Below are 115,343 nucleotides of genomic sequence, written 5' to 3'. Positions count from 1 at the left end.
GGTCCGCTGATTGGGAAAATCGGCCATGCGGTTGTAAACGCTCAGAATTGTATTAGTCACCTCATTTTTGTTGAGCATATGATCGGGCTCATGCACCAGGCGGTCGATCTCGGCCTTGGGTAGCCCATATACCTTACCCAGCTCGCGCAGGATGCTGCGGGAGCGAAAGGTGCTCATGGCGCCCATCAGGGCTGTATGACCGGTCTGATAGCGGTTAAAGATATAGTCGTACATCTCGTCGCGCTCATTCCAACTAAAATCTATATCAAAATCAGGCGGACTCTTGCGCTTGGGATTGAGAAAACGCTCAAAGGGAAGCTTAAGTGCAATGGGGTCAACATCGGTGATCCCCAAGCAATAAGCAACAGCAGAATTGGCCCCCGATCCACGGCCTACATAGTGAAAATTGCGCCCACGTGCGTAGCGGCAGATATCGTCGGTAATGAGAAAATAACTGGAGAAACGCAGGTTTTCGATAATCTCGAGCTCGCGCTGGATGCGTTCGGTTGCCACCCGGTCGTTACGACCATAGCGTCTGGAAAAGCCATCCATGCAGTACTTGTACAGGAGCTGCTTATCGTTGTAGCGATTACCGGTAAAGGTTGCTTTATTTTTAACACTGGTGAAATCGAAACTGAAAGAACACTGGCCCAGTATACGGTTGGTGTTCGCCAGCAATTGGGGCAAGTCGGCAAATAAGCGCATAAGCTTGACCCGAGGGATAAATACCTCGTCCTCGGCAGCGATCTGCCCTTTGTTAAGCTGCGAAATTAACAAGTTGTTATCAATCGCCCTTAATTGCCGATGTAAGGTGTAGTCGGTTTTGCGGAAACTGACGGGTGCTAGTATCACACAGCGATCAAGTACCTTGTGGTCCATCAGCTGGGCGCGGGTCCGCTCACTGGGTCGAACGCCGATGTATTCGAAGTCCCGCAATGGAAAGGCATTGAGCCTGCTAAAGGGATAGATGACAAAGACCTCCTCAAATTCGGGCGCACGCTCCGGTATAGCGCGGTTTTCCATATTGAGCTTAGTTCGATACTCATTGATCTCACGGAAGCCACACTCATTTTTGGCGATGGCTACAAAACAAAGCTGATCGTCGTTGCGGAACTCCATCCCTGCGAGTAGGTTCAGTCCGGCTGCGCGCCCCAGTTTGATAAAATCCAGTGATCCCGAACTGTTGTTGATATCGGTAAGCACGGCGGTATCATAACCGCCAGCAAGCATGCCCGACACGAGATCCTGCAGGCTGAGGGTACCAAAACGTAGGCTATAATAGCTATGTAGATTTAAGAGCATGCTCCCCTCCTTTCTCCGGCAGCGGCGCACAGATGGCCTTCATCAGAAATTCGGCCCCATAGCGTTTTCGGATCTTGTCCATGGCTTGCATGAGGTTAACCTCCTCGGTGCTATCGTCAAAGAGATCGGTCTGGTAAGAACCGTATATCAGGCCCGAGAACTTGATCCCAATAAGTCGTATGAGCATCCTGCGGCTATAGAGTTTTTTGAATAGCGAAAGCACCACATCGGTAAGCTTTCGATCCGAATTGGTATAGCCAATCTGCAACTGCTGCGTATGGGTATCGAAGTTGCTGTAACGGATCTTGAGGGTGACGCAGCTGGTTAGTTTCTGCTCTTTGCGCAGATCGAAAGCGAGCATATCGACCATGCTGATCAGCGTGCGACGGAGTACATCCATATCGATAGTATCCTGCTGAAAGGTATTTTCTTTGGAGATGGACTTTTGCTCCCGAAAAGGCAACACCAGGGAATCATCAAGCCCATTGGCTTTGCGCCAGATGTTGATCCCATTTTCCCCGAGGACCTTCTGCATGGTGAACACCTCCATTTGCTGTAGGGTTCCGATCTTGGAAATCCCCATATTTCGGAGCAAGGTAAAGGACTTCTCGCCTACCATGGGAATCTTGCGGATGGATAGCGGTGCGAGGAAACCTTTTTCGGTACCATTTTGTACCTGCTTTTCGCCACAGGGTTTGGCCGTACCGGTGGCGATCTTAGAGACGGTTTTGTTGACCGACAGGCCAAAGCTAATGGGTAACCCAGTCTCTCGGATAATACGCTGGCGGAGCTCCTGGGTCCATTTCCAACAACCAAAAAAGCGGTCCATACCGGAGACATCGAGATAATGTTCGTCTATACTGGCTTTTTCGACAATAGGCGTTTCTTCTTCGATAATCTGTGTAACGATACCGGAATAGTGGCTGTATCGATCGTGATCGCCCCGGACTACAACGGCTTCGGGACACATGCGTAGTGCCAGACGCATGGGCATAGCGGAATGCACGCCAAACTTACGGGCTTCATAGGAACAAGACGCAACTACCCCGCGGTCACTACTTCCTCCTATGAGCACAGGTACTCCGATGAGCTTGCTGTTCTGCAAGCGCTCGACAGATACAAAAAATGTATCGAGATCACAATGTACTATACTCCTCTCCATGTTTTTTCAATTGTATAAAAAAGCCGTCCTTCGGCCTCTCTTAATTTGGTAGTTGCTCAGTTCAAAATTACTAATATTATTAGCAAACAATCAAGAAGGCACAATGGTTTAATTTTTATCACATTCATTGTCAGCGATATAATTTATAGTCGGTCGTTGGCTTAAACAAGATGGCGGCCGTGCTGTTTATTACAAAACGCGACCTATGAACGAAAAGATACTCAGCTATTTAAAGCGTGAAGGATTTACGTACTTATGGCGGAAATTTGGCGAGCATGCCTATAAACCCATGAAAGGAAATCTTGAACAGCTGCTCGCGCAGACCAGCACAACACCACTTTGGGAAGACGATTTATTGTCGATAGATGATGCCCTGTTATTGGTCGGCACAGAAAGTGTACAGGACGATTGGATCGTGCTGGTAAAGAAGAAAAGGGGAAAATAAAAAGCCTTGATTCCTACATCGGATCCATCCTCGAATCAAGGGGCTCGAGGTAGTTATTCCTTTTTATAGCTATTAAAATTGTCCTGTATAAGTTTTGCGACCAATTGCGGATTTTGGTAGTAAATACCATGTGAATATTTCGGGAGCAGGACAAGCATGCTATGGTCATTGTCTTTTAACAATGCTGCATAGTGCTGGATTCGCAATTCATCGTATTCTTTCCACCATGCCTTAAAATTGATACCCAGATTTAGTTTACGGTCCAGCTCTTCATCGGGCAGTTCAATATTTTTGTTGTAGGATATGATCACTGTAGCAGCAATTTCTTTTTTCAATGGCGGCAATGTTCGATATTCATGAAAGTATCCTTTTGAAATGGACGTTAGCGCTCGAGCAGCATCAATATGTGCTCCCGCACTGGAATTTTTATTTTTGGACATCTGCTCCATAATAATCTTTGTAATCTGCTGATAGCTCGTTTTACTCTTCGAGACCACCTTAGCATGTTCATCCTCTTGCTCGGTTAACATAAAATCCGTCGGGTCCGAAAATACCAGTCCGCATACTTCATCGGGATATTGGGCCGCAAACAGACGGATGTAGGGGCCTCCCATGGAATGCCCCACCAACAAGTAAGGGGGCTGAATGGCCAAGGTTTGCAAAAGGCCATGTAAGCGCGCCACCACCTGGCTATCTGTCACAATACGGGAGTCGGGTTCGGAACTACCAATACCACTTCTTTCGTACTGAATACTCGCGATATGGTTGGGCAAAAGGGGTAAAATCGGATCAAATGTACCGCCGCCCAATCCGGCTTCGAACACCAAAATAGGTTCCCCCGCTTTGCGGTTGGCAAGATTGCTGGTTTTATAGGCCATTTTTTTTCCCTCAACCATAACCGATTGACTCGTATTAGACTGCGCCGATACAGCTTTCGTAAAAGCTGTGCCTAAAAACAGCAACAGCATTGCTTTGAATAGTTCTTTCATATACAATAAGTATATGGAGGTAAACATCTGTTACACTGGAGCTAATATTTTTTTACTCCTGCCAAATGAAACGTATACCTTGATGCCGGATATCGATCTGTTGGATTGTATTGAAGAGACGGCAAATTGGAAAATATGTTCCCTCATGTACAAAAAGAAAAAGGCCGCTTGAACAGTATCCAAGCGACCTTAAAACCTAATATGGTTAGTTACTTTAGCGATGAAATATTTTAGAGTACATAAAGCCAAGTTCCTCGTAAAATATTTTGCCCTGATCACAAATATTTTTTAGGCGAAACAGCATGGGTTTTGATATTGTTATCTCTTAAAGATTAATAAATGTGGAAAGTTTGACATTCGAAGCCTATCAATAGCACGAATGACAAACAAAAAAAAATATTACTATGTCAATATTTTCAAACGATTTGAGCAAAGAACCTGTATTTGACGGCATTGGTTACGAACCTTCTTTTTTTTCAAGAAAGACGATGGTTACAACCAAGACAAATTACGGTAAAAAAAAGTACAGCGATGTCAACAAGGACACCCGAAAAAAGATTCTTGTGCTTTGCACAGAAGAACGGTATATGACCATGAAAAATGGAAAGAAATTTTCAACAGGCAATCATCCGGTCGAAACACTCGTTCCCATTCTTCATTTCGAACAGGCTGGATTTGAGGTTGACTTCTACACACCAACTGGTGCTCCTGTAAAATTCGAAATGTGGGCTATGCCGTACGAAGATGAAAACATCGGTAAAATCCTCGACAAGTATAATACACAATTTTCAAACCCGCACAACCTACGGGATTTTATAGCTGATACGAACAAAGGATATGTTGACTACGTGGCCGTCTTTATTCCAGGCGGACATGGCGCAATGCTCGGGCTACCTGAAAATAATGATGTAAAAGAACTTATCAAATGGGCAGTAGCTGAAGATAAATATCTGTTGGCAATCTGCCATGGCCCCGCAGCACTCCTAAGCGCAGCAGATTGTGGAGACGCTCAGTTTCCCTTTAAGGGGTATAAGATCAATTCGTTTCCCGATGAAATGGATAAGGCTTTGCCAGAAAGTGGATACCAGCCGGGCGAGATGCCCTGGTTTTATGGCGAAAAACTCAAACAACTTGGGGTAGAAATTTTGAATAAAAAAATTGCCGGGGATTGTCACGTTGACAGAAAATTGATTACTGGGGATAGCCCATTGGCGGCCGATAAATTCGGAAAACTCTGCGCAGATGAACTTCTCGCCCATGAAAAATCAAAAGTGGAAAATGGATAGGCGATTTTTGTCAAATGAAAGGCTCCCTTATTAACCGATACGGGAGCCTTTTTGGCTAGATGTCCGCTTGAGCCAAATGTTAAACCGGCTTTAGGCTTTGCTCTAATTTAAAGTTAGGTATATTTCTGAATTTCTGCCTATTCTTTCGTTAATAAAAGGGCTATATCCTGTTTTGCAAGCACATGGCCTTTATCGACAATATTGCTCTTGACATATAGAAAACACTGATTATTATGATCGAGTTTGCCAACTATCACCTCAATAGATTTTATATTCAGTTCTCCCATCTCTGCAGGATCCACTTTATTCGGATCTAAAATTAATTGTCCGTCTTTCTTAAATTCTTCGAGTTGCCAGGAGTAACCTGCCCAAGGTCCAGCAACCAGTGTTGTCCGTTTAGCATCCATAATGATCTGCCCTTTGTATTCCAAGCCCAGGCTATCAACCCTGACCCGCTGGTCTTTTAAATTGATGACCACATATTTTAAGTAATCGCCGAAGTCTTTAGGTTCGAAATGGATGCTATTGTCCTTTCGAACGATCTTGAGCTCCATAGCCCCTATTTTATCTATTTTGATAGCCTGGGAGAACTCCATAAAAGTAGCATACTCCGCTTCGCTAATCCCTAGATTTTTGTGATATGGTATAGGCTCTCCGGGTTTTAATTCCTTCATTGTTTTGAAAAACCAATCTTCATTGGCTTTCAAGGCTTGTTTCATTTTCTCAACAATTGCAAGCTGCGATGCATTAGGTCGAGGAATTCCCAACACCGCTGCGGTATAGTTACCTTCAGGAAGTTGTCCGTCAACAAAGTGAATAGCCAACGCATTGCTGTCCACTCCTGATTGCTTTTGTGCAGAAACATGGAAGGAAAATAGGAATGCCGCTAGCACCCAATACAAGCGAAAATACTGGTATAGAAATGTCATGTTCAACGTGTTTGAACGATAAAAGTACGGTTTAATGCTGACAATCCTTCATCTTCATCGCCCACGGTTCACCTTTAGTTACCAAGCTGGACCAGCCCAGGCGGCTAATGAATAGATGTGTATGATAATTCAAAGCTAATTATAATCCCTTTTTACCGGCTAACCAGTAGCCGTGTAAATAAACGGTACCATTGGCGTTTTCTCTAATGATTTTTCTGAAGAGTTGAGCCGATTTTGCATTACCTGTCAACACGAACTTAGCTTCTTGCCAATCTGGAGTATCGATCACCGGCAGTTTGCCTACCCACTCCTGCCTGTTGGACAAAAAGTTTTTGGAAAATATCAGGCAGTTTTCCAAACCCAATAATTTTGGAACATCTTTGTTCTCTTCCTCTAATTCAAAAATAAACATAAACTGATGCTTGTTCTTCTTCAACACCGGAAGAAACGAACAAGCAAGTGCTAACGAAGTTTCATCGCCAAAAATGACAAATCTTTGCGTTGTTTTATCATAGTACCTACTTAACGCTCTTGGCTTATACATTACAATTTGATCGCCCACTTTCAAATCCGCCATAAGACGACTTCCACAACCTTTACCATTCAAATAAACAACGAATTCAAACAAGCTCTTTTCAGTATCTGCATGGGAAACGGTATATCTTCGAGCCTCTGTATCATTAATTCTGAAGTCTATGAACGAACCGACCGTAAATTGTACATTTTTTAAATCCCCTTTGAAACAAATCCTCTTCACAGATTTTGATAAAGAGACTGTTTCGACAACTTCGGTCAAAGGCAGCTTGGGCGTTAAGAATTCTAAGGTATCAAATAACCACTTTGGTGCATTTGGCATAGTATTTATATTTTGTTCAAAGCAAAGTACAGCAGAACCGATCGTATAAAATAGAACGGAAAAGAGTAGGTATTGGATTAATCGTGGTTTTTGCCCACGAAATGGCAGAGCGTGGTTTACCTCCGCTCGTTAAACATCGCCAGCAAATTGTCAAGTGCACCTTCAGCGTGTAATATTTCGGTGTTTTCCAACGTATCTTTGGTAACTTCGGCCGCCCTTGTCTGCATTTGTTTTTCATACTGTGAAATTGCCGTCTGAATATCCGGAAAATGATCGCTGGTCAAATTTTCGGCCAGCTCAAAAGCGTCCTGCATTGCCTGGTTTACACCCTCACCGGCATAGGGCGGTATACGATGTGCCGCATCGCCAAGCATGGTCAAGTTGGGTAATGTGGGCCAAGTCTGGTCCAATGGAAAATAATATTGCGGGCGTGGCATAAACCAAATTTCATTACTTGCAAAAAGTTCATGCCATTGTTCGCTCCAGGAGGAGAACGCGACTTTAAACCAATCAAATACCTGTTGCTTGTTGTTAAAGTCAATGCCGCTTTCCTGCACCCAATTTTCAGGGACTTTACAACCGGTATAAAACGATAAACTGCCCTCTCCTTTTGCACTTAAGATAATGGATTGTCCGTTTCCAAGCGCAAAGACTTTTCCGCCTTTTGTAATTTGCCAAAGTTTCGGTGCGTTTTTTTCAGCCTCGTAGACATTTCCTTCAACAATCGTGACGCCAGAATAAATTGGCTTAATATCGGTGAGATAAGGGCGGATTTTTGAGTTTGCACCATCCGCTGCGACGACAAGGTCAGCGTAAAAAGATTTTCCGTTTTTGAAATGCAGAAGCCAGCCATGATCCTGTTCTTCCATTGAAACAAACTGACTGTCCCAGACGATGGTACCCTCATGCAATGCGTTTATTAAAATATCACGCAAAGGGGCACGATCAATTTCAGGACGATCTTCCTGATCCTTATGTGGAAGCTCGTGCTCATCCATTTTGATGATGGCCTGGCCGTCCAAGACCCTTAAACGTCCAGCCTCGGATCGAAAGCTAGCTTTAAATTCATTCATCAAATTTGCCCTGCGAAGAGCTTCCAATCCACTTTCTTCGTGCAGGTCCAGTGTGGCTCCCTGCTGGCGAACTTCTTTATTACTATCACGCTCATATACAGTTACATTTACTCCTTTTAATTGTAAGAGTTTGGCTAGTGTGAGTCCGCCAGGACCACCGCCAATAACCGCAACATTCTTGTCTTGTAATTTCATATCCAGTACAATTTAATTTTTTTGACTGAACAAAATTAGGTGGATCTGAGCGTTGAAAATTGTATAAAACGCTCATTTTGGTTCTTCAACAGTTCTTTTGGTGAAACACCTGCAAGTTTCTTGACTTCTTTAATAAAATGGGATTGATCGGCAAAGTTTTGTTGTGGAAACAATTTGCCTTCTTTGATGTGCTGAAAGGAAGCACGGAAGCGGATAATATTGCAATATGCTTTTGCTGTAAGTCCGAACTGCTGATCAAAATAACGGTTGATCTGCTGCCGACTCCAAAACGATTGTGCTGCAAGTTCTTTGATTGTAATCGCCCCGTTTGATGTATAAATAAGGTCGAACAGTGTTCGTTTCCTGTTGTCAACTTCACGTGGCAAAAGTGACTGTATTTTTTTTGTAGCTTTCGCACAGAATAAATCAAAGTCATTCAGGTCGTCGGCACTAAAATTCCAAAAATTAGGAGGCAACAGAATTGCCCTGTCCACCAAGTTGGCGATGCTGGTCTGAAAAACAGATTGGATTGCAAGCGGGTTAAAACTGATGGCGTAAGTCTGTCGCAATGGCGCAATGGTCGCCCGCCCCGGCTGAGTTTGGATGCCCAAAAGCGTCATGTGGAAAGGCTCTGTTGCAGATTGCGTAAAAAATAGATCAACTCTTCCGTCAGGCAGTACAACAACCTCTTTATCACAATCCGATTGATTTTGTAAAAGCCAAAAGCTGTCAACAAAATCCGCTAACGGCCTGTCAGGTTTTACTGCCTGATATATTAATTCATTTTCCATTGCTTTAGTGAGTTTGTGCGCAATAGCCTTTCCCGCTAAATTCACTATGGTACATCCGGTGAAAAGCCCCACACGTTCAATCAAAATTACGGATTATTGTATAACCACACACGAAATAGATCAAATACCAAGCCTATTCGGATGACGATAGCGGCGATCCGTGTTTTTCATTTACAAATGCTTTAAGCTCTGCCATTTTTCCATCTTCGAATCGCCAAATGTCGCAATAATCGAAATGCTCATATTTTCCGGCCTTATTTCTCAACCGAATTTCTCCGGTCACCATAACAGAATCGCCTTCCTCAATCGATTTTTCCACATTAAAAACTGGTGGTTCCTGATAGAACTCTTTCATATAAGCACGGACTTCTTCTTTTCCATGGAGTATACGATCTCCTACAAAGACCCATTTCGTGTCTGCAGTACAATAAGCTAAGAAGCTTTCATAATCTCCCTTTGCTATAAATTCATTGGCTATCTGTAATATTCTTATATTTTTCATTTTTATCAGTTTGTTTTGAATCATTAATTTTTGTCGGTCTACAAGCATTAGATCTTGTGATGGATCAGTATGATACGCCGTTAGTTTATAAAACCACACAGAGGAACATGTTGTTTTAAACGATGAAATAAGATATATTCAATGCTACGACGAACTGTAGAGATTAGGATTTAAGTAGGACATTCGATAATTGTGAAGTAGATTTATTCTTTACTCATTGTCGTCGTTTATCAACCATTTTCTCAAAAGCTCCAGCACTGTTTTCTTAACAAAAGGCTTCACTGCAAAATCGTCCATTCCACACGAAATGCATCGTTCTTTTTCTTCCTTAATATTGCTTGCAGTCAATGCTATAATTGGTGTATGCATCCTACCGTCCTCATTTTTCCTAATCAATTCAGTTAACTCATATCCATTCATTTCAGGCATCTGTATATCCATGAACACCAAATTAGGCCTATTGTCCTTAAACAATTCAAATCCCACGAAACCATCGACAGCCTCTATGATTTCAGCATTGGGAAGAACATTCTGTACAATGGTTCTGGTGAGCAACATACTAAATTTATTATCTTCAATAATTAAAATCTTATATTTGCCTTCCAAAATGAGCGTTTCTTTTTCAGCATATTTGATAGATCCTTCATTCAGCTGTAGCGCAGCAACTAATGTTGAATACAGTTGATTTACTTTAACTGGTTTGTTAATACAATGAATAATATTGCTGCTTTCAGCAATAAGGGCTGGGTTGGTTTCAAGCACTGATAACATTAAAACTACTGGCTGTCCAAATCCTCTGTAGAGTAACTTTTCCCTGATTTTTTTTACAGTATCGATACCGTTCATAATAGGTAGATCATTGTCGATAATAATCGCATCATACCGTTCTCCTTTAGTCAACAATTGAAGAACTTCAAATCCGTTATCGGCCAACGAGACATTAACTTTCTTCATCTGCAACATCAATGCAATATTTGCTCGTTCGGCATCTCGCCGGGCGACTATCATAATATGTAAAGATTCTAAAAGTTTCCATTCATATACATCCCCTTTTAGAGATCTTAATGTTATTTCAAAATAAAATTTGCTACCTTTTCCGTATTCACTTTCCAATTGTAATTTACTGTCCATCATTTTTAGCAATTGGTTGGAAATGCTAAGTCCTAGCCCTGTTCCTCCGAATCTTTTACTTATTGACGCGTCTTCTTGAGAAAATGCTTCAAATATCTTTTGCTGTTTATCCGGTTTAATACCGATTCCGCTGTCCGTAACACAGAAGCGAAGCGTCGTGGAATTTTCGTCCGAAGATAGTACATCAACATGTAGCGCAACACTTCCCTTTTCCGTAAATTTTATTGCATTACTTAAAAGATTCATGAGCACCTGTTTGAGACGAAGTGAGTCAACCCAAACATAATGTGGTAATAATTCTGATAAATTTACCCGAAAATCTAATTTTTTGGCTTTCCACTGAAAATCAATCAAACTTGCCACCTGAGCAAACATCTCATACAGATCATTTTTTTCAACAGAAAGCTCCAATTTGCCAGCTTCAATTTTAGAGAAATCAAGTATATCGTTTATGATACTCAAAAGAAGATTAGCAGACTGATCAACAATGGAAAGATACTCTTTTTGTGTATCGTCTAGTTTTGTTCGACTCATCAAATCCGTAAACCCTATAATCCCATTAAGAGGTGTACGAATTTCATGACTCATATTGGCGAGAAACTCTGACTTCGCCACGCTACCTTGGTCAGCAAGCTTTTTAGCTTTCTCTAACTCTTCTCTTTGAAGTACAATCTTCGTGATGTCTGTGGCAATGCCAAGATAACCTATAATCAGACCAGAAATATCACGCATTGCAGTAACGGCAAGAGATACATAAAGTTGCGTAAAATCCTTTTTTATATAAATCCACTCTCTTTGCTCGTATCCGTAGCGCTCCGCTATTTCGACGAACACTCTAAATTCACTAATCGGATAGCCAAATTCAATTTCAAGTTCCTTCGCGCGATCTCTAACTTCTCTACTGCTATGAAATAATGTCGGCGTAATTTTACCGATCACTTCTTCACTTTTATACCCCAATAAATTTTCTGCGCCCCGGTTGAAAAGGGTTATCACACCTTCTGCGTCAGTTGCTATGATAGCAACGGCAGTAGTGGCATTCAAAACATCTTCAAGCATTTTCTTAGAACGTATCGATTCCGCTTCAGAGCGTTTACGCTTATCGATATCCTGAAAAGTGCCATATAGTCGAACACATTTACCCTTTTTAAAAGCTGCTTTGCCCAATGCTCTAACCCACAACCTTGTACCCTGATAGGTATCAATCTCTAATTCAAGATCCCATGATGCTCCCGTAGATATTGCGCAATTTATAGCCTGAACAATTTTCATTTTATGTTGAGGATCCTTGTAAAACTCTATTGCTGTTTCAATAGATGGACGATAGTCCTTTGGGACCCCATGAATAATCTTGGTCATTTCAGACCAATCGATATAATCATCAACTAAGTCATACTCCCAGCTCCCTACTCTGGCAACCTGACTGGTCATGTCTAGTGTAGATTTCACATATTCCAACTTACTAGTTAACTGGAGATGCTGGTTTTTCTCTTGAAGTAAATTAAGAACCTCTATACACAATAATGAAACAAGAGTCTGTTGACTATCCGTAAGCTTGTTGGGGCGTCTATCCATAACGCTTAAAAAACCAACTATTTTTCCGTCGTAACCAATTAACGGTGCCTCATAATAATACAGTATACCAAAATTTTGGAAAATAACTGAATTGCGCTGCGATTGAGGGTCAGTGCTAACGTCTGGAATTTCTAGCGTGCCGTTGACATCAAACACATAATCGAAAAATACCTTATCGATACTAAAATTGCCATCGACATCATGAAAATAAGTCTGTACAAAATTTTGACTGTTATCAAATAAAGTCAACACTGCAATTTCCGTATTACATATTAATTTAGCTTTAAGGAGCACTCCAAAAAGATCTTTTTTAATCATATCAGCGACCAGCTTATAATTATTATCCATGATAAGAGGATGGCTGTTATCGTTTTTGGGGTATCTTTGATTGTGCATAAAGTTGTAATATGCTATAGAAATTTAGTTTATAACAAAACAACAATTTTATTTGAATAGTTTTTTAATAAAAAAAGAATTAATTCAAATTAAAATATGTTAGATAAACAACCTTAAATCGAGAACTTAAGGTTGTTACTATCTGTTATTAACCTTATTTATGAAAAGTATTGTTATAACAATGGACGGTTCTCTTTCTTTTGATCTTTATACAAAAATTATTTATTCATTCTTTTGTTTCGTTGATCAGGCGAAATGTCAAGTTGATCCTTGCGCTCATCTTTTGCGTAGATTTTGCGATTCGATGTTCCCATGTCTCCTGCAAATTGCCTTTCATCAACAACAGAGCACCATGGTTCAGTAGCAACGAATACTTCTTATTATGATCGTCCACTTTCCTGAAATCAAAATAGCGTGCTTGTCCCAGACTCACCGACCCGATCACGGGTCTATTGCCCAATTCGCTCTCGCGATCACGGTGCCAAGCGACTGAATCGTTGTTGTCGCGATATAGATTGAGCAAGACGGAATTGAATGTACAATGAAACCGCTGTTCAATCCGCTCCTTCAACGCCTTTAATGGGATAAGCCATTCGTTCACGGCTATCGTTTTTCCGGCCATTTGATAAGTAGCATTTTCGTCGCCATACCAGGCTGTCAAGCGAGGAGTCAATATCGTTCGGTCGTACATTTTTTTGGATGTCTGCTGCCAGGGTACTTCTTTCAGCAGGAAATCAAACAACTGATCAGCTTCCTCCTGCATAAGAAAGTCCGGTTCAAAGTTCAGGAGATCTTCCGGAAAAATATATCCTTCATGTTGAAATAAGCTAAGCTGATCCATGGAATAATGAGCTAAAATTTATACGATTTTCCGAAGCATCAAAAACCTATGCCTGCAAAGAAAGAACAATCCTCGCTGCAGAGCGTTTGCTATTTTAGGGGAAAAGTTTTGCTGATTATTTCGTTTTATAGCTATTAGAATTGTCCTTTATGAGTTTCCAACCAAATGCGGTTTATGGACGTTATTCAACAATAAAAAAATGGCAAATAGCGAGCTATCGCCATTTTTTTAATCCTGACGTTATTTAACCAGTGTTGCTTCCAGTTCTACCTTCAAAGTTTCAAACAATGTCTTGACTTCCAAAACTGTACTTGTTTGCTTCACTTTATTTTTAGTAATCCAATCCTGAATTACATCAAAGTTTTCAAATAGCGCTGTAGAATCGGTCGTGTAGATATTGAGGCGAACGAGATGTCGAGCTTCATATCCACTTGATTGAATAACTTTTTCAAGATTTTCAATAGTATGAAAAATCTGCATTCTCATATCAGCAGTGCTCGATACGCCATCATCACTAATAGCACATTGTCCCGACACATATAAGGTTGAATTGGCATGTTTAATTTCAACAGCCTGCACATAATTTCTGGCTTCCTGCCAGTTCCAAGGATTGATTATTTTCTTTTCCATTTCCGTAAAATTATTATGGAGCAAAGCTCAAAATATTTTTACATTCATCTGTGTGACAAACCTCACAATTAAATAAAATCAAGAAAACAGACGGCTTAATGTCTCCCTGGATACGCCTAGGTAAGAAGCGAGCAACAATTTTGGAATCCGTTGAAGCAAAGCGGGATTTCTTTTGATCAGCTGCTCATATCTTTCCTTTGCTCCCGAGGTTAAAAATGATAAGATCCGTTGCTGTGACCCGATATGGCCGGCAATTGATTTACGAAGGAAAAAGCGTTCCATCTTTTGAAGCCTATTGCACAACCTTTCAAAATTTTCCAGCGATAGACAAAGTAATTCTGTGTTCTCAAGACATTCCAAAGTAAATGAAGCATTTCCGCGTGTATAAAAGGCCGAAACATCGGTTTCCCACCAGTCTTCCATTGCAAATGAAACAATATGTTGCTTAGCGTCATCGTCTGTATAATAAAATTTAAGAAGACCAGACAATACAAAGTAAATATAGTTTACGGTATCTCCCTCCCTAAAAATACATTCCGACTTTCTATATTGCCGTTGAATAAAACATGCTTTTACCAAGTCAAATTCATCTTCAGTAAGTACAACGACTTTCTCTATATGTTCTTTTAACAGATTATATTTATCTTCCATTAGATTGTAAGTACCATTTACTGCTGATTACAAGTGTTAAAACTTCCATTGTAAAATTGACTAAATGAAGTGTTTTCTCAAAAACGCTGATACAAATCCGCCGCGGAAAAAATAGTGCGGAGAGTTTAAGTATTCGTAAAAATTAGTTGAATTGAGCTCTATATTGTTGTGGACTTTGTTTGGTTTTTAATTTAAACAATCTGCTAAAAGATTGCGGTTGTTCAAAACCTAATTCAAATGCAATTTCAGAAACACGGAGAGCTGTGGTAGATAACTTATTCTTTGCCCGATAAATCATTTTATCATGAATGATTTGCTGGGTGTTTTGACCGGTAAGGTTTCGCAACAGATCGCTTAAATAACTCGCTGACATATGCAGCTGATCAGCCAAATAATTCACGGTGGGAACTCCTCCACTCAGGACCTTATCGCTATTGAAATAATCCTCCAACAATTGATCAATACGCTCGGCAATACTTGGATAGTTTTGTTTTCGGGTCAGAAACTGCCTGTTATAAAATCGTTGGGCATAATTAAGCAACAGTTCAATCTGGGCGATGATCACATTGTGGCTCATCTCGTCTATACGGTTCTCAAGTTCTTCTTCTATATTTCTGAAAAGTGATAGAATGGTTTCTTTTTCTTTGTTCGAAAGGTGCAACGCTTCATTGGTAGCGTAGGAGAAAAAGTGATACTGATGGATCTTTTGGGCTAACGGATAGTGCAATAAAAAATCAGGATCTATGAGCAGCGTGATCTGTGGGCGAAGTATGCTTTGTTCTCCAGTTTCCTTCTGCTTATCCGTTTCTATAGCAGAGAGAATCTGCTGAGGAGCAACAAAAAACAAACCGCCCTCTTTAAAATCAAATTTGGTATGGCCATAGATTAGTTCCCCTCCGGCATCTGGTCTAAAAGCTATTTTATAATAGTTCAACACATGTAATTTAGGAGGAGCATGACCTTCAAGTGGCTTGTCTACCCCATTCAACAAAACAATTAAGGGATGCTGCGGCGGCGGAAAACCTGATGCCTGCATGACATCGGCCAGCGTATTAAATCTTTTTACGGAATGATTCGATTTTTTGGAAACCATATTATAAAAATTCTAGGTTACAAGTTAAACAATATTCGCTTTTCCTCACAAAAAAGAAAAGCGAATAGATCGCAAGATTGTTAATGACGACATAGATCACTAGCCTTGGGCTGCTTGAGAAATCGCTTTCCAGGTTTCCCATTCCTGGAGACGCTCTGAATAAATTTGACGGATATATGGCAGATCATTTTTACCCAAAAGGAATCGCAACGGTGGGTTTTCAGCATCTACAACAGCAAATAGCGCATCGGCAGTGGCACTAGGATTTCCCCGCTTCATCGTTTGTAAATTTTTCATCACCTGACTTTTCAAATCGTCATAATCCGGTAGCTTTTTGCTGGCTATTTTTAGTGATTCGGTGCTGCCAAATTCGGTATTGTAAGCCCCAGGTTCAATCAGCGTTACTTTGATGCCAAATACCGCAACTTCTTTAGACAAACTATCGTAAATAGCTTCAAACGCAAATTTCGAAGAACAATAGTAGCCGATTAGGGGATTACTATAAATGCCAACAGCGCTGGATGTACCTAAAATATGGCCATGCCCTTGGGCTCGCAGTATGGGTAATGCTGCCTGAATCACATGGATAGGTCCGATAATATTTGTTTCATACATGGCTTTTACCTCATCAGTGCTACTCTCTTCAATGGTCCCCACTAAAGAATACCCTGCATTATTGAGCACAATATCCAATCTGCCAAAATACTGCTTGGCTTGGTGGATCGCATTTTGCACTTGGGAGCGATTGGTTACATCCACTTCAAGAACCAAAACCTGATCGCCATACGTTTCTTTTAACGCGGCAATACTATTTATATTACGTGCTGTAGCTGCCACCTTGTCGCCACGTTTCAAAGCGGCTTCTGTCCATATTTTTCCAAATCCTCTTGAAGATCCTGTAATGAACCAAACTTTTTCCTTTTGCCTATTTTCCATTTTTAACTAATATTAATATGAATGCAAAGTTGCTTCTAAAATGGATTTACTTACGTTGCCATAATGAGGATAATCCTAACCAAAATAAAGAACAACGGGCTACTGGAATTTAGTATCATGGTATTAGAAAATTTCTCAATATGTTTTCAAGGCTGTGAAACAGCATTGGGATGATCTAGAAAAAACATTAGTCGTACAGCAAGATGAAGTAGCTAAAGGCAATATCTGCAAAAGGCAACCCGACATATACAATAAATATCCCAGATTCAAGATTTGCTACCATATAGTAAAAAAGGCCGGAATAGTCCGGCCCTGATATATAGTTATGATCCCAATAAGGGATAGTCGGTTTCAAAAAATGCTGGCTTGACAAAGTGTAAATCAAGCCAGCAAAAGCAATCGTCTCATTTTTCGTATTAGGAACAACCAGAATGCAGTATTCGTTTGATCTTTTATAAAAAAGCCGAGCAAAAAGACACATTTCGAAGATGTACTTTATGACGTTAATTTTCTGCTAGAAGCCATTGGAGGTATTAATTTTAAGAAGTCAGTACAGGTACTAAAACCATTTGGAACGATAGTTACCTTACCTTCTGGTCATACCAAAGCGGATGAGCTTCAGGCTCAAAAAAAACAGTTACATGCCTGTTATTTCATGTCGGTCTATTCAAGTGGTCGCGATATGCAGAAAATAGCATCCTTATTGGAAAATGGTATTTTAAAACCACACATTTCGTATGTTTTCGGTTTCGACGAGATGGCAAAAGCTCATCTACAAATCGAAACCGGCCGTACCGTCGGAAAGATAGTGGTTACCTTATAAAACGGTCAGCGATGCAAAAAATGTAACGAGATCACCATATACTATAATCCCTGCTGGTCTTTAACTGGTGGCTAATGCTAAGACTCGTCTTTGGTATTTTTCACCAGACCGATACCGGCAAAAAAGAAAATCAAAGCCAATATGCCAACTACCCCTAAATTGGTGTATGCGGTGCTTTTATTGATGAGTTCATAGCCTGTATAAATTAAACCGACAATACCAAGAATAGTCAGTATTGTTCCGAAAAAGCGTTTTACGTTCATAAATGTTCGTTTAAAGTTATTGATTTTTAAAAATGAAACTTATTTATAATATTTATCCACTATACTTTTTAGGTTAATCCCTTTGCCCAATACAGGTTTAAAAATATCCCCTTCGCTCTGCATTCTTTCAATCGCGTTTAAAATATGAAAATCGCTTATTTTTAACCCTTTTTTCACTTCATCCCAATGAAGTGGCATAGACACTGTCGCTCTTGGCTTGGGGCGCACAGAATATGCGGCTGCAATGGTCGCGTGTGGCCTGTTCTGCAAAAAATCAAGATACATTTTCCCTTTGCGGTCTTTTATGGACCGCTCTAGACTGGTGAATTTAGGAAGCTCATGATGGACTAGCGTGACAATTACCCGGGCAAACTCTTTAGATTGTTCGTAGGTATATTTGCCACCGAGTGGGATATAGATATGAAGCCCTGTAGAGCCACTGGTTTTGCAGTAGCTAGTCGCCCCCATATCATCCAATATGCTCTTTGTGACCTGAGCAGCTTCAACAACCTGATCAAACGAATTTTTGTCCGGATCAAGGTCAATTATACAAAACGACGGATTTTCAGGCTTTTTAACCGTACTGCTCCAGGGGTTCATTTCAATGCAGCCGAGATTCGCCATATAGAGCAATGTGGCTTCGTCCTTGCCCACAAGATAATGACGGTCCTTTTCATCCGCTTCACTGTGGTAAAGATAGGTCTCTGCCCATTCCGGCGCCGTATCAGTCACGTTCTTAAAATAAAAACCTTCGCCTTCAATGCCATTTGGAAAACGGTTCATACTCTGTGGCCTATCCTTAAGATAAGGCAATATAAATGGAGCAGCCTGATAGTAATAATTAATGAGGTCTCTTTTGGTTATTCCCTCTTTCGGCCAAAACACCTTATCTAAATTGGTAAACTTTAGTTCATGTCCATTTATCTTTTTGACCTGGGTTTTATCCGTCGGATTTAATAGCGTTTTCCGCGGCCCTTTTACTCTGGGTGTAACAATTTTATCTTCCATATCGTCTACCATTTTTTCTGTAGGAGTTTCCTCCTCAAGAATTACTTTCTTGGCACTTTTATCTTCGCGCATTCCGTCAAACGAAGGATGCCGCATAATACCGTCGCTGGTTAATTCCGCAAAGCTCACCTCACAGACAAGCTCCGGTTTAAGCCATGTCACGGTAGCATGTGGCGGATTTGGCCTGAAACGCGAGGGCTTATTGACGTCGGGCTCTTCAGAAAAAGGTGCTTTATTAATAACAAGCGGTTTAAATAGCTTCATCATTTCTTTTTGAAGCTTAACATTAAAGCCAGTACCGACTTTTCCGGTGTAGATCAATTTTTTTCCTTCATAGACGCCTACAAGAAGGCTACTAAACTGCTTACTTGAATCATCATTCAGTGTATACCCGCCTATGACAACTTCCTGTCTTTTGTTTGCTTTAATTTTAAGCCAGTCCTTTGAACGATTATGGATATGATAGGTGCTATCTTTACGCTTCGCCATAATCCCTTCTAAACCAAGCTTTTTAGCTTCCTCCAGAAAATGTATTCCGGAAGTTTCAAAATGTTCACTGACCAGGATGCTGTTGCCTTTGGGAATGATTTCTTTTAAAATTGCCTTACGCTCGAGCAATGTCAGGTCTTTCAGGTCCTGTCCCTGATACCAAAGGATATCGAAAACGTAATAAACCAGATCGCCATCCGCTTCACTCCGCCAATTTTGGAGCGAGCCAAAATTGGCCGTGCCGTTTCCACCTAAAACGACAACTTCCCCATCCAAGATGGCATCTAATTTCAGCTCCTTCAATTGATCATAGATGGGATAGAATTTTTCATTAAAGCTCTTGTCATTACGGGATTTTAGTTCCACCTCACCTTTATTCATAAAAGCTACTGCGCGATATCCATCCCACTTGACTTCATAGATCCAGCCCTCATCATCAAAGGGTTTATCGACCAAGGTAGCGAGCATAGGCTCGATATGGGAATAGAATCTTTGTTTTGGCGCATTTTTTAAAAGTGCCTGAATATTCGTTTTCTTTTTGGAAGTCGCCGTAGGAACAGCTTCAAGCTGATCATTGATTAGCTCAGATGCTTTGTTTTTTGTTGAACGCTTATCTTTTACCGTACTGTCTTTTTTGATAATATGTTTACCATAAACCTGATCGGGTGATTTTTCCATCTGTGGAATTGTCTTGCCTGAGATCACTGATTTATCTTTTGTTGTAATATCTTTCTCACTGGCATATTTATCGTCTAGTTTCATGAGCAGCCACCCGTTATCTACACGTCCATGGGCTTTAACAAGAGCGAACTCTCCTTTTAGCTTTTGACCATTGAGCTTAAATTTAAGCTTGCCGGAATAGAGCTGATGCAACAGGTCTTTTTCTTGTTTAGCTACTTCCTTAATGCCACTTTCAGCTGGCTCATACGTCCCTTCATCCCAGACGATCACGGTACCGCCACCGTATTGACCTTTGGGGATCACCCCTTCAAAGTCTCGGTAATCATAGGGATGATCTTCTACCATCATAGCGAGGCGCTTAATACTAGGATCCATAGAAGGTCCTTTTGGCACCGCCCAACTTTTCAGAACACCATCCATCTCAAGACGAAAGTCGTAATGTAAATGAGAGGCATCATGTTTCTGCACAACAAAGCGTAGTTCAGTCCCATTTGGCTGTCCCCCAAACGGTTCCGGGGTTTTCTCTTCAGAACGCTTTTCACGATATTTCGATAGTCCCATAGCTATTTATTTACTTTACCCCCATTTTCTCTATAACACAATAGTAGCATGAAAAAGGTTTAAAATATTTCCCTCAAAATGTTGTTCAACTGTTTATTACTATTCATCATTTTGCTTCACAATAACATCTGCTGTATTTCTACCTAATTACAGTTAGGAAAAATTTGAGCGAAAAAGAACATAATAATCTTTGGATTTGACAGCCCGGGACCTGTTCAAAGGGATTGTACAGCATCGGTTAATATAGCGTTTACTGTCAAATTCTGTAAACAATGAAGCTAATCTTTATGAATTGAATTAACTTTACAAACGACAGCAATTTATCCATCATGAAGTTAGAACTATATCAAATAGATTCCTTTACAGGAGAAATTTTCCGGGGAAACCCAGCCTGCGTGGTACCGTTAAAAGAGTGGTTACCCGATGAGACACTGTTTAAAATTACACGTGAAAATGCGGTGGCGGAAACGGCCTTTTTCATAGATAACGGTGATACAATCCATTTAAGATGGTTTACACCTGAAATTGAAATGGACCTATGTGGCCATGCAACCTTAGCGACCGTCCATTGCCTGGTTAAGCACCTAGACTATCAAAAAAGCAAAATTGTTTTTGAAACGCAAGTAGGTGAATTAACTGTTGATATAAAAGACGAAGTTTATTATATGGATTTTCCATCCAGAATGCCACAGCCTTCCGCACTGCCCGACGTTATTAAAAACTCGCTTAACATACAACCCAAAGAGACTTATAAATCAAGAGATTATGTTTTACTATACGAATCTGAGGAAGAGGTCAGAAACATCCACATTAACAGATCCATTTTTGATCTGATTAATCTTGATCCCGGAGGTGTGGTCGTCACAGCAACAGGAAACGACAGTGATTTTGTATCCAGATACTTTACACCGCAATCAACGATCCTCGAAGATCCCGTTACTGGGTCTGCCTATTGTTCCCTTATTCCGTTTTGGGCATCAAGATTGGGCAAGGATACTCTTTTTTCCCGTCAGCTGTCTGAAAGAGAGGGGCAACTTTATTGCGAAAACAAAAACGACAGAGTGATCGTGGCCGGTAAGGCCCGTACCTATTCTCAGGGTTTCATTTGGATCGATTAACGATCATTGCTTTAGAAGTACATCGTTAAAATGCTGTAATAAGAATAAAAAAAAACTTTAATCCAAACAGGAAAAAGCGAAGTGATCATAGCTTGTTAACCGCTTACATCATTTTAATTCACTAAATTTATAATATGGACAATAAGGTTATAGATAAGGTCGCATTGATCAGCATTTCGAATAAAAAAGTGTTGACGGCACTTTCCAAATCAAAATCAAAGCTCTATTTGCCAGGAGGCAAAAGAGAACCTAATGAATCCGACATAGAATGTCTGAAGCGAGAAATTAAGGAAGAACTCAACGTTGAGGTCAAAGAAGATTCGATCCGCTATTTTGAGACCTTCCAAGCTCCGGCCGATGGCAAAGAGGCCGATGTAATCGTGAAGATGACCTGCTATTTTGCGGATTATTCGGGCACACTACAGGCAGCAAGTGAAATCGATTCATTTGAATGGATAACCCTCAGTGATGTTGGCAGAACCTCTGCCGTCGTCCGACTTATATTGGGAAAATTGAAAGAACTAGACCTGATCAACTAGTGCCAACCGGAGCTGCTGCGACTTTAATGGGCTTAGGATGAATACCAAGTTGTTTGAAAGTTTGTGCATGGCTCAGTAAAACAGTGAGATAAAGACAAAAAACCTTGAGGGGGGATCTCAAGGTTTTTACTACCTGTTATTAACCTAATTTATGAAAAGTATTCTTATAACAACGGTTGATTTGCTTTCGTTTTATTTTTTGTAAAAAAAGGCGTAGTTAGCTTCTCGAACATGGTTTTACCTTCACCCCCCATGTCCCTTTAACAACGAAAAATAACATAAGCGAAAATTATATCCTGCGCGATGTTTTAATCATTCTACCGCAATAGTTTCTTGATGAATTATAGCCCCATAATGATCTCGCTTGACATATCTATATACTCCTTTCGGAAGGTCTACCTGTAGCGAATCCTTTTTAGAAAGTGACAAGTAAACTGGAATAGCTGTTTTATCCAATTGATATTCCTTTTCATGATAAATGTAAATGGCCGATGTGCCTGATTTGGTCGAATCAGTATTCGGTATACTATAGCTGCGGTTTAAATCTTTTGCTCCAATTACTATTTTATCGCTATTCAGATTATTTGATAAATACAAGTCATAACCATTCAATATCTTGCTCTCGATAACATATACCAAATCATTAACATCGTTAATAGATAAAAACTTAACTTGATTAATTGTGTAAGGGTCAATTTTGCTTAGTTTCTTAAAATATTGAGCCATACTTTTGATTTCTCCGATATCTCCTTCTTCAATATGTCCTCCGCCAGCTAATACGATAAGTTTAACTTGATTTTTTGTAACGATTTCACTTTTTCTAATCAGATTTTTAGCTTGCTGTAGATCTCTATTGATTGTGTTTTCAAAATCTTCATAGCCTATTACTTTTAAGCCGTAAATTCTTGCTGTTCTGATGAGATTCGCCATATTAGGATCCCTGGTGTAAAATCCGCTCTCAACGTTTGGAAATCCCAGCTTATTAATTCGGTCATCATCCTCGGATAGACCTTCTAAAGCAAGGACATTAAAGCCTTCTTTGTAAAGTTTTGGCAGTAAAAGATTGATTAACAAACGACAACGTGGTTGTAAATGATTCTCATTAAACATAACCACTCGATGTTCCTTAATTTTCTCTACCAGTTGGTCAATGGTAATAGCAGTTTTTTCGACTGACTGTTGTTCTTGTTTAGTTTCGTTATCATATTGAACACTTTCACCAAGAAACGAACGATATGATTTTAATAGCTCGTTGGCAAATTGGCTATCTTCATTTTGCAGAACAAGTTTTTCCAGCGTATCTCTTGTAGACAAATAATTCGCATATCCATTATCTTTAAAAATTGATTCAGCTATATTATAATAATCTGGTTCTTGAACGGGCTTCTGCTCGACAAATTTCTCTCCGTAAGCCAAGGAATTGTAGGACGTTTTTATGCTATTTAAAACATCTTTAACACTTTCTTGCATATCGGTGATTTCCGTCCTAACTTCACTGATCAAAAGAAATGAGTCTCTGTGGTATGGGATCGCGACACGACTTATTACATTATCTCTATTTTTCTGGATACTACGATAATAAACACATTTATACATAGACGTATCTGCAGTGAACTTAGAGACATCTAAAGAAGTTTCCAAACTGCCGACAAAATACATTGGATTTCTTGTCACATCATATGTACCCCAAAAAACAATATTTTTTGATGGAAATTTTATCTTTCTTTTTCGAAAAATAGACCTGACATCTTTTAAATCTAGATACTTAGATCCAAAGTTTGCGTTCCCATAGAAGTCAATCTTTAGTCCTAAAGAATCATTTGTCAATTGATTCATTGCCCCTGGAGAAACCTTATTTAAGTTAGCTATTGGTATATTTACTGTTGTGCAGCTCGAAAGAAAAAAAAAGAATACCAAAATCTTACAGTGTATACTAAGCTTGGTATGGATCATAATGATAAGATTTTGGTTTAAATATCTATTAGCTATGTTTTGAATGAAGCATTACCTCCCTCTTAATCTTTCAAAGCGTTTCGCTCTAATATAATAAAACACACTAATAAAGAAAGTATTTTTTTAAAACAGAATAAAAAGACAACGTATTGCTATTATAATAAATTAAATACTTCCCTTTGTTTTTACACAATAATTATTGATCTTAATCATAATGTTTTGACGGAAAAAAAGATATGGATTGGATTACACGTGAAAGACCAAAGATCGATAGGATTGCTTGTCCATGGCTGATAAAGCGTTTTATAAATCCGGACGCAAAAATAATATATGCCCCCCTAGATACGGTCTTTGAAATTGCTAAACAAACGAACGCCATTCCGTTTGATATTCTTGGTGTAGAATACAGTCATTATGCAGACGAGTGTACATTTGACTATTTCCTTAAAAAACATGAATTAAGCGATCCGGCATTAAAACGAATTGCTGCAATTGTTCGTGGTGCGGACACGGATAGACATGATTTAATGCCACAATCTGCAGGTCTCGAGGCGATTTTTTCAGGTCTAGCTTACAATATCAAGGACGACAATCAGCTTTTGGAGATCGGAATGGTCATTTATGACGGCCTTTATAGCTGGGCTCAACACCTCTACCGACTGAAACATAGCAATGAAGGGCCAACTGAGGTTTTGCTCCTTAAAATCTATCACGAACATTTAAATGATAAGCAAAAAGAAAAATCTCCAGAATGGACCGCATTATTGCGGGAAATGATACAGGATCAAATCGATACAAATACAACATTAAGCTTAAATCAACTTTCCGAAGAACTGGATATTAGTTCAAGCTATTTGTCACGCGAATTCTCAAAATATTTTGAAAACTTAAATTATGGTGAGTACATCCGTAAAAAAAGAATAGAAAAAGCTATTGAACTTATGTCTGACCGCTCAATTTCCCTTACTGAAATTGCCTATCTGACAGGTTTTTCTGATCAAAGTCATTTCACGCGCATTTTTAAAAAATTTACAGGAAGTAATCCTTCAGAATATAGGAGGAAATCTTTTAAAAAGTAAAGAATATACAAAATAGTAAAATTTATTCTATTTTGAGATGTTACGTATTGGTTATACTTGCTTTTATAAAGCAGATATTATGAAACTAAACCGATACCACTCCTCTTACCATAAAACTTTTTGTGCAGCGATCATTATTATACTCTTATCATCATTACATTTAAGAGCCCAACAACCGAGCAAACTGGTTGCTTATGTTGGTATAGTAAACCCCATTGCTTCCCTATCATCTGGTACGATAACGCCAAATTTTAAAGATAGCTATCAGGTAGGTATGCCGACAGGTATCAACATACTTAGAGAAGGACACTTGGGATTTTCACTGGAAATGGTTCCCTACATTAAAGTAGCATCCGGTAATAGTAAAATGAGCAATTTCTCGTTCCATCCGGGCGTATTATTTCCCATTGGAAAGGAATTTACATTTATCGCCAGGGCTGCATTTGAAACTTCCGGACGATATGGGCTTACACCGGTATTAAGTAAGGTCATAACACATGGTCAGGCTGGAAAACTTTTTCTAGCAACCCCCTTCCCCATCCGATTTGGCAATGAACAAAAAATTTCTATTGCTGCTGCTTTTCAATTCGGATATATATTCTAAGTCGAATGGTGATCGATTAAAATTCCCAAATCAACAACAATAGTGGTGTTCATTTGTTGCAAGGGATAGCTTATTATTTATACGTAGTAATATTTTCAAACTATAATAGATCAGGATGAAAAATTTTAGAAACTTAACTTCACGCAGAACGCTATTGAAAATGGGATTGCTGCTAACCGGCAGCGGACTAGTTGGTCTTAAAACAGTTCATGCGTTTTCTACGACCACGTCGAATACGCCTGATCTAACCGAGGCTGAAATCCAGGGAATTGAAAAGGCTTTAGGAAAGAAAGGAAAATATAATGCAAAAGAAGTTACACATAATACCAGTTTTCCCCGTAATGATCTAGCTGTGACCGTCAAAGGTAAGGATGTTTCTATATCTTTTGGCTTTGGAGGATGGGCTGCGATAAAGAGGACCATGGACGGAAAGAGTGCTGTGCTTATGAGCGATTGTGTTCTACTTCAGGAAGAAGTAAATCCCCTTATTACTGCTGCCCTTGAATCAGGTCTGGAAGTTGGGGCAATCCATAATCATTTCTTTTATGAAGAACCCCGAATCTTTTATATGCACATCCACGGTATGGGGGAACCAGTCGAATTGGCTCAGAAATACGCAACAGCTATCTCAAACACTAAAATAGCTGTTGGAAATCAACCAGCACCACTGAATCAAAAACAAGATCCAGGGGATAAGATATTTAATGTTACCGAATTAAATAACATTATCGGTCATGAGGCCGCGATAAACGGCTCAACAATCAAATATACCGTAGGTCGATCCGATTTAAAAATTATGGCAATGGGAGCCGAAATGACATCATCGATCGGTTTAAACAGTTGGGCGTCATTTACCGGATCCGAAAACGAAGCCTATATTGCTGGTGACATCGCAATGTTAGACCATGAGGTCAATCAAGTTATCAGTACTTTAAGGAAACACCATATCGAAATTGTAGCAATCCACAACCATATGCTTGGAGATGATCCACACATGATCTTTCTTCATTACTTTGGAGTCGGTCCTTCTAGGGAGCTGGCACTAGCTTTCAGAGATGCACTTCTTGTACTCGGCAAAAAATCGCATGGGCATAATCATTAATCGAATTAATTGATCTATACGCTCCATTGTACTTTTGATAAGACGTGGTGTAATATGCGCTCATTATATACGGCAACGTTAAATTTGACTATAGGATGTCCGCTAATCTATCTTTCTGTAAATAGCGGTAGGTCCATCCATTGCATCGATTGATAGGATCAATTCTTCTGAACTAACGGAATAAATCTGTGGAACGCCATCTTTGACATCATCATATATGATATACGATTCTTCCTTCCCTGTTATTTTACTTAGCTTTCTTTCAATGGAATACAGCCCCTTTTTTGTCGTGTTGTTACCCATCATGAAATAATAATCTTTCACGCCAAATTGTACAATTTTACCATTTCCTTTATCAAAATTTTCCCGTTGCCCGGTAAATCCATTTATGGAAGCTTTTATCTCCCATTTACCAATAATTGATGCCATTGGCAACTTTTCATCTTTACTGCAGGAAAAAATTACTGCAATTCCGACGACTAATGATGTAACTAATGCCGATCTTCTTTTCATCTGTGTGCCAGATTTATTGATTAGGTTATACTTATTCCAAAGAACGTATTTAGATTATATAATGCTACAGTTAATTCATTGAAAATATTGGCTATTCTTTCTCTTTCTTCCTTTTAATAAAGACCTGGCATCAAGTATATTTGTTGAATACCAATCGTTCAGCTTACCAATTGGCTTCTCCATCAATAATCATATCCAAGCGCTTCAAGCCGCTAACTTTCACGAAGCCGAGCACAGCGGAATAATATTAAGTTACTTGAAACTTCTAAGGCAATAAGATGTTTCCAGTCTTTCTTTGGGACAGTTATGACAGTGGATACGATATCTTGATATGGCTTCAAGGCCAATCGATATTGAATCTACGAAGATATCCATTTTCAGGATGTTAATCTTTAGATAATCATCGCAAAAACTGGATTTCAAAAAAGAGTTTTATACTGTCTATTCATTTGTAATTCCCTACTTGACGAGTCTGTACTGGAAGTTTACGAATTAAACCACGATACACATTTGGCCGCAAATTGCTCAAACTTTCGGTCCGTATTTCGCATGACCGGGCCATGACCAAAGCATATCATAGAAGGATTTAATCCTGCTAACTTTTGGAGCGATCTGATGTTTTGCTGTTGATCCGACGTGAATATTTTTGGAGGGAGCCCTAGGCCAGGCACTGTAGTGAGCAGGTTCATATTTGTAGCAGCATCCCCGATTATCAATACACCATCCCGCTCACGGAATAAAGAAATATGACCGGCTGAATGGCCTGGAGTTTCTATGACCCGAAAGTTTCCAATGCTATCATTTTCAACGAGTGTACCATCGACTTTGTGGCCCTGCCCCGCCCAGTATTTTTGTTGAAGTTTTGCTAACCAATGTTTGGGATTTGGATAGTCATTAGTTACCATACCTGTTTCAGTCCTAAAAATTTCATTTTCATGGCAAAGTAAAGGTATTTCAAATTCATCACATAGTTGATCACTACAGCCCTGATGGTCTGCATGGGCATGCGTAAGCACATGTTGATGGACGGGTATTTTCTGAAGGGCTCCCTTCACCGTATTATATGAACTGCGTATCCCACAATCAACCAACACACCCTCTACTATATAGCAGTTGATACTATTTCGTGGCATCAATGGTACATGAAAAACTTCTTGGGCAATTTGATGTAACATAGCTTTTTTTTGCAAAACTATGGCACTCTATAGAAATAAATAAGGACATTTGTCCTATAATACTTTGGCGCGATGTATTTGTCCCTTCGCTCTTGTAAGAGATCGCTGCGTGATGCCCAGATATGAGGCGAGGTCTTGTGTCGCTATGCGCTGAACGAGCTTTGGTTCATTCGAAAGAACATGATGATATTTATCGAGCGCTGACTTATTATTGTAATTCAGGAGGTATTGTTCCTTTTGGATATATTCCCGTTCCATCACAGCTTGTATAACCTTGTTCCAAGAAGTCACTCGACCAAGCAGATATTGATAGTCAGCATAGTTTATCCGATGAATTATACTATCTTCTACAGCCCTGATACTCCTTCTGGATTTTTCCTGAGCGACAAACTCCGGGAATGAAGTTACAAACTCGTTTTCAAATTTGAAACAGGTTATATTTTCTCTCCCCTCCTTGTCGACGGCATATGCTTTTACCGCACCACTGGATATAAATCCAATATGACGACAGGGTTCGTCCGCACGAATAAAAAAATCACCCTTTTTCAAATCGTGTGGTTTGAAGAACTGAACAGAAAAATTCACTTCGTCAGCTGACAGTGTTCCTATCGAGAATAGATATTTTATTAGTGCATCCGTCATATTATCATATTGTGTCTTCTATTGCTGTTCTTAAAAAGCTCGGGGTCCCATACCAAATCCTGCATGCAAAATTAACGATAATCGACTATTGAAAGAAGTTGCTCCCTTTGTTCGGATTTCTCCATTTACCTGTGTCATAATATGCGTATTTAAACGCCCGGATTCTTTTCGCATAGTTGGAGAATATTTCGCGATGATAATTTCTGAAATATCAATATCTTAATATGGAACATTTCCCTTTCTTAGTTTCAAAACAACATCTTGAATTTGAGGCCAGAGTACTAAAATAAGAATGACAAAAATTAAACCTGTTAACATCAGATCATAATAATCCCTAATAGCACGAGCCAATATCTGCTGACCTACCATCTGATTCAAGTAGCCCGAGGATACTATTTTGGACGTATATATATCGCTGCCTGCATTTGCGTATTGTGCCTGAATATCCAATAAGGTAACAGGCAATTGAAGGTTCGTCTCCGTGAGTGATTCCCGAACTTTTTCCCTTACGGATGATTTTGCAAATAATTGAAGTTCGTTGTTAAGCGCCAGACTAGCTGTAAATCCTATGAACCTTGAAAATATACCAATCAGAGCGGCATTGATGGCAATTTTGGAAGGTGCTGACGCGGCGGTAAATGAAACAATCGGAACAAACAACACCCCTGTTGCCGCGCCATACAAAAACATAGGCAGAAGGAAGTCGGTTGTTTCACCCTGTACAGAAACAAATAGTATCATATAGGTATAATATACCGCCATCAACCCAAAACCAACAATAATCATCCTGATCAGGTTATACCCCATCAAGACAAATCGAGAAGTGATAAACATACTCAGTGTAGTTCCAGCAATTACAGCAATCCATACGGGAATGGTACTCAATGGATGGTTTCCTAAAATTACTTCAAGATAACCATAGGCTAGCCCAGTACTTCCTTTAAAAATATAAAAGGTAAAAAGAAGCAAAAGTCCAATAACGAAATTCTTTGCCCTAAAAATCTGTAAATTGATTAGTGGTCGCTTAAGTTTTAGTTCTCTGCTAATAAAAAGAGAAAGAATAATTACATTAACTAAACAAAGTGTGCTGATTAATGAACTATCAAACCATCCCAGTTGACGTCCGTACACAAGGATGTATCCTACGATCAAGATAAAGGACACATAAAATAAATAGCCGATCCAATCCACCTGATACAGTGGTATTTTTCTGGTAAACCTGGCCTTACCGTTCATGGTAAGTAAAACAACACTTGTCAGCATAATGACTACAATAACAAATCCGTAGAATATCCAGTTGAAGTCAAAGAAATAAAGGATGACACTGATATAGATGGAATAAAATGGCACCGCTATTTGTATACTGCCATAAAGGAGGCTATAAGCAATCACACGGGCACGTACAGACTGTAACCTTGGAAAAATAAGCTGTAACACAATGCCCGACATTAATGCACAGGTAATGCCCTGCAAAAACTGACAGAAAACAAATAATATCCAATCTCTGAAATAAAAACAAACCACAGCACATAGCACATTTACCCCAAGTGCCAGCAGTAGATATTCCCGTGGTGCGAAATACTTTACAATTCTAAAATCCAGCGCCAGGAAAGCTACGGTTGAACCATAGATAACGACCATACCATATTGTACATCGGTAGCTTGTATTCCGTAAAAGCCCATCGCGGCACCTGGACTTCCGTAAAAGGCAAAACTAAACAGACTCGTCATGAGAATAGCAAATATGACAGACCTTGCCATCCATTCGGATACCCAGGATTTAAAAATTGGTATTTTGTGTACTTGCATCGTTAATTTTTTAAAATGTAAACATTTGCGTTCATTCCGGCAGATAGCTTAGTTAATTTTTCGGGTATATCGATCAGTTTAATCCGAACAGGAATACGTTGGATGATTTTAACAAAATTACCGGTAGCATTATCTGGCGGAAGCAGCGAATACCGGGATCCTGTGGTTGGCGAAAGGGACTCGATAGTACCTTTGAATTCTTCATTCGGAAAAGCATCGACTTCAATAGATACCGCTTGACCGATTTTGAATTTCCCAATCTGTGTTTCCTTAAAATTTGCCATTACCCACTTTTCCTCGGCTCTGTTCACTAAGAATGCCAATGTCTGTCCGGGCTGTATCAGTTGTCCCGCCTGAATGGTCTTTTTCCCAATTTGTCCATCAAAAGGTGCTGTGATAACGGCATATCGAATATCCAACTCTTGCCTTTTGAGAAGTGCTTCTTTGATCTTTATTTCTGCCTTTATGGCATTGTGCTGTACCCTGAAATCATTTAATTTGGATTCAGCGACGTGTAAAGAAGCTTTGGTCTGGTCATAATCTGATTGGGTGATGGATAAAGTAGCACTGATGTTGTCGAATTTTTGTTGTGTGGTCGATTCGTCCGCCAGTAGATTTTTATAGCGGTCAAATTCTTTTTGCTGCTGGTTCAATCGTGCTTTAGCACCTTCCAATTGGGCCTTAATGACGGCAATGCTTTTAACCTGCGTTTCCTCGCTTGCCGCCAAGATCGGTAATTTGGCCTGCGCGCTCATGAGTTCTGCTGACGCAGCATCTCTCTTTAACCCATACTCGTCCTGTTCGATCACTACAAGGGTATCGCCTTTTTTTACCTGCTGATTGTCCTTATAATATATTTTACGGATATAGCCCCCTACTTTTGCGTTTATCGGGGAAAGATAGGCATCAATCTGAGCGTCGTTGGTCTGTTCATAGCGATATCCTTCGAAGAAATAAACAGCTGCCCAAATAATAATTCCCACGAATAATGTGATACCGAGCCATTTGGTTAGGCTTACAACAATTTTATCTGTTTTATTTTTGTTCATGATATTTGTATTAAAGAATTCCGATAATTGCCAATAGCCTGATATGCTTAAGTTTAACGTTTGTTTGTGCTGTTGTCAGATTAAATTTAGCTTCCAACAAAGCATTTTCGGCTTCCAGAAGATCGGTCAGAAGGGATTCCTGGTTTAAGTAGCTACTTCTGATAACACGAGCAGTTTCGGCGGTTTTAATGATATTTTGCTCCGCTGTTTCCATGCTTTCCAAGGCCTGTTTTTGCTGTAAATAAGCCTCTTTTACCTCAAGGTAGATCTCCTCTTTTTTAATATTTGCTTTTTCTCTTGCCTCATTACTGATCGCTTGAGCATGAGCGATGGAATGCTTGCTTTTGTATAGATTATCAATAGGAAACTGGACTTTGATCCCGGTCTGACCAAATCCCCATAGATCATTCGAATATGGATAAAATGAAATCTGCGGATAGGTGTAATTGTAAGTTGAATACAAGGAGATTTTGGGTAACAGCGTCGCTTTTACCTGCTTGATGTTCATTTCGCTCAATTTGACAGCGCTATAGGCTATCTTGTATTCCGGCGATTTGTTAAATGCGATGTCTAGATAATCCTCATAACCACCTTGAGTGATAGCCTTTAACTCGATTGTATCTTGGTATTTTATTGCAAGCTCAGCATCATTTTCTTTCCCCATCAGGATATTGAGCCGTTGTTTAGCGATTTCAATCTTCTTCGCGATATCAGAAAGGCTGAGTTCCAGTTGCGCTAATTTCACGGAGGTTCTTAGTACATCGCTCTTTAGCACGGTGCCATTTTTATGCAAGCTTGCTACCAGTGTCAATTGTTTTTTTTCGGCTTCAATTTCTGCCGCAAGAAAATCCTGGAAATGCAGAAACTTATACAGATCAAAGTAAACAGCTGCAACATTGTATTTTATGTTGTGTTTTTGCAGATCGACTTCATATTGTGTACGTATCGCTTCTTCCTTTTTCATGGCGATGTTTCTTTTGTCCTTACCACCATTGTAAAGATTGACGTTCAGGTTGTAACCCACGCTATAACCATAACCTTTTACCGGCACATCCTGTGGAGAAGAGAATAATCCATTGTCATAAATCAGGAATTTGGAATTGAGTTTTGCATCTCCGCCAACAAAAAGCTCAGGCAACAAACGATCTTTCGCTTCCAATATTTCCAAATTGCTCTGCTGAAGATGTAGATCGGATAGTTTCAGTTGACGGTTATTTGTTTCGGCTACTTTCCAAATTTCTTCCAAGCTTAATACCAGCTCATTAGCTATATTTTGGGCATAGAGTGATTGTACAAATAGGGTTAACAATAAGCTCAAAATCGGGACTATTTTATATTGTTTCATCGGTTTTGTTTATATATTTCTTTCTTTTTACTAGCCATGGTTTTACAATCTTTTTCAATTCATCAAAAGCAAAAGTTAAATCTACCATTGCCATAAAAGCATAGTTATACCCATAAGCAAACCAGAAAATATGTGCACTGTCAATTCCTTCATCTGAATGATGTAATTTATTAGCAGACTTTTGGTCTTGTGTTTCAAGTTGAAAATCTTTGCGCGATGTTATGATTTTATGTTTCATAATGACTTTACTATTATTACATAGCAAAAGTATCCAGCATGGCGAAGTATCATTTTATATAATTAGCCTAATATTTGTTAAATTTGGCCATATGGAAATTCTGAGCCAAATCATACATATTGTTGATCAAAATCCTGATTCTATCCTGGTGATGCGACAGCAGACAGAACAACGTTTGCCTGCCCACCAGCACAAGAAGGCTCAGTTGTTATTGGTTTATGGCGGGATTGCTTACCTGCAGACTGACGAAAAAGATTTCTATATTCCCTCAAATCATTATATCTGGATACCAAAAAATTATCGGCACAACCTGATGTTCAACACCAAGGACCTGTCTATTATCAATATTTATTTTCCGGAGGAAAGTGTTGGTAATTTTTATGAGGAGTTGGGGATTTATCCGGTGAGTAAGCTGCTGGCAGAAATGCTTTCATTTAGTGAGAAGTGGCAAGGTAATTATTACAAAGGTTCGTGGGAATTTGAATTTTTAATTACGCTAAAAGGCCTACTATCAAAAGAAAATCTCAAAAAATTCTCCATTCAACTTCCAACAACAGACGATCAAAGGCTCAATACCATAATCGACAGTTTTAGAAATAGGTTAAATGAAAATCTAAGCTTAGCAATGATTGCGCAGCAATCGGGAATGAGTGTTCGTAGTCTCACCAGACTATTCCAGCATAAACTGCACATTACATTTGTTCAGTATTTAAAAATGCTACGGATTATTAAGGCAATGGAATTAATCAACGATACAGATTTGAATATGACTGAGATTGCCTACGAAATTGGTTATTCAAATATAGCGGCTTTTAGCAATAACTTTTATCTGCTTACCAACATGAGACCTACGGAGTTTAAAATGAAGTTAGGAATAAAACTTTACAGTCCGCCTGTATTCCCTTTGATCTGCGCATTATGGTCAGAACTCTGTCATAGTTCAATACCGATAGGCCCATATCAACTGCAATCGTCCCCTAATCCTTGAAAACTAACGGGGTAACGGTAGCTAGAGCAAATTCTTGATCCATGTCAATCTTTTTTTTCGAGAAAAAAAAGAACTTAGTCTATATATAAAAACAAAAGAAATAATATAAACAGATTTAAAAGGAATAGGATGAAAAAGATAGCAATTAATGGATTTGGTCGCATCGGACGCGCTGCCTTAAAAATAATAACAGAAACTGCCGATCTTGAGGTCGTTGGAATTAATGATCTGATGAGTATTGAAAACGCCGCATATCTGCTTAAGTACGATAGTAACTATGGGAAATATGAAAAAGATGTGCGTATCGAAGGAGATACAATTGTGGTCGATGGAAAGGTGGTTAAATATACAAGTATCAGGGAGATTGAAAAGTTACCTTGGAAAGATATACAAGCGGATATCGTTATAGAGAGTACGGGTATTTTCACAAACAAAGCGGACGCTGAAAAACATTTGACCTCTGGAGCAAAATTTGTCGTCATTTCGGGTCCGACTAAAGATACGCCGACAGTGGTCCATGGGGTAAATACTGAAGATGGAAGGGTTTCTGTCTTTTCGTGCGCAAGCTGTACGACAAACAATATAAGTCCAGTAATCGAAATATTGGGCAGGAGACTGGGAATAAAAAAAGCAATACTGAATACGACACACGGTTATACAGCTTCACAGGCATTGGTCGACGCTCCATCAAAAAAAGAACCGCGTATGGGACGGGCTGCAGGCATTAACCTTGCCCCCGCGGCCACGGGGGCTGCAATAGCGACGACAAAAGCACTTCCGCAATATGCCGGAAAGTTTGACGGTATAGCTGTTAGGGTACCTGTTCCAGTAGGGTCTATCTCCGATATTACCTTTATTGCAGAAAGATCCACCACAATCGAAGAGATCAACCAAATTTTGATCGAAGAATCAAAAACTGATCGTTATAAAAAGATGCTAACGGTAACCGACGAGCCCCTGGTATCTACCGATATTATCAAAAGTCCATTTGCAGCGACAGTAGATCTAGAAATGACTCGAGTTGTCGATGGCGATCTGGTAAAAGTGATGGCTTGGTACGACAACGAATGGGGATTTACCAACCAAATGATTAGACAAATTCAATCGATTTAGCGCAATAGCAACGAAGAGCTTAACGTGCGAGGGTTATCTAAAGGTTAGATAGCCCCTTCTTAATACAATTTTATACTTCTTGCAGCCCAGTCAAATAAAGTAAGCAGCATGAGTATTCAAATATTCAACTTTTAAACAAATCTTTCATTTTGTTAAAGTCCTGCTTAGGTTTTTTACAGCGATAGATCGTTTGCAGCACCCAATCTTCGCTACTTGCATAGGGACTATATAATTTTCGCACAGGAACAACTTTTTCGAAAAAAGGACAAAAGAAATTGTCACCGGTATCGTTATAACAAATGGCAATCACCGTTTGGGGCATCCGGCCTGTCGGTGCCCAGTTATAGAAGCTACCGTGATAACAAAAGGCGTTCGGAAGCCCATATGTACTCTTCATCAGTTCGACTGCACCCTCCTGCGAGTAATGTTTGCCCCAAATAAGACAACTTGCTTTTTCATTCGGGGGTAAACTGTCGTATACTGAGCGTAATTCATGCATACCCGTTTCCCATTTTTGCAGGTCCAAGTTGTTTTACAATTGTGCCAAAGCGTTTTTTACGCGCTCACGGTTTGGTTTAGATACTGGTATTTTCTCACGGTTTGCCAATAGTAAAGTCCCGCCGTCTTCCTTAAGCCAACTTTGGATATAAAAAGGGTTTATAAGGTGACTTTGGTGTGTTCGAATAAAGTTGTGTGGAATTAGTATTTCGCTGTATTCTCTTAACGGTTTTGAAGAAATTATTTTCTCTTCATTTAGTAAGTGAAATACGGTATATGTATCGTCTGCTTCGCAACGTATAATATCGCTAATGAGTAAGTATCGAGTTTCGTTTTGAAAAGCAAGAGCTATCTTCTGAGGCACCCTCTGTTTCGATGTCAACTGCTGAATCAGAAATTCTACCCCGGGATTCTGCACTATTGTACTTACTTTTTTGCAAGCCTTTTCAACGGCCAATTTGAGCTCGTCTATATCAATGGGTTTTAGAAGATAATCTAATGCCGCATGTTTTATGGCTTGTATACCATATTGGTTGTATGCTGTAACAAAAATCACCTGAAAGTCTATTGTTTCAAAATCCTTAAGCAGGTCAAAACCTGTCTGACTCCCCATTTCTATATCAAGAAATACCAAATTGGGTCTATTATTTTTAATTAAGCTCGCTGCTTCAGTAATCGTATTTGCAATTGCCACAACTTCAACATGTGGACAATACTTAGCCAATAGCGCCTTTAAATTTTTGGTATTTGAAATTTCATCGTCCACTAAAATTGCACGTATCATAATAACCAGTTTTTAAAAATTAAAGATACGCATGTCCCCGTACTTTTAGATTCTGTATCTATGAAAATATTTGTCTCTGCATGCAATTCATTCCAAAGCTGTATACGCTCATTCGTTAACTTGACTCCTAACCCGAATGGTGTATGTGCTATATCATACCCTCGACCATTATCCAATATAGTTATTACCATATCACTCTCCCTCCTCTCAAAATATAAGCTAACCTTTCCACGTTCCTTCAATTCTGATATCCCATGTTTTATGGCATTTTCAACCAATGGTTGTAGGAGCATTGTTGGTATTTCGATGTTATTAGGATCAAGATCGTTAACATCAATCGCATATTCAAAACCAAATCGTAGCTGTTCCATCTGAAGATAATCGGTTAAAAGATTGCGCTCATCCGTGAGTGTATTTACCGATTCACTATCCAGCACATTTCGGGTGAGACGGGCAAATTTGCTTAAATACCTATTTGCATTGTCCACATCATTGTTATTTATAAAACTCTGAATGATAGCGAGCGAATTGAAAAGAAAATGAGGATTGAGTTGCGCCTGAATCGAGATCAGTTTAGTTTCCGATATTTTTTTATTTAAACTCTCTTCTCGGATTTTTTTTCTATTTCTTCTACGCAGTGCATAAATTAGAAGAAAGCTTATAATGCTAAAGATAATAATTAATGATAGAGACCACATGATCATATCTTGCATAGAGAAAGTTCTATCAATTTGTATTTTGACATTTTGTCTAAAACTAGACGATTCCATCTCTTTCTCCGTCATATTCTCTAATTGTGGTCGAATAATGATTTCATATTCTCCAGAATTTTTGAAATTCTCCCGACCTATTGAAATATTCGGTTGCTCTATTCCATCTACAGTGTAAAAACTGTAATTCCAAGAATTACTTTTAAATACAATGTTGCCAGTTTCCTTTTCTTTTACCAATAACGAGTAAATGGAACTGTAATCATTTTTTCTAACTGCAACCTTCAGACCTGTAACATCATTGTCCAAGATAATTTTCGAGGCATCTGTTTTCATTTCAACCGCAGATCGATTTGATCTATCAATTAGCTCCCTTCCAAGAAAGATAATATCAGTTTTTGGGATCGCTGTGTTATATATAATCACGCTTCCCTGTTCTGAAGGATTTTTTTCGTTATATAAGGTTACAGAAATGGTCTTATTTCGGATCTCCGTTATTGGCAATTCTGCTATATAACCAAATAAGCCGTGTTTGTTAAAGGTCAGGTCCTCTAAGCGTCCGGATAACAACGTATTTTTTAAATCATCGACAACAGCAAAGCGATAGTTCTTTATGCCTGAAAGTAGTTTAGTACGAATTTTGAATTGTACCCTATTTCCATTATTGATATAAGTCAGCGCTTGGTTGCTTATGTTGGGAAACCTGTTTGCATAGCTCCTAATTTTACTCAGGCTATCGAAGGAGGCACCGATGCTTATTCCTGCAATATCTATACTCCCTAAATAATATTCTACCTTTTTGTCTATTGAATACTGTTCGCCCTTGCTGCTAACCTGAGCAACAAGGGGTATCCAAAAGAATATAGCGATTAGTAAAAACGTGTTTTTTTTCATGATCTGCCGTTTATACTTACAAAACTCTATAATTATTAATTTTAAAAAAATGCAAAAACAGTATTACTCTCCGCTCACTTGGTAAACTATACGCCAGGATCAGGATTTAATCATTTGAGCGCTCATCACAATTACGCTCTTATATCGAAAGGTATAAACACAAAGTCGACATAGCCGGACTCTATCTTATTGTATCCGACCGCATTCGCTTTCGAGAGTCGATTTGCGATTACGTTGATCCTTAGTCGCGCCATAAATGAACCTATTAGTTGAAGCTCAGACGTACCTGTCTTGATTCGTAGTAGCCATAACTTGACGAAAGCAATCCTGCTAGATTTTGCGAGTATTTAACTCGGTTACCTTTATATCCGGAGCGCCTATGCTGTTCTGGACATAATCATAAAGACCTCCCCTCCATAAGAAGAATTTTCCAATCAATAAGAGCTTCGGTAAAGAAGTCATTTAGGTTACAATAAGATCTGATTTTTTCACTTGGGTTACCGAGATATCACGGAAATAAGCACCTTATACAAGTAATAAAAATAGGTATAAAAGCTTAAATATTCAAAGCGGGGAAACTACTCAGTATCAAATTGAAGGATCCCCTTCCCCTCGCGAATTGATTTATAAATACTATCCCGCAGTTTTGGGTCTATGTTTTTTTGTTTAATGTATTTTAAAAAACCTGTAATGGTGTCATTATGATGATATATTCTTTCAGCACTACTCTTTTTCAATAATAATCTGTGATTACCAAGCAGATCCATTTCAGTTAATTCAATAGTTGAATGTATAGGTATTGGATCAGATAAGGTCACCTTGAAAGTTGGAACCTTTGATTTTAATAATACCCGATCCACCGTTCCTATTTTTTGATCGTTGAGATAAATATCATTGGGCATGGATGCTATTGTCTTTTCTTCTCTGAATTCCAGAAAATACTGTTTTTCCCTATCGAAATTACACCCCATCAAAAGTACGACCTCAATTAGTATTATTTTTACAGGTGAATATCTCATAATGCGTCTATAAATTATCAGGGATTAAATCTCAAATACTTAAGATTCATTAAAGTCCCCATTTTTAAATTCACCCAATCTTCTGCTTTCGTATGTCAAATACAATTTGACAGCTAATCTTTTCTGTGGCAGCTGGCTTAGGAGTGCCATCGGGGCACCTCCTTTTCATGTTATTGCTCCATACGATTGGTCGGTTACTGCGATGCAGTAACAGGACTGTATTTACGATCAAACATAACCGGTTTTTCACTACCGTCCAACAGAATTCCTATACCTTGAATCTGACCGTCCACATCGCTAAAGAAGTTAAAGAGAAGATTACTTGGTTCAGGATCTGCTACACCATTTTTATCGACAGACCTTGGGTCAAAAACATCATAATGTCGGTGGATAAGGACAACCTTCTCATAACCGAGTTCACTGTATAGCTTGTTATCCTTAAGCCTTACCTCAATAATTCCATATGCAGGATTCTCAAAAGAACCAGTGTACTGTTTTAAGGAATGGGAAGGTTTCGTCGCTGGAATGGGCAACTTTTCTTCTTCTTTTTTAACATGACGCAGCGAATCGATTTCAGCCTTTTTTTCACCATTCCAATCGATTGGTTCCAAGCCAAAAAGGATATCCGCTATAGAATTTCTGACCACCGTAGGGACCTTAGACACGTTTTGATTGGTTAATACGACAATTCCGAGTGTATCTGTTGGAAAAAATGCCACATTCGCAGAAAATCCGTTAATATTTCCACCATGTTCTACTTGATAATGTCCTCTATAGGAGCCAATCATCCAGCCTAATCCATAATTGGAAAGGAAAACATCTTTGTGTTTGTCCGGTAAAGCGGCATCCATCACCATTTGGGAGCTCGCAGCCTCATTTATATAATTTGCAGGAAGTATTTCTTTCCCATTGAAATAACCTTGGTTAAGCCAAACCTTGAGCCAATTAGACATGTCACTAGCACTGCTATTTATGCTTCCTGCTGGCCCCATACCACTAATATTATAATAATCAATCAGTTTTATCGTGTTATCTTTGGAAAGTGTATAGGGCAAAGAAGCATCGCTGTCCCGTTGAAATGCTAAGAGATCGGTATTAGAACGAGTCATTTCTAGGGGAGTAAAAAACTTTTCCTGTATATTTTGTTCCCATGTCTTACCGCTCAATCGCTCCACAATCATTCCTTGAGCAAGGTACATAAAGTTATTATAGAACCATTTCATGCGCAGGCCTGAACTGGGTTTCATAAATCTGACCCGTGAAATCAGACTATCTCTATTTTTACTATTGAACAGAAACCAAGATAAATCATAGTGGGACAAGCCTGTCCTATGCGCCATTAGGTCTTTAACCACGATTTGATTATCCATCTCATCATTGTAAAACCGTAACGCAGGCAGTAAAGATACCGCTCTGTCCTCAAATGTCAGTTTGCCATCCGCTCTCAACAAACCTAACAATGAAGCGGTAAAAGCTTTGGAGCTCGAACCGATTGCAAAAAGCGTATTCGGTGTAACAGGTTTTTTATTCGCGAAATCACGATAGCCAAATCCCTTATTATAAATTATTTTATCGCCTTTTACAACAGCAACGGCAAAACCCGCCACATGATGATCTTTTAAAACTTGGCCGAGAACAGAATCAATTGCTTTAAATTGATCTTTCTGCCCACCTACTTTCCCAACCTGAGAAAATAGTGAAAAAGAAAACCAGGAACAAAAAATAAAGGTTAAAAGGAATTTCATATCAAATTGGAATATATACGAAAATACTTATTCAACATGATTCCCGCAAACTACTGGAGACATTGCCTTTAATTTTTTTATTCCTGGTTGTTCTTAGGAGGTTGCTGAATTTTACGATAATAATTGGTCTATCAATCCGTAAAATCTCCTAAATTATTCTTTCGTATAATTCGACTTTCCGTTTACATCCACCTGCTTACCTAAATACTTTGGTTTTCTATTTCTCATTACATCCAAAACCGCTTTCGTTACCGATAGTTTTTCTCTAAATGCATAATATTTATATCCAGGGTAAACTCCTCGATCGGCACTATAACCGAATGATTTTATGCCTAATTTATCACCCAGATAAACACATCTATTTAGATGATATTTTTGAGATACCAAAATTGCCGTATCAACATTAAATATATATTTTGCCCGGTACATGGTCGAGTAGCTATCGAACCCAGCATAGTCAATGTAAATTTTAGCGGTATCGATGCCATTTTTCTGACAGTACAACTTCATTACGCTAAGCTCATCGTACTCGTCTCTTCCGTTGTCTCCCGACAACAATATTTTATCCACTTTGTGGTTTTTGTACAACGAAATCCCAGCATCGAGTCTATCTTTCAAATACCTACTTGGCTGATCACCATTGATGCCAGCGCCAAAAATGATGGCTACCTTGGTTCTTGGCACATCCTTAAGTTCAGTGAAAATCACCGAATCTATTTTAGCCGTTACATTGCTATTGGTTATCACCACAACAACCAGGGCTACTACGCATAGAACGACAACCACTAAAACGAACCTTTTAATCTTTTTCATTAGCTTGATTTGTTCATGATAAACTTATCATTTTAAACACAAATTTAATAGTACAACCAATTGAAAATCGAACCAATTATAATTCGCTGCAGATAAATTATCATTCGTAGGCACTTACAGTCTTTTCGGTATATTTCATTTGGCTATTAATGCTCTAGAATTTAAACATAACCAACATCGCTTTATGATCGGTTGGCCACACACCTTCGGGCAGCAAGAAGTTATCTTCACTATCTTTTTCCTGCTTCTGTCCATACTTTACGGTTTCTACAGGACCGACAATGTTAGCTTTTACTGGTTTCAACTGTTTTTTGCTGCGGTAATAAACATAATCGATCCGATCTCGATCATCCGCTGTGGGTGCCCATGCCAATTTCCCAATGGGAACATCCTTGTTAAAAGCAGGATAGGTAAAACCAGGATGACTGACCGGGTTGGGATATAATTGACGGAAACTATCTATAAATCCGGCTTTTTCTAATAAAACCGAACAGTCCCAAGGAACCACTGCCCCACGATGGTCGAAAAGATCTTTTGTAGCCAATGTCCAATCCAAATGTGAATGCTCATTAAAATCACCTGCAATAATAAACGATTGTGATTGATCCTCTTTTTCTACGTCGCTCAGGATATCTTGGATAGCTTCATCACGTTTGCTTTTCCGATTAGCCTCAATAATGGTACCTACATCTGAAACAGGACGATCTAACTTCTCCCAGGTCAAACCATCGTAACCACGCGGCAAGTAGCATGCGTAATTTGTGTAGTCCAAGTGTAAAGAATAGCATACAAAAGAACGCTTTCCAATCTTGATCTTACTTTTTAAAACACCGCCCATGGTACTATCTTTTTCATAAAGCGCATGCTGTGATTCAATCGGATATTTGGAAATAAAACCGACATCCAGTTTTGCATCACTGGACTGGCCAAAATAGATTGCCCCTTTAGATTTGAGTTCCGTTAGTATACGCTGAATAAAATCTGTTCCCTTGTAATTGCGGACTTCACTAAATAGAACGACATCTGCATGCTTGGCAATAATTTCGTCTGCTATCGCAGGAAACCCATTGGGCACAACAGTCCCCTCCTGCCAAATGTTGATCTGCAGTACTTTTACCTCATTTTTTGCCTGAGCGAAGAGTGTATGCCCCAAAAGGGCTATCACTAAAAGCAATATAATCTTTCTTAATTTCATTGGAGTTGTCTATTTCTACTGGAAAGTATTACCGCAACGTTCTTGCCGAGAGCGGTTTCTACCATTATCATATAAGCGAGTTTCTTACTTATTTCTGTAATAACCAAATAATTTTATCCACATTATCAACTCCAACACATTGTCGTTGACTTGCTTCATCAACTTTTTCGCGATTTGTATCGAATTCAGCAGTAGGATACATCCAACGCAACGGCATTTTTGTATTTGTAACATTTTGATCAGCTTCAATTGAATAGCATCATATTTATCAGCATGCCACAATTTATTAAATAGCGAATTATTTAATACCTTAGCCACACAAAGTTTTAGCACAACCGGTTTATGAACATAAAAATCAAGTATCATGAGTTTGAAACAAACGTTTTATAAAGTACGAAGTTCTAAAACAGTTCAGGGAATTCTAATCGCCAACATTTTTGCATTTCTAATTATTGGTATGCAATCTTCATTGCTGCCCAAGGATGCAGGGGTACTTGTTTTTTCTGAGTTTGTGATTATTCCACTGTTGATGGGTATTATCATGGCTTGGTGTTGGAAAGATACTGACATGAGAGGTAAACAAATAACCGCATGTTCTATCTTGGGTGGCCTTATGGCTATCTTACTCAGCTTTATATTCCTAGGTGAGGGCATTATTTGCCTCTTAATTGTTTCACCTCTTATCTTTGGCTTTGTTATCGCAGGTGCCTTTATTGGAAGGTCAATGTTTAAAAAGAGTAATCAAAAATTGAATATAAGCATTGTTAGCCTCTTACTTGGAATTTTTATTGTCGACTCCCTGACTGATCACCATCATGAAAATATGGTCTCCGATGAGATCTTAATTCATGCGAGTCCAACGCAAGTATGGCAACACGTGGTCGCCTTCGATCCCATATCTCAGAAGGAAAACTATTGGCTTTTTAGTATAGGAATGCCGAGCCCCATGGCTACAACGGTAAGTGAACATAAACTGGGCGCAAACCGAAAATGTATTTTTAGCAACGGGTATGTTTTCGATGAGAAGATTGTAAAATTTGACGTCAATGAAAACTTAATTTTTGATATCATTGATCAACCCAAAGACCCTGAAATCATGGGACATATCGATATCAAAAGAGGTCAATTTATATTGAAAGACAATGGAAATGGTACCACTACCCTTATTGGGAACAGTTGGTATAATCTCCATGTTTTCCCGACTTGGTACTATGACCTTTGGGCAGAAAGTATCACTAGGAATGTCCATTTCCGAGTCATGGAGCATATTAAACTTTTAAGCGAGCGATAATCTATGTTTTCTTTTGTGGTAAAAAGAGTTGGCTTTTTAAAGGATATCCCCTTATTAGCCATTCTATTTGATAGTCTCATGAGATTTTGGATGTTCATTGCCAAGCCTGAACTGCTAAATTGGATCGATGACCTGGAAGAAAATGTAAAAGGAATGCCCGGGACGACGATTGGGATACATAAATATGGTGGGACTGCGTTCAATTATTTGGGAAAGGAATTTGCACATGTCCATAGCAATGGTTTAGTGGACATTTTATTAAATAAAGAGCTAAAAAAATCATTGATGATGGAGGGAAAAATTAAGGACCACCATGTGTTTAAAAATTCAGGCTGGATCAGTTTTTATCTTCACAATAAGCAAGATGTTGCCTATGCCTGTTATCTCTTGAAAAAGGCTTACGATCGTGCTAGATAAAAACAGCAGGCTATATTCTTTTAGACAGGCTTTGTCTTCATAAAATGTTCATTCACTGCAATAATTAGCTATCGGCTCTTTATTTTGGCTATCTATGTACTCATTATTAAGACACCATCTAGGTATAAAAAAGGAAGGTCTTTATCTTTTAGATTTAATATCTTTGCTGTATGAATATTGAACAGATCAAACAACCTTTCCTCAAAAAATTCCCTGGAGATTTTTCCAATAACCCTACACAGCGAGGCACGCCAAAAGTGCTATTTGCTACGATTGAACCTGCAGGGTTTGAACAGCCTCAACGGATTGCTTTTAACGAAGCTCTTGCTGAGGAAATAGGGCTGGGTAAATTTGAAGAAAAGGATCTTAACTTTCTGGTAGGCTCTCACCTACCCGACAATATTCAGACCTACGCTACAGCTTATGCCGGACATCAATTTGGTAATTGGGCCGGGCAACTGGGCGACGGCAGGGCCATTCTGGCGGGAGAAATTACTAATGCTGCTGGTAAGAAGACCGAAATACAATGGAAAGGAGCCGGTGCAACACCCTATTCAAGGCGTGCAGACGGAAGAGCCGTATTGCGGTCTTCTGTACGTGAATACCTTATGAGTGAAGCCATGTATCACTTAGGCATACCTACCACCAGGGCCTTAAGCCTGGCCTTTACAGGAGAAGATGTTCTTCGGGATATCATGTATAACGGCAATCCACAATACGAAAAAGGAGCCGTAGTGATCAGAACTGCCGAAAGCTTCCTTCGCTTTGGGCATTTTGAACTGATGTTTGCTCAGGGTGAACATACGTTATTACAGGATCTGCTTGATTTTACAATTGAAAATTACTTCCCTGAAATTGTTTCATCCGATCAGCAGAAATACAAAGATTTTTTTGAGAATGTATGTATCCGCACAGCAGACTTAATGGTAGAATGGTTCAGAGTAGGTTTTGTACATGGGGTAATGAATACAGACAACATGTCCATCTTAGGCCTAACGATCGATTATGGTCCCTATTCAATGCTGGATGAATATAATTTAAATTTCACCCCGAATACTACGGATCTACCGGGAAGAAGATATGCATTTGGAAAGCAGGCACAGATTGCCCAATGGAATCTATGGAAACTCGCAAATACCCTCCAGCCCATCATCAACGATGAAAAGTTTCTTGAAAACACCCTAAATAATTTTGGCGTTTATTTTTGGGAAACTCATGACAGAATGCTCTGCAAAAAATTCGGATTTGATGAACTAAAAGAAGAGGATGAGGTGTTTTTTAATAACTGGCAGAGCTTAATGCAGGACCTCGCATTGGATCATACCTTATTCTTCAATCAACTGGAGAAAACAACACCAGAAACTGATTTACAGGAACATTTCAGCCCGGTAGCTTACAGCGCTTTAAATGAAGAAAAGCTCAGCAGACTGAAAGACTTCATGGAAAACTATCGATCCCGTCTGAATTCAAATGCTATTTCAAAAGCTGAGTCCGTGGAATTAATGAAAAAAACAAACCCCAAATTTATATTGCGAAACTATCTTCTTTACCAATGTATTGAAGAAATTAGTGCCGGAAAAACAGCACTGTTAATGAAGCTAACGCAAGCATTAGAAAATCCTTACCAGGAATTATTTCCGGAATTTTCCGTCAAGCGTCCTTCAAGCTATGACGACACCGCAGGATGTTCTACACTTTCATGCAGTTCGTAGTATGAAATGCCCCGTTCGTTAAACATTCAGGGTGGGTTTAAAAGCTAAAGTTTAGGATATGTAGATTTTCTAAAAATAATCATACACAATAGCCAGCCAACAAGTAAACCTGCCAAGAGATAAGACTCCAGGTGCATATCCTGAAAACTAACACTAGGTATATCACTATCCGAAGCAAACTCGGCCCTTTTTAATAGGTCACGTATCTGAGCAACTTTAAATTTTAAATAAATCACGCGTATTCCACAAAATATAGATCCTGACGTACAGATCAATAGTATAGTAAACAATTGATTTCTTACCGAAGATATTTTACAATAATTTTTGACTGACAGATACAGAAAAGGAAGAATCCCAAAAGAGAAAATAAAAATCAGTGCTGGCAAAACCTGACCGGGTAGGCGCCAACTATTATTAAGCAAAGGGCTTTCACCTATTATTTCGGTGGTAAAAAACACCAAAAACCGATCTCTAATAAAAAAGGCAATTAGACACAATACGATTGACAGTCCAATAGCAATGCTGTATTCCTTCATCATTTTCTTTTTCGCAAAGTTTTTTATAGGTTATCGACTTAAACCATTTTCGATATTGCTTTTACATCGTACAATTTGTTTTTTCATTAGCTTAAGTTCCTTTATCTTAGTGTCTATCTGTTGCAATTTAAGATCAAGCACTTCCATTTTACTTGCCTGAGTCAGCTCTTTTTGATACCATGCATCAATAACCTGTTTAATTTCAGCTAAGGTAAAGCCTACAGCTTTCGCCATCTTTATGAACCTCAGTTTTTCGGTTACTTCATCGTCATAATACACGTACTTGTTGGAAGTTACATCCTTTTTTGTCATGCCAGAAATGAGTCCGCTCTTTTCATAAAAGCGTATAGTTCCAATAGGCATGTTCGCTTCCTTCGCTAGTTGACTAATTAATTTCACTTGATAATCAATAGTTTAAAAAAATAATAAAAGTATATAGTATACTTCATACTTGTGGGTTGTAAAAATACAGTTTAAATTTGTCTATTGAAAATCAATGGTAACTATCAATTATCTTTTATCATGAAAATAGGATATTCCGACAAAGAACTTATTAAACTTGTACCCGGCTTCACAAACAATTTTATTGTAATAAATGGCCTATCAATCCATTATGTTCAAGGGGGCAAAGGAGACCCCATAATTCTTATTCCGGGTTATCCAGAAACATGGTGGGCTTACCATCATGTCATGCCAATATTAGCAGAAGAGAACCAAGTATTTGTTGTTGAAATTAGAGGGATGGGTAGCTCGGATAAACCGGAAAATGGTTACGATAAAAAGAACATGGCCAAGGATATCTACGAATTAGTCAAGCATTTAGGCTTCGACAGCGTTTGTATTGCAGGTCATGATATCGGTGCACATGTCGCTTTTAGTTTTGCTTGTAATTATCCACAAGCAACAAGCAAATTGATACTGCTGGATACACCACATCCAGACCCAAGCATGTATCAGCTTCCGATGTTACCTATTTTAGGGAGCAGTTATTTATATCCCTGGTGGCTAGCTTTCAACCAAGTCAAAGAATTGCCAGAAAAGTTGCTTGAGGGACGCATGTCAATCGTCATCTCTTGGTTATTCGACAACCTGCTGATTAATAAAGATAGCATAAGCCAATTTGATATATCGGTGTATAGTAAAGCGTATGACAACCAGGATGCCATTCGTAGTTCCAATGCATGGTATCAGGCCTTTCCACAAGATATTAAAGATTACGGGAGCTATGATAAATTAGAAATGCCAGTCCTAGCGATTGGTGCGAGTGGTTATGACCTATTGCATCATTCTTTACCGGAAATCACCTGTAATCTAACATTTAAAAAAATTGAAAACTGTGGCCATTTTATTCTTGCCGAAAAACCTATCGAAACTGCCGAATTGATCAAAGAGTTTTTATTGACGATCTAATTTCAGACGAAATCAACTTGTAATCAACCAGCAACGATTGTGTTGGCTATCCGCGTAGGATTTTCAGCTTTGGGGATAGTACTGTCCTAGTTTCAAAATAAAAACTTAAAAGCTATAATCTACCCCAAAACTGATATAACCAGGCAAAAGCTTATATTCGGTGCTGGTATTATAAAGGTCTGTCAATTCAGCATTTCTGAAAAAGCGAGTATTGAAAATATTTTTTGCTGTCATGGTAAATCTTGTCCTATGCTGCCGCAATTCATAAGCTAAGGAGAAATCCGAGAAATAATAGGTCTTGGAATCCTGGCCAAGGAAACTACCAAAGCGATAGGATTCATTCTTTAGATTACACTGTATGTTTTTTCCCATATTCAAAAATACATTCAGAAACCCGCGACTATTATGTAGTGTAGTTTTGCTATCTGAGCGATAAGTGACCGACTGCAGGGCGTAACCTGTGTAAATATTCAACCTGGATTTCCATGCACTTCTAAACGATAGTCCATAATCGTATGTCTCTGTATGGATGCGACGATTGCCCACGCCCACCACCAATGTTTCGTAATCTGCTGTATTTGCACCTAAGTCCAAACGAAAATTTCCTCCTACAGCCTTCAGGTAGTAATTAAGATCCGCCTTATAATTGCTGCTCTTTTTGTTTTTGAGCAATACCTGTTGCACAAGGCTAAAATTGGGGTCTAAACTGCTTTCTGTACCCACATAATCAAACAAAATCTGATGTCCGACCGAGAGGTTCGCAAAAAAACGATCTGTCATACTGCCATAGGTATACATCAGCGTGCCACCAGAACTGCTTAGCGTGGCTAGCTTATCCATTCCTCGAATAAAGTTTCGAACTCCTGTCGTATAATAATGGGGAATGAGCTCGGTAAGCGAGGTATTCTGTTGCTGAAAATAGAGGTCGGTTTCCAGGCGCCCTTTTGGGTGGATAACCCATTTCCCCGATAATCCAGGCGAAAGCAAGAGGTTATTTTTAGGCATGGTTTTCCCAAAATCTGTTAACCTATTCTGTACGAGACCTACCTGCAAACGAGGTGTTAATTCCCATTTATTTCGTTTAAAAGTGTACTTGGAAGTAAAGTTTGTCTGGAATACGTTTAAGTCCATCGCATTAGAAAATCCCGAGGGAGAGACTGCTTTTCCCCCTAACTCATCTGGATTTGACAGCAAATCTAATTCGGTATTAAGCGGTTGCTGCTGATAGGCCATATTGAAAGCCAACTCAAAGAAGTCACCATTTTTTTTCCGGCTTACATAATGCGTAGTGGTACCCAAATACTGTAGATTATTTTCAATATGTTGTTTTACCGCACGGATATCTTCCCCCCCAAACAAGTCTTTATAATAATATTGATCGATACTGTAATCTACTGGCGATTGCTGGTTTATCCAACGTAGTGAGCTGACCAGTACATCCCGCTCCGAAAATTTGTAGCTATAACTCAGATTGTGGTTGGTCAAATACCCCTTGCTTTTGGTCAGTTCCTCACTTTGTACACCATTGAACAATAATGCGCCCAAATCATTTTTCCTCAAAGAACCTAGTGTACCTGAATAGCTCAACAATGTACGCTTATTGGGCTCCAACTGCAGCTCCAGTTTCGTGAAGTAGTTATCGATGTTTCTGGTAAACTGATAATCTTCCGTGTTGGTAAATTGGATATCATCCAAATGATAGTTCTGCACGGTATTTCGGTAAAATGATTTTTTAGTAGGATTTGCAAAACCCAGCCATTTGATTTTTAACTGTGGGGTCGGATTTAAAATGGTATTCAATGACAACAACTTGTCGTTATTGAAATTGGTTCTTTTATAATCAAAACCAGGCAGATTTGGTGTATTATCTATCAAAGTGGGTGTTGTTACCCCCACACCAATCTGACCTGGTTCATCTGGAGAACCAGACTGAATGAGGTGGTTGATGCTGCTTACGGCATCCACTCCGTTATTGTTAGCAGCACCCAAGAGATAATATTTGTTCTTCTTCCCAAAATTCATCAGGTTAGCACTCGCCTGATAATATTTGGGGCCTATGGGAACCACCTGCGCATCAACAGAGCCAAGCCACTGTGCCCTACTTTCCTCCTTAAGTTGCAGATTTAGTGCAATCTTGTCCGAATTTTCGATACCTTTCAGCTGCTTATTATTGGAATACCGCTGCAATATCTGAATTTTTTCCAAGGGACGAACAGACATGCTTTGCGTCAGCAAGCGGTAGCCCTTTTCGAAAAAATCATCCCCTTCCACCATCACTTTTTCCACTTCTTTATTACCTATTTTGATACTGCCGTCGGTACCCACCTGAATACCTGGGATCTTTCGAAGTAGATCTTCTACCGTACGCTCGTCGCCCTGCAAAAAGGATTTCACAGCAAGCTCAATGGTATCTCTGCCCCGACGATAAGCCCCTTTGGAGTGGACAATCACTTCCTGCAATTGTTCCACTCCCCCAGCTGATAACTGCACATCAATTAGCGTATCGACCTGCATTGGTGTGATGGAAAGGGAAACAGACTTAAAGCTCAGCGCCTTGAATAGCAACGTAAATGATCCACTTTGGGCCGTTTGCACATGATATTTCCCCTGACCGTCGCTAAACGTATAAGCCAGCATTTTGTTATCGCCATCACGCCGTAAATCAATACGCACCCCTCCTAAAGGTTTTCCTTCAGTACTGACGCTTCCATGGATAGCAACTTGTCCATATACGGCCATACACAACAGACAAAAGCTGAGTAAGACCGCTATCCGCTTATTGATGTTCCCATTCATACACTTGCTCTACACTGCCCCTAACTTTTTGCTTCTCAACGCTTACGCCTTCCATCATTGGCATTTTGCTGTACATAATGCGCATTTGCTCTTCATTGAATTGGTCGTCTTTCTTGACAAACTCTTCCAGGCTCAATTTGGGTAAAGACTGAATATATTTATCATTTACGGGAATATCGCCAGTATAGGGATAATTTACCTCCTTCAAGTACCAATAGTTCGGATTAGCACTTTCGTTATAGAGCATCACGATAAGGCCTGGCAAGCCGCCAAATTTCGATGGTCCAACAGGCACGGGAATATCATTCGTATAATAAGCTACCAACGTAGTTCCTCGATAAGAGGCCGTTGCCTTATGGCATACATGTATGCCCAATGTATCCACATCGGTGTAATCCTTATTCCAGACCAGCGCCGGAAATTTGTCCGTCACCAAATAGTTAACACCTTGAATGGAACGGGTTTCTAACTGTTGGTCAGTCTTATTTTGATGGATCACGACCCTGTTATACCTCTTGCCAGAACCGATTGTTATCGAAAATGAAGATGCTACTTCTTCATCGTCGGCATCTTTGTTAAGCTCTTGCTTACGAATTGGCATCGAATCACGAACAGCAATCTTCACTGTTCCATCATAATAGACCGCTTCTTTAAAAGTAGCCATTGCCGATGGAATGTATTCATATACGGCATGAAGCCGCTGTGCAGAAGATAATCTGGAAAGGAACAGAAATAAAAAGAATATATAATATTTACACATGATAATTTAGTTTAGAAAGACGGGGTCAAAGCCCCGCTTTTGTTTTTTGTGATAATGAATAAAAAGTTAGTTGTTTGCAACCCAGTCATGCATTGCAGCAAAAAAACCCGCACAACCGCCAGCTGAAGAAGCATAATCTGTATAGACTGCGCTGCCTAGCAAAACGCCGTCGCTGCTATATATGCTTACCTTAAAATTACAGCGTACAAAGGCTGCATTCGTTTCCGTGGTTTCCTCGGTTACCCGGAGCGTATTGTTGGCCAGGCGCTGGGAAGTTGTTTTCACAGATGCATTTCCATTGACCAGTGTTGTCGCTGTCTTAGCCGAAGCAACAGATGATAGCATAACCACTGCTACCAAACTCATCATTAATCTTTTCATTGTTTTTAAATTTACTTGTTAAACCATGGTATGATTTGATGGCATACCCTTGTATATGACGGTAAAAATAAAGACACATTTAATTATTTAAATGATGATTAAATATCTGTAAATGGTCACTTAGAATTCGTAGCTGATCCGTTACTATTCGCAATGGGCTTGTTCACTGAATAACTAAAATTATGGGGCAAATCGCTATGAGATAAAAACGCACAAAGCCTTACTGTAAAGTAGCCTACCTCTGAAAAAAAATCGATAGAAACAACACATGAAAGATTCCGAAAAACCAAGATGTTCACACAAAAAAACCTCTGTTATATCATATTTATATTAAATTACAGTAAACTATAACTAAAAACAGCATTTAATAGCAGCTTTATAAAGCTTCAAAATTTTAAGACGTTTTTACCTACATAAAATCTCTAATATTTTTCTTTATTTCACTTTTAAAATTTATATTTTAATAAAAAAAGTAAACGAAATGTTATCCACAGAATATTATTTTAACAAATATTTTCTGCAACTCAGTGTATTTGCATTTCCATGGGTTGGTTCCGAAGAAATTGCAAAAGACATCGTACAGGACGCATTTATCGTTCTAATGGGTAGACAGGACTTACTGCAAAAGGGAGAGCCCGTCATTAAGAGCTTCCTTTATAGCGCTGTAAAAAATATAGCGATGAATATCAAACGAAGAAATGTGGTATTTGATCGTGTACGGAGCCAATTTAACCCTGACCAGCCGGATGACAATGATATTCTGGATAATTTAATAAACGCCGAACTGATTGGAGCTCTTCATCGGGAACTCAATGAATTGCCCGAAGGTTGTCAACGAATCTGCCGTTTAATCTATCTGGACGGAATGAAGTATGACGAGGTCGCACAGGAACTCAATGTTCCAGTAAACACGGTTAAAACACAAAGGATGCGTGCGATAAACCTGCTTAAAAGAAAATTTCTAAGCCTACTTCTTACATTTTTTACACTCTAACAATCAGTACCTTATAACTAAACCTCCACTTATTTCCATAAACGGATCACCCATTTCAACCGTTCAAGTTATTTAGCTTCTGAATTATGATAGAAACCGACAAAATACTATTAGCAGAACTGATTGCTCTTCTTTTGAAGGATGGTGAGTTACCATCCGACAAAGAAAACCAATTAAAAAATCTCTTACAAAAATATCCAAGCGCAAGGGATAGCTTATCTCGTCGGTTATCACAGACCGACATATATGCTCCTTTTGATCTTCGCACTACTGATGTAAAACAAGAATGGCTCATCACACAGCGTAAATTTACGGCGAAGGAAACAATTTTACAATCAAGAAAGAAATATCTCTTCTTAAATAAACCATGGTACAAGGCTATTGGGATTGCTGCCGCCCTATTACTTGTCCTAACGCTGTTATGGCAAAGACAACAGCAAGAAAAACCTATAAACTATTTAATTCCGGACAAGATATACGGACATAAAAATGATGTTCTTCCAGGAGGAGCAGGTGCAGTTTTAAAAATTGAGGGCAAAGAAGAAATACGATTAACCGAAAAAAAGGCAATCCAATATTTTGCGCAAGGTATCGAATTAAAAGAAGGACGGCTTATATACCCCGCTAGCTTAGCAGAAAACCTAAAAAATACTTTAATAGTTCCTAAACGATCTACCATGGTATTAACCCTTAGCGATGGGACTAAAGTGTGGGTAAATGCTGCCTCTGAGCTCAGCTATAAAGCAAATTTTGATAAAAAAGAGCGAAGAGTGACACTAAAAGGTGAAGCCTATTTTGAAGTTGCAAAAGATGCACATAGGCCCTTTATTGTTGAAACAAATCATATCAATATACAGGCGATCGGAACAGCTTTCAATGTAAATTCCTATCATGCAAATACGAGAGTATCATTGACAGAAGGAAAACTTAAAGTTAGCAACGATGAAAACGAAATCTATATGAATGCTGGCAGCGAAACGGAAATTGTCGATAAAAAGCTAAAGACTTTTCCATTAGCCAGTAAGGCCGAAGCCACAGCCTTCAAAGACGGATATTTCTATTTTAAAAATAAAGATATGCAACAGATACTTGATGAATTAAGCCGTTGGTACGGAATTCAGGTCGATTGTAAGATCCCATTAAATAATGAACGATATGAAGGTAGCATGAAAAGAGATGTAACGCTGGCGGAACTTTGTAATGTACTAAAAGATTTGACAGGTTATAAATTGACCATTGACAATGATAAACTAATTGTAAACAGATAAACTAATTATAAACAGATAAACTTATTGAGGAGGACTTTGTATGTAAAAAAGCGAAAAACCTAAATTAAGATGATAAAAATGCAGAAGTACGGCAAATACTCCTGCATCAAAATTGAATTAACACTGATCATAAACCATTAATTCTATACCAATTTATGAATAATTTATTTTATTCAAAAGGGACCTTATGTCCCGTTGACAAAGGGAAAACTCTGAACCATTTATTAAAAATGAAACTGACAGGAATCTTATTGGCGACATCCATGATGGGCGCCTACGCTTCAAGCTCCGCTCAGATAACTTTACATGCCCAAAATACCAAGATTGAGACTGTCCTGGAAAGCATTACCAAACAGACTGGTATACATTTTATCTTTAAAGAAGGATTACTAAAAAACGAAAAAGCAACGGTTGAAATCACAGATGTATCACTCGATAAGGCTTTAGATAAAATTTTCAAAAGCACCGCTTTCTATTACATGTTACATCGTGGTACTGTTGTTATCAAGCGTAAAAATGAAGATATTTCTTTGCCAGAACAAAGTACGTCCGGCATATCCAATCTGCAGCAGCAAGTCATAAAAGGAAAAGTACATGATACCAAGGGAAATCTATTGTCTGCTGTAAGCATCCTGCTAAAAGGCTCCAATACAGGAACTTCGTCGAATACGAAAGGAGAGTTCCAACTGACACTCCCCGATGGCAAAAAAGGAACCCTGATTTTTAGTGCAGTCGGATTCAAACAGCTAGAAATCCCGATTAACAATAAATCGGAGCTAAATGTTATTATGGATGCAGATGAAGTGGGGCTTGATGAAGTGGTGGTCGTCGGCTTCTCCGAAGTAGACAAAAAGCACGTTGCATCTTCCGTATCACAAATGGATATGGAGAAAATAAAAAATCGTCCAATTTTTAAAATGCAGGATGCTTTTTCAGGAACGATCCCAGGAGTCACAATGATGCGCGGAAACAGTATGCCGGGAAGTGTTCCGGGTACCATCTCTATTCGCGGAATCAGTACCTTACAAAATGCAGATCCTTTGGTCATCGTAGACGGTATGGAACAGAGCATACATGATATTGACCCGAATCAAGTTAAAAGCATTACCGTCTTAAAAGATGCCGCATCCGCTTCCATGTATGGTTCCCGTGGCGCAAATGGCGTTATCATCATCGAAACAGAACGCGGACAGACAGGACAGTTTAAAGTCGTTACCAACAACTGGTTTGCAGTCAATAAACCCATTGATCTTCCAAAATTTGTCGGAGCCGTTGATTTTATGAAATTGCGGAACGAAACCTTAATCCAACAGGGACAATCTGCGATCTACCCCGAAGAAACAATAAACAAATATGCTTCCGGAGAATTAAAAGAAGTCAATTGGCTCGATCAAGTCATGGAACGAACGTCGACAGCAATGAATAATAACGCAAGTATATCTGGCGGTGGTGGGGTTGGTACTTTTAATTTAATGCTTGGCCATATAAAAGAAAATGGCCTCAATAAGATTGAAGGTACTCAAAAGTTTTCGGCACGTTTCAATACAAATATCAACATTGCCGACAAATTTGTATTAATGGCCGATTTCTATGCGCACCGTCTACAGGTAGATCGTCTTTTGGCAAACGATGATGGGCACGGCCTTTATAAACAGGCCTGGCGCCTGAACCCAACGCAACAAATTTTTTATGATTCTGACCTCCCCGAACACTATATCCTGCATAATAACATCAACCCAATTGCTTCAATAAAACACGGTGGTACAAAAAACAATATGTATGATCGTAGTACCATCAATTTACGTCCCAAATATAACATCAACAGCAATTTCAATATTGAGGGAAATGTCTCCTACATGATTAACAAATCGGCCAATAAACAAAAAAGGTTGACCTATAAGTTCTTTGATGAAAATGGTGCTCCGGCAGCAATTTGGGGAAATGATGTCAATGCCTCGCAAGGTGTTAGTGAAAGCCAGCTCACCGCTCGGATGCTGATTAACTTTAACAAAGAGCTCCGCCAGCACAAAGACAAGATCTATCTAACCGCAGGTTCAGAAGTCATGAATTACACCTTCACCGATTTTAGAGAAATCAGCAAAGCTTCTTTTTTCGGTAAATTAAATTATTCCTTTAACAACCGCTATATTTTAGAGTTGACTGGACGTTCAGACGGGAGTAGCAAGTTTGCCCCCGGTCATCGCTGGGGATTTTTTCCCTCGGGAGCTTTCGCCTGGAACTTACATAACGAACATTTTTTTAAACCTATTCTCGAATCGGGAACAGTTAATAACATTAAGATACGAGCTTCCTATGGACTTATCGGAAACGAAAATGTAGCGCCATACCTCTGGCAGGAATCTGTTAATACCTGGGGCTGGACAATACGTGTTCCCAATCCAAATTTCTCCTGGGAGAAACAGAAGCAATGGAACCTGGGCCTAGACGTCAATGCATTTAAAAATAGACTATCCTTTACGGCAGAGCTTTATCATAAAAATTCATACGATCTTATTTATGACCAATTTGCCGTGCCTCCGCTCACGGGATCAAATAGTCTGGAATCTGCGGTCAACATCGGTGCCGTGGAAAATAATGGTTGGGAGCTGTCAGCAAGCTGGTCCGACAAAAAGGACGATTTTTCGTATACGATTGGTGGAATGCTTTTTGATAACCGCAACCGAATGCTCAAGGCGGGCTACAATGAAAACGATAGATTGATCTTTAAAGGCGATAATAACCGAATCTGGTACAAAGGTGTCCCAATCAACAATTATTATGGCTTCCAGTCTGATGGCTATTTCCAAACGCAGGCGGAAGTTGACGCAACGCCCGCTAAAATGCCAAATTCAAAACCTGGTGATATCCGCTACGTGGATAAAAATCAGGATGGTATAATCAACGATGAGGACCGCAGCTATCTGGCAGACCCTCTTCCCCATTATAACTATGCTATAAATCTGGACTTTCGCTATAAGGGCTGGGATTTCTCAGCATTGGGTCAGGGGATCGGAAAGCGCACGGGCCGCTTGATCGGCCAAGAGGCCTATCCGGTGTATGTTGATGGAAACAGTAACGACCTCGGCGCACCACGTGTCGAATATGTAGCAAACCATTGGAGCCCCGACAATCCGAATAGCCGTTTTCCACGTCTTTGGACGGGGCCAAGCCCCAATACCCTACTCAGTGATGTTTGGCTTAGCAATGCTGCCTTTTTCCGTATCAAGTCTCTTCAGCTTGGTTATACATTTCCTAAAATCGGCAAAAGCATCAAAAATTTTAGAATATATGTTAATGCGCAGGATGTATTCACGTTCACGAAATGGGAAGGTCTTGACCCCGAACGTATTGATGTCGATAGTCCTGGAACAAATGATGGGAACGGAAATTATCCACGTATGGCAACCTACAGTGTTGGACTGAGTGCGAGTATTTTTTAAAACTATGCTAATGAAAAAGAAAATTTTAACCTTGATAATTGCGCTAGCAACGTTAAGTAGCTGCGAAAAATTTCTTGATAAACGAGATCCTACCGCAACATCCTTCGACGAGTTCTTCAATACCGAAGAAGATTTACGTCGGGTAGTCTACAGTAGTTATTTGGATGTTTTTATGGGACCAGGAGAACGTCGCCTGCTCTTCTATATGTTAGATGGTCGTAGCGATAACGCCTATGCTAGAATAGAGACAGACCACCATATGATCATTGCCAATGGCAATATGACAAGCAACGCACGTTTGGCTGAGTACTATTGGACATTATATAATAAACACGTGGGGCGGATCAATACTTACCTCGCGAATATTGACATTCCCTATGTGGAAAATGAATCGATAAGACAAAAATATAAAGCAATCTTAGAAGCACTCCGTATCTGGCATTATTTCAGGATCACTGAAGTTTGGGGTGACGTACCTTTTGTCCTAGTCCCGGTTACACTTGAAGAAGCAATACCTCCAGTAACGCCGAAAGCTGAAATACTGAACAAACTATTTGAAATGAGCCAAGATGTGGCAAACAGGCTCCCTGAAAATGAAGGTACCACAAACGCCTATATGTTCAACAAATACTCCTTCAAAACGTTGGTCATGCGATATGCTCTTTACAATGGACGCTATGAGCTTGCCGCAACCCTTGCGAAGGAAATAATGGACAGTGGCAAATATCAACTTCACCCCCAATATGCTAGCCTATTCAATTATCAAGCAGACAAGACCAATAAGGAGTTTATCATCAAATTTGACATGGAAAGCCACAATAATTCTGCTACAAATTCCTTTCAGCATCTTGCCCCACAATATAAGACCGGAAATGGGCAATCTTATGTCGTTCCTTTGAAGTCTTTGGTTGATAGTTATTGGACACTACAAGGACGTTCGATTGACAAATGCCCCTTACACAGCAAGCAGGAATATGAGCTCAACCCCAAATTAAATCGCGATCCACGTTACACAGCAAGTATTTTTGGGCAGGGCGACCTATTCAACAAAGAAAAAATAGATATTTATGATTCAAAGAGTCTATTCTATTATCAAAACTTACGAAGCAGCCGATCGGGCTATTGGTTTAAGAAATTTGTCGATGAAGCTGATGCATTTCGGACGGGAGGTAATATGTACTTTCCTTTGGCACGCTACGCAGAAGTGTTATTGACCTATGCCGAAGCCAAAATTATGCTGAATAACGTAGATGAATTAGCGAAAAGCTGTATGAATCAGATTCGACAACGTGCAGGACTCGATATGAATGTAGCAGATGTCAATCTCACGGTGAGATCTCAACAAGAATGGATTGACTTAATTCGCAATGAACGAAGAGTCGAATTTGCCGGTGAGGGGCTGCGCTATAGTGATATTCTTCGATGGAAAACAGCAGAAGTAGTTCTTAATCAACCTGCATTGGGTCATATGCGACAAAGTGCGGACGGGAAATCTGAGGTGCTTAAAATTGAAGATAGAAAATTTTTGAAACATCAATACCTCTGGCCTTTCCACGAAAGTAGCTTTCAAGTCGAACCCAATCTGATCCAAAACCCGGGATACTAATGAAACAATAAAACAAGGGTAGCGCTTATACCACGCTACCTTTGTTTTATTCCTGCCGACTGCTATCTTTAGGAATTTCAGGCAATTGCGCACTAGTATGCCCATCAATTTTTTGTGCTGCGGCCATTGAAACTACCAAATCATTCAGCATAGTGCTTGCTGCTGTTGGTGAATTTGGAAGCAAGACCAAATTGCTTCTGCTATTTGCTCCAATGGCATTCAGCGTATCATAATGTTGCGTCACGACAATTAAGGCAGAAGCTTCCTGTGCATTGATATTGGCCGCATTCAGCATTTTTACCGACTCTTCCAGTCCCTTCGCAATCTCTCTTCGCTGGTCTGCAATCCCCTGCCCCTGTAATTTTTTAGATTCTGCTTCAGCTTTTGCAACGGCAACAATTCGTATTCTTTGTGCCTCAGACTCATATTCTGCGGCAGTTTTCTCGCGTTCAGCAGCGTTGATTCTGTTCATAGCATGTTTCACCTGTTCATCAGGATCAATATCTGTCACCAATGCTTTGATAATATCGTAACCGTAGCTTTGCATCGCATCCTGCAATTCACTTTTTACAGCAATGGCAATATCGTCTTTTCTTACGAAAACATCATCTAATTTTGTTTTTGGAACTTCAGCACGTACAACATCAAAAACATACGATGTAATCTGATTTTCGGGATTCTCCAGACGATAATACGCGTCTTTTACATTATCTCTGATTACCTGATACTGAACAGAAACTTTTATCTTAATGAAAACATTATCCAATGTTTTGGTATCAATTATGACATCCAATTGCTTTATCCTAAGATTCAGCCGCTTAGCGATCTGATCCAAAAATGAAATTTTTAAATGCAAACCGGCATGACTTACTTTTAAAAATTTACCCAGCCTTTCTATCACGGCCGCAGACTCTTGCTTTACCGTATAAAATGAAGCAAATAATGTAATAAGTCCAAAAAAGACCAAAATTCCTAAATATAGCATAACCTTAAATTTAATATTGGTGATCTACAAACTTAAACGTTTACATTGTCATTCTTCTACTACTTATATAATTTTTCGATAAAGTTCCGAAACTCGGTTATCCATCCTAAAGATAGCCCAACGCTACATTTTACTGTGCTAGCCAACGCTTTGTTCTTTGCAATCTTGGCATAGGGCTCCCCCGCGATGTCCTTGCAAAAGCTCACTTGCAAAACGAAGCAGCTGCTATTAAAATAGCTATCAAGGTTAATTGGCACTTAATATTTATTCTGGTTGGATAATGACATAATGGATAAATTGAAATTCGGTTTTAATGCGTGTACGGATGCGGGTAATTGCTTCGGTAATATCTTCTGTATCAATATCATCCTTAAAATCAATGATAAGCATCAATATAACGTCTTCAGGAGACCATGAAATATTATACTTAAAATTATTCGATATTATTATTTTCAAACTGCCATCACCCAATTTTTGTTTGCTTTAAATAGCTTCAAACATGGTTTAGTGCGATTTTTGTTATTTATCATTAAGATGACCCGTACTTTTACCTTTTTTAAAGTAGTTTTATATCCATATAATTGTCTTTATAACACCATACGACATCTTTATGAACAGTTCCGAACAAATAGAACAATTACGAATTGAAAATCTTGAGCTTAACAACCGGATTACTGAACTAACTGACTTTATCGACAGTGCATCTCTAGCACTACATTGGGTTAACCGGGAAGTGGTTATTATTTGGGCCAATCAAGCTGAACTTGACCTTCTTGGTTATCGTAAGGAAGAATATATTGGTTTCCCCATTGCAGACTTTCACACAGATCAGGATACCATTTCGAAAATCCTACACATGCTTTTAAATAATCAACGTGTGGAGGATTATCCAGCAAAGTCTGAGGTGCAAAAATGGAGATATAAAGCATGTTGTTATAAATTCCAGTGCTTTGATGAAGGATGACGAATTTGTCCATTCGATGTGTTTTACCAAAGATGTTACGGAAGCCGTACTTGCAGAAAAAAGAAGAGATAAACTCACAGCAATCCTGCAGGAGAAGGAAGAGCGACTTCGCCTTGCCATCGCCTCTACCGGACTTGGGACCTGGGATTGGGACGCTGCGAAAGGAATAGTTCAACTTTCCCCACAGGCTCAAGAAATTTTGGAACTTTCTGCCCCAATCCAAAAGAAAGAAGCGATGATAACGCTCATCCATCCGGAAGATCAACCCGCTATTTTCCAGCAAATGAGAGGGCTGAGCGAAAATAAAATGGACGGCCATTTTGAGTTTACCTGCCGCATTATAAGACCTATCACACATGGGATTGCCTTTGTAAAAATCACGGGATCGGCTTTCTTTAGCGGCAGCAAAGAATCGCGCAGGATTATCGGAGCGCTTATGGATGTGACAGATCAGAAAAAAGCGACAGAAAAAAGTGCCGAACTCGCAGCCATTGTTAACTCATCCTACGATGCGATTATCGGAAAGACACTAGACGGTATTATAACCAGCTGGAACGACGCTGCGGCGAATCTTTTTGGCTATTCAAATGCGGAAATGATCGGTCAGTCCATCCTAAAATTAATTCCACGAGATAGGCATTCTGAAGAAGATTATATCCTGGGGCGAATGCGCATGGGGCATTCCATCAAGCATTTTGAAACTGTTCGGCAGACAAAATCAGGCAAACTGGTCGATTTGTCGCTGACGATATCCCCCATAAAAAACGATCTCGGCGAGATCATTGGTGTATCAAAAATTGCACGGGATATCACTGAAAAAAAGCAGGAAGAGAAGCGAAAAAATACGTTTATATCCGTAGCAAGCCACGAACTCAAAACACCGCTCACCACAGTCTTGATGAGTGCGCAGATGATGCAACAGCATGCAACTATATTTGGTGAAAAAAGTGCCCAGATAGGAACTAAGATCGAATCTCAAGTAAGAAAAATGATGCTCATGATTGCGGATTTTCTTAGTATAACGGAGGTAGACGAAGCTAAACTACAACTTCACAAAACGACTTTTCAGCTTGACAAATTAATGCAGGACTGTATTAATAATTTGGAAACGACTCGGCACAGCATTGAACTGCGTTGCGACCCTACCGTTCATATTTTAGCTGACTGGCCCAAAATGGATCAGGTTTTTGCCAACCTCCTTAACAATGCCATAAAATACTCTCCCCATGGCGGAACGATTATTATTGGCACGCAGATAATAGGCGAAAAAGTACGTATATATGTCCAGGATGAAGGGATTGGAATTGAGCCCAAACATCAAAAGAATATTTTTAAATCATTCTATCGAGTGGATAACCTAAATACTTCTAACATATCTGGATTTGGCATCGGCCTATATTTGGTCGCAGAAATCCTGCGAAAACATGGTTCACAGATACACGTTCAAAGCGCCAAGGATAAGGGATCTATTTTCTATTTTGATTTTCCGTTCACCTACGCTTCAAACTAAATAAATCTATAAGCCTACTAGGTCTACATTCCAGCAGATCTACAGTTTTAATATACCGACTAGAGCAGCCCGACCTCACTTTGTCTAATAACTAACTCTTTCTGGGCAAATTGTAATTCGAGTTTTTTCTTGAATTGTTTCCAGTAGGCATGGTCGATTTCAGCAACCATGATTTCATAAACCACATTCTCGTCTTTAATTGGCTGTTTTTTAGGATCGACCCATATACCAATGGCAGGGGCACGCGTATAAGCTGTTATCCCGCCAAAGTCTTTAATGAGCTGCTTACTAATATCCTGAAATAGTTGAGCGGAGAAGGGTGTTCCCGACGCATCGTAGAGTGGAAGAAAAAGTTCAATTTTTTTGATGGGCTGACTGTTACTTTTTGCTTTTTCTATTGCCTTACATGCATCTTTAGCACTTAGAATTTTCAAAGGCTGGAAATTTTTGCCTTCCTGTTTATTATAATTTATGAAGAACTGTTGCAGTTCATCGAGCACGGTTTCAGGCAATTGGGCGACACGATGAATGTGACCAAAGACGGCTGAAGCCTCTGGCACAACCAAAAACCGGTCATTTTCGACAGTGTCGCCATCTTTATTCTGCTGTATCGCCTTTATTGCACCAATTATTCTGCATTTCAATATACAGCCAGGAAACGTCCCTTGTTCCGAAATAACGATAATATCCAAAGGGTCACCATCCTCTCCTACCGTGCCCGGGATAAAACCGAAATCATAGGGGAAAACTGAGCCCAAAGGAAGGTATTTTGCTAGAACAAATCCGCCACATTTTGGCTCATAGTTGTATTTAGCATTTGAATTTTTGGGTGTTTCAACCGTGCAGAATATGTATTTCATCGTCATTTATAAAATGGGTTTCGGCTCAATATCGACTTATTAAAACTAATGAGTTTTATAGTGAACAGTAGCATCTACAATTTCGTTTACGATTTTATAACAAATTTAAAGCGTCTAGGTCTTTACCCCTTTTGCCTTTTTGATAGATTGCTCTATCCTTCCCAAACGCTTTCTCCAGGCCATGACTTGCGGTTCTTCATATCTTGGAAGGCCATCCTCCTGCATTAATCCCAGTACTTTGGCCAAACGCTGACTTAAGTCCGCTGACCCACCGTTCAGCTTCTTCCATTTGCGCTGATCTTTCAACAGATCATTTTCATAGGCAGCGAGTGCCTTCTTTATGGTACTTAGCTCTTTCTTGTACATTTTCTGCCTATGATATACAATCATGAGCCGATTATATGCAGCGGCATGCAGCTTATCCTTTGCGATAACTGTATGATAGTTTTTGACAGCATCCTCCAATTTGCCTTCGGATTCTAACAATTTAGCCTGTTTCATTAATTCGTTGATAGACAGACGTGCTGTGGATCTTTGATCAGCCATTTCAATACGATTGTTCGAGACCATAAAACGCGGGTATGAGCCCGGATCATAAAGCGATTGCCTTTCCTAGGGAATCTCGATAGAAGGACAAGATTCAGCATATAATAGTTTGTCTACTGATTACATCCTAACTAGAACCTTTTTACTCCGCAACTATTCCAGCGTTGCTAGCTGGAATTCTTCAGTACGATGTTAGCATTTTAAACGAATACACAATTGGTTAAAACTAATTCCTGTATAGTTCGGTTTACTTTCTAAAATCTCAAACTTAATCATTTTAAAACTAAGTCATTATGAGCACTATTCTGATAAAAGATATCATTCAGCAATTAAAGGATGTGGAGCACGCCGATCTATGGATCGATGAAAATTTTGAAAAAAAATTAGCTACGGTGAGCGAATCATCTGTTTATGAGCGTCCTATCCCAGAAATGCACAGTGTAGCGGAACTGATGTCGCATCTCATTGAATGGCGTAAGGAGGTTCTAAGCCGTTTGAAGGGAAATCCACGGGGACTCGAAATGAACGAAGCTAGGAATTGGCGAACGAATGACGAACTGAAGACAACAGGCTGGAAAAAGCTGTTGGAAGATTTCTGGGATAGTCAGCGACACGTTATTCACTTTCTCAACGGCAAAGACGATTCCTTCCTCGAGCAACCCTATAAACATGCGAATCCTGATTTCCCGCACAACCTCAAATACCTCCTGACAGGCCTTATCCATCACGATTTTTACCACCTGGGTCAGCTGGGTATCACTATTAAATTTTTGAAGCTAAAAAACACGTAAATGTAATATGAGATAGTTGCGTTGGTCATTTTTTTGAAACGATACTGTTTTGACCACTGTTTATCTAGAAATCAAAACTCATAAGATCATGAAAAGAATATTTTTGACCCTAGCAATTGCATTTTCTATTGTTGCTGTCCAAAGTTGCGGCAATGCAAATAACGACAGCAAAAAAACAGCAGACAGTATCAACGAAACAAAAGCACCAGAAAACATAGACGATAATAATACGGCAACGACGCCTGTTGCTGTCAGTGAAGACGATGCAAAATTCGTTACTGAAGCAGCGAACGGTGGCATGGCTGAGGTAGAACTTGGAAAACTTGCAAAGGAAAAAGGCCAGCATCTGGATGTAAAAGCCTTCGGCGAAATGATGGTTAAAGATCATTCCAAAGCAAATGATCAACTTGCAACACTTGCACAAGCAAAAAATATCACGCTACCAGCCACCTTGGGTACAGATGAGCAAAATTTGAAGGATGAATTGTCCAAAAAGTCGCCCGGAGACTTCGATAAATCGTATATCGAAGATATGGTTAAAGACCATGAAAAGGATATCAAGCTGTTTGAGGACGCTAGTAAAAATCTTAAAGATACCGAGCTGAAAGCGTTTGTAGATAAAACTCTACCAACACTTAGAAACCACTTAGATCATGCTAAAAGTGTAAAAGATAAGTTGAAATAATAGCAAAACACAGGGGCTGGTATAGGATATTGGTCCCTGTCTTTTTTAATTACACCTCAACTGCCCCAGCGATACGAAATCCTCCCCTCGGTATTATCGCGATCCGATCTTTTTTTACCGAACTGTCTGCTCGCGTTTCTGACGCAATCGCCCCTATATTTGTCGTATTTCCACAGTATTTTCCTGGGAAATCGTAATGATATTTGTCATGTACATTTTAAATAAATTCGTTATGAACACACGTATCAAAACCAATACTATTTTTAAATCATTACTTTATATCATTATGATGATTACTGTTATGCAATCTTATGCCCAAATTAAACCCTCGGCTCAAGGTTTAGTACACCTTAAGGACAGCAAGGTATATTATGAAGTTTATGGTACTGGAAAACCGATTGTATTATTACACGGCGCTTTTATGACCATCAGCACCAACTGGAGTCAGCTCATACCCGAACTGTCAAAAAACAGGAAAGTCATCGCCATTGAGTTGCAGGGCCATGGCCATTCACCCTATTCTGATAGAAAATTTGACCACGCCATACTTGCAGCTGATGTTGCCAAAGTGATGGATTATCTGAAAATTGAACACGCTGCAGTGCTTGGCTACAGCTTTGGAGGGGCAGTAGCCTACCAATTTGCCATTCAGTATCCGAAGCGCTTAGATGAATTAGTCATTATTTCTGCTACCTATAAAAGTAAGGGATGGATGCCGGAAATTAACAAAGCCTTCCGGAACATGAAACCAGCACTATTTGAAAATAGTCCGATGCAGCAAGCCTATGAAGCCGTTGCTCCCGACAAAACAAAGTGGACAAAATTTTTAGAACAGATGATCTCATTGGCACAGCAACCATATGATCTGGGAGACGCAAATATTGCCAAAATATCTTCACCTGTACTCTTGATTGCTGGAGACAACGACGGTCTAGACAAGATCGAGCTGGTAAAAACATATCAATTATTGGGCGGTGCAGTAGTTGGTGACTTTGGACAAATGCCGAAATCCCAATTAGCCATTATCCCAGGACAGGGCCATGTCAGTCTGATGAGCCAGACAAGTGTCATTTTAGGTTTCCTGAATAGCTTTTTAAAATAATCCACACAACATACACTGTACTTATTGTTTGTCAAACTGTGCCGTCTTACCAATAACATCTGCTAAGGAAACACGAAAATTAAGATAAACAGGCTTTTCATCTGCTCCTGAATATAAGCCCTGAAATCATTTGATTGGCTAATGAATAGCGAATCAAATGATTTTCTCTATATTTAATCACCGTCATGCGACGAACATAATCGTTGACAGTTAGAAGGATAAAAAATGGTTAAACTACCTCAATCTTATTACACTAATACAAATACCATATTCCTGGCGGAAGATCTGTTAGGAAAAGTTCTCTATACGCAAAAAGATGGCCTGGTAACAGCGGGTAGAATTGTCGAGACCGAAGCTTACTTTGGCATTATGGATAAAGCATCCCATGCATTTAACGGAAAGAGAACATCGAGAACCGAGCCGATGTACAAGGAAGGTGGCGTCGCCTATGTATACCTCTGTTATGGTATTCACCATCTGTTGAATATTGTGACTTCTGGAGCAGACGATCCCCAATGCGTTCTAATTAGAGGGATTGAACCGTTGGTTGGCATTGACGTAATGGCATTGCGGAGACCTGTGCGACCCGAAAAACCCTCCTTCTCCAACGGACCGGGATCTACAGCTAAAGCTTTGGGAATTGACGCCTCATTTAATGGCGCATTATTGACCGGTGATAGCATATGGATTGAAGATCAGGGAATAAAATACAGTTCAGCACAAATCGGAAAAGCAGCACGAATCGGTATCGCTTATGCTCAGGAGCACGCAGTCCTACCCCTGCGTTTTTTTGTAAAGGACAGTAGATACGCCAGGAAGGGATAACATAACAATGCGGTTTATTGCTGAACTTTCGGGTCAGCCTGCTGTTTTTCGATTATTTTCCGGAACAGGATAAATTCTAAGATGGTGCTGGCTAGATAAATAACGGAGAACAGAAGCAGCATTTTTAACGGGTCAAGAACCATATGATATTTATAAAATCCAACCAAAATATAAATGATCAGTAAGATCAGGCAAACAGCCGGTATTCCCGAAAATGTCAAAAACGATAATGCTTTATTACGGCGAATTTTTTCGATATGATTTAGAAAAAATAGTAAGGAACATAAAATCACCGCGAAAAGATAAATTGTTGAAAAACCCAAATTGACAATAATATCCAGAATAACGATGATTGTCTCGAGAAATCCCGTAGCAGCCGTATCCGTCTCTGCGATAACAAGTCGGTACAGTACAAATAGCGCGACACTTATCAATACATTAACCAACCAAAATCTGAATATAATTTTTCCCATATTACTTCGTATTTTATAATTGCTGTTGCTGATTTCTTGGTTTTATGAATAATATAACCGAGATAACGTTTTGTTTATGCATTGACAACTCCTTCAAGTAAGCTTACAAAGATATCAAGTTATTTTCTGGGACTGATACACGAATATAAAGTCAATCTCGGCGAATAGTAATTATTATGCCTTCCAATAAGCCTAACAGCAGATAAAAACGGTGCCAAAATCCCCCCGTCTATTATTCACTTTTAACGAACATCTTGCTAAAATTCAGAGCTTAAAACTAGCCTATTTTTGGAGGCTGTACAGATCAAGCACGGACATAGCACTGTTCGGGTACAAGAGGTGAGTCGCTTACATTCGAGGTCAATAGAGTTAATTTCACAAGCCTTTCCGGCAAATCGTATTTGCAACTAAATTGGTATATTGCGCTGCAATATGGTGTAAATTTTAAATTATCCGAATCTATTGACTGAGTACCCTAAAGCAATTAAATTCAAATATCCATGGCGTAAGTACCAATTGCGGGTACTTGAGGAATTACAGGAGCATCTTAAAGATGGTCATTTACATGTGGTGGCGCCTCCCGGCTCAGGTAAGACGGTCCTGGGGCTTGAAGTTGCTATACGCATCAATAAACCAACGCTAATTCTCGCACCGACACGTGCAATCCGTAACCAATGGATACAACGGTTTTGTGAACTTTTTCTTCAATCGGATACCGTGCCTGACTGGATCTCCAGGGATATCCGAAATCCTAAATTTATCACTGTAGCGACTTATCAGGGAATGCATGCTGCCTGCAGTGATCAAGATCCAAAGGGAGCAGATTCAAACCTTGACTTTATCCTAAAAGGATTGAAATCCCAAAAAATTGGTACAATTGTCGTCGACGAAGCACACCATCTTAAAAATGAGTGGTGGCATACATTAATTAATATCAAGAAAAAGCTGAACCCGACGATCGTTGGCCTAACAGCGACTCCCCCTTACGATGTCTCTCCAACAGAATGGCAGCGCTATATGGACCTCAACGGCCCCATAGATGCGGAAATTTCGGTCCCCGAACTTGTCATTGAAGGTGATCTATGTCCGCATCAGGATTATATCTATTTCACCAATCCCAGCGAAAAGGAAAGACAGTTTATTGCCGATTACAGGGATAGTATGCTTAAGCTATTTAAGGAATTAGGCACGGACGAAATCGTACTTCAGGGGATCCAAAATCATCCGATATGGCTAAACCCGATGGATGATCTCGACTGGGTCTATAATAACTTGAAATATTACTCGGCATGCTTAATTTTTCTCCATGCCAACCAAATCCCAATTCCCGAGCTCCATATGGAAATCATCGGTGGCAAAGATTTTAAAATACCTCACCTGGATTATGAATGGCTCGAAATTCTACTTGAATTTTACCTACATCAGGAAAAGGTGCATTTCAATGTATTTGCAGAACATCGAAGCGCGCTGGAAAATAAATTACAACGGCACGGTGCCATGGAAAGAAAACAGGTAAACTTTTCCCAAAATAGCCGTGTCCGACAATATTTAACATCCAGTATCAGTAAAATGGACGCTATTACCGCGATCGTGGATTTTGAATATGAAAAATTGGGGAATGACCTGCGACTGGTGGTCCTCTCGGATTTCATCCGAAAAGAATTCTATGTAAACACCGACCACAATACGCTTGAATTGAACAAAATAGGTGTCATCCCTATTTTCGAAAAATTAAGACGGGAAAATAAGAATAATAAGAAACTCGCTGTGCTTACAGGATCCATGATCATTATTCCGGCCAGTGCTTACTCAGCATTTCAAACTACTGCTGCTAGATATGGTATATTTGACAGCTCTACGAGCCCTGTTCCTTTTGATGCAAATTACCTTTTAATAAACCAGACGGAGGGTCTTAAACACGATATTGTTCACATTGTCACACAGCTATTCCAGGTTGGAGAAATTGAAGTCCTACTGGGGACCAAATCATTGCTAGGTGAAGGCTGGGATGCTCCGGCAATCAATGCGTTGATTTTAGCGAGTTTTGTCGGCTCATTTGTACTTTCCAATCAGATGCGCGGTCGGGCTATTAGAGTGCAACAGGGCAATAAGGAAAAAACGGCAAATATCTGGCATTTGGTATGTGCTGACTCTACCTCGGCAACGGGTGGTGATGACCTTAAATTACTAAAACGACGGTTCAAAAGTTTTGTCGGCGTCTCGCTGCGACAAGAACCTGAAATTGAAAATGGTATAGGCCGTTTTGATCTACCTGAAAACATAAACAACGTTGGGGAAATTTCACGGAAAAATGCGGAAATGCTACTATTTGCTGCCAATCGGGTAAACCTCAGGCAGCGGTGGAATGATGCGCTTACCAAAGGAATGAATCTCGTCGAGGAGATCAAGATACCTTTTGCGGAAGAACAAGATTATCAACGGGTAAAATCGTTGTATCTCAACAAAACAATTAGAAATGTACTGGCGACAGTGGGCGCTGCCTGGCTAAGTTTTGGGCTTGACAACGTTCAAGGATTTTTTAGGGCATTAAAAAATATGCAAAGCCTGAAAGATTTTTATATTTACATCGCCAGCTTGAGTGCAGTAGGAATGCTGCTTTTCGGAAGAAATACGATCAAGTCACTCAGACTATATTTGAAATATCGCGATATTTCCAAAGATCTGAAACAAGTGAGTTCTGCGCTCTTAAATAGCTTGTTAAAAGCACATATCATACGGGCTGATCAAAACGAAGTGCGCGTGGAAACGCAAGTTGACCGCTCCGGTGCCGTTTATTGCCATTTAGAAGGGGGTACAACATTCGACAAATCCATATTTATCAATGCATTACAAGAGATTATTGCACCGATCAATAATCCGCGTTATGTTATTGTCAGGAAGAATAAATTTGCTTTTTTTGTCAAGCAGGAAGATTATCATGCTGTTCCGGAACTGCTGGCACGCAAAAAAGAATTCGCCGAATATTTTAGCAATCAGTGGGAAGCACATGTAGGGAATTGTGAATTAATTTTTACCCGAACAATTGCTGGTAGAAAATTGATCTTAAAAGCGCGGGTGAAATCATTGGCTGCGCAGCTGGATGAAAAAGTACTGCAGGTAAGCAAGTGGCGGTGAAGAAATAAGTTAAAAAAGAATTTCTCCCATTGTGCAGCCAGCCACTACCGCGGACTTTCAACTGTTTAAAGAAAGTTGAATGAACGCTGTCTAACTAATCGATCAGCGCTACAATTGCTGGATCTTCGGGATCTGTTTTTGGAGGAAAATGCTTGATAAGCCTGCCGTTTTCATCGATCAGATATTTCTGAAAATTCCACAGGACAGCAGAACTTTCTACGCCGTTCAAGCTTCTATTTGTTAACCACTGATAAATAGGCGCTTGCCGCTTTCCTTTAACATCAATCTTTGCTGCCATCGGAAAAGTTACGCCGTAATTCCGTTGACAAAAAGCAGCTATTTCGGCATCTTTACCAGGTTCTTGGTCTAAAAAATCATTTGATGGAAAACCTACAATGACCAACTTATCACTAAATCTTTTATACAAGCGTTCGAGTCCCTCGTACTGTGGTGTAAATCCACATTTAGAAGCGGTGTTTACAACAAGTATCTTTTTACCTTTAAACTGCGCAAAATCGATGGACGAGCCATCCAACCCCTTCACTTTAAAATCATATAGCGTAGCTGACTTCAAGGCCATATCTACTTTAACATTACCATTGGTGAATAAATAATAGGCTACACCTGCTGCGACTACCGCCACGATGAATAAAATTATAAAGAGCATTTTTTTTATTTTTTTTTGAAACATGACAATCTATAGCTACACGAAACCACCCCAACATCGTCTGAATTTAGGTCGATGAATACCCTTGGACCTAGGACCAAGGATGGTACATGACAACCTTGCCGACCAACGCTGTACAAGACAAAACGTATGCTGCGAAGTTTTATAAACGGTAAGCGCAACGTTCATCATAGATTAAAGTTACTAAAGAAAGTCTGAATTGAAAATGAAAAATGCTTTTCTGATCGGATAATAAAACCCTATAAAAAACCGAATCTTCATAACGAAGATTCGGCCGCACTATTAAACTATATAAACCAATTGTGTTCGTTAAAAGTTGACTTATTGTGGGGAGGTTGGTCTATTTGGGTTCAGCGGTATCTGTCCCTTTAGCATCTTTCCACCGTCCATTGTGATCCGGAGATAGTAATCCGAAGAACAAGCAGTCCCATCTTCATCCATGGATTTAATCCCCAGCCCAACCGGAACATCCTGTTGGGTTGCAGCAGTCTTCGCGATCTGATTGGATTCGTTGTACTCATCAAACATAGACACATACATACTCTTGACACCGAGCGAAGTCAGATTATAGAATTGTCGCCACATAAAATCACCATGTTTTCTTTGCCCCTCCTGCAGTGAGCCCGGCAATACACAGGGATGATAGTCTATGTTATTTAAATTACAAAACTGTAGATCAGCATTTTGGATATGCTGTGCATAATGATCCACGTCTGCAATGGTTCCGATACGTCCTACCATCCAAGGCGACAACATATCAAATGCTTTGTAAACGTCGATGTAGCCCTGCCTCGAATCTCCCCCTGCTTGTGCCAGCCTCCAATGTGTTGGCGTGCCGCCCATGACATAACAGCCTTGGTCGCGAAACCACTGGATCACATCCAGACAGACGGCCGCCGACCAGGGGTGGTTGTTGTCATTAAAACCAAATCCCCAAATACCGACCACAGGCTTGCCATTCTGTTTGGCATAGGCTGGAGACTGAGTATATTGTTTCATTAGATTTAGCCAATCATTTTTTATCTCAGCCTGCATATTAACCCAGGCCGACACATCATACATGATATAAAATTTGACACCGTGTTGCTCGGCGGCAGTTTTAACTTTAGCCGTAATGGCGTTACGAATGGGACCTTCTATCCCTGTGGGATTAAATCGCTGCAATGCCGCCGTGTGGATACCATAATCTTTCATCCATTTAACCTGGACATTGACTGTCTGATCGTCAAATGAAGAAAACAAAGACGCAGGTGAACCATTGCCCAACGCCGGTAAATTGCTGTTGTATTTTTTTTGGTATTCACTGTTGTCGGGCCAAGAAGGAATATGGAAATTACCCTGGGACGGCGTCTGTTGCCAGGCCTCAGTCCAGTGCCACCAATGTGTTCCCATGGGAGAATTGTCGCCAGCGCAGGAAAACCAGCCCTGGTATCCCACAGTAATCTGGCCAACAACATCGCCTGTCGCGGAAACTGCATTATTGCCATTTGCCTTTTTGGCCTCCTCTTTCGGGAGCGGTTGTTCCATCATCTTTTCGCTCTTCGAACAGGACGCCAGCAAAGTTGCCAACAAGAAGACCATACATAATTTTGTTTGCTTTTTAATACTCATAATCAAGTGATTTTTTTTATAAATGGTTGAAACTGGTTTATACAAATTGGTTTATTTCAATGCAGGTCGCCCTACTCCCCCTTCGTTCCGGGGGGCTAAATAGTACTGGGCTTATTCTCGAAATCAAAGTTATGAGGTACCATTAATGAACTATTAACAAGAAATTAATAGCTTCTATAAATCGGTATGAAACGAAAAATTATTTATAAATATATTGGTGGGCCTAAAGCAATTTTGCCGTATATTGAAAAGAAATATTACAGCAATTTATCTATAAAGAAGTATTGATCTAAGCGATCTGATGGGGTTTTCTTTCGAAAAAAGAAAACAATACGATCTAAATGCTGTATATTAAAGGAGCGCAATGGTCGATTTTTTTGACTACAACTATTTATTCTTTAACAGAAGACCAAAAGTTCCTTTGAGTAGTTTTTTTTTAACTCGAATAAATTAAACTAATATAAACACCAATCCGATTTTCTATGAAAATTACGTTAACATTAACCCTTATCATGTTTGTACAAGTCCTGTTTGGACAGAAGTCTTTAACGCCTCAATGGCAATCGGACACTACCCTAAGATCTCCAGAGTCCGTTTGGGTAGATGCCAAAAACAAAGTACTCTATGTTTCAAATACGATTGCCTTCGAACCTAACACAACGGCATTCATCAGTAAACTGGATATGGACGGAAAATTTATCAAAAAAGATTGGGTGACAGGATTAAATGCTGTTTTGGGCATAGGAATCCACAAAAACCGGCTCTATGCAGCGGAAGCATTCGCTAAATCGATTGCCGTCATCGATATAGATAAAGCAAGCATCGTTAAAAGAATTACCATCGATGGTGCTGAGTTGCTCAATGACATTACAGTTGACTCAAAGGGTATTGTTTATGTGAGTGATACGCGACTTGGAAAAGTATATCGCATTGAAAATGACGTCCCTATGCTATATGCCGAAAATCTCAAAGGTGCAAACGGACTGCTGGCTGTCGGCAAAGACTTGTATGTATTATCGGATGGTGCTCTTGTTAAGATAGATCAGGATAAAAAAACTACTGTAATATCGAAAGGTATGGAAGGTGGATTGGACGGTGTCGTACAAATTAAACCCAACGAATTTGTAGTTTCGGGCTGGCAAGGACTGATCTATCATGTCAAACCTGACGGCTCCAATACGGTATTGCTTGATACACGGGACAAGAAGATAAATGCTGCCGATATCGGTTACGACAAATCTTCGGGTATGCTTTATGTGCCTACCGTTAGGAGTAACAGCGTTCAGGCATACAAACTGGACTAAATGATTTAATGGATATACAAGCAGATGAAGCTTTCCACGTTTACCCCTTATACCAAGTCATTTAGAAAGGCTTTTTTGATTATTCCCTTTTTCGTTGTAATTGATGTGTTTTGCGAAATTGTACAACCTCGTCTAATGTCTATTATTGTCGATGACGGAATCTTGCATAAAGATATCAACTACATTTTGAAAATTGGATTGGCCATGATCGGGTTAGCCATCGTTGCCATCGTTGCCAATTTGTGCAACATCTATTACTCTGCACATGCATCTGTGGGTTTTGCGCCGAATCTCCGGACTGCCCTGTTTCGAAAAATACAATCTTTTGCTTTTGCGGATACCGATTATTTCAGTTCGGCGTCGCTTACTACGCGGCTCACCAACGACACCAATATGATGCAGCAAGTCATGATGATGTGCCTGCGTATGCTCCTAAGAGCACCCCTTATGATGGTTTTTGCCATTATCTTTGCGGTTTCTATAAATAAGGATCTGTCCATCGTGATGGCCATTGCGTTGCCTATATTAGCCCTAAGCATATTCATATTATTCCGCAAAGGGCTCCCCTTTTTTATCAAGATGCAGCAGGCGGTCGATCGTGTCAATAGTGTTGTGCAGGAAAATCTACTCAATGTGCGGGTGGTTAAAGCTTTTGTACGTCAAGACTTTGAGAAAAAGAAATTCGACAAAGTGAATTTCGACCTGATGGATGTTGCGACCAAAGCTTCAAGCATCGTTGTACTTATCATGCCTGTCATGCAATTGGTGATGGGCTTGTCGCTTGTTGCCGTGACCTGGTTTGGCGGACAGAAAGTTATGACCGGAACGCTTGCTCTTGGTGGACTGATGTCCTTTCTAAGTTATATCACGCAGATCCTTATTTCCTTGATGTTGCTCTCATTGACTTTCATGATGATTTCAAGGGCAATCGCTTCGGGTGATAGAATTGAAGAAGTTTTAGAGAAACAGCCTTCCTTATCGGATACGGTGGAAGGTCTCCAAAACAGATACGCTATCACAGCAGGACGGATCGCCTTTCAGCAAGTCACTTTTCGGTACAACAAACAAAGTGAGAAACCCAACCTCGACTACATTAGCTTCGACGTGAAGCCTGCGAGTACCTTAGCTATCATAGGTGGCACAGGTTCCGGAAAGAGCACGTTGGTACAATTAATCCCACGACTGTATGATGTGTCTGAAGGTAGCGTGTTGGTCGATGGCATCGATGTCAGAAATTACCAACTACAGGAACTGCGCAGCGAGATTGCGATTGTCTTGCAGCAAAATCAACTTTTTTCAGGAACTATATTAGAAAATCTCAAATGGGGAAATGAGCAGGCGATGGATGAGGATATTTATGCTGCTGCCAGGACTGCCTGTGCAGACGATTTTATACGCTCCTTCCCCGCCGGATATCACACGCTACTAGGACAAGGAGGCGTCAATGTTTCGGGAGGACAAAAACAACGCATATGTATTGCCAGGGCTTTATTGAAGAAACCTAAAATCTTAATTATGGACGACAGCACAAGTGCTGTGGACATCGACACCGACCGGAAAATACGTGAAGGTTTAAAAAATTATCTGCAGGATACCACACAATTGATTATTGCACAGCGTATTTCAAGCGTCATGCACGCCGACCAGATATTGGTCATGGAAGAAGGCCGCATTGTCGGTTCCGGATCACACGAGGTACTTCTGCAAACAAATACCATCTATCAGGAAATTTATCAGTCCCAACACCTGCAAAAAGAAGAAGCCTAATGAGTACCTCAAACAAATCCATCCCTGTGAGTTTACCCGGCCCCGGAAGTTCAAGACGCATTAAAAATGAAAAGCCCAAACAGGGATTTAGGGCTTTATGGCGATTGATGCGCTACCTGTCTTCGCAACGGCTGATGCTTCTGCTGATTTTAATTTCACTTTTGCTGGGAACTGCGGGAACACTAGCGGGCAACTACCTTTTACGGCCTGCAATCAACAATTATGTACTTAAAAAAGATATTGTTGGTCTAGGACATATCGCCCTCGTCATGATCGGAATTTATATCGCTACAGGAATCTTCAACATGTTGCAATACCGGCTCACCATAAAAGTTGCGCAGAAAACGATTTCAAACCTCCGAAATGAGCTGTTCGACCGCATGCAGTACCTACCTTTGCAGTTTTACGATACCCATCAACATGGTGATCTGATGAGTCGCTTCACCAATGACATGGATACCGTAAGCGACGCCCTAAACAATAGCATTACACAACTTTTAATCAGCTCAATTACCTTGTTGGGGACACTCGCGCTCATGGTATATATCAGCCCTATCTTATCTATTATTGCATTGATCATGATCCCCCTGATGTTATATCTGGCAAAACTGATCATCAACAAAAGCAAGCGTTTTTTTGCCGCCAACCAAGCTGCACTCGGCAATGCCAATGGCTATGTAGAGGAAATGATCAGCGGACAAAAAGTGGTGAAGGTCTTCAGGCACGAAAACGCCGCCATCGAACAATTTGAATAGCTTAATCAAGTGCTCCGGGAAAAAGCAACAAAGGCACAGTTTTATTCTGGCATGATGATGCCTTTGATGGCGAATATGAGCACCATTAACTACGCGCTGACTACCATCGCAGGTGGTATTCTAGTGATCACACGTGGATTCGATTTAGGGGATTAACTGCATTTTTACAGTATGCACGGCAATTTGGACGGCCTGTCAATGAGATTTCCAGTCAATACAATAGTCTACAGGCAGCGTTGGCGGGCGCAGAACGTATTTTTGCCGTTATTGACACGGCTCCTGAAAGTGAAACCGTCGATCCGCAGCCAATGCCGGCACCGGTGCAGGGCCAAGTGACACTATCGCATGTAAATTTTGGATATGTACCCGAAAAACAGGTTTTATTTGATATCGACATCGACGTAAAACCAGGTCAAAAGATCGCTTTTGTGGGTGAAACTGGTGCCGGCAAGTCGACAATTATCAATTTGCTGCCTCGCTTCTACCCTTTGCTATCCGGGGATATTCTGCTAGATAAGACATCGATTTTTAAGCTGGATCGCAATGAACTGCGTAAAAAACTATCTATTGTATTTCAGGACACCCATTTGTTTACCGATACGGTTATGGAAAACATCCGGTATGGCCGGCTCAGCGCAACAGACGATGAAGTGATAGCGGCAGCGAAGCTTGCCGCAGCGGATAGCTTTATCATGCAATTGCCACAAGGATATAAAACCGAATTGACCAATGATGTAGCCAATCTGAGTCAGGGACAACGGCAGTTAATTAACATCGCCCGAGCAACTATAGCCAATACGCCAATCTTAATATTGGATGAAGCGACCAGCTCGATCGATACACGAACTGAAATCGCTATTCAGGAAGGTATTGACCGGTTAATGCAAAACAAAACAAGCTTCGTCATTGCCCATAGACTCTCGACCATCAAGAATGCTGACGTCATCTGTCTGATCGAAAAAGGGAGAATCGCCGAGTTCGGTTCGCATACAGAATTGCTAAAGCAAAAAGGTAAATACTATCGTTTGTATATGGGACAGTTTGACTGATCATCCCGAAGCTTTAACTCCCTACTTATTCCGTGAATACTGTATTTATTTCGTGGCAGAGGATCTTTTTTGAACGGTACAGCGGCTTGCAAAATACGAGATCATCGTTTTTCTGAAAGATGGCTACAACATTCTGACATTTGGATACATCTGCCGTCAACTTTACACAGAACTTTGTCTCAAGAAAAAAAAGATTATGAAAGTATTTATAACTGGAGCTTCGGGCTTCATAGGTTCAGCAGTTGTTCAAGAAATGATCGATGCAGGACATCAAGTATCTGGTTTAGCACGCTCAGAAAAATCAGCAGAAATAATCACCAATTTAGGTGCTCAGGTAATCCGTGGCGATCTTGTTTAAAACAAAAACCAAACTTTCGCCCCTGGAATTTCGAGCGGGCTTTCACTAAGTTAGTGAAAGCTAACCGTGACCATTGAATGGCCGTTGGATTCAGTAAAACGGTCCGTCTGGACATGGACATTATAATTTTAGGGGCGGAGATCAAAAAATAAACAGCAGACCAAGCAATAGCTATTATCCGGTCTGCTGTTTGAATCAACAAAGATTATTTTTCTTTTTGATCTTTAATTGTATTTTTAATCGCTTCAGTTTCTTCGGCGGTCTTTTCACTTATTTGATCTTTATACTTATCAAATTCATTTGAGACCTTATCGGCCACATGACCTGCTGTTTCACTAATCGAGGATGACACATGATCATACTCTTCTTTCACTTTATCGGCTACTTCTTCGTATGTGTGTTTTGCCTGTTCTTTGAGGTCCCTTGTTTTTTCCTTGATTTTTTTCCGCGTTTTTTTTCCACTATTCGGTGCCACTAATAGACCGACCAATGTACCTACTGCTGCTCCCGCCACCATTGCGAGAAGTAATCCCGTGGAATTATTTTTTCCGTTGCACATCTTTAATTTCTTTAGACAATCGTAATTAAGCATATATTTCAAAATGATTATGTTGTTAAACTTCTACAAGACCAAACAATAAAAGCAAAAGATTGGTTTGTCATATTTTAAACAATGTACAACAGGCTAGATTGCAGCACCATATGAATCGAAAGGCGCTAAAGATGAGCGTTCAGAAATGGTCTGGATCAAATAGCTCTACTAGACTCGACTTTTCAGTTCTGACCCCAATCCAGTGTTGATTTTCTTTTGTTTGAAGTATTGAAAAATGACTGCAATAATAAAAAGCACAAAGAGGACAAGAAGGGTCTGTCCAATAATTGGATCATTTATATCCTTTGCCAAGGGATGTCCGACTGGAACTCTGGTAAAGGTCTCATTAACAGTAGGCACCAGCGACAAGAAGAAACTAAATGACCATAGAAAATTTTCAAAATACCGAGCCTTCGTACTACTTTTCTTCGTTGCGTGCAGCCAATAGGCCATCGTTACAAGAACAAAGATGAAGAGCGAAAAAACATGTCCAGCATTGAAGCCGCCTTGTTTCGAAATCCCTAATGCCGTAAGAGAAGTGATGGCTGTCGCATAAAAATATAACTTCCCCGATAATACTTTAAGATTGATCTTACCATAGCTGATAAACCCTAATACAGCGCCTAAAAGTGCTGTTACTCCAATAACTGTGTGGAAAACTCCTAAACCTGATAAATTCATTTTTTCTATTTTTAACGTTGATAATTTCAAATAAATGTTCCTGTAATGTAAGGTCGTTGTCACGCTTTCACGGTACAGTCCATGGAATAACTACCCTTTAATGAAACACTACAAAGTTGCAATAGAATAAGGAAAATGGTTTTTTGATTTCGTTCAAAGATTTGATGTTTTAGTTCAAAAAACAGGACTACAATCTTATTGGAGAAAACTTGGTCCCCACGATCAAAATGGAATACTATATACAAGTCACCATTGGTTTTTAGTTGCTTTTAAGCTGTCGACGAAAATTTGTTGGCGATATGTGGTATTTGTCACTAAAACTCTTTGTAAATGTTGCGAGGTCGTTAAATCCACAGTTAAAGGCAATTTCGGAAACACGCTGATCGGAAACTAAAAGGAGCTCTGCCGCCTTTTCGAGCTTCTTATTTTTGATATAACTGGCAGGTGTATCCTGATATAATTTGGCAAACTCTCTTTTAAATGAAGAAACACTCAGATTATTCTGTTCCGCAAGCTGCTCAATGGTCAATTGGGAAAAGAGATTGGCTTCAATGATCTGTTTAAAAGAATAGGTACTTGAAGAAAAAAGCTGTGATAATATCACCCGTATGACCGACGCGTTTCTCGTTTGGGACAGGAGCAATATAATTTCTTTTAATTTGAGCACCAGTATATCTTCATTGATCAATGAAGGATTTTCAAAATAGAACAGCAAGCCTTCCACATATTTCTGGATCAGGAAATCATTGTCAATTTTTTCTTTTGATTGGTTTGAAACGATATTTTCGGGTTCAAGCAGCAACGAGGGCAACTCTCTATCGTAAACTTTCTTCAAGGTATCTGGATAAAAAGTGACGATTAACAGCTGACAATCTTGCCTTGGATTCACATCCTGGATTCGCTTTCCAGAATTAATACAATTCAGCAATAAGGAATAATGCTTCGCAATAGTTAGCTCTTCGTCATTTGCCTGGTATTGCATCCCCCCTTCGAGCACATAGAGGAAGCAAGCCTGTTCCGCTACTGGAAATTCAAATGTAAATGGTGCCTTCAATGCAATTTTTTGCATCATCGGTCTTCCAAATAGCTCATATTTTTTGTAATCATTTACCATTGTACCGCTCAATTTCTCAAATTTAACGATTGAGTTCCGTATAATTAAAAGGACGGTTGTGCAATAGAGTCTTATTTTTTAAAATTTCGTTCAAATAGATTCATCCAATCGATGGATTATAAATTGGTTAAACACCTGTTGATATTAGTCTAAATTTACGTCTATTTTAACACCAAGATCTTTGCTGCTTGCCTTCAAAACATGATCTACCCAAATACATAACATAGACTGTTTTCCAGGTTTGTTTTGATCCCAGTCTTCTTTCCAGATAATGTCTATTGTTTTCCCGTGATAGTCTAAGTTTCCGAGGTAAAAATAATCCATTTTGCCAGCAGGTATCAGTGGCTGAACCTGAAAACTGTTGTGATGGGATGCCTTAAATCCAATGAGATCTGCTATGATCATGTCTGGATAGGTTGAATGAAAATAATCATTCTGCCCACCAAATTGCTCACCATCACTTGGTATATACCATTCACCGATATTTGGGTGGGCATAACCGTGAAGCCGTGTAAGCTTCATAATTTGTTCGTATAGGGTCTCTTTGTCCTGCACAGTGATTTGATTTTTATAATTTCTTAAATAGTTGCTGTATCCCTTATAGACGACCGAGTTTTGAAAAGGCCATCCTCTGCCATTCCAGGCATAAGCCTGCTCATTATAATAGGGATGTTGTCTTTCGGCCGTGGTCATTCCTTTATGGTTATTGAAACCTTTTTCGGAAGTAAACATCGTCCAAGCTACCTCATACTTTTTATTATCCTCATGCGGTATCATATTGAAATACCAAGGGGTATAACCAACGGATTCCCGCACCCGAGCTTCGTAATCCCGAACACCATAGGCATTGTCACCGGCTGTCAAGGTATTAAAAAAACCATCATCTGAATTCCAAAGTGTCCTGAGAAATTTCTGCTGTATTTCCTGGCTTCTGACCTTATAGTAATCTGCTTTCGCCTTATTCGTAATCGAAGGATGTTGTTGCTGTTCCAGTCTATAGAGATTGTACAATGCGTTGGTATTTCCGAAGGAATAACTTCCAACGGATGGGCGCACCAAATAAAAATCAGGATAACCTTTGGTAAAGGCCAATGGAAATTCCTTCGCCGCAGTCGTATTTGCAGCCTTGTCTGTCGTCCCCCAACCTAAATAAAGATCTCTCCATGTACTATCGGTATAAATAGCATAAGGTCCTTTACTTTCAATTAAGCCAAGTACCGCCGAAAGGCTGAATTCCATACCATCGTACAGATCCAGAATTTTGTACATGCCGTCGGTCTTCGCATTTGGATTTTTTACAGTGAATAGGCTATCCAAAAGATGCTGATGGCTCTCCATTGCGGGAAGCATCTTTTGTGTCCAGGCCTGATCGGGATGAATTTTTAAAAATGATTCAATACCATCGACCATCCAGCTGGAAAAATGAACACTTTCGGGCCTGCTCAAATGGGTCAAAAAATTACCGTTTTCCCGTTGATTTAATTTGGAAGCTGATCCAAGCATAAAATATTCGGCATAAGATCGAAGGTATTTTGGATCACGAAGCCAACGTACATCGTAAAACTGATGCGCCGTTGGGCAGGTAATCGCTCCACTCAAGGATCCCCAGGCGGGATACCCGAAAAACTCTGTTATAACCCAATATTTCTTTGAATCATGTGGATCATAATAATCCCGAAGATGCTTGCTGATCATCCACCAACGATAATTATACACGCGATTTAGGGTATCGTTGGAACTCTCAAAATACGGAATGTTATTGACTAAAAAGTCTTTGTTGTTGGATTCGTCAAAAGCGCCGTCCGATTTTGGCCGGTGCTCGTAAGCATTGAACTCTTTTATATTATCTGTTAGATTATTTTTCGCCACTTCCTTTAAACGATCAAGTTCAAGCTGATATATCGACTCCTGCTTCCCAGAAAATCCGCGGTTACTCGAACAGGAAAAAAGAACACCTAGAACCAAAAAGGCTGTGCTGCTTAAAACAATAGAATTTAAAAAAACGGAACGATGTTGTCTTTTCATATGGTTGTATGGAATAGAACTGGAACAAAGACCTAATCAACAGAATTTTTATGACAATTAAGCATGGTGGAACAAATCGACGTAAAATTGATACAATGTGTCATATTGCAACAACCGTATTTATATAAAACTCAAATATTCCCATTTTCACATAAAAAAGTATCTTTTTCATATTCTTTCTACTGCTGTTCTAAGCTACATTTGTTCCATAAGTAAACTTGACTCAAGAGAAGTAATTGCCGAAATGAATGGAGATGCCTATCTCATCATTTTAAATTTCTGAATTGATTCGATAAGAATACTGTAAAAAGAATCCTACAATACTACACTGAAAAACATTTTGTGGAACGATGCTGTCGTTCCACATTTTTAATGTATTAAACCGGTCTTTACCCCACCTTCTACGGCAGCCACTTTAGCTTGATCGCCGGCTTTTTCATGCTTAGTCTCCGGTAGTTCCTTCCGTTGTCATTTTAATTTTATGGATTGTACCATCTGGACGGTAATTTAAGGTATCTATGCATATCGAACGGCTAAAACTGCCTCCATCTGGATTAATTCCCCCATTATGATAAATGAAATACCATTGGTTTTTAAAAGGGACAATTGCCTGATGGTTCGTATTGCTATTGCCTGCTATTTCATTCAGAATTCCTTTATAGACATAGGGGCCATCGATCTTATCGGCCATGGCATAAGCGATCTTCTCCGGAAATTCCGTGGCATAACTCAAATAGTATTTTCCATTGCGCTTGTGAACCCATGGTGCTTCCGTAAAAGCTAGTCCTTCAAAATTCACTTGTTTTATTTCGCCATCAATCTCAACCATATTTTCTTTGAGCTTTGCGTAGTAACACTCGCGGTTGCCCCAGAAAATCCAGGCTTGACCATCATCATCAATAAAAACAGCTGGATCGATACAGGCCCAGGAATGGGAAGAAGCAAAACAGTCTTTGTTGGTCAATAAGGGTTTTCCCAATGCATCGCTAAAGGGACCTTCGGGTCTGTCTGCGACAGCGACACCTATTCCGGACCAATTGGAACTGATGTACCAGTAATATTTTCCATTACGTTCGGTAACATGTCCCGCAAATGCATCGCCGCTTTTTGCCCAGGTAAAATCACTTATGCGCAAAGACACGGGATATTCCGTCCAATTTTTTAAATCCGTTGTAGAATAAACGATCCAGTCTTTCATCTTATAGCCTTTCTGACCTCCTGCAAAGTCATGACCTGCATACAACCAAAGTGTATCCCCCTTAACTAATGCTGCCGGATCGGCCGTAAAATGATGCTTAATAATCGGATTTCCCTTTGCGGTAAAATGATACCGGTCATCCGCAGCCACAGGAGCTAGCAATTCACCAGGTACACCGCCCCATTTATTGTTCAGAAGACGAGACTCTTCCTTGCTGATTGAAATCACACTTCCATGTCGCGGATTAAAATTCTTATGAAAAGGTTCAGGTTTTGAAGAGAAATTAAAGAGATCATCTGTGCGCTGAAATTCGTATCTTCCATTCGCATACAAATCGTACATCAAGATATAATCGTTTGTTCCATTCAACTTAAAAAGGCTAGATCCTTCGACAACAACAGACGTGTCTGCGTAGGCATCGAGATACCGGAAGTCTTCTCTCCATGGTCCTTTTAAGGATTTACTTGTCGCCTGCTGAATTCCATTTTTTACTTCTTTTCCGGCAGCATCTTTTGTATTACCCTTAAAGAAAAAATGATATAGCCCATCTTTATAGACAATGTCGCCATCAATACCGCCAAATTTTGGACTGAACAATAAAGTAGGTTCCTTTTCAAAGCCACTAAAATCTTTATTCGCATAGGCCGCGTAAAAATCAAGTTTATCATTCTCATGCGATTTCACCGTAAAATACACCAGGTATTTTTTTTCAGCCGGATCGTAGATCGTCTGTGGTGCCCATACCCATTTTACGTTCTTAAATTTTTTAGGGTATAACTTTGCCAGGTCAACAGTATTGTGTTTCCAGTCCGTCAGATTATCAGATCGCATCAAAATAATACCCGGATTACTTCCCCACCCATTCTTTACCGTAAACATATCAGTTGCGACCATATAAAATGACTTTTTGTCCTCTCCCCTAAGGATGTGCGGATCACGAATCCCTCCCGTTTGGGATATATCCGCCGATGACAAAATAGGTTTATTGTTATTTAATGCAACCCAGTTTTGCGCATCCTGACTGACTGCAAATCGCAATTGCTCTTGTGTATTTTTATCCCCCGAACCTTCAAAATATGCAAAAAGATAACCCGCCGCATTATCTGCATTGTATATTTTTTGCGCTATGACATTGGTAAAACTCATTAATGCAATACTCAATACCCCTATTTGTTTTAGTTTCATGTTTGATCAATTTTTAGGTTTTTCTAAATGCTTATTTGCCGAGTAAACCTTCTTTATTACACCTTAACAATGGATTATTTAATGCACAAATTCCAAATTATCTTGATCGAAGGGATATTCAACACAAATTTAAATTTGCTCAAAAACACTTTTCCACGAAGCTGTAGAAGAATACGATACGAGGTTTACTTTTATTAATGTCAAATATACATTTATTATTTAAATAGGCGATATTTTTATGGTAAGTACCGTTTAAAACGGGACATTTTCCAGGGGTAAAAGTCTTGAATCCAAGATTGCTGCAGTACGATGCCCTATAATCTTCATATACGCTGGATTTTGTTCAAATGAAAAAAAATCGGACACACTTCGCTGTTTGATCAGCAGACAAATATCCCACTGCTCCTGATCGGGGCCTATCAGAAACTGGTCACCATGCCCAACAAAAAGTAGCTCACCGCCGCTTTCTTCCACAAAAGGTTTGGCTAGCTTTATATAATTCATGAAAGCATCGTATCCCGAAATTTCTTTGATTGGCGCAATCTCCGGAAAATTAGTATAGTCCGCGATTTTCCTCAACTGAATTAAATTGAGATTGACAATGGGGCCTTGGATATTTTTCAATGCCAGATTCCTTCCGGCTTCATAACTCGGATACAAATACGTCTTTCTTGCCATATCAATAGATACTTGTTGTTTCACTCACTTTACTCTTCAACTCAGTTGCAGCATGATGTACGACTCTTTTATAATCAATGATTTTGTCGTTTTCAAATGGAATAATAACTGCATTTTCAAACAGGAAATTTCCCTCGCCCAATTGGTTCCAATCCGCCTGTAAGTTTTGATTGTCAAATTGCCCCATGTTTAACATAAATCTAATTCTGTTGGAAAGAGCCGTTAAATTCAGGCTATCTGCGATATATGTTTTATTTTCCGGCCCTATTGTAAATTGTTAACACTCCCATCAATGGTTTACTGTCCAAGAATTCGGCTTTCAATTGCTTTTTATCTATTTTGTTCATGTGTTTTTAAATTAAAATTATAAATCTCCACCCAATGACTTCAATTGCGCAGCAAAAATAAGGAGATCTGTTACGGCCATTCCGTCCAATAGCTTATTGGCGATGTGCTCAGCTGTAACAGTCGCCTCCTTTAAAATTCGATCACCAGCCGCCGTAAGCTTCACATAACTGACCCGGGCATCTCTATCATTGTGCTCTTTTACAACAAGCCCCATCTTTTCCATGGGGGAAATAATCCGTGTAATTCCTGAGGCTGTTAAACCGGTACTTTCAGCCAGATCAATTCGCCGTAGCCGGTTACCGGGAACCTGGCTTAAAATATGTAGGATCATAAAGTCTGTCAGACTTAGTCCATGCAAGCTCAACCCATCAAACTTTTTGGTGATGACAGATTGAACTTTTACAATGTTCAGAATCGTATTAATCGCGTTCATAGTATTATTGTTCTTGTTATTTGCATAATACTTGACAACTCAAGTATTATGCAAATATAATAGTTTTATTTAAATGGCCGAATAGAATAAAAGATTCTTCCAACAGCGCGGTTACACGACAGCGCAATAAATCTATTTACCTTACGAGAGAAGTTGGTTGGTATAAAACTACACTTAGGTGTAGCCTTGATTGACATAATCTATAATATTTTTGGACAAATTCTAATCGATAGGAGGCTAAAGCCAAAGATTTTCAGAATATGGAAAGGAAAGAATCCTCAAATATTAACAAACTTATTACCTATAACATAGTATAAACATGACAAATTGCAAAAACTGTGGGACAGATATAACGCTGAATTTCTGTCCGAAATGCGGACAGCCAGCGGTCCTTAAAAGAATTGATGCGCATTATATCGTCCACGAGATTGAACATGTCCTTCATTTCGAGCGCGGCATCTTGTACACGATTCGTGAACTCATTACCACACCCGGAAAAAATGTAAAAAAATATATTGCCGAGAACAGGAGTCGCCTAGTAAAATCCATTATTTTTATCATCATCACCTCGCTGATATACTCTGTAGTAAGCCATTTTTTTCATGTAAACGACAAATATGTGAGCTATTACGAATCCCAACATTCTACTACGGGTTCGATATACCTCTGGATCCAGGATCACTATGGTTACGCCAATATCATGATAGGATTGTTTATCGCTTTTTGGGCGAAACTATTTTTTAATAAATACGGTTTTAATTTTTTTGAAATTGTTATCCTGCTGTGTTTTATTTTGGGAATCACGATGTTGATCTATACTATTTTTGCATTAGTTGAAGGTGTAACACATACAGGTGTTATGGTACAGGCTAGCATCGTCGCTATGGTATATAGCGTTTGGGCTATTGGACAATTTTTCGACCCCTACAAAATACCCAGTTATTTAAAAGCGCTCGCTGTTTATATTTTAGGTTATCTGTCATTTACTGTTGTCGTGGTTATTATTGGTCTATCGATAGACTTAATTTTAATGAAAAGATAGGTTATCCTCCTTTTTCCGTCCTTGTGAAACCTTTTAAAATAACATGATGGGTAAGTTTGCGCTGTAAACTTACCCATCCTATTACTCGTTGCCTGTTACAGATTATTTCTCAGATATCCCTGAAAATTATCTTGAAACTGAAGGCCGGACCCCAGTCTATATTTACTTAATTTATTGTTGAGGGTAAGTCCCCATAAAACGAATTCAGTCAGAAAATGGAGATCTTCGGGTTTCGTTTCCGGTTGGTATTGCTGAATTAAAGCATGGATAGGCTTCACTTGATCCAAAACCTGCCCGTACGCCAAATCGTTGAGTTCATCAGATAATTCGATTCCTTCTGATTCCGAAAACCAACGAACAATATCATCGTAGGGATAACGCTCGTTTTCTCTTTCCAGTTTCTCAATTTTTGGGAATAAAATCGGGAAAAGGCTTTTAATCGCGTTTTCTATCAGCTGCACTGCAACGACACCCGCTCCTTCTTGCTCGCCTTCATAAACGAGCTCAACTTTGCCGGTTATCGCAGGCACAATACCCATAAAATCACTCAGCCGTACTGCAGTTGCTTGTTCCCCACTTCGGAGCATGCGTAATTCAGCGGTACTTAATAAGTTTTGAAATGCTGTAATGCTCATACGCGCACTCACGCCGCTCTTTTCATCAACATATTCACTATTTCGTGCTTCAAAGCTTATCTGCTCAATCAATTCCCTAGCCAGCTCCGGGACATATATCTGCTCCTTCTGGGCCGCTTCCAAGTTCGCCTCCTGCGCAGTAATTGCCTTTGCTATCTCAACCGATGCGGGGTAATGTGTAAGTATCTGCGATCCAATGCGATCTTTCAGCGGCGTCACAATACTTCCTCTATTGGTATAATCCTCCGGATTCGCTGTGAATATAAATTGTACATCTAACGGCAAGCGTAACTTAAAACCGCGGATCTGAATATCTCCCTCCTGTAATATATTGAAGAGGGCTACCTGGATTCTAGCTTGAAGATCAGGTAGCTCATTAATGACAAATATAGAACGGTTTGCCCGAGGAATCATACCAAAATGAATCACCCGATCGTCTGCATAGCTCAGTTTTAAATTTGCGGCTTTGATGGGATCTACATCACCGATCAAATCAGCTACTGTCACATCAGGCGTAGCCAGTTTCTCCACAAAACGATCACCTCTACCAAGCCAGCTTATCGGTGTATCGTCGCCTTTCTCCTTCAGCAACTCTATCGCATAACGCGATATGGGGTCAAACGGATCATCATTAATCTCTGAACCTTGAACCACAGGCACATATTCATCCAATAAGTTGACCATGAGCCTAGCGAGACGTGTTTTCGCCTGACCGCGAAGGCCCAAGAAATTAATGTTGTGTTTGGAAAGTATTGCTCTTTCAAGTTCTGGAATTACGGTATCTTCATAACCATGTACCCCATTGAACACGGTTTCACCCGTCTTTATTTTTGTAATCAGATTCTGACGCAATTCTTCTTTTATTGTTTTAGGTTTATAACCCGAAGTTTTTAATGCACCAAATGTTGTAATCTTCGTGTAATCCATATATTCTTATCGTATTCTTTTTTTTCTATTTTCTTCGTAATCCTCAAAGATCATTTCACCTAGATCCCCAAGTCCCGTGTAATAAGCCTTCCCTTGATTTGAAGCTGTAAACTCGTCGACAAATTGCTGTAGATAAGGATCCGAAGCAATCATAAAGGTTGTAATTGGTATTCCCAACTTTCGAGCCTGCGCAGCCATACTATAGCATTTGCTGGTGATAAAAGGATCCAAACCCATAGGATTCTTATAGTAAGTGCCGTCCGGCATATTTAAACAGCTCGGTTTCCCGTCGGTTATCATAAAAATTTGCTTATTCGCATGCCGTTTTCGCCTTAGCAAGTCCATCGCTAGCTTTAAGCCCGCGACGGTATTGGTATGAAATGGTCCAACTTGCAAATAAGGCAGGTCTTTTATCGCGATAGGCCATGCATCGTTTCCGAAAACAATGACGTCAAGTGAGTCTTTCGGGTAACGGGTCAAAATAAGTTCTGATAAAGCCATCGCCACTTTTTTTGCAGGTGTGATCCGATCCTCGCCGTATAAAATCATACTGTGGCTGATATCGATCATCAACACTGTACTCATTTGCGACTTAAACTGTGTATCTTCTACGACGAGATCATTTTCGGATAAGGCAAACTCACCTATCCCATGATTGATCTGTGCGTTTTTCAAGCTCTCCGTCAAAACTATTTTCTCCAGGCTATCTCCGTACTGATAGTTTCTGAAATCGCCCATATTTTCGTCACTCCGTCCCTGGTGATTGGTTTTATGATTGCCTGATTTCCCTTTCCTCATTTTCCCAAATATCTGGTCCAAGGCATGCTGACGCAAGGCTTTCTCCAGCTTTGAGGTAATATCTACGCCACCTTCACCACCAAACTCTACTTTTTCCCTGATATAACCTTTATCCTTCAGATCCGTAATGAAATCGTCTATCGTATAGGCTGGAGTCGTCAGTTTGAACTCTTTATCCAATTGCCTAAGCCAGTCAATGGCTTCATCAAAATCACCAGAGGTATGGGTAATCAGTTCTTTGAAAATGTCAAATAATTTATCAAAAGGCGTTTGAAATGGCTCTTCATATTGTTTGAAGAGAAAACCTTTCCTTCGTTTCGTGCTTTTCATGCATTCCTCTTATTAGTATGAAGAAGCTATCCAACTCCTGTATCGGATGCTTCATAGTATGAATTTACGAAATAATAATTTTTGTGCGCACCGTATGTGCATTTAACTTCAAAAACTGGCTATAGTATGACGCATAAAAAATAAGGTACACTAAAATTAATAGCAGTCTTGTTTACTTAGCCCGATTTTTTGGGTGATAGCATAAAGCGCTATTGGGAAAGCGTAAAAAGCCACAGAGAATTGGTATTCTCTGCGGCTTCTTGATTTGGTTATTCCACAAATAGGATAGAATTACCTGAATAAGTACCAGCTTAATAGAGCAGTTCCAAAGTCGTTTTATTGGCGGCAGCTTCCCTACTACTAAAAGACATATCATTTGTAGAAGAGGCCGCACTTGTATTTAAAAATAGAAAGGATGCTTTACGATCGGTGCCGGTCAGCAATCTGTTAATGGCCGAAGTGACGTCGATGGTCTGTAAACCTATCCCTGAAACCGGAATCTTACCGACAAGTACGGTATCCATTGGTGCATTGTTCCAATTAATGCTATTTTCCAACCAAGATGTCGTGGAGGTTGTATAAATATTTATGGTTCTTTGTGGCGCTGTATTTACTCCTGCAACATATATTTTTAGTTTTGCCGAACTTACTTTAGGCTTAGTGATCATCGCAATATCAAATTTAGCATATGCTTTACGCGCGTAAGATGTAGCGTCGGATTTGATGACAAGATCAGCTGTAGTTCCATAATTTGTACTTGCATAGGTACCGTTGCGGACATAGGCATCGGCAAGAGAGCTTCCGGCATTGGCTACAACAGCATGCTGAAACGCTCCAACGTCTGGATTACCCAATGGCAGCGCATTTCCAGCGAAATCCTCGCCTCCATTGTTACTTATAAATACACCGGCATTAAGGGCGGCCGAACTGGAACCAACATCATAACCTTTTGCAGCTTCAAGGCCGTTTCCACCGATTGGATTGACAAATACCGGATCTTCATAGAAATTGTTGTTCCGCACGGTAGTTCCCCAGTTCAATGACGTAAATGTACTCGACGGGAATAAACAATTATTGTTAAACTTCAGTCCGTTATCGGCTTGGGTAGACAAACTACTAATGGTCGAGGTCGTGTAAAAAATATTATTTGAAAATGTTGCATAAGGCTTTCCTGAACTTACGCCATTCATGACGTTAAACAGGCTGGCGGTTGGATTTTTGATTTAGAATACATTATTATAAATCTCACGGGAATCGTATGTCGTTTTTTCGATCAAAAAGAGCTTTTTTAACCGTGTTGTACCGATATCGTTAACAGAAACGTTATAGCGAACTTTAATATTCTTAGACTGGTTCATAAAAAGCATAAATCCGCCGTTGTTATCATGCGAATAATTGTATTCGAAAATATCTCCATCGGTTACTGAATTGGTATCGTAGCCATCGGCATCGAACGCGACTCCATCGTTAGCGCCCCCGCCTGTCATACCGTAAACTTCATTATAAGCCACCAGCGTATTCAAGCTACCAATGTCCAAATACCCGCATAATTTTCAGAGCCTGTGTTCATACATGCCTTATAGACCGTATTGTGTGTGATTTTACTTCCTCCCGTCACGCCGGACATAACGATTCCGTCGCCGTAGATATATTCAATCAAATTGTTATCGATAATAATATCTTTTGATCTTGCTGCCATAGCCCTATCGCCAGTGGTCCTTATCCCTTCAACGGAACAATTGGCTACGTGGCAACTTTGTACCAAAGCACCGTATATTTTACCGTCTAAGATAATCCCGCCAGAGCTTTTGTTATAATTGGTCTGTCCATCGATCGCACCATTGACGTCGTGAACATAACAATTTCTAACGGAGACATTGCTAATTGCTGTTCCTGCAGAACTGCCTCCAACCACGCGGATCCCCGTAGCAGCATAACTTGTTCCGCTTGGGATTGTATTTGTCAGTTCGAGGTTATTTACCTCAAAATAAGACACCCTATTGAGGTATAGTGCATTTGATCCGTTTCTCTTTCCACCACCGTTGATAATCGGACGAACATCGCCGCCATATTTATCTATAATAATAGGAGCTTCAGCCGTTCCCGAATTTTTCATATGCAACGTGTCATTCCATACGCCACCACTCTTGAACAAAATACGATCACCAGGGCCAAAAACCGAGGCATTAATTTTGGCCAGCGTTCTCCATGCTGCAGTTGTGCTCGTTCCTGTGCTATCATCGTTTCCGCTGGGATCTATATAGTAAGTATTACCTATACTTGCTAGATTTACCTTCGCTTTTGTTTTTAGTGATGTCGGAGAATCTAGTTGAACAGACTTTTGGCAGCTCAATAGCCCAATGATTCCAATAGAAATCACCATCATAAATTTTCTCATAATGCTGTTTTTAGTTTATAAATGTTATAATTCTTGCAGACGTATTCCTTATTCGAACGAATACGAATTGTATAATTTGATTAATAACATTAAATTATAAATAACTTGCCAACCACAGGGGGTAAAATCTGAAATAAAGAGGGGTAAAATTTTAAATTAGAACCTGAAATAGACATTCAACATATTCTTTAAAAAAGAATATGCCACATAGCAAAAAACTAAGCAGCATATTCAATAAATATAGAAAACTGGATTGGTTTTTAATATTTATTTCCAGTTTGGATTTTGCACCAAATTTGGATTCTTATCTATCTCCGTTTGTGGAATTGGGAACCAATAATTCTTTGCTGTAAATATGCGCTTTTGATAAACTGAGCGTTTGAAAAATGCTTTGGGGTTAGATTCATTGTCATCCTTTTCTGTACCAGAAAAATTCATACCATAGAAATTTCCATTTAACACAGCTTCACCAATTTTCCAGCGTCGCACATCTCGGTAACGGATACCTTCATTATTTAGTTCTACCCGTCGCTCATCTCGGATTGCTTTACGCATTGCCTCCTGCGAAGATGGTACTGGTAAAGCATCTTTTCCTACACCATATTGTGGTACACCTGCGCGCACCCTTATCAAATTGACATACTTTAATATATCAGGATGATTAGCGTAGGACTCATTTAATGCTTCGGCATAGTTCAGATACACTTCGCCCAGTCGATAAAGTATTCCTGGTCTATAGGGATTTGTTCCATTGCGGGGGTCGTGATCTGGATGGACTTTCTTACGTACAAGGTATCCATTTTGTGGGGCGTCATGCGTAGGTCCCCCATCCCAGTTACCACTATAGAATTCGGTTGTCCGATTTTCTCTTCTATACCAAGCACCATTATACAGAACCGAAATATAAAATCGTGGTTCACGATGGGTATACATATTATAAGTGCCTTCCAAAGTCACCTTTCCGTTTCCCTGAGACTCAGCCCAGCGTGTATTTCGCACTTCTGCGGTCTTTGAGAACCCTTTTTCCTGATATCCCGATAATGGGTCATCAATCTTCCGACCATTCTCCATGAAAAAGGCATCCACTAAGGATTGTGTAATTCCCAGTCCCCCGTTTCCCCCAGTACCTCTTGGTTGTGCGTGCCTATCATATTCCCAGATATTGCAATCAGGACGAGCAAAAAGAATCTCCTCGTTCCCATCTTGAGGTCGTCTAAACAACATATTTTGATAAGATAGAAACGGATCTATAGACCCATCTGCATTATACTCAATATATAATTTATGACCGGCTGATTCTGCTTTTTCCACTAGTAATTTTGAGGCCGCTGCTGCAGTTTTCCATTTATCTACACTATAATTTCCATTGAATATCGTTTCTCCTTTATTATTAACGAAACCGGTGTATGCCGTGTTACCATTGACTAACGGGCTTGCAGCAAATAATAGAAGACGAGCTCTGACGGCCAAGCACATAATAGAGGTCGCGCGACCATATTTCTGGGCAGCACTATATTTAGCGGGTAAAATAGCAGACAAATCCAAGAGCTCCTTTTCAGCCCATTGCACCACCTGATCAAATGGGGTCTGTCCAATCATCAATTCTTCGGCCGATGCATTCGGATCGGTCAATCCAAGATGAAACGGTATAGCACCATAAGTTTCGAGCAGAAGGGTATAATAATAAGCGATCATAAAGCGAGCTTCAGCTTTCATGAGGTTTACTTCCTCCTCGGTCACCAACTGTGCTGGATTTGGTTTTACATTGTCCAGAAAAATATAAGCTGAACGAATACGTTTGGGAAGTTCCACCCAATAATTAGGATCCCATGAAGTACTGGGATTCCAATTACCGGTCTGCATCCCTATAACAGACCAACCAAATTGCTCCCAGCCCGTAGATGGTGCCATATCATCCGAAAGTGGGTCCCAGCCAAGTGTACGGGTATTTCCCCAATATGGATCTGGTACATTGCTGTATATTCCTGCCAGCCAGTCTTCTGTTCTGGTTTTGTCTTTAAAAATCATATCTAAAGTAAGCTGATCATCAGGGCTTTTGTCCAAATATTTCGAACAAGAGGTCGCTGTAAAACCCAGCGCAACAAGCAGTAATATCCGGGTAATATTATATTTTATAGTCTTCATTGTATAGGTTATTTCTATTTAAAATTCAATTCCAATCCCATGGAAACAGATTTCATGATCGGATAGCGCATACCATTATTAACCCCAAGCTCTGGATCCCAAAGCTTAAAATCACTCACTGTCAATAGATTATTGCCACGCAGAAATATTCTAAAATTACGGATAGCGAGATGATCAAGAATTTTTGATGGTAGGCTATAGCCCACTTCAATATTACGTAGTCTTATAAAACTCATGTCTCTAAGCCACCAAGTGGAGGCTAAATTATTATTCGCACTTTGATAGTCAGAAAGCCGCGGATAAAAAACATCCTGTCTAGGATTATCCAAGGTCCATCTATCGGAAACATTGTCGAAAATATTGCCCATTGCTCCATTGGCGCTTCCGGGAATAAAATTTGAACCACCAATGATCCTGTAGGTACGGGAGACTCCCTGAAAAAAGAAACCGAAATCAACAGCTTTGTACCTTAGGTTGGATCCGAAGCCAAATACAATCTGTGGATCCTCCGTTCCACCGATAGCAGTTCTATCGAGGGCATCTACCACGCCATCACCATTCAAATCCCGATATCTGATATCACCTGGACGCACTGGTCCAAAAGTATGTTTTGGTATATCTGATCGAAGAGTACCATTAGCAATATCTGAAAAATCTGCATCCGTAAATAGGCCTTCGTCAATAAAGCCAAACAATTGGCCGATCGGCTTTCCGGTAGAAGACCTTGAGGTACCGATCACTGCGCTAGGTTCGTCCTGTTCTAAAATCTTGTTTAAGGCATAAGTAAATGTGCTGCGAACAGAAAGGAATAGATTTGGATTTAATTGCCTGTTCAATTCAAGCGACATATCAATACCTTTATTGTTTACGCGTCCGAAATTTGCCCAGGGTGCATTGGTAAAACCACTCGAACCGGGTATAGAACGACGTTGCATAAATATATTTTTCCGGTCCTCATGAAATAAGTCAAGCTGAAATTCCAGTGCTTTCCATAAGCCTAGTTCGAAACCGATATTGGATTTAGCAACTGTTTCCCAAGTAAGTCCACTGTTACCTTGATCACCTTCCATGCGACCACTGCGTTTAAAATCGTTATTTAGTCCCCACGAATATCCACCGGTCTCATTAATGGTTGTGATATAGGCAAACCGACGACCATCTAACTTATCATTCCCCACCAATCCATAAGATCCGCGCAGTTTGATTTTGGAAAATGTATTTTTAAGATGTTCCATAAAAGGTTCTTCGGAAATATACCAGCCTAAAGCAAAGGAAGGAAAGAACCCATAACGTTTTCCTGGAGCAAAGTTTTCGGATCCATTATAACCAAAATTAAATTCCCCAATATATCTGTTGCTATAATTGTACGAAAATCTACCTGCGATTCCTTGATTCCGATAAGGCAAAAGATCTCCATTATCGTAATTTCGCTGATTGTATAAAAACATTCCCTCTACGTTATGGCCACCAAAAGATTGAACATAGTTAATAGCTCCCTCAAGATACATGCTCTTATCACCCCAGTCTGAATTTTTTTCATAGCCTAAAAATTCCTGTCCATAACTATCAATGACTAACTTTAATTTTCCATTTTCGTCCCTTCCGATAGCTGGATTATAGTAATCGGGGCTTTTACTCCTAACGACCGACGTGTTAGAATATCTATCAAAGGAAAAAAGCCCCCGAGCCTTTAATCCCTTCAACCAAAACGATAAGTCCTGTTCTACGGCAAATAAAGATTCGATTTTACTCGCGCTAATACGTTCGTACCCGCGTTGAGTTGCCAATGCCCAGGGGTTTGTCCGCTGGGGTGTCCGAGGTATTTCACCAGAGGAATAGATGGTAGGATGTACATAGGGAGGGATCGTGAAAGCCTCCTGAAATAGCTCATCAACACTTTGGGGAGCTCTTGTTCTATCCTGGAGATATCCGCCAATATTCAACCGGAAGAGAGTGGTTGGACTCACATTGATATCTACATTGGAGCGCACATTATAACGGTTTAACCGTGAAAATGAATTCCATGCCTGTTTTTCATCGCGTTCAATCAATCCACCTTCCCGATAATATGAAGTTACTAAGGAATAACGCAAAATATCAGATCCCCCATTGACACTAACATTCGCCCGTGAATTTCCAGCTCGGTCCCGAAGTACTGCGTCCAACCAATTGACATCCGGATAGAGGTCTGGATCCGTATGATTACGGATATTTTCAATCCGCTCTTTCGAATATAAACCTTGCTCCCCACGTTCCTCCCGAATGCTATTCATTACCTCCAAATAATCAGCCGCACCAACAAATTTAGGTAGCTGTACTGGCGATGTGATTCCCTGCTCAAAACGAGCAGAAACATTGGGTTTACCTACTTTTCCTCTCTTTGTATTGATCAAAATCACTCCATTTGCCCCCCTTACACCATAAACTGCACTTGCTGCCGCGTCCTTCAATATCGAAAACGATTCGATTTCTTCGGGGTCCATATTGTCCAAAGACCGCTCCACACCGTCCACAAGAATCAATGGACTTCTGCTTCCACCGAAAGTACTGATACCTCGTATCCAAAAGTTTGAATTATCGTACCCCGGTTCTCCAGATCGCTGTACAGCAATGATACCAGCAAGTTGTCCTGCAAGATTGTTACTCATAGAACGAGATGTTCCTATTTGCAAGCGTTTGGGTTCTATCGTCGTGATCGCCCCTACCACAGAGGCACGTCTTTGGGTACCAAAACCTACGACAACGACCTCGTCCAGTGCGCTAATACTATCCGCTAATATCACCGTATATTCTCCGTTTGATTTGAGGGGTACACGCTGACTCACATAGCCGACAAGACTAACCATGAAATAACTGTCCTGTGGATCAAGCTTGAGTGTAAACTGCCCTTGGTCATTTGTTGATGTTCTATTTTTGCCGAGGCCTGTGGCGACAGTAGCATTTGCCAAGGCCGTCTGTCGCTTATTAAACACCCGGCCCGCAATGACGCGGCCTTCTTGTTTTGAAGCTTGTTGAAGACCACGTTTCACAATAATAGTATTGTCATTTAACGTGTAAGAGATCTTTAAACTTGAAAAGATCTTATCTAGAACAGTCAATATCGGCTGCTCTCTAAATGTCATGGATATACGCTTCGAATCGTCGATGTCATTTGGGGAATAAATAAACTTTAAACCGGTTTTGCTATTTAACTCTTTAAAAACCTGCTTTACCGGAATATTATTAAAGTCGATTGTTATGTTTTTCTGTACATCAAAGATTGGCTTGGCCGAGCTAAATAACCAGACAAGGCTGCCAAAAAAAAGGCACAAAAAATTGCGTGCAAACTTATTTTGTTTGCGGGATGTCATAAGTAATTTATACATTTGAAAATTGATTAATAATTGATCATTACCAAAAGCCGTAAAGGCGCGATTAGGAATGTAGCAGCATTCCTAATTTTTTATGGGTTTGCTTCTGTTACATATATTGTTCCTTTCCTTTCTATATAGTTTATATTATTAGTCATCTTAATGATCGCCAAGACCTCGCGGATATTTTCATACCTGCTAATCATTCCTGTAATGGGAAGTGCTGCAATTTTCGGATCTATAACGATTCGAATTCCGTACCATTGCTCAAATTCGGGGACAACTTCAGCGAACTTCTCATTATCAAAATAAAACAGTCCTTTGCGCCAGGCATTTGCTTTTTCGACATTTTCGGATTGAATAAGTAAGATTTTAGGTTTATCTTTTTCCAAGAAAGCCTGTTGCCCCGGCTTAATAAACACCTGTGTTCCATAGCGATTATGCGTAAGACGAATACTCCCTTCTGTAAGCAATACATTTTCTTCGGAATTACCAGATGTATTTACATTGAATTTTGTTCCCAATACCTCAATGGTCTGCAAGGCGGAGTGAACTGAAAACGGAATCTTTTTACCCCCAGTATATTGTTTATGAACATCAAAATAAACCTCCCCAGTAATATGGACAGAACGATTATTCTTATTAAAATCGGGATCAAGTTCAATTGTTGCCAAGTAATTAAGCCACACCTGTGTGCTATCGTTCAGTAAAACCGAAAATACGTTTCTCGAAGGATTTTCTATACGCAGTTTCCCAAAATCTGTCCCTTTGGAAACTGTGCTTAGTGCGAGTACTTTTTCATCATTGATAGTTGTGTAATGAGCTCCTTGTGGTAAGGTATCTAATAGATCAAACCGTTTTTCCTTCCCGATTATTAACGACGGATTATGATTAGCGACATGAAGAACTCTGTCGCTTATTTTTGAATTATCGATGAGCTTATAGGATATAAATATTCCAAAAAGAATCAGGATGCTTGCTGCAGCATAGCCTATTTTGGGTATATGAAAACTTAAAGTACGCTTTTTAATACGATGATGAACCTTGTCTATAATCTCCTCTCCCACGCGGTCCATATCATTTTGTCCCTCTCCCTCTCTGTCCATTGCATCGTACAGGTATTCAACAAATTGTCGTTCTTGAGGATTGGTATCTCCCGAAATATACCGATCGAGAAGATCTTTTAATACCGTGCGAACATGACGTTTCCTTTCAGACATATAAGATGGTTTATATTGGTTCCTTTCTTATATGTCGTTGTGACTAATGATAATTCCCAAAAAAAAATTAAAAAAATATAAAAAGAATTTTTTGGATTAGAAGTTTAAGTGTATTTGTTGTATTAAGCAATTGATTTTGAACAGTTTTTGTCGACAAACCTAATAATTTCGCAATTTCCTTAACAGTTTTATCCTCATTGTAGCGAAGCAAGAATATTTCTCTACGTTTTTGTGGCATACGTGCAATCCAGTTATGCAGCATTGATTCCAATTCAGTCTGAATATAGTTGTCATCGGCAGTAGATCCATCGCTTAGCTCTTCAACCATTGTTTCTAATTCTTCAAAATACCTCTTTTCCTTTCGAAACCTGTCAATCACTTTGAAACGGACGGCTTGGCAAAGGTAATGATCAACATCTTGTATTGTTTTGCGATGCCGTTTCTCCCATAAATCAATGTAAAGATCCTGAATAACTTCTTTTGCTGTACTTTCATCTTGCAGGCGTCTGAGCGCAATTTCATACAATTTTTTCCAAGTTCGATGATACAGTTCGTCAAATGCATCTTCATTCGACTCCTTCACCAAAAGAAAAAGACCCTCAAGACTACTATTGCACATAACTGAAGATTTATATTGTTGAGAAATTAAATGTCGGTTTAAAATTGATCGATGCAATATATAAAATCTAAACGGAACTTCCTATACGTGCCATAGTACAGGAATAAATTCGACTCGACACAAAATATGTTCACTACGATATTAGGGTAACCAATAGAATTATACCAGCGGGAGATAATTCTGAATAATTTCTTTTAAGCAATCCGTAGCCATAACCTGTCGAATCTTTTTCAAGAATTGCTTCATCTAAATCAAGAAAATTGAATATTTTAGCTAACAATGACAAGCCCTTAAGAACAATACGATATTATGGAAATAGATCAGTATATCAATACACTTTCGGAAACGGAGCAAGAGGTCATCCGTCAATTCCGGAAAGCGATAACAGAAAATGACAATACCGTCTCTGAGAGCTTCGGAAAATTCATGTCAAACCCTAATGCAATTAGCTTTAATGAACAGGGTGTATTTAAATACGGGCTAACAGTCGCAAAGAATTACATTTCATTCCATTCCTTGGTTATCTATACTAACCCCGAATTAATGGAAGAACTAAAATTAAAATTACCCAAGGCTAAATTTCAAAAAGGCTGTATTAATTTCAAAACATTGGATGAATTTCCCGCATCCGTATTGGCAGAACATATTCAGGCTTCATCCAAAATAGATTTTAGCCCCATGATAAATCGTTATTTGAAAAAGAAATAAGTACCTGGTCAATTCCCAGCATTCTATTTATTCACTTTTACGCGCAACAATAGCATAGACCATCGGAATTTTATTTCCCAAATGGGCTATTCTGAATTTTTTAGGATCTAGTTCTGTCATGTTTTTAAAAATGGGATAAGGTGAATAGTCAAATTCCTTCAGGTCTTGAATGTTTAGCCCATGATGAAGTAAAGCTCCAACGACCTCACTCATACTATGATTCCAGGTAACATAGGACTGCGAAATAGCTGCATCTTTATCGGCATAGGTTCCCTGCTCGGTTTCAACAATTGGAGCAACATTAAAATAATTATAGCCAATTTTGTCAAAATTATCATCGAACATCCAAACAACGGGATGAAACTCGACAAAAACAAACTTCCCTTTCGGTTTCAAGAAACGTGAAATTATTTTCCCCCATTTATCTAAATCCGGTAACCAAGTAATCGTTCCATAGCTGGTAAAGACCAGATCAAATTGTCCGTCAAGATGATTCTCAAGCTCATACAAATCACAACAGATAAACTGTACATCTGCATTCGTTTCTTTCGCAATTTCTCGGGCACTTTCAATCGCCTTGTCGGATAGATCAACACCAGTAACTTTGGCACCAAGTCTACTCAAAGAAATTGTATCCTGTCCGAAATGACATTGTAGGTGTAATATTTTTTTTCCGCTGATATCACCCAATAAGGCCAATTCGATTGAATTTAGCGAAGTCTCCCCTTTTAAAAATCCTGCTAGATTGTAAAAGTCTGATTTTAGATGTGTATCTGTTCTATTATTCCACGAGTGTTTGTTTATTGCGATGTAATTTTCTTCTAGATTCAAATCGTTCATTTGGTTTTTTATTAAACGGTTAATTACCGACTAAAGTACGCTAAAAATTGAATGCTATCGGATTCATCTTTTCCCCAATTTAAAAATAAGTGTTTTAAGAAATTAAGCTTGGTAAAAATTATCATAAAGGTTCTCTATATTTAAATCGATTATCCAATACATCCAAGTTTAAAAAGATGATGTATGAATAACACCTATTTACATGAAGAATAAATGACGATAAAAATATATAGACCAAAGAGCTTACTTCTAAAAAAATATATTGAATGCTTCTATGTACTTGAGAAAACTCACGAAGAAAAAGCGACGGCATATTTTACGTTTCCGAGCATTTACACCATAGTGACGATAAGTGAGCAGACCAAAACTAAGGCAAGCCCAAATGAGGTCATTACGAAGCATTGTCCGTCCAATTCGATAGAAACAAACCTTGTATGCAATTTTAATGAACCTGTTTTAGTGAGTTATGAGGGAAAAATAAATGAAATTACCACTTACTTCAAACCTCTTGGGATAAATGCTTTTATACCCAATGATTTAAGCTATTATAACAGCGGAACATTTCCCGATTTTAATCCGCACCTGGATTATAAAAACGCGATGAGATCTATCCTTTCCATTGATGACCATGACGAGCGAATCAGGGCCTTAGAAGAGTATTGGATATCAAAATTTTGGCTATTTGAAAATGCATTGCTCGAAAACGTAATCACCGAAATGCTAGATACAAGTAACCTCAATCAATCGATGTCAGAATTTTCGCTAAAAACAGGAAGATCGAGAACAACCATAAATAAGCAATTCGATCAACATATCTGTAAAACACCTTCCCAATTCAAAAAAATCATTAGATTTCGAGCTGCGATTCAAAGTCACCTCGAAGATGGCAACAAAATAGGTCTGTCTTATAACCTGGATTATTTCGATCAGTCCCACATGATCAGAGATTTTAAAAAATTAACAGGGTTTACACCAAAAATTTTCTTTTCCAAAATAGCTGATCTTGAACGGGACCAAATAAAATGGATTTTTATTTAGCAGGTTTACAAAAATACAATCACACTATTTTATTAAACAGTAACATTGCTCCATAATTATTTATACCATACGCTATGAAGCTTTTAATGTTACTTATGTTTTGTCCAATTTTTCTTGTGGCACAAGAAAAAACATCAGCCAAACTTGCCACCTATATGCAGGCACAAGCCGATGTAAATAATTTTAGTGGAACAGTTCTTGTCACGAAAAACGGCGCGATTTTAATAAAAAAAGCCTACGGTTTAGCAGATTATGAATGGAGGATCAAAAATACGATCGATACGAAGTTTCAGTTGGCATCGGTCACAAAACAATTTACCGCGGCTGCTATTTTACAGCTCGTAGACAGCGGAAGATTATCGCTAAACGATAAACTCAGTAAGTTTTTCCCCGATTATCCAAAAGCCGATAGTATCAGTATCCACATGTTGCTGTCACACACCTCAGGACTTGCTATGGGTTTCAAAGAAATCGCATTAAGTAGTATAAGTAGCGATTCTGCTTATGCCGCCATCAAGAAAATTCCTTTCGAATGCTCACCGGGAACGAAAAGCGCCTATAGTAATATCGGTTATTATTTGTTAGCAAAGATTATTGAAAAGGTCTCAGGTGAGCATTACGCTTCTTTCTTAAAGAAAAACATATTTGATAAAGCTGGCATGAGTAACACCGGAGTCAGTAATAATGATTCCATCGTCACGAAAAAAGCAAAAGTATATTATCATAATGCAGAAGGTTTTATCCATAATCCCCATATCAACTGGGAGATCAACCTGGGCCACGACGGTATTTATTCAACCGTTGAAGATTTAGCCATTTGGGACAAAACACTCTATGGAACAACGATTCTATCGGCAGCGATGAAAGAAAAAATGTTTACACCATATAGCGCTGAAAATTGGGGCTATGGATTTATCATCAATCCATTTTACAATCATGGACATTATTTGATTGCACATGATGGCGGATTCTTTGGTACAATGACTTCTTTTAATCGATTTACTGACGACAAACTCTTTGTCACTGTCCTTTCCAACAACGGCTCCCCCGCCCATATCATCGGGTATGGACTGTCTGCGATTGCGCTGGGTAAAGAAGTAGAGCTTCCCTATAAACATTATCCCACCAAAATAGATACGACGCTGTACGATAACTATGCAGGTGAATATGGGAAAATACATATATTAAAAATTGCAGGCAAACTCTACTATAACGAAGCGGATACTGAACTCATTCCCGAGTCTAAAACAAAATTTTTCAGGGCAGACGACAACGACAGAACAATCGAGTTTGTTAGAGACAAAACAGGAGTTTACAATTCCCTTATTTTAACAAAAGGTGGCGTTAAGGAAGTTTTCCCAAGGACCAATAAAAATTAATGAACCCATATGCACGCATTTAGCATCAAATGTGTAATCGACTCTTTGAAACCTTAAAGAAAAAAATTAAATTACGCCCTTATCAGTCCAGTGTTAAATAGTATACAAACTATCCTAAATTATAACATCGTGCAACAGACAGATCAAAATCCGGAGAAAGCTAAAAAGAGTCCTTTATTAAAGTCTTTTTTCGGATGCCTAGTGTTTATGGCAGCCTATCTCATCAGTTTTTTTATTTTTGATGCAGGCAACAATGTGAAGCTGAATTATATTATTTTTTCGCCGCTTGCATTTATACTGAGCTGGGTATTTTGCTATTTCTATCTGCTGTTAAAAGATACCAGTACTTTGAAATATTATCTACTGGGATGTACGCTGATTGCCGGTACAATTATATATACAAATGGTATTTTTGATATCGATATTAGGATTCAAAACTTCTTTCACTCGTCGACACTCCCGAAAAAATACGGGCAATATCTCGATATCAATAACACCAAAAATAGATTTGGACGACATGAAATCATTCTTTTCAAGGCGAGTAGTAATCCTATTGATCAGTTTTTGACAAAGAACAACGAATTAATCATCCATAGTTTGAGCAAGGCTAAAAACGCTAACGATGCAGAACCAACCATCCATATGTTTTATAAATTGGACAAAAACGGCAAGCAGATCGATCAACATTCTTACACACAGGATGAAGATAAGGATACAGAGATTCTTTTCGAGGGCTATCTGATCAACATAGGAAAACATTACTTTCGTAGCTGGCCATTAGATGGTGATACCACAAAAAACAGCATTGAAATATGCAATGCCGATCTCAACTGGACTGCGGATCAACAACGCCAACAACTAAATGATATCGATCGTAAAGCACAGTATTTTCGTTCTGAGCGAATCTATGATTTCGAACACAGCAATTCGAAAAGCTACTCAAAAAAAACGTATTTCATGGACGGTAAATGGCATATATTCTGTGAAAATATATCGGATGATGATAATTTAAATCTGCAAACCGCGTCTAGAGGGCGTACAGTAAATGATCTTTTCGGACACTGGGACAAAAATGAATGGGTCACGAATCATTCCCCCGCCAATATTCAATCGGTTTATTACCAGAAAATCAAACGAATTCGCAATCGACAGGATGTGAACAGCGGAAAATATGAGCAAGGCGACCGTTGGCAAGGTTGCCTTTTCTCACACCTTATTGTCGAAAACGACACCTTAAAATTTAAAGATCATTTATATCTTGATGAGGAGTGGCATTGGTCTCAGATTGAAATCAATGGTAAGAATATTGGAGCGCTGACTTTTGAGGATACGGAACAATTTCATAACTATGGTTACTACTCAAATGCGGCTTTAAATTACCAGCTTTTCACCAGTCGACGCAATAGGCTTTATTTGATTAAAGAATAGATCCTTAGCTTCATCCAGATAAATTAGGAAAAATAATAAGCAGACGAAATGCGGACTTGCTTTTTTGCTATCCAAAATAATGACTATATTACATGAAATGAATTTTTGTAGAAATACATCCAATTTGATAGCCATCGGATCCTAGTGAAAATAAAATTCTGATATAGAAGGAAATAAAGCATATGAACAAAAGATATTTTTTCTACTTCATCCTCATTATCACCTTGTTCGCCTCGTGTGGTCTTATTCATAACCTTCCTGATTCGGCATCTCCCAATACTTGTGTAGATCCCAATTTATGGTATTCATTTGTGGATCAGAATGGAAATTTCTACCCCGATAATTGGAAGAAAAATTATGGCATCCCCTCGAATAAAGCTGCTAGAGACCCTTATTCACTGATGAAGATTGCCACCGACAGAGGCGACCGCGAACAGTTACTTGCTTTTGAACGCGGTAACATGCTGCGTCTGTCAAAACGCATTGCACCAAAAAAACGTGTGTTCATTTTAGTTCATGGCTTTAATGCCGATGAAGAATCCGTTGTAAAACAATATAAATATATTGCCGATCATATCGTTACAAATCCCAAAACCGACGAAATTATTCGCTTTTATTGGGATGGTTTACGATCAACCTCTCCGTTTCGATCTGCAAAAAACTGGTTTTCCGCAGCCTCCTTTAGCCAGATGGCCGGTGAATTTGGATTGAGACGTATACTGAATAATATGGCCGATAAAGATGTCTTCATTATCTCTCACAGTCGTGGAGCATCTGTGGTGATGAGTGCTATTTCGAATCCGGAATACAACAGTTCTTTTTCCGCTCAGGCCAAAGACATTCATAAGGTCGATATCGAGCGGGCAAAACCTTTATTGGAAAACAAAAACAGGATTACCTGTATTATGTTGGCGCCAGCCATAGGGCTTTCCGAATTTCAGTATACCGATACAACAACTAACACCAAAAAATTTGTGGAACTGAGCTCCCAGGTTAAGAAAATACATATCACCATAAATGGTACGGATAAGATGTTGAAGAAGTTTTTTGGATTCTTATCGAATAAACTTAATCCAACAGATCTGGGATATAAAGAGGAAAGTTTTAACGCACTTAAGAAAAATTATACCATCTTTTCGATGACTGATTTCACAGGAATGTCAAGCCATGACTTTAGTCGTTATATCCGAGATCCCAAATTCAAACAGATGCTTCGGGAGGAATCCATCCAAGTACAATAAGATGGTCGCTCGTCTAATTAAGTCAATAGGCTATGAATCGAAACTATTCGCTCAAAACGGCCATGGTTACTTACGGAAACAGGCAAGCGCCTCTTCCCATCCCTCAGAACGAGGCTTGGGACTCCGAGAGAATCTTTAATAATTCCATCTCTTTTGATTTCAACAATATCGTCCAAATGAACTAATTCGCCAGCTGCTACGGTATGTATAAAATCAGGGGAAACGATGGTCTTCGTATAATGCCTCTTACCTTCGCAGATGACTTCTCCCCTCGCCTTGCAAGCAGTTCGTTCAATAACTGAACACCGCAATTTTAAAGGAATGTACTTTCTGATTCCTGTCTGTCTATTCCATATTTTATAGGCAGCCTCTTTCATACTCCATAAGAGCCAAACAACAATTTCGGGGTCTGGACTGTTCACAATCAACAGTTGTTCCTGCTCATTAAATAGTTTTGAAAGAAAACCTCTACGTCTCCAATTACTCTCTTTTCTGGACTGAACCAGATCGATAATGTCATTACCAATCATTTTTCTTGTAACTTGCTTTCGATTATTTCGACTGCGGCTCCTATATTAAGCATACGCTCCATATCAGAATTTTCAATAACGATCCCAAATTGATCTTCGATATCCAGTACAATATCGACCAAATTGGCTGAATTAATTTGTAGATCACGCATAAAATCAGTCTCTTCAGTAAGCTTTCCGAAAGCTTCTTCGTTTGTTGTGTAGGGTGCTATAATTGGTTTTAAAGCACCGATCAATTCTTCTCTCTTCATAAATTTAGTTATCAAATTTTTTAAATATTAAACAGGCATTTACATCTCCAAACCCGAAACTTGCCTTGGCTATAATTTGGGGTTTGACATCAATTTGATGTATTGATACTCTTGATGGATCTATCAGTGCTGCGATCTCGGGATGTAAATCAGTACAATTACTGTTTCCGAATAAAAATCCATGAAATAACTGCAAAACTGTGGCCACGCATTCTATGCTACCTGCCGCGCTGAGACAATGCCCAGTCATTCCTTTTAGCGAATTTATCCATGGAAAATCTTTCCCTTTACGCCCAAGTGCCTCGGTCCAGTTTTCTATTTCAAAAGCATCTTTGGCTGTTGCCGTTAGATGACCGTTTATAGCATCGACATTCCATTTGGAGACTCCCGAATTGTTTAGGGCCTCTTGAATGCAACGGCGTACAGCATCAGCGTTTGGAGCTGTCATACTGCCTGTTCCCCGTTGTCCTCCAGAGTTTACTTGGCCGCCCAATAACTCGCCATATATAACGGCATTGCGTGCTAAGGCACTTTCCAAATCTTCCAGTAATAGGGCTCCAGCCCCACTACCCGGGACGAACCCTGCGGCTGTTGCACTCATTGGGCGCGACCCTTCCGCAGGGCGGTCATTATATTGCGAACTACAGACACGTAGTGCATCAAAACCGCCCCAAATATAAGGCCCACTATCTCCAGTACTGCCTGCCAGCATGCGTTTTGCTCTTCCGGACCGAATCCCGTCATATGCCATTAGAATTGCTTCAGTCCCAGTAGCACAGGCCGAGGAATTGGTGGTCACCTGATTTCCGAGGCCTAGTTTCCCGCCTAAATATGCACTGACACCACTGTTCATTGTTTGCGCCACAACTGTACTACCTAGTCTGCGGGTTTGTAGCTCATCAATTTTATAAATACTCTCGCGAAACTTATCAATACCTGATGTACCTGAACCAAAGACTGTTCCGCTATCCCAATCGGGGGCCGAATTTACGGCAATAGGAAGACCTGCATTTGTCCAGGCCTCCATTCCAGCAATGACTCCGTACAAGATGCCTGTACTATTAAAACCTCTAAGCTCAAGTTCAGTGAAATATTGCCTTTTAAGATCATCTGATATTTGCGGCATTCCAGCAATCTGGCAGGAAAACTGTAGTTGTTCCAGCTGTTCATCATGTCTAATACCCGAAACGCCATCTTTGATGGCCTGAGTAAAGGCAGGCACCCCCACTCCATTGGGCGCAACGACTCCTAGTCCAGTAATCACAACTCTCTTCATAACTCCTCCGTCATCATGCCTGCCAATATCCCTTTACAAACTTCCTGTCCGGCTTCATTCTTCATCGTAACGGCACACTTTAGTTTGCCAAACCTAAAATATATTTTTTTTGAAAACACGGTGACTTTCTCCTTTGGATATACTGGTTTTAAAAACTGTATTTCAGTAGAAGTCAACGCAATAGACGAGCCTTGCATTAAGTCTTTATTGAGCAGAAAGATTCCCAAACAGGCCAGACCTATTTGAGCCATCGTTTCGATCAGAATAACTCCCGGGGTAATCGCTCTATCATAAAAATGGCCGCGATAAAAGTCCAGATCTTCATCAAAAGTATAGGTACCTGCAACACCTTCGTCATCGACATGAATCAACTCATCGACAAATAAAAATGGGGCCCTGTAGGGCAATTTCGCTAGTATAGCATTCAATTCCATTGTTCAAAATGAGTAAGTTACCACTGTAATAAAACCCGCTGTGCTGAAAATCCCGGACCGAAACTCAGCATCAGCCCCAATTCACCGGCTTGAGGCTTACGTTTCATAATACGTTCAAGGACGTAGAGTACCGTAGCGCTCGACATATTACCATAGTGCGCTAGTATAGCCTTAGTATCTTCAATATCTTTATCAAATTCAGCAAAAATCTCCTCGATTGTGGCTACGATCTTTTTCCCGCCCGGATGAAAAATCATGTAATTAATATCTTTAATTTCCAGCTGGTTCTTTTTCAGGAATGGATGTATAACTGCATCAAAATGGGACGCAATCACATTGGGCACATCCACATCCAGTACCATCTGCATACCAGTGTTGGTCAATTTAAACCCCATAATGTCCTCCGCATCATAAAAATGATACATCTCCTGATCAAGAATTACAGGTCCGCAATCTTCCTCACAGGATGAAAGTAGACAGCAAGCTGCACCATCGCCGAAAATGGCGGCACTGACCATATTCGACATCGAGAAATCTTCCAGCTGAAAAGTCGCTGTTGGCGCTTCGACGGCAATAACCGCAGCACGTTTACCTGGGTTTGCCTGAAGAAAATTTTTAGCATAAATAATACCTGAAACACCGGCAACGCAACCCATTTCAGTAACTGGTAACCGCACAATATCCTGTCGGAGTTTCATCCTATTAATAAGATACGCGTCTAGAGAGGGGATCATAATTCCAGTGCAACTGACTGTAATGATATAATCCAGAGACTGGGGATCCCAGCCCGTTTGTTCAAGGGCCTGACGAAGTGCTTGCTCCCCTAGGGCTATCGCCTCCCGGCAATACACATTGTTTTTTTCTTCAAAAGATGTCGCCGTGAAGACTTCGATCGGATCCATAATCGCATAGCGCCTGTCCACGGCGGCACCTTCGAAAAGTTTCTTGATTTTCTTAATAAAACGAGGTTCCTGTCCATGAAGCCAAATATCCAATAGCGGAAGAATATCAACGGTAGTACAAGAGTATTTAGGGAGTTGCTTGGCAACATTTATTATTTTAACATTCATATATTGAAAATTATCCACTGGTAACGAAAGGCCCATTTCCATTGGATGGTGTAATGTTCTAACCGTAATCTCTTTGCGAATTGTACAAGCTCAATCTTTTTAAACCCGCGCAGTATGGAAACAAGCCCATCCACTTTTGTCATTCTATTTAACCTAAAAACAACAGCAATAGTTTGAAAAAGCCGGTAAGCCATTTTACTCCTTTGTAAATCGTTTATGACGACCCCCAATTTTGATACGTTGACCAGGCTATCTAGCAGACGAAAAATCGCTTCATCGTCGAAATGATGTAAAGTAAGCGTACACAGAACAATGTCATACTTGACATCTTCAAAATTCGCTTCAAAGATATCTGCACACAAATAGGATATATTGGTATAATCTTTCGACAGATCCCTTGCACAATTTATTGTATACGGATTAGCATCAATCCCGAGCAATGAAAGCTTAATATGATGTCTATTGCCATAATCGCTTAACATGCGAAGCATGTCCCCATTACCACAACCGATATCCACAATGGTTATTGTTTCATTCTTGTAGCCGGTTGAAAGCAATGTTTTCACACCATTCAACGTAATGCTATTTCCGCCTAGAAAACGATTAATCTTTGCAATTCGATCCAGCGTGACGCGAAGTTCGTCGCCCTCCAGCCGAAAATCGTCCATGATCTCATTCTGCGATGTTCTATATCTTGTGTCTATCCCCATTTTATTGAGCTTGCATTTCCATGAGTTTGTTTTATCATCCAACTTAAGATTTTTGGAAAAAATATCGTAGCCTTCATTAGAACCGCGGTACCTATTTTATAACGCAGTACACCCGACAGAAGTCGTCCGAATAAGAGCCGTCTTTTAAAGGTTCGATTCCATTGATTCATATAGGACTGCTCCAATTGCTGGCGCGAATCGATATGACCATGGTAATAGTCCACAATAAGCTCGGAAGCCATTTTTGCACTATGTATCGCCATCGCCATCCCATTTCCACAGAATGGATGAATAAGACCGGCCGTATCACCAATCATAAGCATATGGTTTTCTACCGCTGATTTCTGATCAAATGAAAATTGACTTATTGCAAGCGGCTTGTCAAAAAGTAGTCTACTCTTTTCAAAAAAACACTGAAGATGCCTATTTTTAGACAACACATACTTTTGATAATCACCTATATTTTTATACCTCTTGAACGTTTTTACATCGGCCAGATAACATAAATTTATCTGGTCATCTTCGACCTTAGAAATACCACAATAACCGCCTTCAAAATGATGCAAGGCAATAAGGTCATTCGGAAAGTCGCCCGAATAGTGTGCTTTAACAGCCATCCACGGAGAGGTTTTTGTTATAAAATCGCGGGATAAGAGCTGATCCACATTGCTGCGTTTTCCATATGCGCCCAGTACAATTTTTGATCTTAATACCTGATCTTGAAATGAAACAGCAAATGTATCATTGCTAAAGGATACGCCTGTGACGGTCGCAATAACAATTGTACAACCCGCCCCTTTTGCTCGCTGATATAACAGATCATCCAACGCGTAACGACTGATGCCAATTCCACCCAAGGGTAACCTGACCCTATTCATCTGCCCACCTTCTGTCGAGAACTCAAGCTCCCGAATATGTGTTGGACAGAGCGATTCGACATCCACTTGTAGCCAATGCAGATAGGGCAAGACTTCGTTCGAAACATATTCGCCACAAACCTTATGACGAGGAAAATCATGTTTTTCGATTAACGTCACGTTGAATCCTTGTTTAGACAGATGCAATGCACTTGTAAGTCCAGCCAAGCCGCCACCTATAATAATCACATCAGGGGGTATTACCATATATCCAAGTTTGTTCTATATGAGTTTCATCTACAAAAAATCAACGTTACAAATCATGCTTCGGTCTCCTACATTGGTTGCCCCCGCTATTCAACAGACGATTCTTAATAAATCTGTTCGCGACCTAGGATTTTCCTGCACAGGACAATATCATCCATCCGCTTTTATAAAAAGTCTCTCTGATAACAGCCCTTAGCGATAAATGGTTTTTATTTGACCGTAAATAAAGAAGGCAACTATCTGGATTTATATTCACGGTCGACAAACATTTTATCCAGAAAAAGATACCTGTTCCGAAATTCTTCAGCAGAAGCTTTCACCTCGGTATTCAAATTCAAGATATTCATTCGCTGATCTTTTGCTGTTGTTTTCGGCCAGGCTGGAAGTCCTTTTCCATTTGGATCACCCGTCTTGATAAAATTAACAAAGTACTGCTGACCAAGTTTCGAAACGTTGTAATCATCTTCTGTCCAGGCAAAAACATCATTACTCTGCAGATTTCCCAATAAATATTCGATATCACTGGCATGGAAAGCTCCCGGTAGGGGCTGTGGGCTTTTTTCCTTGTCTTCTTGTGTAGATTTCTTGCTAATTCCTCCGGCAAGCCCGGTTTGTGCATCACGATATGCCGGTTGCATGGGTGGCCGCGGTTTACCTAATATATAAACGAAGACTGGGTTACCGCTATTCTTTCGTTGCAGGTCAAGCCATTTCCAAGTACTATACACAATAAAATTATCGCTAGCTAATGCAGTTGCCGATTCAATGACTTCTGCCTCGGTCTTCCCTGGATACTCCTTGAGCACTTCTTCAGCTTTAACACCAAACTGTGCTCTTACCAACTTCTCATAATTCTCCGGAGATGGGTAAGATTTACCCATGTAAGCCATATAGGGAGCTTCCGTGGAAGTCCAACCGGCAAGCAAGGGAACCTTAGATTGCTCCCCGGCTTCAAAAATAGCCAATGGAGATCGCGGCAAAAAATAGCCATCAACAATCAAACGGGTAGTGAAGGCTCCTGGCTCGCTGGCTTTATCTAGAAGTTCGGCCGCAGGAATTTCACGCAGTTGATCAAGACCTGTTGCATTTACCCGCGATGCAAATGCAACACCCTGTTGTTCCTGCTCAGTAATAGAGGCTGTACCATACCGTAAGTTAAAGACACTTCCGCTCTGACCGATAGCACGCGTAAACAACCCCTTGGATAGCGGACTAGTCATTTGAGCGGAAACAGACATACTTCCTGCCGACTCGCCACCGATGGTGACCGCATCGGGATCACCGCCGAATGCAGCTATATTTTTTTTGACCCAAACCAAAGCTGCATGCTGATCCAGCAGTCCATAATTTCCTGAAGCATGTTTCGGTGATTCCTCCGTTAATGCTGGATGCGCGAAGAAACCAAAGATACCAAGACGATAGTTGACAGTAACGACAATAAGACCTTCTTTAGCAAAACTTTCACCATCATAACGATTTTCAGATCCATCACCAGCATTGAAACCCCCGCCGTAAAAATAAACTAAAACAGGAAGTTTGCCTGAATGAAGACTCTTTGGACGCCATACATTCAGGTATAGACAGTCTTCACTGATCCCCGGCGACCGAAATCGCATATCCCCATAGATCGGTTTCTGCATCGGAGAATAACCAAAATGATCTGCTTTACGGATACCAGACCAGTGTTCAGCAGCTTGCGGTTCTTTCCATCTTAGATCGCCTACTGGGGGTTTTGCAAAGGGGATCCCTCGGAAGGACTCGACCCCGCTTGACAAGATAATCCCTTCTAGCACCCCCTCTTCAACCTTTACCTGTGGCATTTGGGCGAAAACAAACGATGCAACCAAAAACCCAACAACTGTAAAAAAAATCTTTTTCATCATAACATTCATTTATAACTCCATGGTTTTATTCTTAAAGTTAAAATACAAAATAAAATCTATACCGTCGTGATAATCTGACATTTCAGCACAAAGACTTAAAGAAAACTTAACCAATAGACAAATACCTGCAGCAGCCGGATGCTTGCTTGCTTGCTTGCTTG

General features: G+C 39.7%; 104 protein-coding genes (1 of these 104 only partly in view). 36 read left to right on the top strand and 68 right to left on the bottom strand.

Translation table 11 applies throughout. The annotated features are described in order from the left end of the window. Both B3E92_RS12705 and dinB read right to left on the bottom strand, forming a co-directional pair. A protein-coding gene (locus tag B3E92_RS12705; protein ID WP_286897061.1) for a DNA polymerase III subunit alpha crosses the window boundary here: on the bottom strand, positions 1 to 1,302 show its start. Its footprint begins 1,635 nt before the window's first position; the window shows 1,302 of its 2,937 coding nt (coding positions 1–1,302); it begins with the start codon at positions 1,300 to 1,302; its stop codon lies off the left edge, out of view. Beyond that, positions 1,283 to 2,464, bottom strand: a complete 1,182-nt coding sequence (dinB, locus tag B3E92_RS12700; protein ID WP_286897058.1) for a DNA polymerase IV — start codon at positions 2,462 to 2,464, stop codon at positions 1,283 to 1,285. The genes B3E92_RS12705 and dinB overlap by 20 nt, the downstream gene beginning before the upstream one ends. A gap of 205 nt (positions 2,465 to 2,669) precedes the next feature. Between dinB and B3E92_RS12695 the strand changes: the two genes are divergently transcribed. Further along, complete coding sequence (locus B3E92_RS12695; RefSeq protein ID WP_286897056.1) at positions 2,670 to 2,909, top strand: hypothetical protein; 240 nt, start codon at positions 2,670 to 2,672, stop codon at positions 2,907 to 2,909. Positions 2,910 to 2,962: 53 nt separating this feature from the next. On the opposite strand, the gene B3E92_RS12690 is transcribed toward B3E92_RS12695, so the two are convergent. After that, positions 2,963 to 3,898, bottom strand: a complete 936-nt coding sequence (locus tag B3E92_RS12690) for an alpha/beta fold hydrolase (RefSeq protein ID WP_286897054.1) — start codon at positions 3,896 to 3,898, stop codon at positions 2,963 to 2,965. Positions 3,899 to 4,302: 404 nt separating this feature from the next. Here B3E92_RS12690 and B3E92_RS12685 point away from each other — a divergent pair, with 404 nt between their 5' ends. Continuing rightward, on the top strand, positions 4,303 to 5,184 hold the full coding sequence (locus tag B3E92_RS12685; protein ID WP_286897051.1) for a DJ-1/PfpI family protein: 882 nt from the start codon (positions 4,303 to 4,305) through the stop codon (positions 5,182 to 5,184). A gap of 137 nt (positions 5,185 to 5,321) precedes the next feature. On the opposite strand, the gene B3E92_RS12680 is transcribed toward B3E92_RS12685, so the two are convergent. The 11 genes from B3E92_RS12680 to B3E92_RS12630 form a co-directional block, all read right to left on the bottom strand. After that, positions 5,322 to 6,113, bottom strand: coding sequence for a hypothetical protein (locus tag B3E92_RS12680; RefSeq protein WP_070568446.1), 792 nt, complete (start codon positions 6,111 to 6,113; stop codon positions 5,322 to 5,324). Between the two features lie 139 nt (positions 6,114 to 6,252). Beyond that, the gene (locus B3E92_RS12675; RefSeq protein WP_286897049.1) at positions 6,253 to 6,969 is read right to left on the bottom strand and encodes an FAD-binding oxidoreductase; all 717 of its coding nucleotides are present in this window, start codon (positions 6,967 to 6,969) and stop codon (positions 6,253 to 6,255) included. Between the two features lie 116 nt (positions 6,970 to 7,085). Beyond that, the gene (locus tag B3E92_RS12670) at positions 7,086 to 8,237 is read right to left on the bottom strand and encodes an FAD-dependent oxidoreductase (protein WP_286897046.1); all 1,152 of its coding nucleotides are present in this window, start codon (positions 8,235 to 8,237) and stop codon (positions 7,086 to 7,088) included. A gap of 35 nt (positions 8,238 to 8,272) precedes the next feature. Continuing rightward, the gene (locus B3E92_RS12665) at positions 8,273 to 9,028 is read right to left on the bottom strand and encodes a helix-turn-helix domain-containing protein (RefSeq protein WP_286897043.1); all 756 of its coding nucleotides are present in this window, start codon (positions 9,026 to 9,028) and stop codon (positions 8,273 to 8,275) included. Positions 9,029 to 9,161: 133 nt separating this feature from the next. Then, entirely contained in the window at positions 9,162 to 9,530 is a 369-nt protein-coding gene (locus tag B3E92_RS12660) for a nuclear transport factor 2 family protein (RefSeq protein ID WP_112374817.1), read from the bottom strand. Positions 9,531 to 9,740: 210 nt separating this feature from the next. Continuing rightward, a complete protein-coding gene (locus tag B3E92_RS12655; protein ID WP_286897041.1) occupies positions 9,741 to 12,632 on the bottom strand; it encodes a response regulator in 2,892 nt (963 codons plus the stop codon). A 226-nt stretch (positions 12,633 to 12,858) separates the two neighbouring features. Continuing rightward, positions 12,859 to 13,473 (bottom strand): alpha-ketoglutarate-dependent dioxygenase AlkB family protein, encoded by a 615-nt coding sequence (locus B3E92_RS12650; RefSeq protein ID WP_286709283.1) that lies wholly within the window; start codon positions 13,471 to 13,473, stop codon positions 12,859 to 12,861. Positions 13,474 to 13,713: 240 nt separating this feature from the next. Further along, on the bottom strand, positions 13,714 to 14,103 hold the full coding sequence (locus B3E92_RS12645) for a RidA family protein (RefSeq protein WP_286897037.1): 390 nt from the start codon (positions 14,101 to 14,103) through the stop codon (positions 13,714 to 13,716). A gap of 78 nt (positions 14,104 to 14,181) precedes the next feature. After that, entirely contained in the window at positions 14,182 to 14,754 is a 573-nt protein-coding gene (locus tag B3E92_RS12640; RefSeq protein WP_112374578.1) for a Crp/Fnr family transcriptional regulator, read from the bottom strand. Positions 14,755 to 14,896: 142 nt separating this feature from the next. Further along, complete coding sequence (locus B3E92_RS12635; RefSeq protein WP_286897035.1) at positions 14,897 to 15,847, bottom strand: helix-turn-helix domain-containing protein; 951 nt, start codon at positions 15,845 to 15,847, stop codon at positions 14,897 to 14,899. Positions 15,848 to 15,946: 99 nt separating this feature from the next. Continuing rightward, complete coding sequence (locus tag B3E92_RS12630; RefSeq protein ID WP_286897032.1) at positions 15,947 to 16,783, bottom strand: SDR family NAD(P)-dependent oxidoreductase; 837 nt, start codon at positions 16,781 to 16,783, stop codon at positions 15,947 to 15,949. Between the two features lie 454 nt (positions 16,784 to 17,237). Between B3E92_RS12630 and B3E92_RS12625 the strand changes: the two genes are divergently transcribed. Continuing rightward, complete coding sequence (locus B3E92_RS12625; RefSeq protein ID WP_286897102.1) at positions 17,238 to 17,606, top strand: zinc-binding dehydrogenase; 369 nt, start codon at positions 17,238 to 17,240, stop codon at positions 17,604 to 17,606. A gap of 77 nt (positions 17,607 to 17,683) precedes the next feature. On the opposite strand, the gene B3E92_RS12620 is transcribed toward B3E92_RS12625, so the two are convergent. After that, on the bottom strand, positions 17,684 to 17,869 hold the full coding sequence (locus B3E92_RS12620) for a hypothetical protein (protein WP_286768040.1): 186 nt from the start codon (positions 17,867 to 17,869) through the stop codon (positions 17,684 to 17,686). Positions 17,870 to 17,908: 39 nt separating this feature from the next. Further along, a complete protein-coding gene (gene ligD, locus B3E92_RS12615) occupies positions 17,909 to 20,608 on the bottom strand; it encodes a DNA ligase D (RefSeq protein WP_286897029.1) in 2,700 nt (899 codons plus the stop codon). A gap of 329 nt (positions 20,609 to 20,937) precedes the next feature. Between ligD and B3E92_RS12610 the strand changes: the two genes are divergently transcribed. Both B3E92_RS12610 and B3E92_RS12605 read left to right on the top strand, forming a co-directional pair. Then, positions 20,938 to 21,726 carry a PhzF family phenazine biosynthesis protein gene (locus tag B3E92_RS12610; RefSeq protein WP_286897026.1) on the top strand — a complete coding sequence of 263 codons (789 nt, stop codon included), beginning with the start codon at positions 20,938 to 20,940 and terminating at the stop codon, positions 21,724 to 21,726. Between the two features lie 134 nt (positions 21,727 to 21,860). Next, positions 21,861 to 22,265: an NUDIX hydrolase gene (locus B3E92_RS12605; protein ID WP_286897022.1), complete on the top strand. Its 405-nt coding sequence runs from the start codon at positions 21,861 to 21,863 to the stop codon at positions 22,263 to 22,265. A gap of 312 nt (positions 22,266 to 22,577) precedes the next feature. On the opposite strand, the gene B3E92_RS12600 is transcribed toward B3E92_RS12605, so the two are convergent. Then, positions 22,578 to 24,218: a hypothetical protein gene (locus B3E92_RS12600; RefSeq protein ID WP_286897019.1), complete on the bottom strand. Its 1,641-nt coding sequence runs from the start codon at positions 24,216 to 24,218 to the stop codon at positions 22,578 to 22,580. Positions 24,219 to 24,454: 236 nt separating this feature from the next. Here B3E92_RS12600 and B3E92_RS12595 point away from each other — a divergent pair, with 236 nt between their 5' ends. The 3 genes from B3E92_RS12595 (at position 24,455) to B3E92_RS12585 (ending at position 27,003) form a co-directional block, all read left to right on the top strand. Continuing rightward, positions 24,455 to 25,297 (top strand): chromate resistance protein ChrB domain-containing protein, encoded by an 843-nt coding sequence (locus B3E92_RS12595; RefSeq protein ID WP_286897016.1) that lies wholly within the window; start codon positions 24,455 to 24,457, stop codon positions 25,295 to 25,297. A gap of 79 nt (positions 25,298 to 25,376) precedes the next feature. After that, positions 25,377 to 25,901, top strand: a complete 525-nt coding sequence (locus B3E92_RS12590) for a hypothetical protein (RefSeq protein ID WP_286897013.1) — start codon at positions 25,377 to 25,379, stop codon at positions 25,899 to 25,901. 115 nt (positions 25,902 to 26,016) lie between these two features. Next, entirely contained in the window at positions 26,017 to 27,003 is a 987-nt protein-coding gene (locus tag B3E92_RS12585; protein ID WP_286831447.1) for a DUF1259 domain-containing protein, read from the top strand. A 102-nt stretch (positions 27,004 to 27,105) separates the two neighbouring features. Here B3E92_RS12585 and B3E92_RS12580 read toward each other — a convergent pair whose 3' ends face one another. From B3E92_RS12580 to B3E92_RS12550, 7 genes are all read right to left on the bottom strand, one after another. Next, entirely contained in the window at positions 27,106 to 27,516 is a 411-nt protein-coding gene (locus B3E92_RS12580) for a hypothetical protein (protein WP_286897009.1), read from the bottom strand. A 485-nt stretch (positions 27,517 to 28,001) separates the two neighbouring features. Continuing rightward, the gene (locus tag B3E92_RS12575; RefSeq protein WP_070568485.1) at positions 28,002 to 28,691 is read right to left on the bottom strand and encodes an MBL fold metallo-hydrolase; all 690 of its coding nucleotides are present in this window, start codon (positions 28,689 to 28,691) and stop codon (positions 28,002 to 28,004) included. Positions 28,692 to 28,745: 54 nt separating this feature from the next. After that, complete coding sequence (locus tag B3E92_RS12570) at positions 28,746 to 29,333, bottom strand: Crp/Fnr family transcriptional regulator (RefSeq protein WP_286754522.1); 588 nt, start codon at positions 29,331 to 29,333, stop codon at positions 28,746 to 28,748. A 219-nt stretch (positions 29,334 to 29,552) separates the two neighbouring features. Further along, positions 29,553 to 31,142, bottom strand: a complete 1,590-nt coding sequence (locus B3E92_RS12565) for an MFS transporter (protein WP_286897005.1) — start codon at positions 31,140 to 31,142, stop codon at positions 29,553 to 29,555. A 2-nt stretch (positions 31,143 to 31,144) separates the two neighbouring features. After that, entirely contained in the window at positions 31,145 to 32,191 is a 1,047-nt protein-coding gene (locus tag B3E92_RS12560; RefSeq protein WP_286897003.1) for an HlyD family secretion protein, read from the bottom strand. Positions 32,192 to 32,201: 10 nt separating this feature from the next. Next, entirely contained in the window at positions 32,202 to 33,536 is a 1,335-nt protein-coding gene (locus B3E92_RS12555) for a TolC family protein (RefSeq protein WP_286897000.1), read from the bottom strand. Continuing rightward, positions 33,523 to 33,774 carry a hypothetical protein gene (locus B3E92_RS12550; protein ID WP_286896998.1) on the bottom strand — a complete coding sequence of 84 codons (252 nt, stop codon included), beginning with the start codon at positions 33,772 to 33,774 and terminating at the stop codon, positions 33,523 to 33,525. Before B3E92_RS12550 ends, B3E92_RS12555 begins: the two co-directional genes overlap by 14 nt. Positions 33,775 to 33,865: 91 nt before the next feature. Between B3E92_RS12550 and B3E92_RS12545 the strand changes: the two genes are divergently transcribed. Both B3E92_RS12545 and B3E92_RS12540 read left to right on the top strand, forming a co-directional pair. Beyond that, complete coding sequence (locus tag B3E92_RS12545) at positions 33,866 to 34,762, top strand: AraC family transcriptional regulator (RefSeq protein ID WP_286896996.1); 897 nt, start codon at positions 33,866 to 33,868, stop codon at positions 34,760 to 34,762. Positions 34,763 to 34,891: 129 nt separating this feature from the next. Further along, on the top strand, positions 34,892 to 35,875 hold the full coding sequence (locus B3E92_RS12540) for a type I glyceraldehyde-3-phosphate dehydrogenase (protein WP_286896993.1): 984 nt from the start codon (positions 34,892 to 34,894) through the stop codon (positions 35,873 to 35,875). A 124-nt stretch (positions 35,876 to 35,999) separates the two neighbouring features. On the opposite strand, the gene B3E92_RS12535 is transcribed toward B3E92_RS12540, so the two are convergent. The 7 genes from B3E92_RS12535 to B3E92_RS12505 all read right to left on the bottom strand — a co-directional run bounded on the left by B3E92_RS12535 (position 36,000) and on the right by B3E92_RS12505 (position 43,533). After that, a complete protein-coding gene (locus B3E92_RS12535; protein WP_070568498.1) occupies positions 36,000 to 36,374 on the bottom strand; it encodes a hypothetical protein in 375 nt (124 codons plus the stop codon). 33 nt (positions 36,375 to 36,407) lie between these two features. After that, on the bottom strand, positions 36,408 to 37,157 hold the full coding sequence (locus tag B3E92_RS12530; RefSeq protein ID WP_070568500.1) for a LytR/AlgR family response regulator transcription factor: 750 nt from the start codon (positions 37,155 to 37,157) through the stop codon (positions 36,408 to 36,410). Continuing rightward, positions 37,154 to 38,761 carry a sensor histidine kinase gene (locus B3E92_RS12525; RefSeq protein ID WP_286896990.1) on the bottom strand — a complete coding sequence of 536 codons (1,608 nt, stop codon included), beginning with the start codon at positions 38,759 to 38,761 and terminating at the stop codon, positions 37,154 to 37,156. Before B3E92_RS12525 ends, B3E92_RS12530 begins: the two co-directional genes overlap by 4 nt. 578 nt (positions 38,762 to 39,339) lie before the next feature. Further along, positions 39,340 to 39,780: a hypothetical protein gene (locus B3E92_RS12520; protein WP_286896987.1), complete on the bottom strand. Its 441-nt coding sequence runs from the start codon at positions 39,778 to 39,780 to the stop codon at positions 39,340 to 39,342. A 194-nt stretch (positions 39,781 to 39,974) separates the two neighbouring features. Then, a complete protein-coding gene (locus tag B3E92_RS12515) occupies positions 39,975 to 41,525 on the bottom strand; it encodes a serine hydrolase (RefSeq protein ID WP_286896985.1) in 1,551 nt (516 codons plus the stop codon). Between the two features lie 153 nt (positions 41,526 to 41,678). Further along, entirely contained in the window at positions 41,679 to 42,338 is a 660-nt protein-coding gene (locus B3E92_RS12510) for a SanA/YdcF family protein (protein WP_286896982.1), read from the bottom strand. A gap of 154 nt (positions 42,339 to 42,492) precedes the next feature. Continuing rightward, the gene (locus B3E92_RS12505) at positions 42,493 to 43,533 is read right to left on the bottom strand and encodes an endonuclease/exonuclease/phosphatase family protein (protein ID WP_286896980.1); all 1,041 of its coding nucleotides are present in this window, start codon (positions 43,531 to 43,533) and stop codon (positions 42,493 to 42,495) included. 364 nt (positions 43,534 to 43,897) lie between these two features. Here B3E92_RS12505 and B3E92_RS12500 point away from each other — a divergent pair, with 364 nt between their 5' ends. The 3 genes from B3E92_RS12500 (at position 43,898) to B3E92_RS12490 (ending at position 46,953) form a co-directional block, all read left to right on the top strand. Then, entirely contained in the window at positions 43,898 to 44,824 is a 927-nt protein-coding gene (locus tag B3E92_RS12500; protein ID WP_070568525.1) for a hypothetical protein, read from the top strand. Between the two features lie 15 nt (positions 44,825 to 44,839). Then, positions 44,840 to 45,241, top strand: coding sequence for a luciferase family protein (locus tag B3E92_RS12495; protein ID WP_139145064.1), 402 nt, complete (start codon positions 44,840 to 44,842; stop codon positions 45,239 to 45,241). Between the two features lie 170 nt (positions 45,242 to 45,411). Beyond that, positions 45,412 to 46,953, top strand: coding sequence for a protein adenylyltransferase SelO (locus B3E92_RS12490; RefSeq protein ID WP_286896978.1), 1,542 nt, complete (start codon positions 45,412 to 45,414; stop codon positions 46,951 to 46,953). 566 nt (positions 46,954 to 47,519) lie between these two features. On the opposite strand, the gene B3E92_RS12485 is transcribed toward B3E92_RS12490, so the two are convergent. Further along, on the bottom strand, positions 47,520 to 47,888 hold the full coding sequence (locus B3E92_RS12485; RefSeq protein WP_070568534.1) for a MerR family DNA-binding protein: 369 nt from the start codon (positions 47,886 to 47,888) through the stop codon (positions 47,520 to 47,522). A gap of 123 nt (positions 47,889 to 48,011) precedes the next feature. Here B3E92_RS12485 and B3E92_RS12480 point away from each other — a divergent pair, with 123 nt between their 5' ends. Further along, on the top strand, positions 48,012 to 48,899 hold the full coding sequence (locus B3E92_RS12480) for an alpha/beta fold hydrolase (protein ID WP_286896976.1): 888 nt from the start codon (positions 48,012 to 48,014) through the stop codon (positions 48,897 to 48,899). Positions 48,900 to 49,004: 105 nt separating this feature from the next. Here B3E92_RS12480 and B3E92_RS12475 read toward each other — a convergent pair whose 3' ends face one another. The 3 genes from B3E92_RS12475 to B3E92_RS12465 form a co-directional block, all read right to left on the bottom strand. Further along, positions 49,005 to 51,695 (bottom strand): hypothetical protein, encoded by a 2,691-nt coding sequence (locus B3E92_RS12475; RefSeq protein WP_286896974.1) that lies wholly within the window; start codon positions 51,693 to 51,695, stop codon positions 49,005 to 49,007. Further along, positions 51,676 to 52,455: a GLPGLI family protein gene (locus B3E92_RS12470; protein WP_286896972.1), complete on the bottom strand. Its 780-nt coding sequence runs from the start codon at positions 52,453 to 52,455 to the stop codon at positions 51,676 to 51,678. Before B3E92_RS12470 ends, B3E92_RS12475 begins: the two co-directional genes overlap by 20 nt. Positions 52,456 to 52,521: 66 nt before the next feature. Next, the gene (locus tag B3E92_RS12465) at positions 52,522 to 52,836 is read right to left on the bottom strand and encodes a hypothetical protein (RefSeq protein WP_286896970.1); all 315 of its coding nucleotides are present in this window, start codon (positions 52,834 to 52,836) and stop codon (positions 52,522 to 52,524) included. Between the two features lie 481 nt (positions 52,837 to 53,317). Here B3E92_RS12465 and B3E92_RS12460 point away from each other — a divergent pair, with 481 nt between their 5' ends. From B3E92_RS12460 to B3E92_RS12445, 4 genes are all read left to right on the top strand, one after another. Then, a complete protein-coding gene (locus B3E92_RS12460) occupies positions 53,318 to 53,830 on the top strand; it encodes a sigma-70 family RNA polymerase sigma factor (protein WP_286896968.1) in 513 nt (170 codons plus the stop codon). Between the two features lie 86 nt (positions 53,831 to 53,916). Further along, positions 53,917 to 55,098: a FecR family protein gene (locus tag B3E92_RS12455; RefSeq protein WP_286896966.1), complete on the top strand. Its 1,182-nt coding sequence runs from the start codon at positions 53,917 to 53,919 to the stop codon at positions 55,096 to 55,098. A 230-nt stretch (positions 55,099 to 55,328) separates the two neighbouring features. Beyond that, a complete protein-coding gene (locus tag B3E92_RS12450) occupies positions 55,329 to 58,538 on the top strand; it encodes a SusC/RagA family TonB-linked outer membrane protein (protein WP_286844221.1) in 3,210 nt (1,069 codons plus the stop codon). A gap of 10 nt (positions 58,539 to 58,548) precedes the next feature. Next, on the top strand, positions 58,549 to 60,144 hold the full coding sequence (locus tag B3E92_RS12445; RefSeq protein ID WP_286896964.1) for a RagB/SusD family nutrient uptake outer membrane protein: 1,596 nt from the start codon (positions 58,549 to 58,551) through the stop codon (positions 60,142 to 60,144). A gap of 46 nt (positions 60,145 to 60,190) precedes the next feature. Here B3E92_RS12445 and B3E92_RS12440 read toward each other — a convergent pair whose 3' ends face one another. Together B3E92_RS12440 and B3E92_RS12435 are read right to left on the bottom strand one after the other, a co-directional pair. Next, entirely contained in the window at positions 60,191 to 61,129 is a 939-nt protein-coding gene (locus B3E92_RS12440; RefSeq protein ID WP_286896962.1) for an SPFH domain-containing protein, read from the bottom strand. Positions 61,130 to 61,393: 264 nt separating this feature from the next. Beyond that, complete coding sequence (locus B3E92_RS12435) at positions 61,394 to 61,585, bottom strand: hypothetical protein (protein WP_201303514.1); 192 nt, start codon at positions 61,583 to 61,585, stop codon at positions 61,394 to 61,396. Between the two features lie 154 nt (positions 61,586 to 61,739). On the opposite strand from B3E92_RS12435, the gene B3E92_RS12430 reads away from it, so the two are divergent. Together B3E92_RS12430 and B3E92_RS12425 are read left to right on the top strand one after the other, a co-directional pair. Next, complete coding sequence (locus B3E92_RS12430; protein ID WP_286896959.1) at positions 61,740 to 62,093, top strand: PAS domain-containing protein; 354 nt, start codon at positions 61,740 to 61,742, stop codon at positions 62,091 to 62,093. Then, positions 62,083 to 63,603 carry a PAS domain-containing sensor histidine kinase gene (locus B3E92_RS12425; RefSeq protein WP_286896956.1) on the top strand — a complete coding sequence of 507 codons (1,521 nt, stop codon included), beginning with the start codon at positions 62,083 to 62,085 and terminating at the stop codon, positions 63,601 to 63,603. The genes B3E92_RS12430 and B3E92_RS12425 overlap by 11 nt, the downstream gene beginning before the upstream one ends. Before the next feature lie 59 nt (positions 63,604 to 63,662). Here B3E92_RS12425 and B3E92_RS12420 read toward each other — a convergent pair whose 3' ends face one another. Then, positions 63,663 to 64,463: an inorganic diphosphatase gene (locus B3E92_RS12420; RefSeq protein ID WP_286896953.1), complete on the bottom strand. Its 801-nt coding sequence runs from the start codon at positions 64,461 to 64,463 to the stop codon at positions 63,663 to 63,665. A gap of 114 nt (positions 64,464 to 64,577) precedes the next feature. Next, entirely contained in the window at positions 64,578 to 65,033 is a 456-nt protein-coding gene (locus tag B3E92_RS12415; RefSeq protein ID WP_286896951.1) for a hypothetical protein, read from the bottom strand. Between the two features lie 269 nt (positions 65,034 to 65,302). Between B3E92_RS12415 and B3E92_RS12410 the strand changes: the two genes are divergently transcribed. The 4 genes from B3E92_RS12410 to B3E92_RS12395 all read left to right on the top strand — a co-directional run bounded on the left by B3E92_RS12410 (position 65,303) and on the right by B3E92_RS12395 (position 68,412). Then, complete coding sequence (locus B3E92_RS12410; protein WP_286779441.1) at positions 65,303 to 65,800, top strand: DinB family protein; 498 nt, start codon at positions 65,303 to 65,305, stop codon at positions 65,798 to 65,800. Between the two features lie 88 nt (positions 65,801 to 65,888). Beyond that, positions 65,889 to 66,485, top strand: a complete 597-nt coding sequence (locus tag B3E92_RS12405) for a DUF4142 domain-containing protein (RefSeq protein ID WP_286896949.1) — start codon at positions 65,889 to 65,891, stop codon at positions 66,483 to 66,485. Between the two features lie 232 nt (positions 66,486 to 66,717). Beyond that, positions 66,718 to 67,587: an alpha/beta fold hydrolase gene (locus B3E92_RS12400; protein ID WP_286896946.1), complete on the top strand. Its 870-nt coding sequence runs from the start codon at positions 66,718 to 66,720 to the stop codon at positions 67,585 to 67,587. Between the two features lie 225 nt (positions 67,588 to 67,812). Next, entirely contained in the window at positions 67,813 to 68,412 is a 600-nt protein-coding gene (locus tag B3E92_RS12395) for a DNA-3-methyladenine glycosylase (protein WP_112374544.1), read from the top strand. Between the two features lie 14 nt (positions 68,413 to 68,426). Here B3E92_RS12395 and B3E92_RS12390 read toward each other — a convergent pair whose 3' ends face one another. After that, positions 68,427 to 68,885, bottom strand: a complete 459-nt coding sequence (locus tag B3E92_RS12390; RefSeq protein ID WP_286896943.1) for a hypothetical protein — start codon at positions 68,883 to 68,885, stop codon at positions 68,427 to 68,429. Between the two features lie 462 nt (positions 68,886 to 69,347). On the opposite strand from B3E92_RS12390, the gene B3E92_RS12385 reads away from it, so the two are divergent. Beyond that, entirely contained in the window at positions 69,348 to 72,020 is a 2,673-nt protein-coding gene (locus B3E92_RS12385; RefSeq protein WP_286896941.1) for a DEAD/DEAH box helicase family protein, read from the top strand. Between the two features lie 94 nt (positions 72,021 to 72,114). On the opposite strand, the gene B3E92_RS12380 is transcribed toward B3E92_RS12385, so the two are convergent. Then, positions 72,115 to 72,687, bottom strand: coding sequence for a glutathione peroxidase (locus B3E92_RS12380; RefSeq protein ID WP_286754494.1), 573 nt, complete (start codon positions 72,685 to 72,687; stop codon positions 72,115 to 72,117). A 342-nt stretch (positions 72,688 to 73,029) separates the two neighbouring features. Further along, positions 73,030 to 74,319 carry a glycoside hydrolase family 71/99-like protein gene (locus B3E92_RS12375; protein ID WP_286896940.1) on the bottom strand — a complete coding sequence of 430 codons (1,290 nt, stop codon included), beginning with the start codon at positions 74,317 to 74,319 and terminating at the stop codon, positions 73,030 to 73,032. Positions 74,320 to 74,801: 482 nt separating this feature from the next. On the opposite strand from B3E92_RS12375, the gene B3E92_RS12370 reads away from it, so the two are divergent. The 5 genes from B3E92_RS12370 (at position 74,802) to B3E92_RS12350 (ending at position 79,552) form a co-directional block, all read left to right on the top strand. Next, positions 74,802 to 75,623, top strand: coding sequence for an ATP-binding protein (locus tag B3E92_RS12370; protein WP_286896938.1), 822 nt, complete (start codon positions 74,802 to 74,804; stop codon positions 75,621 to 75,623). Between the two features lie 24 nt (positions 75,624 to 75,647). Further along, positions 75,648 to 77,390 (top strand): ABC transporter ATP-binding protein, encoded by a 1,743-nt coding sequence (locus tag B3E92_RS12365; protein ID WP_286896936.1) that lies wholly within the window; start codon positions 75,648 to 75,650, stop codon positions 77,388 to 77,390. Then, a complete protein-coding gene (locus tag B3E92_RS12360) occupies positions 77,390 to 78,145 on the top strand; it encodes an ABC transporter ATP-binding protein (RefSeq protein WP_286896933.1) in 756 nt (251 codons plus the stop codon). Before B3E92_RS12365 ends, B3E92_RS12360 begins: the two co-directional genes overlap by 1 nt. A gap of 236 nt (positions 78,146 to 78,381) precedes the next feature. Then, positions 78,382 to 79,194, top strand: a complete 813-nt coding sequence (locus B3E92_RS12355) for an ABC transporter ATP-binding protein (RefSeq protein ID WP_286896930.1) — start codon at positions 78,382 to 78,384, stop codon at positions 79,192 to 79,194. Between the two features lie 196 nt (positions 79,195 to 79,390). Beyond that, a complete protein-coding gene (locus B3E92_RS12350; protein ID WP_115048126.1) occupies positions 79,391 to 79,552 on the top strand; it encodes an NAD-dependent epimerase/dehydratase family protein in 162 nt (53 codons plus the stop codon). A 205-nt stretch (positions 79,553 to 79,757) separates the two neighbouring features. Here the strand turns inward: B3E92_RS12350 and B3E92_RS12345 are convergent, their stop codons facing one another. The 8 genes from B3E92_RS12345 to B3E92_RS12310 form a co-directional block, all read right to left on the bottom strand. Next, positions 79,758 to 80,111, bottom strand: coding sequence for a YtxH domain-containing protein (locus tag B3E92_RS12345; protein WP_286896928.1), 354 nt, complete (start codon positions 80,109 to 80,111; stop codon positions 79,758 to 79,760). A gap of 201 nt (positions 80,112 to 80,312) precedes the next feature. After that, complete coding sequence (locus B3E92_RS12340) at positions 80,313 to 80,825, bottom strand: hypothetical protein (RefSeq protein ID WP_286896925.1); 513 nt, start codon at positions 80,823 to 80,825, stop codon at positions 80,313 to 80,315. Between the two features lie 259 nt (positions 80,826 to 81,084). Further along, positions 81,085 to 81,951 carry a helix-turn-helix domain-containing protein gene (locus B3E92_RS12335; protein WP_286896923.1) on the bottom strand — a complete coding sequence of 289 codons (867 nt, stop codon included), beginning with the start codon at positions 81,949 to 81,951 and terminating at the stop codon, positions 81,085 to 81,087. A gap of 132 nt (positions 81,952 to 82,083) precedes the next feature. Further along, the gene (locus tag B3E92_RS12330) at positions 82,084 to 83,964 is read right to left on the bottom strand and encodes an MGH1-like glycoside hydrolase domain-containing protein (protein ID WP_112374537.1); all 1,881 of its coding nucleotides are present in this window, start codon (positions 83,962 to 83,964) and stop codon (positions 82,084 to 82,086) included. A 442-nt stretch (positions 83,965 to 84,406) separates the two neighbouring features. After that, positions 84,407 to 86,347, bottom strand: coding sequence for a family 43 glycosylhydrolase (locus tag B3E92_RS12325; protein WP_112374536.1), 1,941 nt, complete (start codon positions 86,345 to 86,347; stop codon positions 84,407 to 84,409). A 252-nt stretch (positions 86,348 to 86,599) separates the two neighbouring features. After that, positions 86,600 to 87,025, bottom strand: coding sequence for a DUF1330 domain-containing protein (locus B3E92_RS12320; RefSeq protein ID WP_070568634.1), 426 nt, complete (start codon positions 87,023 to 87,025; stop codon positions 86,600 to 86,602). A gap of 1 nt (position 87,026) precedes the next feature. Further along, a complete protein-coding gene (locus B3E92_RS12315; RefSeq protein WP_286896919.1) occupies positions 87,027 to 87,212 on the bottom strand; it encodes a hypothetical protein in 186 nt (61 codons plus the stop codon). Positions 87,213 to 87,389: 177 nt separating this feature from the next. Continuing rightward, positions 87,390 to 87,806, bottom strand: a complete 417-nt coding sequence (locus B3E92_RS12310) for a MarR family winged helix-turn-helix transcriptional regulator (protein ID WP_115048114.1) — start codon at positions 87,804 to 87,806, stop codon at positions 87,390 to 87,392. Positions 87,807 to 88,125: 319 nt separating this feature from the next. Here B3E92_RS12310 and B3E92_RS12305 point away from each other — a divergent pair, with 319 nt between their 5' ends. Then, positions 88,126 to 88,848, top strand: a complete 723-nt coding sequence (locus B3E92_RS12305) for a DUF3667 domain-containing protein (protein ID WP_286896916.1) — start codon at positions 88,126 to 88,128, stop codon at positions 88,846 to 88,848. Between the two features lie 95 nt (positions 88,849 to 88,943). Here B3E92_RS12305 and B3E92_RS12300 read toward each other — a convergent pair whose 3' ends face one another. The 9 genes from B3E92_RS12300 to B3E92_RS12260 all read right to left on the bottom strand — a co-directional run bounded on the left by B3E92_RS12300 (position 88,944) and on the right by B3E92_RS12260 (position 101,270). Continuing rightward, complete coding sequence (locus B3E92_RS12300) at positions 88,944 to 90,410, bottom strand: sigma 54-interacting transcriptional regulator (protein WP_204990712.1); 1,467 nt, start codon at positions 90,408 to 90,410, stop codon at positions 88,944 to 88,946. A 6-nt stretch (positions 90,411 to 90,416) separates the two neighbouring features. Beyond that, positions 90,417 to 91,538, bottom strand: a complete 1,122-nt coding sequence (locus B3E92_RS12295) for a vWA domain-containing protein (protein WP_286754479.1) — start codon at positions 91,536 to 91,538, stop codon at positions 90,417 to 90,419. A gap of 311 nt (positions 91,539 to 91,849) precedes the next feature. Beyond that, complete coding sequence (locus tag B3E92_RS12290; protein ID WP_286896912.1) at positions 91,850 to 92,728, bottom strand: DUF7594 domain-containing protein; 879 nt, start codon at positions 92,726 to 92,728, stop codon at positions 91,850 to 91,852. Between the two features lie 33 nt (positions 92,729 to 92,761). Continuing rightward, positions 92,762 to 93,076: a hypothetical protein gene (locus B3E92_RS12285; protein WP_286896909.1), complete on the bottom strand. Its 315-nt coding sequence runs from the start codon at positions 93,074 to 93,076 to the stop codon at positions 92,762 to 92,764. Then, positions 93,058 to 93,936: a right-handed parallel beta-helix repeat-containing protein gene (locus B3E92_RS12280; RefSeq protein ID WP_286896906.1), complete on the bottom strand. Its 879-nt coding sequence runs from the start codon at positions 93,934 to 93,936 to the stop codon at positions 93,058 to 93,060. Before B3E92_RS12280 ends, B3E92_RS12285 begins: the two co-directional genes overlap by 19 nt. A gap of 267 nt (positions 93,937 to 94,203) precedes the next feature. Beyond that, on the bottom strand, positions 94,204 to 96,081 hold the full coding sequence (locus tag B3E92_RS12275) for a RagB/SusD family nutrient uptake outer membrane protein (RefSeq protein ID WP_286896904.1): 1,878 nt from the start codon (positions 96,079 to 96,081) through the stop codon (positions 94,204 to 94,206). A 14-nt stretch (positions 96,082 to 96,095) separates the two neighbouring features. After that, on the bottom strand, positions 96,096 to 99,446 hold the full coding sequence (locus B3E92_RS12270; protein WP_286896902.1) for a SusC/RagA family TonB-linked outer membrane protein: 3,351 nt from the start codon (positions 99,444 to 99,446) through the stop codon (positions 96,096 to 96,098). A gap of 77 nt (positions 99,447 to 99,523) precedes the next feature. Next, entirely contained in the window at positions 99,524 to 100,651 is a 1,128-nt protein-coding gene (locus B3E92_RS12265; RefSeq protein WP_286896901.1) for a FecR family protein, read from the bottom strand. Between the two features lie 67 nt (positions 100,652 to 100,718). After that, complete coding sequence (locus B3E92_RS12260; RefSeq protein ID WP_286896898.1) at positions 100,719 to 101,270, bottom strand: RNA polymerase sigma factor; 552 nt, start codon at positions 101,268 to 101,270, stop codon at positions 100,719 to 100,721. 309 nt (positions 101,271 to 101,579) lie between these two features. On the opposite strand from B3E92_RS12260, the gene B3E92_RS12255 reads away from it, so the two are divergent. Further along, complete coding sequence (locus B3E92_RS12255; protein WP_046675924.1) at positions 101,580 to 101,978, top strand: DUF1801 domain-containing protein; 399 nt, start codon at positions 101,580 to 101,582, stop codon at positions 101,976 to 101,978. Between the two features lie 27 nt (positions 101,979 to 102,005). On the opposite strand, the gene B3E92_RS12250 is transcribed toward B3E92_RS12255, so the two are convergent. Next, complete coding sequence (locus B3E92_RS12250) at positions 102,006 to 102,818, bottom strand: class I SAM-dependent methyltransferase (RefSeq protein ID WP_286896895.1); 813 nt, start codon at positions 102,816 to 102,818, stop codon at positions 102,006 to 102,008. 213 nt (positions 102,819 to 103,031) lie between these two features. On the opposite strand from B3E92_RS12250, the gene B3E92_RS12245 reads away from it, so the two are divergent. The 4 genes from B3E92_RS12245 to B3E92_RS12230 all read left to right on the top strand — a co-directional run bounded on the left by B3E92_RS12245 (position 103,032) and on the right by B3E92_RS12230 (position 107,904). Next, positions 103,032 to 103,856 (top strand): helix-turn-helix domain-containing protein, encoded by an 825-nt coding sequence (locus B3E92_RS12245; protein ID WP_286896893.1) that lies wholly within the window; start codon positions 103,032 to 103,034, stop codon positions 103,854 to 103,856. A 116-nt stretch (positions 103,857 to 103,972) separates the two neighbouring features. After that, the gene (locus B3E92_RS12240; protein WP_286896891.1) at positions 103,973 to 105,235 is read left to right on the top strand and encodes a serine hydrolase domain-containing protein; all 1,263 of its coding nucleotides are present in this window, start codon (positions 103,973 to 103,975) and stop codon (positions 105,233 to 105,235) included. 129 nt (positions 105,236 to 105,364) lie between these two features. Further along, the gene (locus B3E92_RS12235) at positions 105,365 to 106,663 is read left to right on the top strand and encodes a hypothetical protein (protein ID WP_286896890.1); all 1,299 of its coding nucleotides are present in this window, start codon (positions 105,365 to 105,367) and stop codon (positions 106,661 to 106,663) included. 182 nt (positions 106,664 to 106,845) lie between these two features. Continuing rightward, positions 106,846 to 107,904, top strand: a complete 1,059-nt coding sequence (locus B3E92_RS12230) for an alpha/beta hydrolase (protein ID WP_286896889.1) — start codon at positions 106,846 to 106,848, stop codon at positions 107,902 to 107,904. A gap of 17 nt (positions 107,905 to 107,921) precedes the next feature. On the opposite strand, the gene B3E92_RS12225 is transcribed toward B3E92_RS12230, so the two are convergent. The 8 genes from B3E92_RS12225 to B3E92_RS12190 form a co-directional block, all read right to left on the bottom strand. Next, positions 107,922 to 108,434 (bottom strand): 4'-phosphopantetheinyl transferase family protein, encoded by a 513-nt coding sequence (locus tag B3E92_RS12225; protein ID WP_286896888.1) that lies wholly within the window; start codon positions 108,432 to 108,434, stop codon positions 107,922 to 107,924. Beyond that, a complete protein-coding gene (locus tag B3E92_RS12220) occupies positions 108,431 to 108,685 on the bottom strand; it encodes an acyl carrier protein (RefSeq protein ID WP_112374521.1) in 255 nt (84 codons plus the stop codon). Before B3E92_RS12220 ends, B3E92_RS12225 begins: the two co-directional genes overlap by 4 nt. Before the next feature lie 4 nt (positions 108,686 to 108,689). Next, a complete protein-coding gene (locus tag B3E92_RS12215; protein ID WP_286896886.1) occupies positions 108,690 to 109,961 on the bottom strand; it encodes a beta-ketoacyl-[acyl-carrier-protein] synthase family protein in 1,272 nt (423 codons plus the stop codon). Continuing rightward, positions 109,958 to 110,395, bottom strand: coding sequence for a 3-hydroxyacyl-ACP dehydratase FabZ family protein (locus B3E92_RS12210; RefSeq protein WP_070568678.1), 438 nt, complete (start codon positions 110,393 to 110,395; stop codon positions 109,958 to 109,960). Before B3E92_RS12210 ends, B3E92_RS12215 begins: the two co-directional genes overlap by 4 nt. A 17-nt stretch (positions 110,396 to 110,412) precedes the next feature. Beyond that, positions 110,413 to 111,465, bottom strand: coding sequence for a type III polyketide synthase (locus tag B3E92_RS12205; protein WP_286896884.1), 1,053 nt, complete (start codon positions 111,463 to 111,465; stop codon positions 110,413 to 110,415). Beyond that, entirely contained in the window at positions 111,462 to 112,175 is a 714-nt protein-coding gene (locus B3E92_RS12200) for a methyltransferase domain-containing protein (protein WP_159332896.1), read from the bottom strand. Before B3E92_RS12200 ends, B3E92_RS12205 begins: the two co-directional genes overlap by 4 nt. Next, on the bottom strand, positions 112,166 to 113,299 hold the full coding sequence (locus B3E92_RS12195) for an NAD(P)/FAD-dependent oxidoreductase (protein ID WP_286896883.1): 1,134 nt from the start codon (positions 113,297 to 113,299) through the stop codon (positions 112,166 to 112,168). Before B3E92_RS12195 ends, B3E92_RS12200 begins: the two co-directional genes overlap by 10 nt. Before the next feature lie 236 nt (positions 113,300 to 113,535). Beyond that, on the bottom strand, positions 113,536 to 115,182 hold the full coding sequence (locus B3E92_RS12190) for a carboxylesterase/lipase family protein (protein WP_286896882.1): 1,647 nt from the start codon (positions 115,180 to 115,182) through the stop codon (positions 113,536 to 113,538). Between the last annotated feature and the right edge of the window lie 161 nt (positions 115,183 to 115,343).

The organism is Sphingobacterium sp. UBA6317 (genome assembly GCF_002440385.1).
GTDB lineage: Bacteria > Bacteroidota > Bacteroidia > Sphingobacteriales > Sphingobacteriaceae > Sphingobacterium > Sphingobacterium multivorum.
This window is presented reverse-complemented; position numbering and strand designations above follow the sequence as displayed.

Bases quoted from the DNA above. Each gene is read 5' to 3' on its own strand.
- B3E92_RS12525 (WP_286896990.1), bottom strand. From the start codon at position 38,761: ATGAAAAAAAACACGTTTTTACTAATCGCTATATTCTTTTGGATACCC.
- B3E92_RS12645 (WP_286897037.1), bottom strand. From the start codon at position 14,103: ATGGAAAAGAAAATAATCAATCCTTGGAACTGGCAGGAAGCCAGAAAT.
- B3E92_RS12270 (WP_286896902.1), bottom strand. From the start codon at position 99,446: ATGTATAAATTACTTATGACATCCCGCAAACAAAATAAGTTTGCACGC.
- B3E92_RS12245 (WP_286896893.1), top strand. From the start codon at position 103,032: ATGACGATAAAAATATATAGACCAAAGAGCTTACTTCTAAAAAAATAT.
- B3E92_RS12670 (WP_286897046.1), bottom strand. From the start codon at position 8,237: ATGAAATTACAAGACAAGAATGTTGCGGTTATTGGCGGTGGTCCTGGC.
- B3E92_RS12400 (WP_286896946.1), top strand. From the start codon at position 66,718: ATGAACACACGTATCAAAACCAATACTATTTTTAAATCATTACTTTAT.
- B3E92_RS12600 (WP_286897019.1), bottom strand. From the start codon at position 24,218: ATGATCCATACCAAGCTTAGTATACACTGTAAGATTTTGGTATTCTTT.
- B3E92_RS12590 (WP_286897013.1), top strand. From the start codon at position 25,377: ATGAAACTAAACCGATACCACTCCTCTTACCATAAAACTTTTTGTGCA.
- B3E92_RS12340 (WP_286896925.1), bottom strand. From the start codon at position 80,825: ATGAATTTATCAGGTTTAGGAGTTTTCCACACAGTTATTGGAGTAACA.
- B3E92_RS12320 (WP_070568634.1), bottom strand. From the start codon at position 87,025: ATGGCAAGAAAGACGTATTTGTATCCGAGTTATGAAGCCGGAAGGAAT.
- B3E92_RS12510 (WP_286896982.1), bottom strand. From the start codon at position 42,338: ATGAAAAAGATTAAAAGGTTCGTTTTAGTGGTTGTCGTTCTATGCGTA.
- B3E92_RS12280 (WP_286896906.1), bottom strand. From the start codon at position 93,936: ATGAGAAAATTTATGATGGTGATTTCTATTGGAATCATTGGGCTATTG.
- B3E92_RS12575 (WP_070568485.1), bottom strand. From the start codon at position 28,691: ATGTTACATCAAATTGCCCAAGAAGTTTTTCATGTACCATTGATGCCA.
- B3E92_RS12360 (WP_286896933.1), top strand. From the start codon at position 77,390: ATGAGTACCTCAAACAAATCCATCCCTGTGAGTTTACCCGGCCCCGGA.
- B3E92_RS12470 (WP_286896972.1), bottom strand. From the start codon at position 52,455: ATGTGTAAATATTATATATTCTTTTTATTTCTGTTCCTTTCCAGATTA.
- B3E92_RS12210 (WP_070568678.1), bottom strand. From the start codon at position 110,395: ATGGAATTGAATGCTATACTAGCGAAATTGCCCTACAGGGCCCCATTT.
- ligD (WP_286897029.1), bottom strand. From the start codon at position 20,608: ATGGGACTATCGAAATATCGTGAAAAGCGTTCTGAAGAGAAAACCCCG.
- B3E92_RS12605 (WP_286897022.1), top strand. From the start codon at position 21,861: ATGGACAATAAGGTTATAGATAAGGTCGCATTGATCAGCATTTCGAAT.
- B3E92_RS12395 (WP_112374544.1), top strand. From the start codon at position 67,813: ATGGTTAAACTACCTCAATCTTATTACACTAATACAAATACCATATTC.
- B3E92_RS12455 (WP_286896966.1), top strand. From the start codon at position 53,917: ATGATAGAAACCGACAAAATACTATTAGCAGAACTGATTGCTCTTCTT.
- B3E92_RS12535 (WP_070568498.1), bottom strand. From the start codon at position 36,374: ATGCATGAATTACGCTCAGTATACGACAGTTTACCCCCGAATGAAAAA.
- B3E92_RS12540 (WP_286896993.1), top strand. From the start codon at position 34,892: ATGAAAAAGATAGCAATTAATGGATTTGGTCGCATCGGACGCGCTGCC.
- B3E92_RS12665 (WP_286897043.1), bottom strand. From the start codon at position 9,028: ATGGAAAATGAATTAATATATCAGGCAGTAAAACCTGACAGGCCGTTA.
- B3E92_RS12570 (WP_286754522.1), bottom strand. From the start codon at position 29,333: ATGACGGATGCACTAATAAAATATCTATTCTCGATAGGAACACTGTCA.
- B3E92_RS12405 (WP_286896949.1), top strand. From the start codon at position 65,889: ATGAAAAGAATATTTTTGACCCTAGCAATTGCATTTTCTATTGTTGCT.
- B3E92_RS12265 (WP_286896901.1), bottom strand. From the start codon at position 100,651: ATGTCTGAAAGGAAACGTCATGTTCGCACGGTATTAAAAGATCTTCTC.
- B3E92_RS12205 (WP_286896884.1), bottom strand. From the start codon at position 111,465: ATGAATGTTAAAATAATAAATGTTGCCAAGCAACTCCCTAAATACTCT.
- B3E92_RS12500 (WP_070568525.1), top strand. From the start codon at position 43,898: ATGAGTTTGAAACAAACGTTTTATAAAGTACGAAGTTCTAAAACAGTT.
- B3E92_RS12450 (WP_286844221.1), top strand. From the start codon at position 55,329: ATGAAACTGACAGGAATCTTATTGGCGACATCCATGATGGGCGCCTAC.
- B3E92_RS12475 (WP_286896974.1), bottom strand. From the start codon at position 51,695: ATGAATGGGAACATCAATAAGCGGATAGCGGTCTTACTCAGCTTTTGT.
- B3E92_RS12425 (WP_286896956.1), top strand. From the start codon at position 62,083: ATGAAGGATGACGAATTTGTCCATTCGATGTGTTTTACCAAAGATGTT.
- B3E92_RS12520 (WP_286896987.1), bottom strand. From the start codon at position 39,780: ATGAGATATTCACCTGTAAAAATAATACTAATTGAGGTCGTACTTTTG.
- B3E92_RS12555 (WP_286897000.1), bottom strand. From the start codon at position 33,536: ATGAAACAATATAAAATAGTCCCGATTTTGAGCTTATTGTTAACCCTA.
- B3E92_RS12690 (WP_286897054.1), bottom strand. From the start codon at position 3,898: ATGAAAGAACTATTCAAAGCAATGCTGTTGCTGTTTTTAGGCACAGCT.
- B3E92_RS12560 (WP_286897003.1), bottom strand. From the start codon at position 32,191: ATGAACAAAAATAAAACAGATAAAATTGTTGTAAGCCTAACCAAATGG.
- B3E92_RS12640 (WP_112374578.1), bottom strand. From the start codon at position 14,754: ATGGAAGATAAATATAATCTGTTAAAAGAACATATAGAGAAAGTCGTT.
- B3E92_RS12465 (WP_286896970.1), bottom strand. From the start codon at position 52,836: ATGAAAAGATTAATGATGAGTTTGGTAGCAGTGGTTATGCTATCATCT.
- B3E92_RS12275 (WP_286896904.1), bottom strand. From the start codon at position 96,081: ATGAAGACTATAAAATATAATATTACCCGGATATTACTGCTTGTTGCG.
- B3E92_RS12305 (WP_286896916.1), top strand. From the start codon at position 88,126: ATGACAAATTGCAAAAACTGTGGGACAGATATAACGCTGAATTTCTGT.
- B3E92_RS12330 (WP_112374537.1), bottom strand. From the start codon at position 83,964: ATGAAAAGACAACATCGTTCCGTTTTTTTAAATTCTATTGTTTTAAGC.
- B3E92_RS12430 (WP_286896959.1), top strand. From the start codon at position 61,740: ATGAACAGTTCCGAACAAATAGAACAATTACGAATTGAAAATCTTGAG.
- B3E92_RS12250 (WP_286896895.1), bottom strand. From the start codon at position 102,818: ATGAACGATTTGAATCTAGAAGAAAATTACATCGCAATAAACAAACAC.
- B3E92_RS12565 (WP_286897005.1), bottom strand. From the start codon at position 31,142: ATGCAAGTACACAAAATACCAATTTTTAAATCCTGGGTATCCGAATGG.
- B3E92_RS12380 (WP_286754494.1), bottom strand. From the start codon at position 72,687: ATGCTCTTTATAATTTTATTCATCGTGGCGGTAGTCGCAGCAGGTGTA.
- B3E92_RS12480 (WP_286896976.1), top strand. From the start codon at position 48,012: ATGAAAATAGGATATTCCGACAAAGAACTTATTAAACTTGTACCCGGC.
- B3E92_RS12195 (WP_286896883.1), bottom strand. From the start codon at position 113,299: ATGGTAATACCCCCTGATGTGATTATTATAGGTGGCGGCTTGGCTGGA.
- B3E92_RS12445 (WP_286896964.1), top strand. From the start codon at position 58,549: ATGAAAAAGAAAATTTTAACCTTGATAATTGCGCTAGCAACGTTAAGT.
- B3E92_RS12685 (WP_286897051.1), top strand. From the start codon at position 4,303: ATGTCAATATTTTCAAACGATTTGAGCAAAGAACCTGTATTTGACGGC.
- dinB (WP_286897058.1), bottom strand. From the start codon at position 2,464: ATGGAGAGGAGTATAGTACATTGTGATCTCGATACATTTTTTGTATCT.
- B3E92_RS12370 (WP_286896938.1), top strand. From the start codon at position 74,802: ATGAAAATTACGTTAACATTAACCCTTATCATGTTTGTACAAGTCCTG.
- B3E92_RS12515 (WP_286896985.1), bottom strand. From the start codon at position 41,525: ATGAAATTCCTTTTAACCTTTATTTTTTGTTCCTGGTTTTCTTTTTCA.
- B3E92_RS12415 (WP_286896951.1), bottom strand. From the start codon at position 65,033: ATGGTCTCGAACAATCGTATTGAAATGGCTGATCAAAGATCCACAGCA.
- B3E92_RS12695 (WP_286897056.1), top strand. From the start codon at position 2,670: ATGAACGAAAAGATACTCAGCTATTTAAAGCGTGAAGGATTTACGTAC.
- B3E92_RS12315 (WP_286896919.1), bottom strand. From the start codon at position 87,212: ATGGGGCAATTTGACAATCAAAACTTACAGGCGGATTGGAACCAATTG.
- B3E92_RS12505 (WP_286896980.1), bottom strand. From the start codon at position 43,533: ATGAAATTAAGAAAGATTATATTGCTTTTAGTGATAGCCCTTTTGGGG.
- B3E92_RS12230 (WP_286896889.1), top strand. From the start codon at position 106,846: ATGAACAAAAGATATTTTTTCTACTTCATCCTCATTATCACCTTGTTC.
- B3E92_RS12680 (WP_070568446.1), bottom strand. From the start codon at position 6,113: ATGACATTTCTATACCAGTATTTTCGCTTGTATTGGGTGCTAGCGGCA.
- B3E92_RS12375 (WP_286896940.1), bottom strand. From the start codon at position 74,319: ATGAGTATTAAAAAGCAAACAAAATTATGTATGGTCTTCTTGTTGGCA.
- B3E92_RS12595 (WP_286897016.1), top strand. From the start codon at position 24,455: ATGGATTGGATTACACGTGAAAGACCAAAGATCGATAGGATTGCTTGT.
- B3E92_RS12580 (WP_286897009.1), bottom strand. From the start codon at position 27,516: ATGAAAAGAAGATCGGCATTAGTTACATCATTAGTCGTCGGAATTGCA.
- B3E92_RS12190 (WP_286896882.1), bottom strand. From the start codon at position 115,182: ATGATGAAAAAGATTTTTTTTACAGTTGTTGGGTTTTTGGTTGCATCG.
- B3E92_RS12410 (WP_286779441.1), top strand. From the start codon at position 65,303: ATGAGCACTATTCTGATAAAAGATATCATTCAGCAATTAAAGGATGTG.
- B3E92_RS12200 (WP_159332896.1), bottom strand. From the start codon at position 112,175: ATGGGGATAGACACAAGATATAGAACATCGCAGAATGAGATCATGGAC.
- B3E92_RS12310 (WP_115048114.1), bottom strand. From the start codon at position 87,806: ATGAACGCGATTAATACGATTCTGAACATTGTAAAAGTTCAATCTGTC.
- B3E92_RS12295 (WP_286754479.1), bottom strand. From the start codon at position 91,538: ATGAAAAGCACGAAACGAAGGAAAGGTTTTCTCTTCAAACAATATGAA.
- B3E92_RS12545 (WP_286896996.1), top strand. From the start codon at position 33,866: ATGGAAATTCTGAGCCAAATCATACATATTGTTGATCAAAATCCTGAT.
- B3E92_RS12390 (WP_286896943.1), bottom strand. From the start codon at position 68,885: ATGGGAAAAATTATATTCAGATTTTGGTTGGTTAATGTATTGATAAGT.
- B3E92_RS12255 (WP_046675924.1), top strand. From the start codon at position 101,580: ATGGAAATAGATCAGTATATCAATACACTTTCGGAAACGGAGCAAGAG.
- B3E92_RS12440 (WP_286896962.1), bottom strand. From the start codon at position 61,129: ATGCTATATTTAGGAATTTTGGTCTTTTTTGGACTTATTACATTATTT.
- B3E92_RS12220 (WP_112374521.1), bottom strand. From the start codon at position 108,685: ATGAAGAGAGAAGAATTGATCGGTGCTTTAAAACCAATTATAGCACCC.
- B3E92_RS12630 (WP_286897032.1), bottom strand. From the start codon at position 16,783: ATGGAAAATAGGCAAAAGGAAAAAGTTTGGTTCATTACAGGATCTTCA.
- B3E92_RS12345 (WP_286896928.1), bottom strand. From the start codon at position 80,111: ATGTGCAACGGAAAAAATAATTCCACGGGATTACTTCTCGCAATGGTG.
- B3E92_RS12225 (WP_286896888.1), bottom strand. From the start codon at position 108,434: ATGATTGGTAATGACATTATCGATCTGGTTCAGTCCAGAAAAGAGAGT.
- B3E92_RS12650 (WP_286709283.1), bottom strand. From the start codon at position 13,473: ATGGATCAGCTTAGCTTATTTCAACATGAAGGATATATTTTTCCGGAA.
- B3E92_RS12550 (WP_286896998.1), bottom strand. From the start codon at position 33,774: ATGAAACATAAAATCATAACATCGCGCAAAGATTTTCAACTTGAAACA.
- B3E92_RS12260 (WP_286896898.1), bottom strand. From the start codon at position 101,270: ATGTGCAATAGTAGTCTTGAGGGTCTTTTTCTTTTGGTGAAGGAGTCG.
- B3E92_RS12610 (WP_286897026.1), top strand. From the start codon at position 20,938: ATGAAGTTAGAACTATATCAAATAGATTCCTTTACAGGAGAAATTTTC.
- B3E92_RS12215 (WP_286896886.1), bottom strand. From the start codon at position 109,961: ATGAAGAGAGTTGTGATTACTGGACTAGGAGTCGTTGCGCCCAATGGA.
- B3E92_RS12620 (WP_286768040.1), bottom strand. From the start codon at position 17,869: ATGAACGTAAAACGCTTTTTCGGAACAATACTGACTATTCTTGGTATT.
- B3E92_RS12350 (WP_115048126.1), top strand. From the start codon at position 79,391: ATGAAAGTATTTATAACTGGAGCTTCGGGCTTCATAGGTTCAGCAGTT.
- B3E92_RS12635 (WP_286897035.1), bottom strand. From the start codon at position 15,847: ATGGTTTCCAAAAAATCGAATCATTCCGTAAAAAGATTTAATACGCTG.
- B3E92_RS12290 (WP_286896912.1), bottom strand. From the start codon at position 92,728: ATGAATGGCGTAAGTTCAGGAAAGCCTTATGCAACATTTTCAAATAAT.
- B3E92_RS12300 (WP_204990712.1), bottom strand. From the start codon at position 90,410: ATGGATTACACGAAGATTACAACATTTGGTGCATTAAAAACTTCGGGT.
- B3E92_RS12660 (WP_112374817.1), bottom strand. From the start codon at position 9,530: ATGAAAAATATAAGAATATTACAGATAGCCAATGAATTTATAGCAAAG.
- B3E92_RS12585 (WP_286831447.1), top strand. From the start codon at position 26,017: ATGAAAAATTTTAGAAACTTAACTTCACGCAGAACGCTATTGAAAATG.
- B3E92_RS12490 (WP_286896978.1), top strand. From the start codon at position 45,412: ATGAATATTGAACAGATCAAACAACCTTTCCTCAAAAAATTCCCTGGA.
- B3E92_RS12325 (WP_112374536.1), bottom strand. From the start codon at position 86,347: ATGAAACTAAAACAAATAGGGGTATTGAGTATTGCATTAATGAGTTTT.
- B3E92_RS12675 (WP_286897049.1), bottom strand. From the start codon at position 6,969: ATGCCAAATGCACCAAAGTGGTTATTTGATACCTTAGAATTCTTAACG.
- B3E92_RS12655 (WP_286897041.1), bottom strand. From the start codon at position 12,632: ATGCACAATCAAAGATACCCCAAAAACGATAACAGCCATCCTCTTATC.
- B3E92_RS12365 (WP_286896936.1), top strand. From the start codon at position 75,648: ATGAAGCTTTCCACGTTTACCCCTTATACCAAGTCATTTAGAAAGGCT.
- B3E92_RS12420 (WP_286896953.1), bottom strand. From the start codon at position 64,463: ATGAAATACATATTCTGCACGGTTGAAACACCCAAAAATTCAAATGCT.
- B3E92_RS12530 (WP_070568500.1), bottom strand. From the start codon at position 37,157: ATGATACGTGCAATTTTAGTGGACGATGAAATTTCAAATACCAAAAAT.
- B3E92_RS12460 (WP_286896968.1), top strand. From the start codon at position 53,318: ATGTTATCCACAGAATATTATTTTAACAAATATTTTCTGCAACTCAGT.